Source organism: Bosea beijingensis, assembly GCF_030758975.1.
GTDB lineage: Bacteria > Pseudomonadota > Alphaproteobacteria > Rhizobiales > Beijerinckiaceae > Allobosea > Allobosea beijingensis.
The window spans coordinates 5,050,101-5,163,138 of the sequence record NZ_CP132359.1 but is presented as its reverse complement, the minus strand read 5'-3'; the positions used below and the strand labels follow the sequence as shown (position 1 = coordinate 5,163,138).

Here is a 113,038-nt window from a genome sequence, read left to right as displayed (position 1 = left end):
ATCAATAAATACCCCGTCTAACTGGAATGCCCATGCGGTCTGATTATCGCTCTGATTTAACATGCCGCAACCTTATACAAGTTTTTACTGCGTCGAAACTGAAGAATCGGTACTTACCTCACCAGCCCTTACAATAATGCAGACAGAACGCCTAAGGATTTAGGCTTCCTATGGAGGATTTTAGCAACGCGCTCGCTACTGTCATTGTCCGCCCTTCCCGCGCCGCGCGATCTCCGACCTGACGAAATGCGTCGGCATTCTTTCGAATTCGCTCGAACAGAATCATGCGCTCACCTGACGAATAGGACGATGACCCAAGCGCCTTCGCGCTCTACCGGGATATAGCGTGTGCAGAGGCGCCATGATGCCTCGTTCGTGCCGGCACTAAGCAGCGAGAAATGACGCCGATATACTTTGGGGTCCGTCGCCGACATACTGGCTGACGTCGAAAATGCGATGTCAGCGATGGCAAGGCTTAGCTCACCCTCACCTGACAAACTTAGGGTGTCGGCACAGGCCGACCGCCAACATGGCGGGACCTCTGGCTCTTCCAAGCCCGTCGTATAGCCCAATTGTGAAGCGTGCGACGAGCAATTGGGCTAGACGAGGCTAGTACGACGTTTAATCGGGCTACATTGAGCGTACGATTGGAGCCACCGCGGCCGAATTCATTGGTGAAATCTGTGAGCTAGGGCTGATTGTCTGACGAAATCCGCACTGACGAACGGATCCGGAGATCCTGCTCGACAACGTGATCCCTCAGCCTGCGCAATCCTGTCGCTAGAAATCTCTGCTTCCGCCCTCGCGGAGGCCTTGCGTCGGGGAAGCTGCATCCAGATAGTCGCGACGCGGAGGGCATAATGAAGAAGCGGCTCATCTTCGTTGCGGTCGCAGCGCTGATTCCGGCTACCGTGCTTTTAGCGTACAACGAGTATACCTCGCGAACGGCGATCAAAAAGCAGGTGGACGCAAAGGCGCTTGAGGAAAACCGCAAGGCTACCTCAGAAATGGAGCGTCTAATCGAAGGCGCCAAAGGCCTGCTGGCGGCGACGGCTGCCATCCCGGCCGTGCAGCAAGCCGCAACCGATCCCTCCGCTTGCAAAGACGCCCTGGAGCCGTTGCTTCCCGCCGTCCCATGGATCCGAAACCTGTTCGTGCTCGATCTCTCCGGCACGCTAATTTGCGAGCCGACAGGTATGCCGCTTGGCCAGAGTTTCGCCGACAGGCCGTATTTCAAAGAGGTGATCAGCCGGAACGCCTTCCACATCGGAGAGTACACGCACAGCCGATTGACGGACGTGGCTGTCCTGCCGCTTGCACGGCCCGTGCAAAACAAGGAGGGCCGCACGGTCGCCGTTTTGACCAGCGGCATCCGGCTGGATTGGTTGAATGACCGCATTCGCGATCGCGGGTTGGGAGAGCGTGGCGCCCTGACGATTGCGGACCGCAATGGTGTCATCATCGCGCGTAACCCGCTGCCGGAGCGCTTCGTCGGAACCCGCATTCCGGACAGTTTTCAGCATCTGATCAACGGCCCTGCCGAAGGCGTCATGGATGTCATGAGCCAGGACGGAACACCGCGGGTCATTGCGTACAGCCCAACAACCCGTCCGCCGGAAGGACTCTATATCAGCGTCGGCATTTCCAAGGCCGACGCTTATTCCGGTGTGAATCGGCAGACATTCATCGCGGCACTGTCAATCACGCTGGGAAGCGTGATTGCTCTGGCTGCCGCGTGGCTTGCAGGCGGCTTGATCCGCCGACCCGTCAACCGAATCGTCAGCGTCATCAAAGCTTGGCAAGAGGGCGCTGGCAGCGCCCGGACCGGCTTTCACGCCAATGATGGCGATGTTGAACTAGTCGGTGAAGCCCTCGACAGGATGCTCGACGAACTCGAACAGCGCTCCTTGGAGATCAAGCGCTCCGAGGCGCAGCGCGATCTTCTTATGCGCGAACTCGCTCACCGTGTGAAAAATACGCTCACACTTGTCCAGGCGATCGCCAATCAGACATTCCGGGGAAAAGAACCGGAGCTTACGCGATCCTTTGCTGAACGCCTGATAGCGCTGGCGGGAGCGTACGACGTGCTCTTGGGCGAGGAATTTGCGGGAGGTGATATACGGGCCATCGTTACGACAGCGCTCAAGCCCCATCTGGCGCGCGAAGACGGCGTGGTTCTCTCAGGCGAGCCGCATCTGCTGGCGCCGAACATTGCGCTATCGCTATCGATGATCGTGCACGAACTGGCTACGAACGCTACCAAGTATGGTGCTCTGTCGACCGAACAAGGCGCCATCCAGGTTTCCTGGATCGTCGAGCGAGAACGGGTAACGCTCCAGTGGCAGGAGCGGGGCGGTCCACCGGTCGCCGTGCCAACCATTGAGGGTTTCGGATCGAAACTGGTTCGGCGCGCCTTTGGTCCGGATGCGGAAGCTTCGGTTGAAATCAAATACCTGCTGAGCGGCGTGCGCTGCGAGCTTCAGTTCAACACGGGCGAAGTGTCAGCCCACGGCGATGTCGGCACATTAGCCGCATCGTGACTAGCTTGGCGGTTAGATGCCGGCCCGACGTTATCCGGTTGCCGACAACCTTTTATAGACCCGGGTCTGTCTCGCTGCCAAATACCGACCTTGACTCTTCGGCCTCCACCGAGAACATAAGAGGAACATCAAGCATCGTTCTAGCAGGTCAAGTCTGTTGCGGCCACAGCCGGTATTTCAGTCGCTCCGCGACCAGATCGAGCGTATCGAGGGCCGAAGCGCCCGCGGTCGGACGGTGTTGCCGTTCGGAATCGCGACGGTCGATTCACGGTTGCCCGGTGGAGGCCTTGCTCTTGGGGCACTCCATGAAGTCGCTGGTGGCGGCAATGGCGCGATTGACGGGGCAGCAGCAGCATTGTTCAGCGCCGGGGTTGCCGCCAGGAGTCGTGGCAAGGTGCTCTGGTGTCTCACCCGAGCCGATCTATTCGCGCCGGCAATGGCACAGGCGGGGCTGATCTCTGATCGCGTGATCTATGTCGAGGCCGGCGATGACAAGACGGTGCTCGCCTGCATGGAAGAGGGCCTGCGCCATGGTGGGCTTGGCTCTGTCGTTGGCGAGGTCTGCCGCCTCTCGATGACCGCCTCCCGGCGCCTTCAGCTGGCGGCCGAAGGCACCGGCTCTATCGGCATCGCGCTGCGACGATGGCGGCGCGAAGTCGATGCCTCTGATTTCGGGCAGCCGACGGCGGCGATGACCCGATGGCGGGTCTCGGTTCTGCCATCGACAGCATTGCCGGTTCCTGGGGTGGGACGGTCACGCTGGCTTGTTGAGCTGATCAGGGCCCGGGCGGGCGAAAGCGCGGATTTCGAGTTGGAGGCATGCGATGACACGGGTCGTCTCGGTCTTCCTTCCCGACCCGCATCTCCTTCCAGGTCACCTCGAAGATCGACTCGCGCACGATCCTGGGCGAGATGGGCGCCGAGCAGCTTCTGGGCCAGGGCGACATGCTCTACATGGCCGGCGGCGGGCGCATCACCCGCGTCCACGGCCCCTTCGTCAGCGATGCCGAGGTCGAGAAGGTCGTGGCCCATCTCAAGACGCAAGGCCGGCCGCAATATCTCGACGCCGTCACCTCCGAGGAGGACGAGGGCGCAGAGGACGAGGACGGCGCCGTCTTCGACAAGACCGGCATGGGCCAGGCCGACAGCGACGACCCCTACGAGCAGGCGGTGGCGGTCGTGCTGCGCGACAGGAAGGCCTCGACCTCCTACATCCAGCGCCGCCTCCAGATCGGCTACAACCGCGCCGCATCCATCATGGAGCGCATGGAGAACGAGGGCATCGTCGGGCCGGCCAACCACGCAGGGAAACGCGAGATCCTTGTCGAGAGCCAGAACCAGCATGACGAATGAGGCTTGCGACGAACCTGCGCCCTTGCGGCAACCGGCACCAGTCCTCAAATTGCCATGACGATGCTGCAACCTCGGCAGCAGACCAAACGTTGAGACGGTAAAGACCGGATCGGAAATCGTCCGATCCCCGCGTCAGCGATCTCTAGGCTGCGGCAGCAATGGCCGGGGCACAAGGAATGGAGCAGCCTTGCTCGAGAGATTGACCCCGGCCCTTCGGGCTTCGGTTCTGGTGACGACATTGGTCGGCTGCGCGCTCGTGGCCGGCCCGCTGGCGGCTCAGCCGCTTCAGCTCCAGCCGCCGAAGCCTGTTGCCGCGAAACCGGCCGCGCCGCGCCTCGTGCTGCCGCCACCCCGGCCCGCGGGACTTGGCCAGGCGCGCAGCGCCGCGACGGAAGCCGCTCCGGTTCAGGCTGTCGCGACGAACGCCCCAGCCGCGGCCGCCCCCGCAGTCGAGACGGCGAAACCCGCGGCCGCGCCGGCCAAGAGCAAGCAAGCCCCGCCCGCGACGCAGGAAGAGGCCGTCGAGCGGCTGAACGCCTATCTCAACAGCTTCCAGACCCTGCAGGGCAATTTCATCCAGCACGCCTCCAACGGGCGCCGCCTGGAGGGGCGCATCTACATTCAGCGCCCCGGCAAGATGCGTTTCGAATACGAGCCGCCGACGACCACGGAAGTGATCGCGGACGGCACCTCGGTCGCCATCCGCGACAAGCGCCTCGCCACGCAGGACCTCTATTCGATCGGCCAAACGCCCCTGAAGTTCCTCGTGCGCGAGAAGATGGACCTGGCGCGCGAAGGAACGCTCAAGGGCGCAAGCGTCGACGGCGACCTGCTGACCGTCCGGCTGGAGGACCGCTCGACGCTGGGCGGCACCTCGAAGATCACGCTGAAATACGATCTCGTCGCCAACGAGCTCCGGCAATGGATCGTCGTCGATCCGCAGGGCTATGAGACTGCGATCTCGCTCTACAATCTCGACACCCGTCGCCGACCCGATCCGCAGAATTTCGTGATCGACTACCAGCGCAGGCTCTGACGACGCGCGGTAAGCCGAAAACGGCTTGCCTTTTGCGTCCGGGCGACCCAGTTTCCGGCCTCCTTATCGCCGGATCGCCGGAAGCCTCGCGTGCAACTCACCGTCACAAGCTGGAACATCAATTCCGTCCGCCTGCGCATCGGCATGGTCGGGGAGTACCTCGCCACCCATGCCCCCGACGTTCTCTGCCTGCAGGAGACCAAGACGCCGGACGAGCAGTTCCCGGCCAAGGCCTTCCACCAGCTCGGCTATGTCCATCAGGCCTTCATCGGTCAGAAGGGCTACAACGGCGTCGCCATCGTCTCGAAATTGCCCTTCAGCGAGAAAGAGGCGATGTCGATGTGCGGCCGCAACGACGCCCGGCACATGACGGTGACGCTCGACAAGGCGGCAGGTCCTGCTGCCGGCATCGCCATCCATAATTTCTACATCCCGGCCGGCGGCGACCTGCCGGACCCCGAGAAGAACGATAAATTCGCCCATAAGCTCGCCTTCCTCGACGAGATCGGCGCCTGGGGCGTGACCAGGAAGCCGACCGACCGGCCGGCGATCCTGCTCGGCGACCTCAACATCGCGCCTTATGAGCACGACGTCTGGAGCCACAAGCAGCTCCTCGACGTCGTCAGCCATACGCCGATCGAGACGACGACGCTGGAGAAACTGCGCAGCGAACTTGGCTGGACGGATGCAGCCCGCACGCTGCGGCCCGAGCCCGAAAAGCTCTATTCCTGGTGGAGCTATCGGGCGCAGGACTGGGCAGCCTCGAACAAGGGCCGACGCCTCGACCATATCTGGCTCTCGGACGGGCTGAAGCCGGCCTTGCGCGACCTCACCTTCCTGCGCGAGGCCCGCGGCTGGGAGCGCCCCTCCGACCACGTCCCGGTCATGGTGACGCTGGAGCTCTGACGGCAGCGGCGCAGCCTTCCATGCCGCTCCAGCCCCTCCCCCATGCCGGACCGTCCTAACCGCCAGGTCGGCACGCATGGTAATGGCTGCGCGAAACGTCAGGCGAAGCCAGACCCGTGCAACCAGCTCTCCCCACCTCGCTCTCGCTCCGCGACACGCTGATCACGCTGGCGGTCATGGTCGTCTGGGGCACGAATTTCGTCGTCATCCATATCGGCGTGGAACATTTCCCGCCGCTGCTCTTCGCGGCCTTGCGCTTCACTTTCGCGCTGCTGCCAGCAGTGTTCTTCCTGAAGCGTCCCGACGCACCCTGGAGCAAGCTCGCCGCCTATGGCATCCTGATCGGCGCCGGCCAGTTCGGCCTGCTCTTCTTTGCCATCAAGGGCCATATCGCGCCCGGCCTCGCCTCGCTCGTGGTGCAGTCGCAGCCCTTCTTCACGATCCTGTTGGCGGCCGCGATCACGCACGAGCGGGTGCAGCCCTTCCAGTTCGCCGGGCTTGCTCTCGCCGCCCTCGGCATCGGCGTGATTCTCTGGCATACCGACGGCTCGACCACACCGCTCGGCATCGTCCTCGTGCTCGGCGCCGCCCTCTGCTGGGCCGCCGGCAATATCGTCGCGCGCAGCACGCCCAAGGTCGACATGCTCGCCTATGTCGTCTGGACCAGCCTGTTCGCGATCCCCCCGCTGCTTGCCCTGTCCTGGACGATCGAGGGCTGGCCGGCGATGCGCGACGGCCTCGTCCATGCGCCAGCCGTCGCCTGGGCCGCGGCGATCTGGCAGGCGGTCGGCAATGTCATGTTCGGCTATGCGATCTGGGGGTGGCTGCTCTCGCGCTATGCTGCCGCCACCGTCGCGCCGACATCCCTGCTGGTCCCGGTCTTCGGAATGGGCGCCGCCGCCATCTTGCTCGGCGAGCCCTTACCCGGCTGGAAATTCCTCGCAGCCGGGCTGGTGCTCTCCGGCCTGTGCGTCAACAGCCTGTGGCCGCGCTTCGCCGCAATCCGGGCGGCAAGGCACCCGCCCTCGTCCTGAACGGCAGGCTACTTCCGATCGATCGCGTTCAGCGCTTCCTGCACCGCAGAGAGTTCGCCGACGAAGCCCTGCAACCGGGCCCCGATGGCAGCAGCAATGGCCTCGGCCGAATCGGGTGATTCGCCGAGCACGCGCCGCATCACGCTGCGCGGCAGTCGCATCACCTGCGTCGGCTCGCGCGCGATCGCCGTCACCTGGCGCGGCACCGAGGTGAAAAGGGCGAGCTCGCCGATCAAGGCACCGGGGCCGACGATCTCGCTCGCCGGCTTGCCGTCATCCTGCACAGTCAGCGCGACGGCACCGGACACCACCAGCACGGCCCCGTCCGATGGCTCGCCTGCGCGGAACAGCACGTCTCCGGCGCGCAGGATCCGGCTTTCAGCCGCGAAGGCGAGCAGCCGCAACGCATCGCGATCCATCAGGCTCAGCAGCGGCTGCCGGGCCAGCAGGGCCATGTCTTCGTCGAGTGCCATCCGTCAGGGATTCAGCCGGTAACCGCCGGCATCGGTGACCAGCAGGCGGGCATTGCCCGGATCGGGTTCGATCTTCTGGCGCAGCCGGTAGATGTGGGTTTCGAGCGTATGGGTCGTCACCTGGCTGTTATAGCCCCAGACCTCCTGCAGAAGCACCTCCCGCGCGATCGGCTTGCGGCCGGCGCGATAGAGGAAGCGCAGGATCGCCGTCTCTTTCTCGGTGAGCTTGGTCTTCGAGCCCTTCTCGCTGACGAGCAGCTTGGAGCCTGGATGAAACGTGTAGGGGCCGACCTGAAAGATCGCGTCCTCGCTCGCCTCGTATTGCCTGAGATGCGCGCGGATGCGCGCCAGCAGCACGGCGAACTTGAACGGCTTGACCACATAGTCGTTGGCACCGGCCTCGAGCCCGAGCACGGTATCGGCATCCGAGCCCTGTGCCGTCAGCATCACCACCGGGCTCTTGAAGCCGTTCTTGCGCATCACCTTGACGGCCTCGCGCCCATCCATGTCGGGCAGGCCGACATCCATCACGGCGAGATCGACGCGGTCGCCCTGCACGGCCTTGATCGCCGCCGTCGCGGTATCGGCCGTGGAGAGCCGGAACTCCTCGTAGAGGGAGAGCTGCTCGGACAAGGTGTCGCGCAGGGTCTGGTCGTCATCGACCAGCAGGATATGATGGACGGCGGACATGAATGGGGTTCGCTCGGACGCAGGGATTGCGGCAACATGAGCCTGCTGAGTCGTCATCGCAAGTGAGGCCGCCTGGAATTCCCGTGAGAAACCGCTTCGATCAACCCGCCGCATCGCATGGCGGACCGCGCAATCTGACCTCGCTGCGCGTCTTCGCCTCGGTCCATGACCGGCGCAAGGGCTTCCTCGTCGCGGGCAACGCGATCTTCCCCTGCGCGCTCGGCCGCACCGGCATCGCAACCACGAAGCGCGAGGGCGACGGCCACACGCCACGTGCAAATCTGCCCTTGCGCAGCGTCTTTTACCGGGCCGATCGCCTCGCCCGTCCCCGCACGCTGCTCCCGCTCAAGCGGATCGGGCCGCGCGACGCCTGGTGCGACGACCAGAAGGATCGCCGCTACAACCGCCTGATCGACCACCCGCCCGGCGAGGCCGAGGAGCGCCTGCAGCGCGAGGATCATCTCTATGATGTGATCGTCGAACTCGGCTGGAACGACCGGCCGGTCCAGCGTGGGCGTGGCAGCGCGGTCTTCTGGCATCTCGCTCGCGCCGGCTTCACGCCGACCGCCGGCTGCGTCGCCGTCGAGGGCCATGTCTTCGCCAAGGTGCTGCCGCGGCTGGCCCGCCATTGCCGGATTATGGTCAGATAAGCTACGACTGGCGCCGAGCACCGTCTCGACCATCTCTCCGGAGCCGATCGGCGCATGTCAGGCACCGTCCTTACGTCGTCGAGCCGCTCCCAGCCTGAGAACTGCGATGACTGATTCGGTCTCCACCGGCTTCCGCTTCGGGCGGATCGCCGCCATGCTCCCTGTCGCCGATATGGCCCGCGCCTGCGATTTCTATGTCGGGGCGCTCGGCTTCCGCAAAACCTTCGAGAACGGCGACCCCGTCGGCTTCGTGATCCTGAAGCGCGATGCCGCCGAACTGCACCTGACGCTCCAGCCCGGCCACAAGGCCGCGCCCTTCAACGTCGCGCATATGATGGTCGAGGATATCGACGCAGTGCACGCCGTGATCCGGGAGCGTGGCCTGCGCATCGTCAAGGGCCTGCGCGACAAGGATTACGGCCTGCGCGCCTTCGTCTTCGAAGACCCGGACGGCAACCGCATCGATGTCGGCGAGCCCTTGCAACGGGCTTGAAACGCGCTGTCATCCCGTGCGCGCACGGGATGACGCCCTTATTGACGCTCCCCCCGCGCGCCGAAGATCGCGCTCCCCACCCTCACATGGGTCGCGCCGAGCTGGATCGCCGCCTCGTAATCGGCACTCATGCCCATCGACAGGCCCTTGAGCCCGTTGCGGGCGGCGATCTTGGCGAGCAGCCCGAAATGCGGCGAGGGTGGCTCGTCGGCAGGCGGAATGCACATCAGCCCCTCGATCGCGAGACCGTGAACCTCGCGGCAGCGCGCGATGAAGACATCCGTATCGGCGGGCAGCACGCCGCCCTTCTGGGCTTCCTCGCCGGTATTGACCTGGACGAAGAGCCGCGGGGTCCGGCCCACCCGCGCGATCTCGCGTGCCAGCTCCTTCGCCAGGCTCTCCCTGTCGAGCGACTGGATGACGTCGAAGAGCTCGACCGCCTCGCGCGCCTTGTTCGATTGCAGCGGGCCGATCATGTGCAGCTCGGCATCCGGGAAGCGTTCCTTCAGCGCCGGCCATTTCGCCTTGGCTTCCTGGACATAGTTCTCGCCGAAGATGCGCTGCCCGGCTTCGAGCACTTCCGTGATCTGCTCGGCCGGCTTGGTCTTGGAGACCGCGACCAGCGCGACCGAACCGGCTTTACGTCCGAAATCGCGCTCGGCGCGGCCGATCGCAGTCCGAATTTCAGCCAAACGCGTAACCGTATCGCTCATCTGCCAGCCTCTCATGCCCTGCACGCCGTTGACCGCGTGCGCGCAATGGTGTCCTAGAGCAGGTTGCAAGATTCCGACATCCGGTTTTTGCAATCAGCCCCTGCGCCGGCCTGCCTCCGGGAGCCGGCAAACCGCCAAGAATTGCCCGCTGACATGGCCGTCGAACGCTACAATCCGAAAGAGTCCGAGCCGAAATGGCGCGCCGTCTGGGAGGAGCGCAAGCTTTTCGAGACGAGGAACGACGACACACGGCCGAGCTACTACGTCCTCGAGATGTTCCCCTACCCATCGGGGCGCATCCATATGGGCCATGTCCGCAACTACGCGATGGGCGACGTCGTTGCGCGCTACAAGCGCGCCAAGGGCTTTTCGGTGCTGCATCCGATGGGCTGGGACGCGTTCGGCCTGCCGGCCGAAAACGCTGCCAAGCAGAAGAAGGTCCATCCGCGCGAGTGGACCTATGAGAACATCGCGACGATGCGCAAGCAGCTCAAGTCGATGGGCCTGTCGCTCGACTGGAGCCGCGAGCTCGCGACCTGCGACCCCAGCTACTACAAGCATCAGCAGAAGATGTTCCTGGACTTCCTGAAGGCCGGGCTGGTCGATCGCAAGACCGCCAAGGTCAACTGGGACCCGGTCGACGAGACCGTGCTGGCCAACGAGCAGGTCATCGACGGCCGCGGCTGGCGCTCCGGCGCGCCGGTCGAGATCCGCGAACTGACCCAGTGGTTCTTCAAGATCACCGAATACGGCCAGGAGCTGAACGATGCGCTCGACGGCCTGACCCGCTGGCCCGAAAAGGTCCGGCTGATGCAGAAGAACTGGATCGGCCGCTCGGAAGGCCTGCTGGTTCGTTTCGCCCTCGAATCGAATGGCGCCGGACAGGACGAGGTCGAGGTCTACACCACCCGACCCGACACGCTGTTCGGCGCGAAATTCGTCGCCATCGCGCCCGATCACCCGATCGCCAAATCCATCGCGGCGAAGAGCCCGTCGCTGCAGGCCTTCATCGAGGAGTGCAAGCGCACCGGCACGGCCCAGGAAGCGATCGACAAGGCCGAGAAGCTCGGCTTCGACACCGGCCTGCGCGCCGTCCACCCGTTCGACCCTAACTGGACGCTGCCGGTCTATGTCGCGAATTTCGTCCTGATGGAATACGGCACCGGCGCCATCTTCGGCTGCCCGGCGCATGACCAGCGCGACCTGGACTTCGTAAACAAATACGGCCTCGGCAACATCCCGGTCGTCGCGCCCGAGGGCACCGACCCGGTGAGCTTCGTCATCACCGACACCGCCTATGACGGCGACGGCCGCATGATCAATTCCCGCTTCCTCGACGGCCTGACCATCGCGGAAGCCAAGGAAGAGGTCGCCCGCCGCCTGGAGGCCGAGACCATCGGCAACCGCCCGGTCGGCCAGCGCAAGGTCAATTTCCGCCTGCGCGACTGGGGCATCTCGCGCCAGCGCTATTGGGGCTGCCCGATCCCGGTCATCCATTGTTCCGCTTGCGGAACGGTGCCGGTTCCGGATGCCGATCTGCCCGTTCAGCTACCGGATGACGTCTCCTTCGAGAAGCCGGGCAATCCGCTCGACCATCATCCGACCTGGAAGCATGTGGCCTGCCCGCAATGCGGCAAGGATGCCCGTCGCGAGACGGACACGATGGACACCTTCGTCGATTCGTCCTGGTATTTCGCCCGCTTCACCGATCCCTGGCGGACGGAGAGCCCGACCGACCGCAAGGCCGTCGATCGCTTCCTGCCCGTCGACCAGTATATCGGCGGCGTCGAGCACGCGATCCTGCACCTGCTCTATTCGCGCTTCTTCACCCGCGCGATGAAGAAGACCGGCCATGCCGGGCTCGACGAGCCCTTCGCCGGCCTGTTCACCCAAGGCATGGTCGTTCACGAGACCTACCGCGCGGCCAATGGCGACTGGGTCGAGCCGGGCAATGTCCGCATCGAGGTCTCCGGCAGCGACCGGCGCGGCTTCGATGTCGATACCGGCGCGCCGATCGAGATCGGTTCGATCGAAAAGATGTCGAAGTCCAAGAAGAACGTCGTGGACCCCGACGACATCATCGCCTCCTACGGCGCCGACACCGCGCGCTGGTTCATGCTTTCCGATTCGCCGCCGGACCGCGACGTGATCTGGACGGACGAGGGCGTCCAGGGCGCAGCCCGCTTCGTCCAGCGCCTCTGGCGCATGGTCGCGGAGATCGCCGAGCGTACCGGCGGAAAGGCCGAGAAGCCCGCCCAGATCGGCGAAGCCGCCCTGGCGCTGCGCAAGGCCAGCCATCGCGCGCTCGAAGCGGTCGGCGCCGATATCGAGCGCCTCGGCTTCAACCGCTGCGTCGCCCATATCTACACGCTGACCAACGCCATCGGTAAGGCGCTCGACGGCGCGGCCGAGAAGCCGGAGCTCGACGCCGACACCGGTTTCGCGCTCCTTGAGGCTGCCACGATCGTCACCCAGCTTGTGGCGCCGATGATGCCGCATCTGGCCGAGGAATGCTGGCACGTGCTGGGCCTGCAGGGCCTCGCCGGCGAGGCATCCTGGCCCGAGGTCGATCCGGCGCTGCTGAAGGACAATCAGCTCACGCTGCCGGTCCAGCTCAACGGCAAGAAGCGCGCGGAAGTGACCGTGGCCGCCGATGCGGATACGGTGGCTGTCGAAGCGGCCGTGCGGGCCAGCGAGGCCGTTCAGCGGGCCCTTGAAGGGCGTGCGATTCGCAAGATCATCGTGGTTCCCGGGAGAATCGTGAATGTCGTCGTCTGAAGCCGCTCTCTCCCGCCGCAGCCTGATCGCGGCCGTGCTGACGGTCGCGGCGCTCGCCGGCGGCTGCTTCCAGCCGCTTTATTCCGACTACACTGCCAGCACCATTGCCGGCAGCAGCGTCAAGACGGCGCTGCGCGGCATCGAGATTCCCGAGATCAAAGGCCTGATCGGGCACTATTTCCGTAACGAGCTGGTTTTCGAGCTCGACGGCGGCGGCGACGCCGAGGCCCCGAGGACCTCGAAGCTCGAAACAGCCATCGCCGAGTCGGTCGAGATCGTCACCGTCGACTATGCCAATGGCCGCGCCGATTCGGCCGTGCTCGTCGCGACCGCGACCTGGAAGCTGACGCAGAACGGCACCGGCAAGGTCCTCGCGTCCGGCACGAACTCGGTCCGGGTCCCCTATGAGCGCTCCTCCCAGCGCTTCGCCACCGTCCGCGCGGCGCGGGATGCGCAGGTTCGCGCCGCGAAGAACCTCGCCACCATCGTCCGGGGCCAGATCGCCGCCGATCTCGCGTCCTGACGCGCCATGGTTGCGATCAAGGCGCACGAGGCCGAACGGACCCTCGCACGACTCGATCCCGCCTGGCGGCTGATTCTGATCTACGGCCCCGATGCCGGGCTCGTCTCGGAACGGGCCGCCGGGCTCGCCCGGGCCAGCGTCGACGACCCGCAGGACGCCTTTCAGCTTATCCGCATGGATGGAGACGCCGTCGCCTCCGACCCGCTCAAGCTTGCCGACGAGGCCAACACGATCGGCCTCTTTGGCGGCCGCCGGGCCATCCGCGTCTCCCCCACATCGAAGCCGCTCCTCGCGGCCCTGGAACCTTTGCTCGCGACCCCGTCGCAGGACGCCCTCGTCATCGTCGAGGCCGGCGATCTCCAGCGCAGCAACCCCATCCGCACCGCCTGCGAGAAGGCGAAGACGGCACTCGCCGTGCCCTGTTACGGCGATGCGGCACGCGACCTCGGCTCGATCATCGACGAAATGGTCCGGGCTGCCGGCAAGTCGATCGACCGCGTCACGCGCGAGCATCTTGCCGGACTGCTCGGCGGCGACCGGCAGACGTCGCGTCGCGAGATCGAGAAGTTGCTGCTTTATGTCGGTACTGACGCAGCCGTGCAGGTCGAGCATGTCGACGCAGTCGTCGGCGACACCGCCCAGCGCGAACAGGCGATGCTGGTCGATGCGGTCTTCGCCGGGAAGCTACCGGTCCTCGACCTCGCCCAGGCCAAGCTCAGCAGCGAGGGGCTCGATCCCGGCGTGATGCTGGGAGCTGTGTTGCGGCAGGCGCTGACGTTGCTAAAGGCGCGTCAATCGATCGATGCCGGAAAAGGACTTCGTGATGCGGTCGCGACGATGCGCCTGCCCTATCCGCGCATCGCGACGACCGAGGCCGCGCTGAACACCTGGACGAGCGCGAAGCTGAGCGAAGCCGTCGGCCTGCTGGGCAATGCCGTGCTGGCAACGCGCCAGAATGCCGATATGGGCCGGGCCATCGCGACCCGCGCCCTCTGGACGCTGGCCCGGCTGGGGCGCGCCGGCCGGAGCGATTAAACGCGACTGGCTATCGGCCGCCGTGATGACGAGCGCAGCGAAGCAATCCGGGAGGAGCGAGCGGGCGTCGCTTCGCCCCTCGCGAGAACGGTATAACGCGACGAACTCAGCCCGAGCGCCTTGGAATTAAGACTTCAGGCGGTGGCAGAGCGCGTCAAGCTGCTCGAGCGTCTTGTAGCCGATCTTGACCTCGCCCGAGCCATTCGCCTTGTGTCCGATCGAAACGGAGAGCCCGAGCGCCTCTTCCAGCGCCTTTTCAAGGGCTCGCGTATCCGGGTCCTTCACCGCCTTCGGCTTGCTCGGCACAGCGCTTTTGGTCTCGCCGCGCGACTCTTCCTGCACGATGCGTTCGATGTCGCGGACGCTCAGGCCATCGTCGATGATCTTTTGCGCCATGAATTCCGGGTCCGAAACGGACAGGAGCGCACGGGCATGGCCCGCTGAAACCGCGCCTTCGCTGACGAGCTTACGCACCGGTTCGGGCAGTTTCGACAGGCGCAGCGTGTTGGCGACATGGCTGCGGCTCTTGCCGATAACGCGCGCAAGGTCGTTCTGCGTATAGCCGAATTCGGCGATCAGGCGCTCGTAGCCCGCGGCTTCCTCGATCGCGTTGAGATCCGTACGCTGCACGTTCTCGACGATGGCGATCTCAAGCGCCTCGCGATCGTCGGCCTCGACCAGCAGAACCGGAACGTCATGCAGTTCGGCCCGCTGAGCCGCACGCCAGCGGCGTTCGCCGGCGATGATCTCATAGGCATCCATCATTCCGGGAATGGAACGAACGATGATGGGCTGCAGGATGCCGCGCTCACGGATCGAGGTCGTCAGATCCTCGAGATCCTCTTCCACGAAATTGCGGCGCGGATTGCGGGCGCTTGGTCGCAGGAACTCGACCGGCACGCGCCGCTGACCGCGAGCCCGCTCGATTGCGCCGATCTCGTCACCGACATCGCCGATCAGTGCCGCCAGACCGCGGCCAAGGCGGGAACGCCCCTGTTCTTCGGCCATTGCCATCCTCATCAACCTGTAACTTGTAAACTCAGGCCGCGGCCCGGAGGGCACGCTCGCGCTTGATCACTTCCGAAGCCAGTCGGAGATAGGCCTGCGAGCCTGAGCAGCGCAGATCATAGAGCAGTGCCGGCTTGCCATAGGACGGCGCTTCGGAAATCCGGACATTTCGGGGGATCACGGTCTCGTAGACCTTGTCGCCGAGGAAGCTCTTCACATCCGCCATCACCTGCCCCGACAGGTTGTTGCGGGGGTCGAACATGGTCAGCACCACGCCCTGAATGATCAGGCGCGGATTGAGACCGGCCTTGACCTGCTCGACTGTCTTGAGCAACTGGCTCAAGCCTTCCAGCGCGAAGAATTCGCATTGCAGCGGCACCAGTACCGCATCCGCCGCCGTCATCGCATTGATCGTGATCAGGCTGAGGGAAGGCGGGCAATCGATCAGGATATAGGTCAGGTCCTGGCAACGCTGGTCATAGACCAGCTCGTCGATCGCGTTTTTCAGGCGATGCGCCCGGTCCTTGGCCGAAGCGATCTCCAGCTCCACGCCGAGCAGGTCGAGCGTCGAAGGCGCGAGCGACAGGCCAGGAACCGCCGTCGGCTGCAAGGCCTGCCCCAGCCCGACATCGCCGCAAAGCACGTCATAGGTCGAGGATTTGCGGTTGCGGCGGTCGACGCCAAGCCCGGTCGAGGCATTGCCCTGCGGGTCGAGGTCGACGATCAGGACCTTCTCGCCGATGGCCGCCAGGGCCGTGCCGAGATTGATTGCGGTCGTCGTCTTGCCGACGCCGCCCTTCTGATTCGCAAGCGCGATCACGCGCGGGCGGCGCGGTGTCGTTACGGATGTGAGCTCAGTCATCGATCGGCTCGTCTCTCGGCCGAGCGCACCATCAGGATTCGCGCGGCGTCATCAGTCACGGAGGAAACCGTTGTCGCCTGAATCTTCCAATATCTGGCCGAGTCGGTCAATTCCGCATCTAGATGTTGTCCCTTGGGAAAGAGACCGAGTGTGCCGGTTCTCAACAGCTCTTCGCACCAAACGAGCAATTGGGGCAGGGGGGCGAGCGCGCGGGCCGTTACTACGTCGACCTTGCCGCTGAAATCGCCGATCACATCTTCGATACGAGCCGCATGAACCTTGACCGGCGCGCCTGTGATGCGGGCTGCATGACGCAGGAACGCGCACTTCCGTGCATTGCTCTCGACCAGGTCGATCTGTCCCTTGCCCTGCTCGGCTAGACAAATGCCGATGACCAGTCCTGGAAAGCCACCGCCTGAACCGAGATCGAGCCAGCGCTCGCGGCCCTCGGCCAACCGGAAGATCTGCAGGGAATCCGCAATATGGCGCGTCCAGACATCGGCGAGCGTGGCGGAAGAGACGAGATTCTTCGCAGCCTGCCAGCGTCCGAGTTCGGTGACCAGAAGGGCGAGACGCTCCTCTGTTTCACGTGAAACAGGCGTCAAGCTCAAAGCGCGTTGACGGTCACTCTTATCAACAGTCACGGTGAACCTGTGGATAATGCGGGAGCACGGCTCTTTCGGGCATGAGCCGCCAGCAAGGTCAGAGCGGCCGGCGTCATGCCTTCGATCCGCCCCGCTTGGGCGAGGTCCGCAGGACGCTGGGCCGCCAGCTTGAGCTTCAGTTCATTCGAGAGGCCCGAGATCGCGTCGAGGTCGAGATCGGCCGGAACCTTCAGCGACTGATCGCGGCGATAGGCCTGGATCTCGGCGGCTTGCCGGTCGAGATAGACGGAATAGACGGCATCCGCCGTCACCCGTGCCACAACCGGGGCGGCAAAATCATTCAGCTCCGGCCAGATCGACGCCAACTGCTCGAACGAGACATCGGGATAGGACAGGATCTGATACGCGCTGCGGCGCAAACCATCGTGGTTGAGTTGCAGGCCGACGGCCTGCGCCTGCTGCGGCGTCAGGGAGAGACCTTTGAGCGTCTCTTGCAGGGCAGCGATATTTCCGTTTCGGGTCTCGAAAGCCTCTCGTCGCACCCCGCTAACGATCCCCATCTGCAAGCCAAGCGGCGTCAACCGCTCATCGGCATTGTCGACGCGCAATGACAGGCGGAATTCCGCCCGCGACGTGAACATTCGGTACGGCTCCGTAACGCCATGCGTCACGAGATCGTCGACGAGCACGCCGATATAGGATTGCGTCCGATCGAACACGGCGGCTTCCGCCCCGCCAGCCACGCGTGCCGCGTTCAGGCCGGCGAGCAGACCCTGGGCGCCGGCCTCTTCGTAACCGGTCGTGCCGTTGATCTGCCCGGCCAGGAACAGTCCGGCGATGGCGCGCGTCTCCAGCGTGTTCTTCAGGGCGCGCGGATCGACGAAATCGTATTCGATCGCATAGCCCGGTCGCAGCATGGCGGCCTGCTCCAGGCCGGGTATCGTCTTCAGAAGGTCAAGCTGGACGTCCTCGGGCAGCGAGGTCGAGATGCCGTTCGGATAAACCGTATCGTCGTCGAGGCCCTCGGGCTCCAGGAAGATCTGATGCCCGTCACGGTCGCCGAAGCGCCCGACCTTGTCCTCGATCGAGGGGCAATAGCGCGGTCCACGGCCCTCGATCTGACCTGAGAACATCGGGGCGCGATGCAGATTGGCCCGGATGAGATCGTGACTCGCCAGGGTCGTCCGGGTGATCCCGCAGGAGATCTGCGGATTGGTGATGACCGAGGTCAGGACCGAGAACGGCTCCGGCGGTTCATCGCCCGGCTGCATCTCCAGCGCCGCCCAGTCGATGCTGCGGCCATCGAGGCGCGGCGGGGTTCCGGTCTTCAGGCGGCCGAGCGGAAAACCATGGCGTTCCAGGGTCGCCGACAGGCCAAGCGAAGGCGCCTCATCGACACGCCCGGCCGGAATCCGCTTCTCACCGATATGGATCAGGCCACGCAGGAAGGTGCCCGTCGTCAGTGCAACCGTTCCGGTAGCGAATCGATGACCATCCGCCAGGACGACTCCGGCGACACGGCCAGCTTCGATCTCCAGATCGAAGACCTCGCCGGCGACGATATCGAGATTGGGTTGCGCCGCGAGCAGCTCCTGCACGGCCTGGCGATAGAGTTTGCGATCCGCCTGGGCGCGAGGACCGCGCACCGCGGGACCCTTCCGGCGGTTGAGCATGCGGAACTGGATGCCGCCCAGATCAGCGGCTCGCGCCATGATGCCGTCGAGCGCGTCGATCTCGCGAACGAGATGTCCCTTGCCGAGACCACCGATGGCCGGATTGCACGACATCACGCCGATGGTTTCCGGCTTATGGGTGATCAGCGCCGTGCGCGCACCATAACGCGCCGCAGCAGCGGCTGCTTCGGCCCCGGCATGGCCGCCGCCGACGACGATGACGTCGTAGTTCTGCCGATGAGTTGACATGCGGTTTTCGCTAGCGAAGCCCGGCCAGCGGGTCAATGAAAACCGGCCTCAAATGCCACGCCGGCCTCACTTTCCGATACAGAATCCCGCGAACAGCCGGTCGAGAACATCCTCGACGTCGACCCGACCGATGAGGCGTTCGAGCGCGACCATGGCGAGGCGCATATCCTCCGCGAGCAGCTCGGCTTGGCCGTGACGCGCTGTTGTCGCGCGTTCAAGAGCCTTGATCGCATCGGTGACGGCCGAGCGATGCCGCTCGCGCGTCAGCAGGGCCGGCTCGCCTTGTCCGAGCCGCTGGAGCCGCGAAACGATCTGCCCAAGCAGCTCGGCCAGGCCCCAGCCGGTTTTGACGGAAATCGCCGCCTCGCCCGGCAGGATCGAACCAGCGAGATCGGCTTTCGTCGCAATTCTGAGCAACTGGGTTTCCTCAGCAACTCGGTACGGCTCCGAATCGATCGCTCTCAGGCCGAGGACGAGGTCCGCTCGTTCGACCAGCGCTCTCGCTCGCCTGACGCCCTCGGCCTCGATCGGATCGGCGCTGTCGCGCAGGCCGGCCGTATCGATCAGGATCACGGGAAGACCCGCGAGATCGAGACGCACTTCCAGCGTGTCTCGCGTTGTCCCGGCGATCGGCGAGACAATCGCGACATCGCGCCGGGCGAGCGCGTTGAGCAGGCTGGACTTGCCGGCATTGGGCGGACCTGCCAGCACGACCACGAATCCGTCGCGAACCCTCTCACCCATGGCGAAGCTGCCAAGGGCCTGGCGCAACGAATCCAGCACTTTCACAGCCAGGGCCAGCGCCTGCTGTTGCAATGGCCCCGATACGTCGCCTTCATCGGAGAAGTCGAGTTCGGCGGCGAGCAGGCTCATCGCGTCGATCAAACCGTCTCGCCATCGCGCAACGAACGCGCCGAGAGCGCCATCCATCTGACGAAGCGCCTGCCGGCGCTGCCATTCCGTCTCCGAATCGATCAGGTCCGCCAGGCCTTCGACCGCGGCGAGGTCGAGCTTGCCGGCCTCGAAAGCGCGCCGCGTGAATTCGCCAGCCTCGGCCAGCCGCACCCCGGGCAGGGCGGCGAGAGCAGCCAGCAGTCGTGCCAGTACGGCGCGCGAGCCATGAACATGAAATTCGGCCACGTCCTCGCCGGTAAAGCTGGCGGGCGCGGGAAAAAACAGCACAAGCGCGGTATCGATCACCTCGCCATCGCCATCGCGCAACTTGCGCAAGGTCGCGACACGCGGCTCGGGGACCGCGCCGATAAATGTTTCGAGAACGAATCGAACGCGAGGCCCCGAAACCCGCACCACGGCGACTCCGGCTTTTCCGGGTGCCGAAGACAGAGCGACAATCGTGGGGTGGGCTTCCCCGGTCATACCCTTCGGATCCGTTCGGATGTCGGCTGCATCGGACAGGATGAACTCATTGTCTGGGGAGCCTCCCGGCGAGGCCTTGGCCCTCGATCAGCCGCCGTCATGAACGAGGCCGCCCTGAACATCAAGACCGGCCGAAGCGGCGCGCAGGACTACCGGCGGCGGCGCTGGCCGGAACCGCTCCAAAGCGACGATCTCAAGCAGCTCAAGAGAGTATGACTCGCAACCAGAACGCCGGCTACTCGGCACTACCGCGATTGGAGCGTCCACCGGGCAGCGCGTTCGCGACTTCACCTCGGTTTGATGAACGGAACCGACGATCAGAACGCGAAGGCCGATGGTGGCCGCAACCATTTCGCTACCGAATCGACGCTGGCTCGGCAGCTTCCGCATCGCGGGCCGCCAGCTTGCTGCAGGATCCGCCACCGCTTGAGGACCTCTCAGCTCAGCCCGATCTCGCCGGCCGGGTATGACTCGAACCGGCGGCGCGTTGACCGGTACGACCTGCTGCCGATCCGGAGAAGTACCGGGTAACACTCGGTCTATGTCGAAGCAGGAACGCGCTGGTGGCGATCGCCTGCGCGGTTCCCGATCTCCCTGGGCGCGCCTTGCGGGTCATACACTGGCATACTTGGTCGCGCCTGAAACGACTTCGCCGCCGTATCGGTCCCTTTGAGGAATCGATACGGCGGCGAATCGAAAAGCCGACCCGTTGAGCGAAGGGCTCAGGTATTCATCGAATCGAAGAATTCCGAGTTCTGCTTGGTCTGACGCAGCTTGTCCAACAGGAACTCGATCGCGTCCTGCGGGCCCATCGGGTTGAGGATGCGACGCAGTACATAGGTCTTCTGCAGGTCCGAGCGCGGCGTGATGAGCTCTTCCTTGCGGGTGCCGGACTTGATGATGTCGATCGCCGGGAAGATGCGCTTGTCGGCCACCTTGCGGTCGAGAATGATCTCGGAATTGCCGGTGCCCTTGAACTCTTCGAAGATCACTTCGTCCATGCGCGAGCCGGTATCGATCAGCGCGGTCGCCACGATGGTCAGCGAACCGCCTTCCTCGATATTGCGGGCGGCACCGAAGAAGCGCTTCGGACGCTGCAGGGCGTTGGCGTCGACACCACCGGTCAGGACCTTACCCGAGGACGGCACGACCGTGTTGTAGGCGCGGCCGAGACGGGTGATCGAGTCGAGCAGGATCACAACATCGCGGCCGTGCTCGACCAGGCGCTTGGCCTTCTCGATCACCATCTCCGCAACCTGGACGTGGCGCGAGGCCGGCTCGTCGAAGGTCGAGGACACCACCTCGCCCTTCACCGAGCGCTGCATGTCAGTGACTTCTTCGGGGCGCTCGTCGATCAGCAGGACGATCAGGTAGCACTCGGGATGATTGCTGGTGATCGACTGGGCGATGTTCTGGAGCAGGACCGTCTTACCCGTACGCGGCGGCGCCACGATCAGCGCGCGCTGGCCCTTGCCGACGGGGGCGACGATATCGATGACACGCGGCGAAAAATCCTTCTTCGTCGGGTCCTGCACCTCGAGCTTCAGACGCTCGTCCGGGTAGAGCGGCGTCAGGTTGTCGAAATGGATCTTGTGCTTGATCTTCTCCGGGTCCTCGAAGTTGATCGTGTTGACCTTGAGCAGGGCGAAATAGCGCTCGCCGTCCTTGGGGCCTCGAATCGGGCCCTCGACCGTGTCGCCGGTGCGCAGGCCGAATTTCCGGATCTGCGAGGGCGAGACATAGATGTCGTCGGGTCCCGGCAGATAGTTCGAATCGGAGGAGCGCAGGAAGCCGAAGCCGTCCTGCAGGACCTCGACGACGCCCTCGCCCAGGATCTCGGTCTCGCGTGCGGCGAGCTGCTTCAGAATGGCGAACATCAGCTCCTGCTTGCGCATGGTGCTGGCGTTCTCGACCTCGACTTCCTCGGCGAAGGCCAGGAGTTCGGTCGGCGACTTGCTCTTGAGCTCTTGGAGCTTGATTTCCCGCATGGGGCACCCGGATCGTGAACACCCTGCCGACAAGCAGGGGAGAGGACGGTACTGGATTGATCGACTGAGTCGGTCCTGGCCGGACCTGCGCTTGGGTTGCGCGACATGAGCTGCTGCAAGGGCAGGCGGCTCACGAACAGTCGACAACAAGGGAGGACGCTGGAGAAGCGTAGCGTCCTGATAGCGGGAATCGCATCCGGGCTCAAGCGGGAAAGCGCAGGCGCGCTCAGAACGGCTTCACGATGACGAGAATGACGATGCCGACCATCAGCACCGCCGGGATCTCGTTGAGGATACGGAAATAGCGCGGCGACTTCACGTTGCGATCATTGGCGAAGTTGCGGACATGCTTCACCAGCACGCCATGAATGCCGGACAGCAAGAACACCAGCAGCAGCTTGCCGTGCAGCCAGCCGCCCTTGAAGCTGAACGCGTACCAGGCAAGGTAGAGGCCGAGCACCCAGGTCACGATCATCGCCGGGTTGATGATGCCCTTGAGCAGCCGGCGCTCCATGATCTTGAAGGTCTCGGACTGGATCGAGCCGGTCTGCGCCTCCGCATGATAGACCATCAATCGCGGCAGATAGAGCATGCCGGCCATCCAGGAGATGACGGCCATGACATGGAAAGCCTTGATCCACTCGTACATCGCCTGACCCTCAGCCCCGTACCCGTTTCAGCAAACGCTCGACATGTGCGATCGGCGTATCCGGCAGGATGCCGTGGCCGAGATTGAAGATGAACGGCCGGTCTCCGAAAGCTGTCAGGATCGCCTCGGCCTCCCGCTCCAGCTCGGGACCGCCAGCGCGCAGCACCAGCGGGTCGAGATGGCCCTGCACCGGAACCTTCGACTGGATGGCATCGCGGACGAAATCCCGATCGATATCGGTTTCGAGGCCGACGGCATCGACATCGGTGCCCGCGATGTATTCCGGGATCAGACGGCCGGCCCCGCGCGGGAAGCCGATGATCCGTGCCTGCGGATGCACTGCCCGCACGCCCTCGACAATCCGGCGCGTCGGTTCGATGCACCAGCGCCTGAAATCCTCCGGCCCGAGCGACCCGGCCCAACTGTCGAAGATCTGCACGGCATCGACGCCGGCAGCGATCTGCGCATTCAGATAGGCGATGGACGAGGTCACGAGCCGGTCGATGATCGCCTGGAACAGGTCCGGGTCACGAGCGAACAACTCCTTGGCCGGTCCTTGATCCGGCGTGCCGCGGCCGGCGACCATATAGGTCGCGACGGTCCAGGGCGCGCCGCAGAAACCGATAAAACCGGTTCCTGAGGGGAGGGCAGCCCGAACGCGACGAACCGTCTCGAGGATCGGGTCGAGTCTGGCCTGATCGGCCTCGCGATCGATCTCCGCCAGACGTGCCGCATCGGCCACCGGCTCCAGCCGCGGCCCCTCGCCCTCGGCGAACCAGAGCTTCTGGCCGAGAGCCTGCGGCGCGACCAGGATGTCCGAGAACAGGATCGCAGCATCGAAGCCGAAGCGCCGGATTGGCTGGAGGGTGACCTCGGCCGCCCATTCCGGATTGTAGCAGAGCGACAGGAAGCTGCCGGCCCTGGCTCTGAGCTCGCGATATTCCGGCAGATAGCGTCCGGCCTGGCGCATCAGCCAGATCGGAGGGGTCGGCAGGGCTTCGCCGCCGAGCACACGGATAAGGGCAGGGGTCTCGGTTCTCGTCATGCCTGCCGGGCCATTTATCCCGCCCTCTCTTCAATTAAGATTCCTAGAGAGAATCTTTTGTTTTGACTCTTGGAGGCAGGGAGATAGCCCGCCGCAATTTCGTCCACAACCGATCCACAGGCACTGGGACAGCGAGTCGCGGGCCGCGAGGAGCCCCAGACACCCGTTAAGGCTTTATTAACGAATTGGAATCGGCGGCGACGGTGCCGGCTTCCAAAATGATTCACGTGAAACACTTTCTTTACCATTCACAGCCGGGCGGCTGTTGATGGTTCCGGGGGGTTATACAGAGTTGCCGCCGGCCTTCGGTTTTTGACCAGTTGTCCACATTGCTCCCCATGGTCCGGGATAGCCCGCCGCGGCGAAGCAGAGCTCCTGTTCGGCCATCTGCCTGGCGGGAAAAACTGCACCAGCGTCAATTCTCGTCGGAGCGATTCCGGTCGCGCTCAAAGCACGCTAGAGGAGAAGAACGCTTCAGGCCGGGGGATGCCGTGGTCCGCAACTATTTCCATCTGCATCTGGTCTCGGATGCGACCGGCGAGACGCTGATCGCCGTCAGCCGGGCCGCAGCCGCGCAATATGAGAGTGTCTCGGCGATCGAGCATGTTTATCCTCTGGTCCGCTCGGAAGCGCAGCTCGCCCGCGTCCTCGCCGAGATCGAGGCTTCGCCCGGCGTCGTGCTCTACACGCTGGTCGAGCCGGAATGGCAGGAGAAGCTCGAAAATTTCTGCCGCGAGCTTGGCTGCCCCTGCCTCTCCGTGCTGCAGCCTGTGCTTTCGCTGTTCCAGTCCTATCTCGGTCAGGCCCAGGCCACGAAGCCGGGCGCCCAGCACGTGCTCAACACCGAATATTTCCGCCGTATCGATGCGATGAACTACACGCTGCTGCATGATGACGGGCAGATGGGCGGCGATCTCGACAATGCCGATGTCATCCTGGTCGGAATCAGCCGGACGTCGAAGACGCCGACGAGCATCTATCTCGCCAATCGCGGCATCAAGACCGCCAATATTCCGCTGGTACCGAACATCCCGCTGCCGCCGGAACTGGAAAGCGCCAAGAAGCCTTTGATCGTCGGACTCATCGCCAGTGCCGACCGCATCGTCCAGATCCGCCAGAACCGCCTGCTGTCGCTCCGGGCCGACGACGACACCGCCTATGTCGATCCGACGGCGGTGGCCGACGAGGTGACGCAATCGCGTCGCCTCTGCGCCCGCAGGGGCTGGCCGGTGATCGACGTGACCCGCCGCTCGATCGAGGAAACCGCCGCCTCGATCCTCGATCTGCTGCGCGACCACCGCATGAAGTTCATCGCGACGTGAGCGCCTCGCCCAGCCTCTGGCTCGCTCCCGAGCCGCTGATCCTCGCCTCCGGCAGCGTGACCCGGCGCGACATGCTGCTGTCTGCCGGCATCCCGGTCGAGGTCGTGAAACCGGAGATCGACGAGCGCGCCGTCGAGAAGCCGCTGGTCGATCGCGGTGTACCGGTGGATCAGGTCGCGGCGGCGCTCGCCTGCGCCAAGGCGTTGGCTGTCTCGCGCGACCGCCCTGGCCGCCTCGTCCTGGCCGCCGACCAGACCCTGACCTGCGATGGCATGGCTTTTCACAAGCCTGCCGATCTCGCTGCGGCGGCACGGCAGATTGCATCCCTCGCCGGCCGGACCCACGAGCTCCATTCCGCTTTCGTCATCGTGCAGGACGGCGCGCCGCTGTCGGAAGGGCTCGAGGCCGCGCGCCTCACCATGCGCACGCTCCATGCCGATTTCATCGCTCGTTACCTGGCGGTTGCCGGTTCGGCCGCCTTGTCCAGCGTCGGCGGCTATCAGCTCGAGGGACCGGGCGCGCAGCTCTTCGACAAGGTCGAGGGCGACCATTTTACCATTCTGGGCTTGCCACTGCTGGCGGTGCTCGCATCGCTGCGCGAGCTCGACTGCCTCGCCCGCTAACGGACTTTGCATATGGCGCCTCGCTGCTTCGTCATCGGACATCCCATCGCGCATTCGCGCTCGCCCCTGATCCATGGCGAGTGGCTGCGCGAGCATCGGCTTGCAGGCTCCTATGAGCGGATTGACGTCGCACCAGCCGATCTCCCGGCTTTCACCGCTCGCCTGCGCGCAGGCGAATTCGCCGGGGGCAATGTCACCGTGCCGCACAAGGAAGCGGTGATGGCTTTGGTCGACGAGGTCAGCGCTGCCGGCCGCGCGGTCGGCGCGGTCAATACGCTCTGGCGCGAGGATGGCCGGATCATCGCCGACAACAGCGATGTGGGCGGCTTCCTGGCTCATCTCGATGCGACGGTGCCGGGCTGGCAGGACCGGGTCGGGACGGCCCTCGTCCTTGGTGCTGGCGGTGCCGCGCGGGGCATCTGCTACGGCCTGAAGGCGAGGGGCGTTGCCCGTATCCTCGTGGTCAATCGTAGCCCCGAACGCGCGGCCGAACTGGTCGCTGCAATCGGCCACCCGCTTGTCGCCGCTGATTGGGCCAGGCGCGACACTCTCGTCGGCGAGGCCGATCTCATCGTCAACACCACGGCGCTCGGCATGCAGGGAAAGCCGCCGCTGGAGATCGATCTCGCGGCGCTCAGGGCGGGGACCATCGTCGACGACATCGTCTATGTCCCCCTGAAGACGGCATTGCTGGCCGAGGCGGAACGGCGTGGCGGTGTCATCGTCGATGGGCTCGGCATGCTGCTGCATCAGGCCGTGCCCGGCTTCGCCCGCTGGTTCGGCGTGACGCCGCAGGTGACGCCAGCGCTTCGCGCCATCATCGAAGCCGATATCCTGAAGGCCTGATTCGCCGGAGCCACCATGACCTTCGTGCTGGGCCTGACGGGCTCGATCGGAATGGGGAAGTCGACAACCGCGCAGCTCTTCGAGAAGTGCGGCGTGCCTTTGCACGATGCCGATGCGGCCGTGCATCGCCTGCATCGCGGCCGGGCCGCGGCGCCGATCGAAGCAGCCTTTCCGGGTACGGTGATCGGCGGCGCGGTCGATCGCGCGAAGCTGGGCGCCGCCGTGCTGGGCAAGCCCGATGCCCTGCGCCGGCTCGAAGCGATCATCCACCCCCTCGTGCGCGAGGAGGAGGAGGCCTTCCTCACCCGCTGCCGCAAGGAAGGCGCGGAGCTCGCCATCATCGACGTGCCGCTCTTGTTGGAGACGGGCGGCGAGGCGCGCTGCGATGCCGTCCTCGTCGTCACCGCTCCTGCCGAGGTGCAGCGCCAGCGCGTGCTCGCCCGCCCCGGCATGAGCGCGGAAAAGCTCGACGCCATCCTGTCGCGGCAGATGCCGGATGCGGAGAAGCGCCGCCGTGCCCATTTCCTTGTGGACACGTCGCGGGGCCTGATGGCCGCCGAGCGGCAGGTCGGCTCTATCCTGAGGGCGCTCGCCGGCCGTCCCGGGCGCGGTGTGCAAACGAGGTCCTGAAGCGATGCGCGAGATCGTTCTCGATACCGAAACCACTGGCGTCGAAGCCAATAACGGCGACCGCATCGTCGAGATCGGCTGTGTAGAACTGCTCAACCATTGTCCGAGCGGCCGCACCTTCCACGTCTATGTCAATCCCGAGCGGTCGATGCCGATCGAGGCCTTCAACGTCCACGGTCTCTCGGAAGAGTTCCTCTCGGATAAGCCGGTCTTCGCCGCGGTCGCCGACGAATTCGCGGATTTCATCGCCGGCGCCAAGCTGGTGATCCATAACGCCGCCTTCGACGTCGGCTTCATCAACATGGAGTTCAAGCGCCTCGGTTTGCCGCCGATCGAGCAGGGCTTCGTGGTCGACACCCTGTCGATGGCGCGCCGCAAGCATCCTGGCGCCTCGAACAGCCTTGATGCGCTCTGCTCGCGCTATGGCATCGACAACAGCCGCCGCACCAAGCACGGCGCCTTGCTCGACTCCGAAATTCTGGCCGAGGTCTATATCGAGCTGATCGGTGGCAAGCAGGCTTCGCTCGGCCTTGGCGTCGAGGCGGCGGCCGGGCGCCCCGGTCTTGCGATGGCTGCGGTCGAGAAGCCGCAGCGTCGGCGCCCGCTGGCTCCGCGGCTCAGCGAGGAGGCGCTGAAGGCGCATGAGGCCTTCATTCTCGGCTCGCTCAAGGCGCCGCTCTGGAAGGGCTATCTCGGCATCACCGACGACGCGGCGCAGTAGGCCGCCACGGTTGTCATTCCGGGGCTTCGCGTAGCGAAGAACCCGGAACCCACGACGGGGCGAGTCCTTTAAGACGCCTGATCGCGAGCGCTTACCCAGTCGTGGATTCCGGGTTCGCGCCTGTGGCGCGCCCCGGAATGACAAGGAGAGACGACAGACCTCATCGCGCCCTGCGGCGCGACATCATGTTGAGCGCCTCGATCAGGGCCGAGAAGGCCATCGCGGCGTAGATATAGCCCTTCGGCACATGCACGCCGAAGCCTTCCGCGATCAGCGTGCCGCCGATCATCAGCAGGAAGCCCAGCGCCAGCATCACGATCGTCGGGTTCTTGTCGATGAAGCGCGCCAGCGGGTCGGCGGCGAGCAGCATCGTCAGCACCGCGACAATGACGGCGATGACCATGACCGGGACATGCTCGGTCATGCCGACGGCGGTGATGATCGAGTCGATCGAGAACACCAGGTCGAGGATCAGGATCTGGAAGATCGCGGCGCCGAAGCCCAGCGTGACCGCGCGCGTGCCACCCTCGGCAAGCACCGACTCCGGATCGGGATCGACCTTGTGGTGGATTTCCTTCGTCGCCTTCCAGACCAGGAAGAGGCCACCGGCGATCAGGATCAGGTCGCGCCAGGAGAAGGCCTGGCCGAAGACCGTGAAGATCGGCGCGGTGAGCTTGACGATGAAGGCGACGGTGCCGAGCAGGCCGAGCCGCATGATCAGCGCAAGGCCGATGCCGATCTTGCGGCCCTTCGAGCGCTGATGCTCAGGCAGTTTGTTGGTCAGGATCGAGATGAAGATCAGGTTGTCGATGCCGAGCACGACCTCCATGGCGATCAGTGCCCCGAGCGCGGCCCATACGGCGGGGTCGGCGGCAAGCGTCATAAGGGCGTCCATCAGGTCTCCATCGGATACGGAAAAGGCGGGCGTCCCGGTTGGGGCGTCCGCCGTCGATCCCACGCACATGGAGAGAGGGAAGTTGTCCTGCAAGGACAACAATTATCCGCAATAAACGAAGAAAGGGCCCGCGAGGGCCCTTCCGTCAGACTTGCCGATGCAGCGACTGGTCAGTTGGTCGCGGTGCCCTGCTGGCCTTCGAGCTCCTGCAGACGCTGCTGGAAGAGCTGGGCGAAGTCGATCGGCGGCACGTAGAAGGGCGGGAAGCCGCCGTTCTGCACGGCCTCGGCGATGATCTGCCGGGCGAAGGGGAAGAGCAGGCGGGCGCAATCGATCACCAGCACGGGATGGACATGCTCCTGCGGGATGTTCTGCAGGCGGAACACGCCGGCATAGCTCAGGTCGAAGGCGAATAGCGTCTCGCCCTTGACCTCGGCCTTGCCTTCGAGGCGCAGCACGGTCTCGTAATCGTTGTCGCCGAGAGCGGTCGAGCCGACATTGACCTGCAGCGACATCTGCGGGCCCTGCTGCGCGTCCTGCTGTGCGAGCGAGCGCGGCGCCTTCGGGTTCTCGAAGGAGAAATCCTTGGTGTACTGGATCAGGGCGTTCAGGCTCGGAGCCGCTTCGGCGTCGGCGCCATTGCCGTTGGGAAGTTCGTTGGCCATCGGTCCCATCTCGTTCTGGCAGGCTGTCTCGGGGAAATCCCGTGCCTCTGCCGGCATTCGGGACTGCGCTCCATGCTATGGAGCGGCGCGCGCGTCGGCTATCATGGACATCGTGCCGGCACAAGAAGTCGCCTTCACAAGCGGGGGGGTGGATGTTACGAGCCACTCTCACCATATGACGGTGAAGGCTCGGCGCGCACCACGCGCACGGGCAAGGCCATAACGGGGAGCCGCGGGTCAGCTTTCGATGCAGAATTCCTTCGACATGCAGACTCTGATCTTCCTGGCCCTGGCCGTGTTCGTAGCCTGGAAGCTGCGTTCCGTGCTCGGCCAGAAGACCGGGCATGAGCAGCCCAAGGACCCATTCGCCCGTCGCGAGACGCCGCCGATGCGGCCCGATCAGGCGCAAGGCCCGGAAAAGCGCGACAATGTGATCCGTCTGCCCGGCGCCGCCAACGACCCCGTCGCGGCGGAGCCGCCTGCCGCCGAACGCTGGAAGGATCTGGCTGCGCCGGATTCTCCGGTCAGCGCCGGCATCGAGGCGGTGATCCGCCAGGAGCCGAGCTTCGATCCGCATGAATTCGTGGGCGGGGCCAAGGCCGCCTATGAGGCGATCGTCACCGCCTTCGCCCGCGGCGACCGCAAGATGCTGAAGGGTCTCCTCGCCAAGGAAGTCTATGACGGCTTCGAGCAGGCGATCAGCGAGCGCGAGAAGCGCGGCGAGAAGGCCGAGTCGAATTTCGTCTCGATCGACAAGGCCGATCTCGCTGCCGTCGAGGTCAAGGGCAAGACCGCGCAGGTCACCATCGCCTTCGTCTCGCAGCTCATCAGCGTCACCCGCGATGCGCAGGGCGCTGTCGTCGACGGCAGCGCCGAACAGGTCTCGGAGGTCAGCGACATCTGGACCTTCTCGCGCCAGCTCGGCAGCCGCGATCCCAACTGGCTGCTCGTCGCCACCGAATCCGCCGCGTGAAGCACGGCGGCGCCGGTGTCGCGCTGGCGTTCTCCGCAGCCCTGGGCCTTGCATCCGTGACCGCCATGGCCTCGCCGCCCCCGCTGCCTCAAGGAGCCCGCGCCGAGGCCGTGTCGCCGTCTGCGATCCCCGGATGGGCGCAGGACGATCACGCCAAGGCTTTTGCGATCTTCGCCAAGGGCTGTATGGCCGACCCGCCCCTGCGCCAGGGCGTGCCGTTGCCCGAGAGTCTTACCGCCGTTTGCGACAAGGCGAAGGCACTCGTCGCCGCAGGGCCGGTCGATCGCGCGCAGGCGCGAAGCTTTTTCGAGCAGAACTTCTCCTTCTGGCTGATCCGGCCGGAAGGCGGAGAGACCGGCTTCACCACCGGCTATTTCGAGCCCGAGTTCGAGGGCTCGCTGACCCGTTCGGACGACTATCCGACGCCGCTCTATGACCGGCCGAAGGGTCTGGTGACGCGCTTCTCCGAGGATGACTTTCCGGGCCTCGACAAGGCGCTCTCGGCCGCGCGACGCACCGCCGGGGGGTTCGAGCCCTTCCCGGATCGCACCGCGATCGAGACCGGCGCGCTCGACGGCCAGGGGCTGGAAATCCTCTGGCTGCGCGATCCAGTCGACCGCTTCGTGCTGCAGGTTCAGGGTTCGGGCCGCGTCCGCCTGCCGGATGGCTCGGTGACCCGGCTGAGCTATTCCGGCCGCAACGGTCATCCCTATACCTCGCTCGGCCGCGTGCTCAGCCAGCGCGAGAGCATTCCGCCCGAGCAGATGACCATGGACCGGCTGATCGCCCGGCTGAAGGCCGATGCCGGCTTTGCCCGCGATCTGATCCGCCTGAACAAGTCCTTCGTCTTCTTCGCCCGCCGCGACGACCTGCCGGCCGAGAGCGGTCCGATCGGCGGCGCGGGCCTGCCGCTGACACCGCTCCGCAGCATCGCGGTCGATCGCACGGCCTGGCCCTATGGCGTGCCGGTCTGGATCGACACCACGATTCCGACCGGAACCGGTGGCGACGAGCATCTCGCCCGCCTGATGATCGCGCAGGACACCGGCTCCGCCATTCTCGGGCCCGCCCGCATGGACCTCTTCGTCGGCTCGGGCGCTGCGGCCGGCCATCGCGCCGGCCTGATCCGCCACCCCGTCGCCTTCACATTGCTCTGGCCGCGCTGAGATGCGGTCCCGCCGCGGCAAGACACTGACGGAGGCCGATATCGCGCTCTGGCGCCAGGTCGCGCGCTCGGTCAAGCCATTGCCCGGCCGGGCGCCGGTCGAGCCTGAGCCGGTCCCGGAGCAGGCAGTTCCCGCGCCAACCGAAACCGCAATGCGTGCCGTCGCGGCCGCTTCGCCGGTCAAAGCCGCCGCCCCGTCGGCTCCGCCATTGGCACCCATCGAGCGGCGCCTGCGCACGCAATTGCGCCGGGGCCAGCAGAGCGTCGACGCTTCCATCGATCTGCACGGCATGCGGCAGGACGAGGCCCACCTGGCGCTGCATGCCTTCCTGCGCCGCGAGCAGCGCCGCGGCTGCCGCATCGCCCTGGTGGTGACCGGCAAGGGCGCGCTGGCGCCGGCACTCTTCGGCGACGAGCGCGGCGTTTTGCGCCGGATGGTGCCGCACTGGCTGCGCCTGCCCGAATTGCGCACGCTGGTCCTGGGTTTCGAGGAAGCCGAGCAGCGCCATGGCGGGTCCGGCGCGCTCTATGTCCGCCTGCGCCGCTTGCGGGAGCATGGGCCGTGACGCCCTTCGGCCAGCGCGTCCGGGCCTTGCGGGAGGCGCGCGGCATGACCCTCGCGCAGATGGCGGAGGGCCTCGGCGTCTCGCCGGCCTATCTCTCGGCGCTGGAGCACGGCAAGCGCGGCCGGCCGACCTTCACCCTGATCCAGGGCACGATCCATCTGCTCGGCGTGATCTGGGACGAGGCGGACGAACTCGTGCGTCTCGCGGATCTCTCGCATCCGCGCGTGACCATCGATACCGCCGGGCTCGATCCCGAGGCGACGCTGCTCGCCAATCGGCTGTCGCGCGAGATCGGCCTGCTGGAGGGCGAGGATCTGCGTCGCCTCGCCGCCATCCTCGACGAAGCCTCCAAGCGCCGCGATCCGGCCTGACCGGCATGCTTGACCGCACGGCATGCGGATGCGACAGGGCCAGCATCTTCCCTATCGGCCGACGGGCCGCGCCCTCCGGACAGAGCAAGCAAGAGCCATGACCCAGACCCGTACGGACGTCCTCGCCCTCGGCAATGCCATCGTCGATGCCCTCGCCTTGGCAGAGGAGGATTTCCTCATCGCCCAGAAGCTGACCAAGGGCGCGATGATGCTGATCGACGAGGCCCGTGCCGAGCAGCTCTATGCCGCCATGGGTCCGGCCCGGATCATCTCCGGCGGCTCGGCCGCCAACACCATCGCCGGCCTCGCCTCCTTCGGCGGCAAGGGCGCCTTCATCGGCAAGGTCCGCGGCGACGAACTCGGCAAGCTCTACCGTCATGACCTGACATCGCTCGGTGTCGCCTTCGGCACGGCCGATGCGGCGGAAGGCCCGGCGACCGCGCGCTCCTTCATCATCGTCACGCCCGATGGCGAGCGCACGATGAATACCTATCTCGGCGCTTGCCAGGGCCTCTCCGTCGCCGATGTCGACGCCAAGGCCGTCGAGGCCGCCGATATCGTCTATCTCGAAGGCTATCTCTGGGACCCGCCGGCGGCCAAGGAAGCCTTTCGCAAGGCCTCCGAGATCGCGCACAAGGCCGGTGGCCGCGTCGCCATCACCCTGTCGGATTCGTTCTGCGTCGACCGGTATCGCGACGAGTTCATCGGCCTGATCCGCAACCGCATGGTCGATCTCGTCTTCGCCAACGAGCACGAGCTCAAGAGCCTCTACGAGACCTCGGATTTCGACACGGCCCTGTCCTGGCTGCGTTCGGAGAACATCCTCGCCGTCGTCACCCGCTCCGAGAAGGGCGCTCTGGCGGTGACGCCGGACGGCATCGTCGAGGAGCCGGTCTTCCCGGTCGAGCGCGTGGTCGATGCGACCGGAGCCGGTGACCTCTTTGCCGCCGGCTTCCTCTATGGGCTGACCTCGAATCGCGAGACCCGCGACTGCCTGCGTCTCGGCGCGCTGGCCGCGGCCGAGATCATCTCGCATGTCGGCGCCCGGCCCGATGTCAGCCTGAAGACGCTGGCGGGCAATGAAGGGCTGCTCTGAGCGCAGCGTCCTCTGTCATTCCGGGGCGGCCCTCCGGGCCGGACCCGGAACGCACGACCGGGGCTAGGCCCGAATTACAATTCCTGCCGCAGCGCTTAATGCTCGGTCTCACCCGATCATGGCTTCCGGGATCTTCGCTCTGCGAAGCCCCGGAATGACAAGTCGGGGTTCCTCCCTCAATACAGTGTCGCCTTGACCCGGCCCGGCAGCGCCTCGTCATAGGCCCGGCCGTCGAAGGTCTCGACCTCTGCGTTGCGCGCCGTGATGTCGCGCAGCATCGTCCCGGCCGAGGGCAGGCTGCTCCGGTCGACCTGCCGCTCCGGGTTCCAGAGCTCCGCCCGCACCACCGCGCGCGAGCACTGGAAGTAGACGGCATCGACATGGACGATCATCACGCTCGCCGGCAGCTTCCCGGCCATCTCGAACTGCGAACACAACTCTGAATCGCAGGAAAGCTCCGCACGTCCGTTCACGCGCAGTGTCTCGCCGCAACCGGGGATCAGGAAGAGCATTCCGATTCGATCGTCGAACAGGATATTCTTCAATGAATCCAGTCTGTTATTGCCTTTTCGGTCGGGAATCAGGAGCGTTTTCGCGTCCCGGACCGTGACGAAGCCCGGCAGATCCCCACGCGGCGAACAATCCAGCCCCTCCGGACCGACCGTCGCGAGCACGAAAAACGGCGAGGCGGCGATCAGCGCGGCATAGTTCGCATCGACATGGTCGATCTCCTTGAAGAGCGACGCGGGTGCCATCGGATTGGGATAGGCGCGGGCGAGGTCGTCGAGCGAGGCGATGCGGTGGTCGGACATGCCGGTCTCCATGGATCGGCATATGTCTAGACTATTGCGGATGCTGCGTCACCACCTCGCGATCAGCGGGACAATCCGCCTGCGATGGCTGCCGCAAGACCGGCCGGATTGTCCCACGGGATCGAATGCCCGGCCCCCGAAACGATGGCGATCGCGACTCCCGCCTCCGGCAAGCCTGATGCGTCATCATAGGGCAGCGACAGTTCCCCGATGATCAGCGTGCGCGGCACCGCGAGCGACGCCAGGATGCTGCGCCATGTCGGATCGCTGCCCTCGACGAGCGAGCGCGCGGTCCGCTGCACGGCATAGGCGGCGCTGCGGGCGAGCGAGGCTGCCCAGATATCGTTGCCCTCCGCCTGGGCGGCGCTAACGATCGCGTCCTGGCCGCCGGCGCAATACTCCGCTTCCCGTATTGCCGCGATGCCCCGGCTGAATTGGCCTCCGCCCGGGTCTAGATTGGGCTCGCCGACGACGAGCCTGCCCAGCCGCCGCCCCAGCATCGCCGCAGCGGCGATCGCAACAGTGCCGCCCATGCTGTGCCCGAACAGGTCGACCTGCGGCAGCCCCAGCGCATCCACCAGCGCGACGACGCTGCGGGCATGGTCGTCGATCGTGTAGCCGAACGCCTCCGGACGGTCGCTGAAGCCGGAACCCAGCAGGTCGACCAGCAGCATGCGCCGCCCGCGCAAGGTCGGATCGGCCGCGACGGTCGGATAATCGCAGGACGAGGCGCAGCCGAGGCCATGGATCATCAGCAGGGTCGGGCCCTCGCCGGGCAGGTCGTGGTAGCGCAGCGAACCGCCAGCGTTGGGGACGGCAAACGATTTCATCGGCAGGCACTCCGGTTTCCACGGAAGGCTAGGCAACGGCACTGTCCGGACATGGCGGGATATCGCTTCGCCGAAAAGCAAAACGCCCCGCATCAACCGATGCGGGGCGTCCTGTTTCACACGCGGGTAGCTTGGCCGATTACTCGGCTGCGCCCTGCTTCTCGCGGGCCTTCTCGGCATCGCGCTCGGCCTTGAGCTTCTCGGTGATGTCCTCGCCGGTGGCCTGGTCGACGACCTTCATCGAGAGGCGGATCTTGCCGCGCTCGTCCATGCCGAGGAACTTGACCTTGACCTTGTCGCCTTCCTTGACGACGTCCTGCACCTTCTGAACGCGCTTGGGGGCGAGCTCGGAGATGTGGACGAGGCCGTCCTTGGCGCCGAAGAAGTTCACGAAGGCGCCGAACTCCATGATCTTGACGACGGTGCCGTCATAGATCACGCCGACTTCGGCTTCCGAGACGATCGACTTGATCCACTTGATCGCGGCTTCGATCGACTTGCCGTCGGCCGAAGCGATCTTGATGGTGCCATCGTCCTCGATGTTCACCTTGGCACCGGTCTTCTCGACGATCTCGCGGATGACCTTGCCGCCGGAGCCGATGACTTCGCGGATCTTGTCGACCGGGATCTTCATCGTCTCGATGCGCGGCGCGAACTCGCCGAGCTGGCTGCGCGAGGCGGAGAGCGCCTTGGCCATCTCGCCGAGGATGTGCTCGCGGCCGCCCTTGGCCTGCTCAAGGGCGACCTTCATGATCTCCTCGGTGATGCCGGCGATCTTGATGTCCATCTGCAGCGAGGTGATGCCCTCGCCCGTGCCGGCCACCTTGAAGTCCATGTCGCCGAGATGGTCCTCGTCACCGAGGATGTCGGAGAGCACGGCGAAGCGCTTGCCTTCGAGGATGAGACCCATCGCGATGCCCGCGACCGGCGACTTCAGCGGCACGCCCGCATCCATCAGCGCCAGCGAGGTGCCGCAGACGGTGGCCATCGAGGAGGAGCCGTTCGACTCGGTGATCTCCGAGACGACGCGCAGCGTGTAGGGGAACTCGCTCTTGGCCGGCAGCATCGGGTGGATGGCGCGCCAGGCGAGCTTGCCGTGGCCGATCTCGCGACGGCCGGGCGAACCCATGCGGCCGGTCTCGCCGACGGAATAGGGCGGGAAGTTGTAGTGCAGCAGGAAGGTTTCCTTGTAGGTGCCTTCCAGCGAGTCGATGAACTGCTCGTCGTCGCCGGTGCCGAGCGTGGTCACGACCAGCGCCTGGGTCTCGCCGCGGGTGAACAGCGCCGAGCCGTGGGTGCGCGGCAGGACGCCCGCTTCCGCGACGATCGGGCGGACGGTCTTGCCGTCGCGGCCGTCGATGCGGATGCCGTCGTCGAGGATGTTCCAGCGCACGATCTTGGCCTGGGCTTCCTTGAACTGCGCGCCGACCTTGTCCTTCGGGAAGGTGGCGACGCCGTCCGGCGTCTCGGAGACGAGCGCGGCGACGACCTTGGCCTTGACGGCGTCGACGGCCTTGTAGCGCTCGGCCTTGGCGGTGATCTTGTAGGCGCTGCGCAGCTCGGCCTCAGCCGTCTTCATGATCGCGGCGAGAACGGCGGAATCATCCGGCGGGTTGAAGTCGCGCGGCTCCTTGGCGGCCTTCTCGGCCAGGCGGATGATCGCCTCGATCACCGGCTGGAAATGCTTGTGGCCGAACATCACGGCGCCGAGCATGACCTCCTCGGTCAGCTCCTTGGCCTCGGACTCGACCATCATCACGGCGTCCTGGGTGCCGGCGACGACGAGGTCGAGCGACGATTCCTTGGCTTCCTCGATCGTCGGGTTCAGCTTGTAGGCGCCGTCGATATAGCCGACGCGGGCGCCGCCGATCGGGCCCATGAAGGGCACGCCGGAAAGCGTGAGAGCGGCCGAGGTCGCGACCATCGCGAGGATGTCGGGATCGTTCTCGAGGTCATGCTGGAGAACGGTGACGACGACCTGGGTGTCGTTCTTGTAGCCTTCGACGAAGAGCGGGCGGATCGGACGGTCGATCAGGCGGGAGACCAGCGTCTCCTTCTCGCTCGGACGGCCCTCGCGCTTGAAATAGCCACCGGGGATACGGCCGGCGGCGAAGGTCTTTTCCTGGTAGTTCACGGTCAGCGGGAAGAAGTCGAAGCCCGGCTTCGGCTCCTTCGCGGAGACGACGGTCGCGAGCACGACGGTCTCGCCATAGGTGGCCATCACGGCGCCGTCGGCCTGGCGGGCGACCTTGCCGGTTTCGAGGACGAGCTTGCGGCCGCCCCAGATCAGTTCTTCGGTTTGGATGTCGAACATGTGTTTCGTCTTTCGGTCGGGTTCGACCCGTCCGGTGCCTTCAGGCCCATGGGCAAGACGGCGGAACGCTCGGGTGGGAAAGGATTGTGCGCCCGAGCGCTCGGCGATCCTGCCATGGACGTCTTGGGCGTCCGGCGGGTCACGCGGGAAGGCCGCCCCATGCGGCTGCCGCGAGAGTCAGGCAGGTCACGCCCCATGGCGGCCTCGCCCGAAAAGGAGCCGCCCGGAGCAGGTCGCACCGGGCGGAAACTGTCAGCTTTCGATCAGCGGCGGATGCCGAGCCGTTCGATCAGCGTCTTGTAGCGAGCCTGGTCCTTGCCCTTGAGGTAGTCGAGCAGGGAACGGCGCTGGGAAACCAGCTTGAGCAGGCCGCGACGCGAATGGTTGTCCTTCGCATGCGACTTGAAATGGCCGGTCAGGTTGGTAATGCGCTCGGTCAGGATCGCGACCTGAACTTCCGGCGAGCCGGTGTCGTTCGGCTTGGTGGCGTATTCCTGGAGCAGCGCGGTCTTGCGCTCGGCAGTGATCGACATCGGGAGATCCTCGTGTTCGGGTTGATCTGGCGGGCCAGGCCGGGATGTCGTCCAGCAAGGTCCGAAGCCCGCGATCCCCTCATCGGGGAAGGGTCGCGCAGCCGACAGGTTAAGCCGGTTGCCCGGGCATATACACGAAATCGGCGGAAATGCCAGCGCCGTCCGGAACCGGACCGCCAAAGCCCGGTTTGACTCGCTAACGTCACCAGAAGGCGGGGCTCGCGCGCCCCGAAGGGCTGTCCGATGGCGCCGCGTCCGGCCTGGAAAGGCTACCTCAAGCTCTCGCTGGTTTCCTGCGCCGTCGAGCTCACCGGGGCGACCAGCCAGAGCGAGAAAGTCTCCTTCCGCATCATCAACCGCAAGACCGGGAACACAGTGCGGCGGCAATATATCGACAGCGTCAGTGGCAAGCCGGTTGCCGATGACGACGAGGTCAAGGGCTACGAGATCGGCGACGACGAATATCTCCTGGTCGAGGAGGACGAGATCGAAGCCGTGCAGATCGAATCCTCGCACACGCTCGCGATCGAGAGCTTCGTCGATCGCGCCGATATCCCGCAGATCTATTTCGACACCCCCTATTACGTGACGCCCGCCGACGAGGTCTCGGAGGAGGCCTTCGCCGTGATCCGGGAAGCGATGGCGAAGCAGAAAAAGGCCGGCATCGCCCGCATCGTGCTCTATCGCCGCGAGCGGCCGGTGATGATCGAGCCCTTCGAGGAAGGCCTGCTGCTGACGACGCTGCGCTATGACAAGACGGTCAGGAAGCCGGAGGAGGTCTTCGACGGGCTGGGCCGGCAGAAGACCGATCCGGAGCTGGTCGACCTCGCCACGCATATCATCGCGAAGAAGCAGGCAGCCTTCGACCCTAGCGGCTTCGACGATCGCTACGAGGACGCTCTTCTGGAGCTGATCCGCGCCAAGCAGAAGGGCAGGAAGCCTCCGGTTGTCCAGGCGGCGGAACGGCCGGCCAATGTCGTCAACCTGTTCGATGCCCTGAAGAAAAGCCTTGCCGGCGCGGATTCCGGCAAGGCTCCGGCGAAATCCGCCCGAAAACCCGCCAAGGCGGCGGCGAAGAAGCCGGCGAGCAAGGCGCGCAAATCCGCCTGAAGGATCATCCCGCTAGCGGGGAAGGCCGATGTCCACGCTCGATCTGTATCGTTCGAAACGCGATTTCACCCGCACGCGCGAGCCGAAAGGAGGCGACAAGCGCCGCGACAAGGACGCGAAGGGTGGCGCCTTCGTCGTTCAGAAACACGCGGCCCGGCGCCTTCACTACGACTTCCGGCTGGAGCATGGCGGCGTGCTCTGGTCCTGGGCGGTGACCCGGGGTCCGAGCCTCGACCCCGCCGAAAAGCGCCTTGCCGTCCATGTCGAGGATCATCCGCTTGAATATGGCGGCTTCGAGGGCACGATCCCGGCCGGGCAATATGGAGGCGGCTCGGTCATCGTCTGGGACGAGGGGCGCTGGATTCCGGAGGGCGACCCGGCTGCGGGCATGAAGAAGGGGCATCTCGTCTTCGTGCTGGAGGGCCACAAGCTGCAGGGCCGCTGGCATCTCGTGCGGCTGAAGCCGCGCCGTGGCGAGAAGCGCGACAACTGGCTGCTGATCAAGTCGGAGGATGAATTCGTCCGCACCGACGAGGACATCCTCGAAACCCAACCGGATTCGGTGAAATCCGGGCTGTCGGTCGAGGCGATCGGGCAGGACGAGAGCAAGGGCGGGGTCTGGGACACGACGAAGCCCGCCGGGGAAGCGGCTGCGGCTGTCCGGCCGTTGCGAAAGGCCCCAGCCCGCAAGACCCGGAAGTCAGATGCCTCGGCCCTGCCGGACTTTATCGAGCCCTGCCTCGCCACGCTTCAGGAGAAGCCGCCTACCGGCGAGAACTGGCTGCATGAGGTCAAATTCGACGGCTACCGGCTTCAGGGCCGGATCGACCATGGCCAGGTCCGGCTCCTGACCCGCTCCGGTCTCGACTGGACGGCACGCTTCGGCAAGGGCCTCGCCGCAGCGCTGACCGGCCTTCCCTGCGAGACAGCATTGATCGACGGCGAGCTGGTGGCGTTGGCCGAGAACGGTATTTCCTCGTTTTCCGCGCTGCAGGATGCGCTGTCGGCGGGGCGTGCGGCCGGGCTTGTCTATTTCGCCTTCGATCTCCTGCATCTCGATGACGAGGATCTGCGCGGCGAGCCGCTTTTGGCTCGGAAGGAGAGGTTAAAGCATCTGCTGGAGGGCATCCCGGCCGAGGGGCCGTTGCGCTTCAGCGAGCATTTCATTGAGCCGGGCGGTGTCATGCTCGACCATGCCTGCCGCATGGGGCTCGAGGGTGTGGTCTCGAAGCGGGCGGATGCGCCCTATCGCAGCGGCCGCGGCCGCGACTGGATCAAGTCGAAATGCACGCAGCGCCAGGAATTCGTCATCGCCGGCTATGTCCCGTCCAAGGCCTCGCCACGCAAGCTCGGCTCGATCGTCGCGGGCTACTATGAGAATGGCGAGTTGAAGCCGGCTGGCCGCGTCGGCACCGGCTTCACTGCGACCTCGGCCGCAGCGTTGAAAGCCAAGCTCGACAAGCTCGCGACGGACGCGTCACCCTTCAAGGGCGCGGCTGGCCGCGAGCGCGGTGTGGTCTGGGTCAAGCCTGAACGGGTCGCCGAGGTCGAGTTCCGCGCCTGGACGGCGTCGAAGACGCTCCGCCATGCCGCGTTCATCGGATTGCGTGAAGACAAGCCGGCAGGCGAGATCGTGGCGGAGATGCCGGTCGGGCCGGTTCCGCAGAAGCCGAAGGCCCGGAAGACAAGGGCCGCTGCTGGCCGTGTAGCGCCGGCGCGGACTAGCGTGAAGCTGTCCAGCCCCGACAAGCCGCTCTGGCCGGAGAGCGGCTTCACCAAGCAGGATCTGCTCGCCTATTACGCGAAGATCTGGCCGCTGATGCAGCGTTTCGTGGTCGGGCGGCCCCTCAGCCTGGTGCGGGCGCCCAACGGCATCGAGGGCCACCGCTTCTTCCAGAAACATGCCGGCCCCGGCATGCATGATGCGGTCAGGCGGCGGAAGGACGCAGATGGCGAGGAGCTGATCTATATCGAGGATTTCGACGGGCTCGCGGCGCTCGTCCAGCTTGGCACGGTCGAAATCCATGTCTGGGGCGCGACCATCGATGCGGTCGAGACGCCCGACCAGATCATCTTCGACCTCGACCCCGATACGGGCGTGCCGGTCGAGCGCGTGCGCGAGGCTGCATTGACCGTGCGGCGGCATCTCGACGATCTCGGTTTCGCGAATTTTCTGAAGGTCTCCGGCGGCAAGGGGTTCCACGTCGTGCTGCCGCTGAAGCCGAAGGCCGATTGGGAGCGCGTCAAGACCTTCGCGCGTGACTTCGCCAGGGCGATGGAGCAGGCCGAACCCAAGCTCTACACGGCGACCCTGTCCAAGAAGGCGCGCCGGGGCCGCATCTTCATCGACTATCTGCGCAATGGCCGCGGCGCGACGGCGATCGCTCCCTATTCGACCCGGGCTCGAACGGGCGTGCCATTGGCGATGCCGGTCGAATGGCAGGATATCGACAGCCTGCAGCCCGATGCCTTCAAGGCCCGTGCGATCCTGGACGGCGATCTGCCGCCGGATCTCTGGAGCGGGTTCTTCGCCGCCGGAAAGCCGCTCACTGGCGGGTGAGCGGAAGCGGAATCCGCTCGCTTGCGGCCGGCGCCAGGCCGCGATCGTAGCGCTGCTGCGCCGCCTCGACCTCGCCGATATGCGCCTCGGCCCAGAGGGTGAGCTGGTTCACCGTCTGTGCCAGCGTCCGTCCGAGCCCGGTCAGCGAATATTCGACGGTGACCGGCACCGTCGCGAACACCTCGCGCTGCACCAGCCCGTCGCGTTCCAGGCTCTTCAGCGTCTGCGACAGCATCTTCTGCGAGATGTTCTCGATCCGCCGCCTCAGTTCGTTGAAGCGCAAGGTGCCGTCGTCGAGCGCGATCAGGATGAGCACGGCCCAGGTATCGCCGATGCGGTCCAGCACGCGCCGGGTCGGGCAGAGCGCCTGGAATGGGTCGGGGCGTTTCAGCATGGCGGTTTCCCGGCGGTGACCATGTCGCGTGAAAGTGCCTTCTTTACGGGGCCGCGCGGCAGGATCAGATAGGTTCCATTGGAGTGCAGGTATCCGCTGGATACCACAATAAGGAACCTCTGTCATGAAAGTTGCCAAGAAGGTCGCATTGATCGGCGCCAGCGGATTCATCGGCTCGCGCCTGCTGGCCGAACTCGCCGCCCGCGGCCATGCCGTTACCGCCCTTGTCCGCAATCCCGAGAAGGTCGCCTCGCTGCCCGGCGTCACCGCCGTCAAGGGCGATGTCTTCGACAAGGATGGGCTCGCCAAGCTGCTCGCCGGCCATGATGCGGTGATCAGCGCGGTGCATTTCAGCGCCAGTGATCCGCAGGTCCTGCTCGCAGCGGTTAAGCAATCCGGCGTCAAGCGCTATCTCGTCGTCGGCGGCGCCGGCAGCTTGGAGGTCGCGCCGGGCGTGAAGCTCTTCGACACCCCGGAATTCCCGGCCGTTTATCTCGACGAAGCCCGCAAGGGCGGCGCATTCCTCGATCTGCTGAAGCAGGAACAGGGCCTCGACTGGACCTTCCTGTCGCCTTCGGCCCTGATCCAGCCGGGCGAGCGCACCGGCAAGTTCCGTCTCGGCACCGACCAGCTTCTGGTCGACGCCCAGGGCAACAGTGCGATCTCGGCCGAAGACTACGCGATCGCTTTGGTCGACGAGTTGGAGAAGCCGGCCCATAGCCGCCGTCGCTTTACCGTCGGCTACTGAGGCCCGCACCATTACGAAGAGGGCCGCGCCTCCCTTGGGAAGCGCGGCCCTTCTTGATTGAGCGATTGCGGTTGCGCTTACGCCTTGCGGAAGCGCTTCTCGCCGATGCTGAGCGTGCCGCGCTTCAGCTTGCCGAGCGCGACCCAGCCGGTCTCGCCCTCGAAATAAAGCTTCGAGCGATCGACCGCATAGCGGCCGACATGCTTGGCGCCGGCAGCGGGCTTGGCCTTGTGGAACTGCCCGTCGGGCCTGAGGTCGATCAGGATCGACCCATCCTCGGTCTTCCACTGGCCGATCGCGGCCTGTTCGAAGGGGCCGAGCGTGTCGGCAGTGTCGAAATCGATCTCGAGCGGGCGGACGGAACGGCTGGCCGGCGCGAAGCCGGAGGCGAACTGGCCGAGAGCCTGAAGAACCTGGCTGAACTGCATGGTTTTCGTCTCCCTGTGGTGGTGACGGCTGAAACCGCTTGTCGCAGACGTCCCCGTCGGGACCTGTCAGCAAGCGGTGCGGCATCGATCGACTCCAGCGAGTCGGCCGAGAAACGTCACGGATTGAATGTGCGAGGGCGGCGTCGTGATGGAGCAAAGCTCCGGCGCCTGTCACGGAAATAGGCCGATCGCGCGCTTCGACAAGAGGCTATGCAAATATTTTCTCCGGGAAATGCAAACGGCGCCCTTTTGGGGGCGCCGCGCATGTCTTGTTCGGGATGCTCCGAGGCTCGCCTCAGAACTCCTCCCATCCGGAATCGCTGGCCCGGCCGCTGCCGCCATTGGCGACCTTGCGCGGCGCAGGTGCGGTCCGCGACTGGACGAAGGCCGCCTCGGCGAGCTGGCGCAGGCGCTCCGGCTCACCGGAGGTCGCCGCTGCCACAGGAGCAGGCCGCGCCGCCCGCACCGGCGCCTTGACCGCGCGGGGTGCCGTTGCCGGCTGGGCGTAAGCCGTCTGGCCGATGGCCTCGCGCCCGGTCCGGAAGGTCGCGACCAGCGCATTGAGCTGCTCGATCCGGCCCGAGAGCGAGCCTGCCGAAGCCGCGCTCTGCTCGGACAAGGCCGCGTTCTGCTGGGTCATCTCGTCGAGATGTGCGACCGCCTGGCTCATCTCGTCGATGCCGTTGGCCTGCTCCCCCGAGGCCGCCGAGATGTCGGCGATCGTCGCCGCGACCTTCTGCGAGGCCGCGAGGAGGCGGGCGTGCTGGTCGCCGGCCTGCCGCACCAGCTGCTCGCCCTCGCCGACCTCGGCATTGGACGAGGAGGTCAGCGCGGAGATGGCCTTGGCCGCCTCGCCCGAGCGCTGCGCCAGCGTGCGAACCTCGGAGGCGACGACGGCAAAGCCCTTGCCGGCCTCGCCGGCGCGCGCCGCCTCGACCGCGGCGTTGAGCGCGAGCAGGTTGGTCTGGAAGGCGATGTCGTCGATCACCCGGATGATGTCCGAGATCTTCTGCGAGGCCGTCTCGATCCGGGCCATGGCGTCGACCGCCTGGCCGGCGATGGCGCCGCCCGACTGCGCCGCCTGCATCGCCTCGTCGGCGATCCGCGCGGCATCCTTCGAGGCCTGGGCCGAGGCCTTCACCGAGGCCGCGAGCTCCTCGGTCGTGGCGGCGGTCTCCTCCAGCGACGAAGCCTGCTCCTCGGTGCGCTTCGACAGGTCGTCGGCGCCCATGTTGATCTCGCGCGCGGCGAGGCCGACATCGGCCGAGGTGGTCTGGATCGTCGCGACCGTGTCCGACAGGCGATCGACCGTCTCGTTGATCGCGCCCTTGAGGTCGGCGAAGCGGCCGCGATAGGCCGTCTCGACCCGATTGGTCAGGTCGCCGCCCGCGATCGCCGAGAGCGCTTCCGCAAACTCCGTCGTCGCCCCGTCGACAACCGCGTTGATCTCGTTGATGCCCTCGACGAGCTCCTTCAGCGGCCCCTCCATGCCGCCGACATGCGCCTTGCCGGAGAAATTGCCCTCGCGGGCATCGGCGACGATGGTGGCGACCTCGCCCAAGAGCTTCTGGACATGGGCTGCCTGTTCGGCATCGGCGAGCATGGCGAGTTCGCGGTCGCGCCGGTTCTGCTCGAGGGCGAGCGCGTTCTCGCGATAGATTTCGAGCGCCCCGCTCAGTGCCCCGATCTCGTCCGGCGCGGGAGCGGCCGGGATGGCCTGGGCGAAATTACCCTGCTGCATCTCGTCCAGCGCGGATTTCAGCGAGACCAGCGGCCGCGCGATCCGGCGCTGCACGCCGCGCAGGCTCATCACGCAGATCGCGAGCAAGGTGGCCAGCAGCGCGCCGACGATGCCGAGCTTGATCCAGGCGGCGGTGAGCTTCTTGTCGGTTCGCACGACCATGTCGTCGAGCGACTGGGTGACGGCCGAAACGATGGCGGTGAACGGCCCGTTGCATTGCTTGGTCCATTCTTCCGCCGCGATGACCGGACCAGCGCCCTGGCCGAGCTTGCCGATCAGCTCATCCATCTTGCGGTTGGAGGCTTCGACCTCGGCCGACATGACACCGACCTTCCGGGCAAGCTCGCTGCCGACGCCGGGGCGCGATGCGAGCTGCTTCAGCGTCTCGCCGGAGGTGTTGGAGACGCCGCGCAATTCACCGAGCTTACGGATCTGCGCGGTCTCCAGCGGCTTGCCCGAGCCGAAGACCGGACGGAGAACCGAGCACTGCGTGCCGTAATTCGAGCGGACGTCCCAGCCGGCCGACTTGAAGCCCTGCAGATCGGCGAGGATCGGGTCCGCGAGCCGGGCGGCATTGGAGGTCTCGTCCGAGGCCTTGACGATGGCGGCCTCGATCGCGCCGATGCCGTTATACCAGGGCATGGTTGCGGCGAGGCTGCGCTGCGCCTTCGGCTTCGACGCTTCGGCATAGAGATCGGCCATCCTGGCGTCGGTCAGCTTCTGCTGCTGCTGGATGCCGGCGATGAGTTCCTTGCGGCCGGGCAGGCCGGTCTCGTCGAGCTGGGCGACAGCATCGGCGATGCGGCTGCGATTGCTTTCCTCGATCTGCTTCAACGCCGCGGTCGGGTCATCGGCGACCTGGATGCTGGTCTGCGCCTGTCCGCGCGCGGTGCGGATCGCATTGCCGGCGAGCAGCAAGGCCTTGTCGGCCTCGACCAGCTCCGCCAGTTCCATGTTCGTGCGCACGTCCGAAACGGATTGATACGCCATGTAGCCGAGGGCGCCGATGCCTGGCACGCACAGGCAGGCCATGGTGGCGACGAGATAGTTCTGGATCGACGAGGGAAAGAATTTCACGGCGGTACTCGGGCGTGACAGGCGGTGATGAAGGCGGTGATGAAGGCGGGGAGGCAGGCCGCAGCCTGTCCTCGTTCCGCCGTCTTATGGCCGATTAGATTAAGATTGCGCTTAGCCTGCCCGGCGACTTGCGTTCCAGTTTCACGACGGGCACGAAAGGGCCATGCACCGCCGTCTCGTCTTCGAGGAACCGGTTTCGCGCGCCGCTATCTGGAGCCGGCGGCTGGCGTGGTTTGCGTTTGCTGTCCTGCTGCTCTCGCTGCTGCTGGTCCGTTTGCGCGAGCCGAGCATCGAAGGGCTCGCGCCGGTCGCCGGCGCCTATGTCCTCGTGCTCGGCGCGCTAGGCCTTGCGATCCTCGCCTTCATCCGCATCTGGCAGTCCGGCTACCGCGGCGCCGGCATGGCGGCCGGCGCGATGCTGCTCTCGTTGATCCTGCTCGCGCCGGCTGGCTACGTCGCGGTCCGCCTAGTCACGCGGCCGGCCCTGGCCGATGTCTCGACCGATATCGACGATCCGCCCGGCTTCAGCCGTTCGCAGGCCGCGCTGACCGCGCGCGCCGGCCGGGTTCCGCCCGATGTGCCGGCTGAGCGCCGGCGCCTGCAGCGGCAGGCCTATCCCAAGGCCGTGCCGATCCTGCTCGAACTGCCGGCGGAGGCCGCCTTCGACCTCGCCAGGCGGGCGGCGCTCGGCCTCGGCTGGCAGGTGCTGGAGACGGCACGGCCGGGCGGGCGCAGCGGCGCGGGACGGGTCGAGGCCGTCGCGCGCGGCCGCATCCTGCGCTTCTCCGAGGACATCACCATCCGCATCAGGCCGCGCGTCGATGGCAGCCGCATCGACATCCGTTCGGCCTCGCGCCTCGGCAGCCACGATCTCGGCGCCAATGCAGCGCGCGTCGCGGCCTTCGCCGCCGAGATCGACCTGCTGATGGAGAGCCGCTGAGCGGGTATATCAGGCGAGCTTGTAGCGGCTGCCGAGAGCCGGGATGACGTCGCTGGACTGGACCGTGCCGCGCAGCACGAGGTCTTCGAGCTGGGCCAGCACCGAAAGCGCCGCGGCCCCGTGCAGGGCAGGGGCCAGGCCCTGATAGATCACCGGCACCATCGCGGCGATCGTCTCGTCACCCTGGCTGAGGCGATTGAGCACGGCGGCCTCGCGCTGGCGGCGGTGCTGGACGAGTCCGCGCAGGAAGCGCTGCGGCTCGGTCACCGGCCCGCCATGGCCCGGCCAGTAGCGGGCGTGCTCCAGTCCGCGCAGCTTCTCGATCGAAGCCATATAGGCGGCCATCGAACCGTCGGGCGGAGCGACGACCGAGGTCGACCAGGCCATGACATGGTCGCCGGAGAACAGGGCCTCCTCCTCGGCCAGCGTGAAGGCGAGATGATTGGCGGTATGACCGGGTGTCGCCACGGCGGCGAGGCTCCAGCCAGGACCGGAGACGGTGTCGCCGTCGTGCATTTCCGCGTCAGGCACAAAATCGGTATCCGCGGCGGCATCGAGCACGCGGCCTTCGCCGGGGCCGAGTTCGCGCGACGGACGATGCGGCCCGCAACCCACCACCATCGCGCCGGTCGCAGCCTTCAGCGCCGGCACGGCGGGCGAGTGGTCGCGATGGGTATGGGTGACGATGATGTGGCTGACAGTCTCGCCGCGGACCGCCGCCAGCAGGCGTTCGACATGGCCGGGATCGTCGGGGCCGGGATCGATGATTCCGACCGTGCCGCGGCCCACGATATAAGAGCAGGTGCCGGTGAAGGTCATCGGCCCGCCATTGCCGGCGATGATCCGGCGCACCAGCGGGGACAGGCTCGCGACCGTGCCGGCCTCCGTCGTTGCGCTGCGGTCGAATTCGATCTCGTCGCTCATCTCGGGCGATGCGGCACTAGCCGGTCGACTTGCCGCCGCAGCTCTTGGTGTCATAGGGCCCGAACAGCGGGCCGAAATTGCCGCATTTGTCGCAACCGGACAGGAGCACGGCCAATCCGAGGATGCCGGCAAGGAGAGTGATGCGCTTCATGGCCTCGACCGTTCGATTCGATGAGGCGGCACTCTAGAGATTGTCGGGGTGCGGCGACAGGGGCGAGGAGCCGGGCGGCGCTCAAAGACCGAGATCGGCGAGCCAGCCCAGGATGCAGATCGCCGAGATGGCGATCAGGGCAAGCGTGGCTTTCGCATCGGCCGGGCAGTCGCGCAACATGGTCGTCTCCGTTTCGGAGCCGACGCAATAGGCATGCCAGTTGACGGTTGGGTGACGGTTTCCCGATCGGATAATCGGCCGAAAAAAGAAAAAGGCCCGTGAGGGCCATTTTCTCTGAAATCTTGAAATATCGCGGGAAATTTTGGTCGGAGTGGCAGGATTTGAACCTGCGACCCCCTCGTCCCGAACGAGGTGCTCTACCAGGCTGAGCCACACTCCGATCCGCTGGTGGCCGGCTTATAGCCAGCACGCGGCTTCGGCGCAACAGGCTCTTTGCAGGTTGTGGAGGAATTCTTGCGGCGCGGGCAGGGCGCGGCGCGGCATGATGGTTGCACACCGCCTCGCCCCGTTCTAGAAGGCGCCGCAGATTGGGGCGTCGCCAAGCGGTAAGGCAGCGGTTTTTGGTACCGCCATGCGGAGGTTCGAATCCTCCCGCCCCAGCCAAAACACGCATATTGTCAGGTATTTGGCTGATTATAAGCTGCTCTCGGCTACTCTGAGAAACACTGAGAAGCAGCGCTTTTTTCCATGGATTTCCCACACGATTCTTGGTGGCAAATGGATTGATCGGGCCAAATTCGGCACGGCTCATTCTTCCATCGACGGCGGCTTATAGTTTCGGCGAGCGTTTTTCTGGGCGGCTGCCAAACTTTTCTGGGTTTCCGGTTCTCCCAAACGCGTTGGGCGGATTTCCGCAGAAGGCTCGGAAGAGACCGAGGGCTCGGCCGCAGCGAAAAGCCTCTCCCTTGTCGATCCGAGTTGAGAGAGTCGGCAGTCTTGGCCCCAAGGCCTGTGCCGGATCACTCTGCCGTTCGAGCGCGCATCAGCTCCGCGACGAACGATTTCACCAACCTCGTCTTCTGCGAGTCAGGCCTGAAGAGAAGGATGCTCTTGAAATAGACTGCAGGCTCGAATGGGCGAAACACCAGCCCTCGGGTCGCAAACCCTTCCGCCGCGGCTGGGTTGGTTATCCCGATACCGACGCCGCTGAGAGCCAAAGCACACAGAGTTCCCGAGCTAGGCGTTTCGGCGATAATCTTCGGCACAACTCCCTCAGCCTGAAGAATTGCATCGAGGCGGCGACGAGCGCGATCCTCCGGTGCGAGTGCAATGAAGCGGACGCCGTCCAGGTCCTTGGGGCCGATCACCGATTTGCTTGCCAGAGCGTGCCCCGGCGGCAAGGCACAAACGGCTCGAACGCTCGCGAAAGCCTGGTGTTCGAGACCAGTCAGGTCGACTTCATCAGCCGCCAGCCCGATGTCGAAACCTCCGGTGCTGACCAGTTCCCTCACAACCGAGGATGCATGGATCTGCAGGTTGACGGCGATCTCGGGCTGCTTCTGGTGGAACTTGTGTATCGCGCGGGGGACCAGCGTTGCGCCCAGCGCGGCAAGGCTCGCAATTCTGAGCGAGCCAGCTCCAAAGTCCCTGATGCGAGCCGCTTCCGCCCGGATGCGATCGAGGCCAACGAAGCTCTTCTCAACCTCATTGAGCAGCATTTGAGCTTCGGGCGTGGGCACAAGCCGGCCCTTGATCCTCTCGAACAGAACGAACCCTACGCCCTTTTCCAGCTCGGCTATCGTTCTGCTCACCGCGGGCTGGGTTATGTCGAGCAATTCAGCCGCTCTGGATGCCGAGCCCCCCAACATCACTGCCCGGAAGGTTTCCAACTGCCGATAGTTCACGACCGGAATCCTATCAGGTTAAGGCATAGAACTATGTTCTGAGGTCAGTTGTTTTCATACGTTGGTCGCCTACGGTTTGTCCAACTTTGAGGACACCCATGCACGACCTGACGCTCTGTGTTCACCACCCGGCCGTTTCCCACGAGGGTTTTGCCAGCCTGGCAGTGCCAACGCATCGCGCATCTACGATCGTCTATGAGGACGCGGAGTCCTTTGCTCGTAGAAAGCAGCGTGGCCCCGACGGCTACAGCTATGGTTTGCAGGGAACCCCTACGACCCGAACCCTGGAAGCTCAGATCACCGCTCTGCATGGCGGCGCGCGAACCGTTCTGGCGCCATCAGGGCAAGGCGCCGTGGCGTTGGTCATGCTGGCTGTTCTCGTGCCGGGTGACCGTGTGCTCATTCCGGATACGGTCTACCCGCCTGTCCGCGATTTCTGCATCAACTACCTCGTCCCGCGAGGCATCACGTTCACTGCATACGATCCGCTCATCGGAGATGGCATCGCCTCGGTCATTGACGATCAAACTCGGCTGGTCTGGGTCGAGTCGCCTGGCTCGGGAACGATGGAAGTGCAGGACCTCGCTGCGATCAGCCGGGTGGCGAAGGCCCGTGGAATTCTGGTCGGTTGCGACAACACCTGGGCAAGCCCGCTTCTGTTTAAGCCGCTGGCCCACGGCGCGGACTTCGTGGTCGAAGCGCTCACCAAATACGTAGGCGGACATTCCGATCTCCTTCTCGGGTCCGTCACTGTCTCCGACCTCGGACTACGCCTGAAACTGAAGGACACTCTGCGGCTTCTTGGGATTGGCGTTTCACCCGACGAGGTCTCTCTCGCGCTGCGTGGAATCGAGACGATGGGCCTGCGCATCGCCCACACGGGCCGTATCGCCGAGGAGTTCGCTCGCCGGCTCAGCAATCGCTCCTCAGTCGAGCGCGTGCTCCACCCCGCGTTACCCTCATGTCCCGGGCACGAGGTATTCAAGCGCGATTTCAAGGGTGGCAGCGCCGTGTTCAGCATCGTTTTGAACCCTGGTGCCGAGCGTCGCCTCGACGCCGGGCTGAGCGCTCTGAAGGTTTTCGCACTCGGCGCCTCATGGGGCGGAACGCGCAGCCTCATCGCGCCGATGGCGATCAAGGAAGGCCGCACCGCCACCGTTTGGGCAAGCGAGGGGACGGTCCTTCGCATCAGTATCGGCCTTGAGGATCCGGACGAGCTTTGGAGCGACCTGGAGAGACTTCTAGATGCGCTTCAACGGCCCGACGCGAAAGTAGCCTGAACACCAACCACCAAAAAAGGGGAAGAACATGAAAATTTGGCACAATGCTCGGAACTGGGCAGCCTATGCGGTCGCGGCTGGCTCGCTAACTGCAATCGCAACCGCGGCCCATGCTCAGCAGACCGTCGAGCAGATCAAGCAGCGAGGCTATGTGATCTGCGGAGCGAGCCAAGGGAATGTGGGGTTCTCTGCGCCGGACCAGAGTGGTGCGTGGAAGGGTCTCGACGTCGACACGTGCCGTGCCATTGCGGTCGCGATTTTCGGCGACAAGGAGAAGGCGCGTTTCGTGCCCCTGTCCGGGCCCCAGCGTCTCACTGCCCTGCAGACTGGCGAGATCGACGTGCTGCCGCGCACGACGACGTGGACGCTGCGGCGGGACGCGAACGGCCTCAACTTCTCCTTCCCCAACTACTACGAGTACGACGCGTTCTTGATCCCGAAGAAGCTCGGCGTCACCGAGACGAAGCAGATGAAGGGCGCATCCGTGTGTCTCCAGACGGGCTCGACCACCGAGGTCACCGTTGCGGACCTGTCTCGGGAGTATAAACTCGATCTCAAGCCAATTCTCTTCGACAACGTCCCTGCCACCCGACAGGCCTTCTTCGGCGGGCGTTGCGATGCCCTGATCTCCGATGCCTCGGCGCTCGCGACAGCCCGGGCGACGCAAACCAAAAATCCGGATGATTACGTCATCGTTCCGGCCAGCGGGCATTACGAGGCATTGGCGCCGTCCGTGAGGCATGGCGACGATCGCTTCTACGACATCGTCAAGTGGTCATTTCAGGTCCTGATCGCGGCAGAGGATCTCGGAGTTACTCAGGCCAATGTCGATGAACAGCTCAAGTCGAGCGATCCCAGGGTCCAGCGCTTTCTGGGCGTCGAGCCGGGGAACGGACAGGCGCTCGGGCTGGATGAGAAATGGGCCTACAATATCGTCAAGCAGCTCGGAAACTACGGCGAGATCTTCGACAAGCACATCGGCCAGAACAGCCCGATCAAGCTCGACCGCGGACCGAACAAGCTCCACAAGGACGGCGGGCTGATGTTCCCGCTCGTGTTCAACTAGTCCACCGGGACAGCGGGAGAGGCCCGGCCGCCTCTCCCGACGAGCGCGAGGGCGCGTCATGCTTCGTTTTTGGTTCGATCGTCGCGTTCGTTCTGCCGTCTGGCAGACGGCAATCCTTGCGGCTTTTCTGGCGGCGGTCGCCTGGCTGACCGCAAACACGCTCGACAATCTGGCGCGGCGAGGAATCCAGACTGGCTTCGGCTTCCTGACGAGGCCCGCACGCTTCCCGATTTCGGAAGGCTTTCTCGCCTATGAGCCAACGCAGACATATCTGCGGGCATTCGCGGTCGGCCTTCTGAACACGGTCTATGTGTCTGTGCTCGCGATCGCCGCTGCAATGGTGATCGGCTTCTTTATCGGGCTCGCCCGGCGCTCGCTGAACCCGCTCGTTCGCGGCGTTGCCGCCAGCTTCGTCGAAGCGATGCGAAACACGCCCCTCGTGGTTCAATTGCTGTTTTGGTACGCCGTCCTCACGATCGGCCTGCCATCGCCTCGCGCGGCGTTGGAGCCTGCTCCGGGGTTGTTTCTTTCGCTGCGGGGGCTGTTCTTTCCCTGGCCCGTCTTGAACGGGTGGGAAATCCCGGGCTGGATCGCGCTCGCCGCGGCCGCTCTCTCGGTCGGTGCGGCCTGGTTTCGTCGGACCGCTGCTCGGGTGCAGATTCCGCCTCCACGCGTGATTGCCGTCGGAGGGTTGGGACTTGCTGCGGCTTCGGCCTGGGCGGTTGGCGCAACCGTGAGTTTCGATCGGCCCGCGTTGCAGGGCTTCAACTTCACTGGCGGTGCGACACTGACCCCAGAGTTCATGGCGTTGATGCTGGGTCTCGTGCTCTACACCTCCGCCTTCATCGCCGAGATCGTCCGGAGCGGCATCGACGCAGTTCCGAAAGGACAGTGGGAGGCCGCGCGATCGCTGGGCTTGCGGGAGCCGCGGATTCTTTGGCTGGTCATTCTGCCTCAGGCGGTGAGGTTGATGGTACCGCCGATGACAAGTCAGTTCCTGAATGTCGTGAAAAACACGACCCTAGCGCTGGCCGTAGGCTATCCCGACTTTGCTTCCGTCATGGCCACGACGATCAATCAGACGGGCCAGGCGATCGAAGGCGTGCTGATCCTCATGGCAGTCTATCTGGTGGTTAGCCTGTCGGTATCGACACTGATGAACGGCTACAACAAGCGCATCATGCTGGTGACGCGATGACGGTTGCGGATTTTTCCTTGGAATCGACCTCTCCGACGCGCATGAACCAAAAGTCGGCCAGGCCTCCGGAACGGCGCGTGTCGCCTCTGTCGGTGCTGTTCGGCAACTTCGGCAGTGCGGCGCTGACGATCGCCCTCGGTGCGGCTTTGATCCTCGCGCTGCCGCGCATCATCCAATGGGGCGTGATCGACAGCGTCTGGAGCGCAAACGACGGCGCAGCTTGCCGTGAAGCGACCGGAGCCTGCTGGGCGTTCCTGCGCGCCAAGTTCCGGCAGATCACCTTTGGAATCTATCCCCCCGAGCAGCAATGGCGGCCGCTTCTGGCGATGATCCTGGTGTTCGCGTGCATCCTCTGGAGCCTGCCGCCTCGCAACTGGGGACGAAACTTGCTCGTGATCTGGGGGACGGCCATCGCGGCGTTCCTCATACTGATGCAAGGGGGACTGTTCGGTCTCGTGCCGGTGCCCAGCGCTTACTGGGGCGGTTTGCCGGTGACACTGATCCTGGCAGTTTCCGCGCTCGGTATCGGCTTCCCGCTCGGGGTCTTGCTCGCGCTCGGACGACGCTCCGCGATGGCCGTTCCCCGCATCCTTTCGACGGGCCTAATCGAGGTCATCCGCGGACTGCCACTGGTCAGCCTGCTCTTCATGTCGTCGATCATGCTTCCAATCATGCTCCCCGACGGGATGGCGATCGACAAGCTCGCCCGGGCTGGCGTGGCGCTCACCATTTTCTCTGCGGCCTATCTCGCGGAGATCGTGCGCGGCGGCTTGCAGGCAGTGCCTTCCGGGCAGGAGGAGGCGTCCCGAGCGCTCGGTCTGAGCTGGGGGCAGGCGATCCGCCTGGTCGTGCTGCCCCAAGCCCTTCAAAAGGTGATTCCGCCCCTCACGAACACGATCATCGTGATGGTCAAGAATACTGCCCTGGTCCTCGTGGTGGGGTTGTTCGATTTGCTCAGCTCCGGGAAAGCAGCGCTCACCGATCCGGCCTGGCCAAGCCCCTTCACGGAAACCTACCTCTTCATCGCCGCCATCTACTTCGTGATCTGCTTCGGAATTTCGCGATACAGCGCCTTTCTGGAGCGGCGGGCGGGCGTTGGAAACGTGCGCTGACAAGCGACCCGAGCATCGTCTGGGAGAGTCTTCATGAACGTGAGCGTGAACAGGCCCGTGCCGACCAATCAGGACGCGGTTGGGATGGTCGGCGTCAACAAGTGGTACGGCGAGTTCCACGTGCTGCGCGACATCAACCTCAAGGTCGGCCGTGGCGAGAAGCTGGTCATCTGCGGCCCGTCCGGCTCGGGCAAATGACAGGCCCGGTTGAGCTGGCGCGTCGTGATCGGCTGGCGCGCCGCCGCGCGCGGCGCCAAACCCGTTCTGCCGCTCCCCGCCGCACCTGGAGCGGTCTCCGTCGAGGGTATCTCCTTCAAGGCGCGCGCAATGCCGCCCCTCGACATCAAGCCGCCCAAGCCGGACCAGCACCCGATCTGGACGAGCTACGACGAGGTCGTCGACCAGACCTTCCACACCGGCTTCCAGAAGTTCATGGCCGGCGTCTTCAAACGATACGGTCAGTTCATCCTCGACAACGCCGACCCCAACGTGCCTGGGCGCACGCCCCTCGAGCTCGCCGAGAAGCTGACCCAGGCCGTCAAGCAGAACCCTGCCAAGGCCGAGGAGCTCATCATGGCCCACGATGCGGAGCGACGCAGCCGCGAGGCCGCGCTGAAGTCACCCGTCATCTGCGCCGACACGCCAGCCGACCGAGCCGCTAGGCCGAAGAACCATTCTGCCATCCCCAAGCGCCGGACGTCCCGGGCTACGCCCGACGACACCGAGCCGCTCCAGCACGGGACCTCCCCACTCGAGCGCCCGGGACTGACGCCAGTAGAGCAGCCCGCGCCGCAGCGCGAGGACGCACGGAAGGTTGCGCCGCCGGAACTGCCCGCGCAAGAGCCCTCTTCCGGCAACAGCGAGGAAGTGCCGAAGCCGAAACGTAAGAAGCGCACTAAGCGGGAAGAGCGGCAGCGCGGAATTCTTGCGCTGAGAAATCGTGGTCGCGCCCGCGATTTTGAAAGATAGACCGCAAGCAGCGCTGGCTACGTCTCTGGTAAAGCACCTAGGTCCAGACCGGCTCAGGCACGATAGGGAAAGTCTGAGGATAGGGCGGCGTCGTCCAACGCACCAGGGCGGCCCATACTTCTGTCAGACCACGTCAAGCCGCTTCACGGGCTGATCTTGTGCAAGTCGGACCATGTTCGCTGGGACGGAGGGATGACAGGCCTCATCGCAGGCGAACTCAACCAAGGGCTTTTGACCCTGGTTTTTCCCTGCTTCCCGAACAACCCGCAGCCGCCCGAAGGGGCGGCGCGATCCAGGGAAATGGAGCGCGCGGGTCGAGGCCGAACAGGCCGGGTTCGACAGCCTGACCGAGGCCGTCCAGTGCGCGGCAGAGTCTGTCGGGCGTCCTCTCGGAGAGCACACGGAGCGCTCAGCGCGACAATCGAAATCACTGCTCACGAGGGCGAAGCCGAGTTTGCAGTGATTTTGTATATCGTGCCATTTTTGCTGGGGTTTGCTTTCTGCGAAATGAGCCCTGGGGGCTGCATTCTCGCCCCTATCTGACGGTTCCTCCGGCCTGCGGTGGTGCCGGCGCGCTCGATTTCCAGCGCGTGGAGCGGTTGAAGTGGAGCCTCTTTTAATTGCACCCTCGCTAAGCCGGGGGTGCAAGGCCTCCCACGGGGGTGCAATGACAACGCACGATCGCCAGATCGCAGGGGCTATCGCGTTCTGAGGCCCTTGCGCTGAACGAAGAGCGCTGCCCGGGCCCAGCATAGGGGTGCAGTCGCGACCCGCGGGATCGCGCTGAATCAGGGGTTGCGCTCCTGGGAGCGCCGACCCGACACGTGGTGCTGCGGGAGCGTGGGGCTAGTCAGCGCCGCGCCGTCGGACGGCATGGCGCTTACGGCGCGGACCTTAGACAGCTGCAGCCGGAAGTCGCGGATCATTCCGCGCGAACGGAGCGCATTGATGTTGGTCTACAGGAATCGATCGGCTCGCCGAATATCCGCGGCACAGCGCACGAGTTGAGAAATTGAGTGCGCGACGAGCAACGCGAATCACAAAAACACGACCCAGAGACATGAACTCAAATCAATCCACGAAGCCGAAAAGAATTGGCGATTTTTTTTGGACTTAAATCCTTGATGCAGCAGTCAACATCTGCATCCGATTCGGTAAATGTGAAAATGTGGAACACATTCAAAACTTTCGTTGACGAATAACGCATCCACACCCACGTTAATTCTCGAACAATATCTGATCGAACAGAGCAACTCATGCGAAAGCTTAGCCATAAAGGCTCAAGCGCAAGGAGAGCTCTTTGCCTGGAACTCACGATGGTTACTCGACACGAAAGGCTACTGAACGAGCAGAGGGCTCTGCACCAGGGCATTTGCAAGCTCATGCTCAAGAGCAATTCCTATGTCGACATGCTCGCGTTGCTCCCAACGCTGGCAGGGATGCGCGAGGACGCACTTCAGACTGGGTATTACATCAAGACAAACGCGCATCATGAGCCGCTCTTCGACGGCTCCCTCACGCGTGATCTGGTCGCGGCGCTCGTCGATGCGCAGCTGTCCGTTCTGAGAGGACCAATCGGGCACCGCACGGCCGAAGCCGTCATTGCGTCCATTTGCACAACGATGGGCAAACACCATCTGGCGCCACGTGAACGCTCTCGGGCATCGGCCCGCCGCGATGTTGCCAGATCGGAGATCTGTCTCGCCAGCGCGGAAGCGCTGTCGCTGGTGCTCAACAAGGTCGTGGCACAGCGCATTTCCAAGCGTCGTCGTCAGGCGCGCCAGCAGGGTCGGCGCAAATGACAAAGAAGAGCCTGTTCAACCTCCTCAAGGCCTGGAACCAGCCGCTGGTACTAGGTGAAGCCTCCGACGGGCCTCTTGCATTCGGAGCGCGCCAGGGGACCAAAGCGAGCGGAGGACAACACCGCCGGACTGACGAAGGCGATCGTCTGGCGCTAGCCGCCCAGACCGGCGCGGTCAGCATCTTGGCACCGATTCTGCCGGAAGGAGCGCTGAGCAGGCGCTTTTCGATAACTGAAGCCAGGAAATTCGCTGACGAGATTGGGACGACGATCTTTCATCTCCTCGCTGAGGGAGCGCAGATCGAAGATTTACTGAGTTCAGAGCTCGATCTCTACGTCAATGACCGCATCTCCGCATTCCTGAAATCACACAAGGGCCTAGCGCCCGTATTGACACGGCCCGGGCCGAATGACGGCGCAGCCGCCCGCGCTCCGCCGAAAAGCCTGGAATCGAACACCGCAATATTCGACCGCCTCGACGCTCTCGAGAAGACAGGCGGCGGCGAAGAGTCTCCCTTCTTCCCAATCTAGAGGAACAAAACATGGATAATCGTAAGCATCCACGTAACGGTATCAAACAGCCCGAGGTCGAAACCGTGAAGATTTCCGGCGACGACGCGGTGACATCTGACGCCTTTGCAAAATTCGATAGTGTCATGGCATTGCAAGTGCAGGCTCCGCCCAGCATCTCCGAGGGCGACGGGCACTTCAATCGTTGGGCGGTTCATTCGCCCGAGCGGCTCATGATCATGGTAACCGGCGTCAAGGGAGGGCCGGGCAAGTCGACGATGACGATGAGCCTCGTCGATGTGCTGCTTTCCTATGGCATCCGATTTCTGGTTTGCGACGCCGATCAAAAGACGAGGGACGTCGGGCCGGCCTGCAAAGACGAGCCGAACCTGCGTGTAATCGGTCTTAAGCTCGAGGCTCGCACCGGCATGCAGGGCCTTGTCACGATCATGAAGGAGACGCAGATCTCACCGGTCGTCGTCAACTTTCCGGCGGGTCTGACGAGCCCCTTCGACGAATATGGTCCGCCGCTCCGTCGCGCGCTCAAGGAGTTCGGGTATCAGCTGGTGATCCTCTACATGCTGTCGCCGCTTCATGATTCCGTGAACCAACTCGGCGTTCTGCTGGACCAGATGCCTGACGCGACTGTTCACGCCGTGCTAAATATCAAAGAGGGCCCGACAGAGCAGTTGAGTGACTTCGGATACTATCTGGGACATCCGGTGCGGAAACGTGTCGAAGCCCAAGGGCGCACGCTCCTGATGCCAGTCGGCCCTCGCGCTGCCATGAACCTGATGGAAAGTCAGAAACGCACCTATCGACGCATCGCCAACGACCCGTCGACCGACTTTTTCGACAAAACCCTGCTTGAGACGTTTCTCGACGACATGGCCACGCAACTTGAGCGTGTCTTCGAGTTCAGGAGGCCCATCTGATGCCTCCGATTAATACTGTCACGTTGATTCAGGCGCGACATCTCCTCGGCGAGATCGCTGACGCTCTTGCCCAGGAAGATCCCGCAAAGCAGCTTGAGAAGATCTCTCGAGTAGTCGGCATTCCGGCAAACCAGTCCATATTCGCATTGGTCGTGCTGATGCATACGATGTCACTGCGCCTGGAGGCGCAGCAGGTCGAATGCCGTGAAGTGTCAGCCCAACTCGCCATCGAGGCGGGGAAACTTCGCGAGCTGTCAGAGGGCATCCAGCAGAAGCAGAGTCTGAAGGCGCAGTTTCGCGCCTGGTGGCCTTTCCTACTTGGTGCACTCTCCTGCGGCTTCCTTGCAGGCGCCTTGTCGGCACTTCTGCTGATGCCGCGCCCGCCCGCGCTAAGCCCGGATCAGCAGACGATGGCCCGGGCGCTTCAGCTCATGTCCTCGAGTTCTGCACCGGCAATTCAAGCTCTCATCGACACTGGCGACATCAAGGCGATCGCTGATTGCTCGATGCCAGGATGGATCCGGATGGAGAAGAGCTGCTTGGCGTTCACTCGTCCTGGGCCGGACGGGGCGCAGGTCGCCAGTGGCTGGCGGATCCGGCATTAAGATGGCTTCTCTTCGCTACCTCCAGTTCGATCCCAGGCGCTGGCAGATCGACATCCCCGCGCTCTCTGCGCCGGCCAACCGCGAATTCTTGTTCAGCGAGGTCGCGCGCAAGGCGGGCCTCGATCCAACGCAGTCCGTAGCACTCGTCAGACTGTCGGTTTCCCCATCCCGCTGGCGACAGTCCCCGTTCAGCCACGGTCCCCTGCGGAGAGCTCTCGTCATCTTTCCGTTCTTGTGCTCTGTGAACGGCTGGTTCAAGGCACTCGGTTACGACGTCGTTGAGTTCGATCCGATCTCGAAAGGCTGGCTTCTGCCTGCGCACACCGACACGATGCTCGAGGGCTGGCTACAGTCACTTCTAGCGTCACACTTCGATCTCCTGCTGATCCAATATGGAAAGACCACAGCACTGGTTTTTCGTTAGGTCTCCAAGTTTGATCGCAACGCTTTCGCTGGCGTATGAAGCCGATCCAAATTCCCCTTTGACCAAAGGAGAGCTGCGAACGTCTCCCCGCAGGCCTTCAGGCTTTGGCGGCCATCGATTTGGCGAACCAGGGATGATTGTTCCAGAGCCCATGGCTTTTGGAGATCATGGCAGCGGCGTCGAGCAGATCGGGGATGAGCTGCTCCCGGACAGCGCCCTCTTCCCAGCGCGCCGTCGGCACCGATACGTTGAGCGCAGCGATCGGCCGCCCCGCGCGATCCCTAGCCGTAAGCGTCGGTCTGCTGGCTGCTGTCGCCGAGGTTTCTGCTGACGAGGCGCTATCAGCCGGCGTTCTGATTGGTGCGGGCAAGAAATTTGTCGCGGGCGCGGATCTGCGCGAGTTCTCGGCTCCGCTGGTTGAGCCGCAACTTCCCGAGGTCATTGCGGCTATTGAGACCTGTCCAAAGCCGATCGTCGCCGCGCTTCATGGCCGCGCGCGGTGGCTACGAGATCGCGCTCGCCTGTGACGGGCGTGTCGCGCTCGCCGACGCCGTGATCGGGTTGCCTGAGGGCACCTTCGGCATCATTCCGGGCGCCGGTGGGACGGTGCGCTTGCCACGTCTGACCGATGCCGCGACAGCGCTGGAGATCGCTTCTACATGTCGCCGGGTCACCGCCCCCGAGGCGGAAGCGCTCGGCATGATCGATCACGTCGTTGCAGATCTACGAAGCGGTGCGGCGGACGACACGCTGTCGCTGAAGAGCCACAAGCGCCGCCTGCGTGAGTTGCCATCACGACCGGTCGATGAGCCGCCTTCGAACGTGCTGCCGCTGTGGCAATGAAGCGCGGGCGCGGCCGGTCTTATGCCTTGACGCCTCCTGTCCGACTCTAATCGAGTTCTCCAAAGAACCAGCTTGAGGCAACGGCGGGAGATCATATCAATCGCGGACTTGTCCACGTCCACCCGATCTTGGCGAAGGGCCAACGTAGTCGGCGCTACGCCTATGCGACGCCGTGGCGAAGCCGCTTGTCAACGGCAAGTAATATCATGCTCGCGGCGATCGCGAATCCGACGATCAGCAGAGCGAGCGCCATGATCAGGCTTGTATCATGCAAGCCGATCGCCTGCATGAGCAGAAACCCGACGCCTCGCTGCGAAGCAAACATCTCGCCGAGCAGCGTCCCGATCAGCGTCAGCGAGAATCCGAGGCGGAGCCCGGTGAATATCTCCGGCCTGGCAGCGGGCAGGAGCACGCTCCAAGCACTTTGCCACCTCGTTAGCCGAAGCGCCCGGGACGTCCTCCCGAGAACTGGAGGCAGGTTTCGCAACGCCCCGAGTGTGAAGATCGCGATAGGCATGATGCCATGGATCGCGCCAAATGCGATTTTGGACGGCATCCCAATCCCGAATATCAGCAGCACGATCGGGTAGAGGGTGATCTTGGGAAGCGAGTAGAAAGACACGAGGAGAGGCTCGCCGACCTCCCCGGCGAGCCGGTTCATGCCGAGCCCGAAGCCTAGCCCCACACCGATGGCCGTCGCGATCACGAGTGCCAGGGCGAACGCGCGCGCTGTCTCGGCCAGATGCGTGCCAAATCCGTCGGAAACTACCAGCGCCCAGGCGTCTCGAACGGTCTCGAGCGGCGGGCGCAAGGCGAGATCCCCAATTGCCCAGAATGCGAGCTGCCACGCAGCGAGCAGTCCGAGAATAACGAAGAAACTATTCCTTAAACTCGTCATTAGGACCGGCTCCTGCGGCTCAACAGTCGCTTTTCCCAAGCGTAGAACAACGCGTTCACGGTCCCCGCAACGAGCAGCACGAACAGAATGAGCGGGTACATGATCTCGTTGTCGAAGTTGTTGTAAGCGAAGACGATCTCATGACCGATGCCGATACGCGACATGATGAACTCAGCACCGATTACGCCGATAAAAGAATACGAGACGGCGAGCTTGACGCCGGTCGCAAGGTACGGCCCGGCATGTGGCAGATAGATGCGGCGCGCGGCCTCGACGGGGCTCATGCCGTAGACGGCAGCGGTCTTCCGTAGGACCCGAGGTATCCGGTCCAGGGCGTTGATCGTGTTCACGATGACTGCCACGACCGCTAGCATAAAGCCGATAACGATTTGAGGTGCCTCGCCCACGCCGAAGATCGCGATCATCATCGGATAGAACGCGTAGATCGGCACTGCATAGTAGGCAGTGAAGAATGGGGACATGGCGTCGGCCAGGGAGCGCGACCGCTGGATGAGCACTCCGACCACAATGCCGACCAGGATGGCCGACGAGCAAGCGATCGCGATCTTCGCCAGCGTGTGTTCAATTGCGAGCTGGACGCGGCCGGATAGCAGCAGCTTCCAGAGGCCCGTGGCCATCTCACTCGGAGGCGGCGCGACGAAACGGGCAATGACACCGATGCGGGCGAGGACCTCCAGGACGACGATGACGGCGGCGATCAAACAGAGCCTCAGGGCTGTCGCTCGCTTCATCTCACCCGACCTTGTGAGAAAGAGCAGACATCGACTCGCTGCGCAGCCGCGTCCAAAGCCGCGCGGTGATCTCACCAAACCGCGGGTCCGAAACGACCCGGCTATCGCGGTCTCGACCCCATGGCGTCTCGACGATGTCGATGATCCGTCCCGGACGGGCGGACATCACTCCGACGCGATCTGCTAGCATCGCGGCCTCGTCCAGGGCGTGCGTGATGAGGAGTACTGTCGCCCCTGTCTCGCGCCACAGCTTGAGCAGCTCCTCACCCATGATAAGCCGCGTTTGCTGGTCAAGCGCGCCGAAAGGCTCGTCGAGCAGGATCAGGCGGGGCCGTTGCACAAGCGTCCTGGCAATGCAGACGCGTTGACGCATGCCGCCTGAGAGCTGGGCCGGATAGGCAGCTGCGAAGTCTTTGAGCCCCATGAACGCCAGAGTATCGTCGACCCTGCTCTTGATCACACTCTCGCCCAGGCCGGCGCGCCGGATGCCGAAGGCGACGTTGTCAGCGACGTTGAGCCACGCAAATGACGCGTCTTCCTGGAAGACAACTCCCACGCCTTCGGGGACGTCGCCGCCGTCCAAAGAACGGCCTTCGAAGGTCGCCGCGCCTTCGGTCGCCGGCGAGAGGCCGGCGACGATGTCGAACAAGGTGGACTTTCCGCAGCCTGACGGCCCGACGACCGCGAAGAACTCGCCTCTGCGCAGGTCGAGATCGATCGGCCCGAGCGCCTTGACCTGGTTTTTCGGATCGTCTCCGAAGACTCGTGTCACCCCTCTCAGGCCGACATGGACAGCAGCGTCGATGGCCATGGCGTTCATTTCAGTCCGCGCTCGCTCTCGGGCAGAAAACGTTCGTCTATGAGCTTCGCCCAGTCGACGTCACCCTCGGCCGCGCCGACGAGAATCTGCGCGCGCCACATCTCCTTCAGGCCGGCAAGGTCGAACTTGCCGGCGCTCCAGTAGGGCAGCGTGGTTTTCGCCTCGATCAAGTTCCTGACGGACTGGATCGCCACCGGCAGTTCCAGCTTGTAGACCTTAGCCACGATCGCTGCCGCCTCCTCCGGTCGTTCCTTCATGAAGGCGACCGCCTTCGCGCGGCCCGCAACGACGGACTTCAGGAAGTCGCCCCGCTTTCCGGCGGCCGCCTCGGTGGTTACACCGACGACGTTGCTCATGGACGGGAAGAGCTCGGTGGCAGTCGCGATGATGCGGTACTTGTCGCGATATTTGGAGAGCAGCGGCTCGGTAGCCGGCGCGACGTCGATGGCTCCGAGGTCGAGGGCGACTAGCGCCTCGCCGAGGCCGCCGGTCATCACCAGCTGGACGTCCGACGGCTTCAATCCGGCCTTCTCCACGATGAGCATGGCAAGGGCCTGACTCACGGAGCGCGGGCTCGAATAGCCCAGCTTCTTGCCCTTGAGGTCCGCAATCGACTTGATCGGTGAGTCCGACTTCACCATCCAGCCGAATTCCGAGACGGTCTGGACGTTGTTGCTGATAATCTTGAGCGCGGCGCCCTGGCGGATGGCGGTGGCGACCGCAATGGGGCTGACTTCTGCATAGGCGATGTCGCCCGCAAGCAGGTTGCGGACTGTGGTGCCGCCACCCTGCGACGACAAGATGCCGGTCACCTTGCCTTCAAAGAAACCTTTCTCCATCGCGATTGCAAAGGGCATCCCGCTCGCGGATACGCCATAATTGCTAACGACGATCTCCTCGGCTTTGATGGCCGTCGCATGGAGGGTCCAGGCCAACAAAGCAAGAGAAAGGCATCGCGCACGGGCATCTTTGAAGATACGCATTTTAATCCTCCCAATTTTCTCGTTTGTATTTTATCGGCCGGCGTCAACCCTGAGACGTCCAGTACTCCCAGATGCGGCCGACGACCGCATCTGACAGGTTGGTTCGACTCGAGAGCTCGATCTCGCCGGCGGTCAGCGGTGACAGGGGCCCCATCTGGATCGCCTGAAGTTGAAGCTCCGCGTTGAGCTTCAGATGTACGGCGCGGAAGGTCAGCTCGCGGACGGATCGACCGACTACAGTGGCGCCGTGCCTGCGCATCGCGACGACCCAGTTGTCGGCCAGCGTGGCAGCCAAGGAAGCGGCCTGCTCCGGCGTACTCACCAGCAGGTCGGTGTCGCCGAATTCGTCGCGGCTGTCCCAGCTCGGTACCCGCTGTCCCATCACCGCGCCGAGATGGCAGACTGGTACCATGTCGATGCCCGCCGCGCAGAATGCGACGACAGGCGGGGCGTGGTTGTGGCAGATGGACATAACGTCCGGCCGCGCCTTGTAGATTGCGCCATGGATGACGCGCTCGGCGTAGAGCTTTGCGTCGGTGGGGCGGACCGGGCGGTCGTCAAGGTCGAGCTCGACGAGATCGGCACGCTCGACCAGAGCCGGGCTGCGGGACCGGGAAATGAAGTAGCGCTTGGTATCGTGAGGATTGCGCGCGCTGACATGGCCGAAGCCGTCCAACACGCCCTCACGGGCGAGAACACGATTGGACGCAACGAGATCGTCAAGGACGGAATCCAGATCGCCGGCACGCAGAGGCGCGGGCGCGCCAGCGCCGGAGGCGAGCGCTACGCTCATATTGCTTAATCTCCCTATCGAAGGCCATCGTGCTCGCCGCACGCCATAGACCGTGCGCCAACCGAGGCACTCACGGTGCCCAGGCCCCTCATTGCGCTAAACTTGTCTGAATTGGCCGCGTGCGACAAAGGCTGTTTCGATTTCACGGCCAGCGAAAAAAACGCTCGCGTCAACGCGTGGCTCATGGCATCGCTGTCGTAGCGTCGCAAGACCCGACCGCGCCTCGAATGGCTTCCGCTCCAGAGGACCGAGAATGAGATTCCGCCAACTGGAGTGCTTCGACCGCGTGTGCGAGCTTGGCAGCATCACGCAGGCGGCGACATCCCTGAATATCGCCCAGACCGCGCTGGGGCTACAGATCCGGCAGTTGGAGGACGATATGGGCGTCGCATTGCTCAGGAGAACCAGCCGAGGCGTCGTGCCGACGGACGCGGGCAGGACCTTTCTCGACTGGGCCCGCCGCACGCTCGAAGGCAGGAGGGATATCAGGGTCGCCTTGGCCGCCTTTCGCGAGAGCGCGGCGCCTCGCACAGTGACGGTGGGGTTGACGCCGAGCCTCACGCTGCTGGTAGGGGCCGACCTTGTTGAGGCTATCGCGTCCTCACCTTTGAAAGTTGACCTCAAGCTTGCGGAAGGGCTCAGCCACGTCATGCTCGCGAGCCTTCCGACCGGGAAGATTGACCTGACTTTCGCGTTCAAGCCCGACGACGGGGGCTCGCACCGGTGCTCGCCGCTGCTGCGAGATTCTCTGTTCTTGGTTCGGGCGCCATCGGCCGGCATCAGGCTCGACAAGACGGTGTCACTGCGCGACGCGCTGAGCCATCGCTTCGCCATGCCCGATCGGGACGACGTCGTCCGCCGCATGGTCGAGAACAGCGCCTTGAGCGAAGGACTTGCGCTGGAGGTAGCCTACGAGGTGCAGTCGCTAACCGCGATCAAGCAGCTGGTTTCCCGGGGCTTGGCGTCGGCCATTCTGCCTCTCGGAAGCGTCTATGAGGACGTTGCGGCGGGAAAGCTCGCCGCTGCGCGCATCACAGACGCTTCGCTGGAGCGAACCCTGTACGCGATCCGGCCTCTTAACATCGATCCCGTGGTCGACGACCTGATCGTCTCGACCTTCCTTTCGCTCTACCGCAAGAGCGCCGGAGCATGGGGTATGGGCGAGGTGCTGATGCTCGCTTAGGCCGGCCATCGGAGTTGCGCCCCCGCTCTTCTCTCCATAGGGCGAAGCACTGCGGTCAGATCGTCGATCTCGACGCCCTCCGCCTTCGCGAGCCTGTAGGCGGCGAGCGCACTGCGGCAGGTGTCGACCAGGGCGCCATTGCCCGCCGCCGGCTCGGCGAGGAAGAGTTCGAGATCCTTGATCACGACATCGAGGCTGGCGCCGAAGTCGAAAGTGCCGGGAAGGATGTGCTCGGGGACCTTGCCTAGGGTCGCACTGTTCTGGCCGCTGCCGCTGTTGATCACGTCGAGCATGGCCTGCGGAGGCAGGCTTGCCCTCGCGCCGACGACCATCGCCTCGCAAGCGGATACGAGATTGACGAGGGCAATCGCATTGTTCACCAGCTTGAGAGTCTGCGCTCGGCCCGGGGCGCCATCGATCTTGACGGTCTTTCGACTGTAGCGGGCGATCAGGTCGCGCACGTTCAGCCAGTGCGCCGGACTGCAGGAGACGATCGAGGTCAAGTCGCCGGTCCGCGCCTTGGGCGGTCCGCCGGTAACCGGCGCGTCGATGCTGACAATGCCGAAGCCGCGAAGTGTATCGTTCAACTCGGCGACGAATGCCGACCCGCTGGTTCCCAGATGAACGTAGACGCTGCGCCGCTCCCCCCTCACGAGACCCTCGGCACCAAAAAGTGCATCGCGGTGATGTGCCTCAGCGGCCAGGCAAGCAAAGACAATGTCAGCCCGGTCGCCGACCTCTGCCGGGGATGCCGCCCGCTCGACGCCGGGAAGCACCACGTCGAAACGCGCCTCGTCTGGATCGAACGCCACAACCGTGTCGCCTCGCGCCAACCGGCGCGCAATCGGCGCGCCCAGCGACCCGAGCCCTAGAAAGCCTACGGTCGGCCCCTTATCCGATCTCGCCATTCCATCCACCTCCCGACAAGGCAGGGTGTTGGCCCGGGCGCCCCGGACGGACAACGCTTATTTTTCGCTCACGGCAAGCGATCTTGTGCTTCGGCGCGCAAGTTTGCTCCCGTGGAGCGTGGGATCTGAAGTGCGCGTCCGAAGGTAGACAACAGGATCTGGCCCGCGATATGCCTGTCTGGGTGCCGGCCGGTGCGACGGCATAGATGCCGCCCTCGACACATGTGAGTTCGCGCAAAACTCAGCGGCCGGCGGAGCCCGGTACATGAGCGACGCCGTGGCACGACTAGCCCTTCTGTGCCTATCGGCGGGCAATGTTCCAATAGACGGGAGCCGGCGGCGTGAGCAGGCCGGTCAAATTCGCCCGATGCGCACGAATCTGATATTGCACACCGATCGGTACATAGGGGACCGATTCTGCTGCACGCGCCTGGATCTTCGCCGCCAGCGCCATGCGCTGCTCCTTGTCGGAGAGGTCGGAAAAGGCTGCCCGCATGCTTTCCATCTCGGCATCGCATGGCCAGCCGAACCACGCCTTCTCGCAGTTCGAACGTAACCCGAGATGGCTGACCGGTTCCATCATATCAAGCCCACCCGGCCCCGAGATGAAGATCGACCAGCCACCCTTGCTGACCTGTTCTTTGCTGGCACGACGGGAGACGACGGTCGCCCAGTCCATTGCCTGCACATCGGTCCTGAAGCCGATACTTTTCAACAACGCTTCGGCGACGGTCGTGAAGGCATGGATGTTGGAATTCTCGGTCGCATCGAGCAGCACCACCGGCGTCCCGTCATAGCCGGCCTCCTTGACGAGAGCCTTGGCCTTCGCGAGGTCGATGCCGGGGAAGTTCGCCTCGGTGAAATAGGGCGACGAGCAGACGTAAAATGAGCGGCATGGTCTTCCCAGGCTCGGATCGTCGATCACTGCGGCGAGGAAATCTGCGCCGTCGACGGCGTGGAGCAAGGCCTGCCTCAGCTTCGGGTTGTCGAATGGCGGCTGGGCCGAATTGATACGTATCTGCTGTGCCACGCCGATCTCGTCTTGGCGTGCCAGCACGATATCCTTCGATGTCTTGGCGAGCGGAATGAGATCGCCAGAGATTTCCTCGCTGATGTCGATCTCGCCCTTGAGCAATGCGTTGATCGCTGTTTGCTGGTCCGGAATGATCTGCCATTCGACGCGGTCGACCTTGACGACCTTGCCGCCGGAGAGACCAGCAGGCGCCTCGGGGCGCGGGGCGTAGGCCGAGTTCTTGATAAATACCAGCCGGGCGCCCGCCATCCATTCGTCCTTCTTGAAGATGAACGGACCTGAGCCGGTATGGTCTGTGACAGCTTGGTTAGGCGGTGTCGTCGCGGCGATGCGAGCCGGCATGATGAATGGCACCGGTGCGCCAGGCTTGCCGAGCGCATCAAGCACCATCCCCCAAGGAGATGTCAGCTTCAGGCGCACGGTCTTCGCATCCACCGCCTCCCAGACCGCACCGCGCTGGTTGAGCTGCTGCCCCATGCTGTCATTGACGCTCCAGCGCTTCAGCGAGGCGATCACGTCATCCGCTGTCACCGGTTGGCCGTCGCTGAAGAAGAGGCCGTCGCGCAGCACGAAGTTCCAGACCTTACCGTCCGCGGAGGTTTCCCATCTGTCGACCATCTGCGGTTTGACGGCCAGCTTGTCGTCGACCGCAAACAGCGTGTCGTAGATCATGTAACCGAAATTGCGGGCCATGGAATCCGAACCGAGGATCGGATCCAGCACCTTCACGTCTCCGGACGGCTTTACCTTGAGCACGCTGTCGGCAAGCGCTGCCCCCGCCAGAGTGACCATGGCACCGCCGAAGAGCGCTGCCGTCAAAGCTTTCAGAACCATGTTCCTCCCCTTCTTATTCGGTCAGGTTGTCTGTGGTGATTTCGCCAGCCAGCGCCTCCGGTTGCATCGCGCCCCGGTGCAGGTAGGCGTAAGTAGCCAGTGCGATGCCGGCGGCCGGCTCGCGACCCAATTCGGCGTTCGAGAAGGTGATATTCACCGCCGAGGCCCCGCCAAATAGGCTGCCCTCGATTCCGCCGAGAATGCCGGCGTGGGCCTCGTCGCCGAACTCAGCCGGCCACCCTGCCACCATCACGCGCCGAACCGGCATCAGGTTGAGCGCATTTCCTATGGCGAGGCCCAAGCGCCCTAGGCGCATCGCGAGGTCGCCACGGGCGCGCGTCGACAATTTGAGCCGACCTGCCCGCCCCTCGCCCATCGTCAACAGGTCCTGTTCACGGATGCCGATAGCAGGCGCGACGGCCGCCGTGGAGACATAAGCCTCAAGGCAGCCGAAATGGCCACAGCGGCAGCGCGGCCCGCGCGGGTTGAGTACCATATGGCCGATCTCGCATGGCACGACATCGCCGCTCGCGGCAAAATCATCAACCAGGGCCCCGGCCACGCCATGGCCAGCGAAGATGTAGAGATAGGGCCCACCAGCAAGCGTCGCGCCGAGCTTCAGCCGATGGGTGACGGCTCGCGTCACGATCGAATTTGCGACAAGGAGCGCGACGCCCGGCAGCGCCCTCTGGATGTCGCCCAGGATTTTGCCCGGATTGAGGGCGATGATTGGATTGGTTGGAAGATCCTCGTGATAGCCAGGGATGGAGACCGCGATCTGGCAGAGCGCAATCCCAGACCGCTGAACATAATCAGCCAGTTGGCGGAGAGCGCGGCGGCAGGTGCCATCCACGGTTTCTGCGTCAGCGCCGTCTGGGAGATCAAGCCATTCGGAAAAGCGAATTTCGCCAGTCAGCGATGCAACGCCGAGATGGACCCGGCCACTGGAAAATTCGAGGGCGCCTACATAGCGATCCTTACTCAAAGTTAGGAAAACGCTGGGTCCCCCTTGATAAGGCGCCGTGCGTCTCGACTCGTCGATCAGCTTTTCTGACTTCAAATTAGCAACGATGCGCGAGATGCTGGCGTCCGTCAGCCCGGCACTCTCCGCCAAGGCTGGACGAAATGAGCCGCCAGAGCACCAAAGATATCGCAAGACCGCCGAACGTGTCTCCCGCCGGCTCCTCGGTCCCCTCACCGTTCCACCCGTTTTATTTTTGCTCTATGTAACGATGCTGAGATGGAAGGACCTTTTTGTCAACCAACAGATCCCGGTCTTTGTTCTCGTCGAAACGCGGGCTGCCGTTCTCCCGGCGACTGTCCGCCGTCTATGTTACGCGTAGCTCGACTTCCATTCAGTTGAGCTTTCCGGCCTCGGGGCCGGCGCAGAAGCTCTGGCGTGGGGCAGCGCCAGAGCCGGCGCCGAGCGGAATTCCGCCGGAACCGGCCAACCGAAGGCTTGAAATCTAACCTTCTGGAACTCAGTGAAGATCGGTTCCAGTGTGCGCCCACTGGCCATCGCGCGGCTCGCCGCGTCCTACGGCGCCCCGCCCCGCCGCGTGCTCCGCTGGACGAGCGCCTCGGCAACAAGACCCAGACCGTGTCTTTGCTAGAAGAGCTGCTCAGGCAGCTAGACCGCGCAGTTGCAAGCGCGCGCTTCAGGGAAAAGCTTGCACTCACTATTCCAGCGAAATACCGCTGGCCTTGACGACCCCAGCCCATTTCTTGATTTCGGCATCGATGAAGGCCGCGTAGTCCTGCGGACTGCCGCCGCCGGCCAGATAACCGCCAGCCTCGAAACGCTTCTTCATTTTGTCTTCTCGCAGAAATTCATTGGCGAGAGCGTTGAGCTTCGTGATGATCGGTTCCGGAGTTCCGGCAGGAGCGGACAGCCCGAACCATCCTTGCGCTTCAAAGCCCGGAAAACCGCTTTCAGCAATCGTCGGCGCGTCCGGATAGAGCGCGCTTCGTTTCGCGCTCGTCACCGCCAGGACACGCAACTTGCCGTCCTTCACATGGCCGAACGGAATATCGACGTTGACGATCCCGACCGGGACGTGCGCGCCGAGAACGTCGGTGACGAGCGGCGCAGCCCCTCGATAGGGGACGTGACGCACCTTCACATTGGCGGCTCCTTCGAGCATCGCGAGCGACAGGTGCCCCGAGGAGCCGACACCCGGGCTGGCGAATGAGAGCCCCTCCCCGGCTTCCTTCGCGCGGCGCAACAGGTCAGCGAGCGTCTTGATGTCGGAATTGCTCGGCACGATGATCGCGTTGGGCGTGGAAGCCAGCAGGGCGATGTGGGCAAAATCCTTGGTGGAATCGTACGGCATTCGCGCATAGAGCGAATGGTTCATGGCGTTCTGGCCGTTCCCCGAAACGAGGATCGTATAGCCGTCATTCGGCGCCTTCGCGATCGCGGCGGCCGCGATGTTGCCGTTGGCGCCAGGCCGGTTTTCAACGACGACTCCCTGCTTCAGGGTTTCGGCGTAGCGCTCCGCAAAGAGCCTCGCGACGACGTCCGTGCTCCCTCCGGCCGGAAAGGGCACTACGAAGGTGATCGATCGCGTCGGCCAGTCCGCAGCGAGCACCCTTTCGGTCGGCAACGCGAGGGCTGCCGCGAGGCCCGTCGTAAATTCACGTCTTGAAACGGTCATTTGACCCTCCCCTTTTTCTTTGTCGTTGTTGAACGGCTCAGTTGCAGCGCCAGACCTCTCGCCGCCACGGCTCCAGTTGCTCTTCCTTGAAGGCGAGGCCGGTGCCCGGTGCATCAGGCACGCTGAGCGTGCCGTCGGCATTCGGCCTGACCTCCCCCTGCAGATGCAGCAGGGGGTTGTTGGACACATCGACCTCCACATACGGATAGGAAGCTGGCCCGCCCCCACGCTTGGACGGCAGGAGCGCCGCCACCTGCAAGGCCGCCTGGTGGTTGACGATGGTTCCGAACACATGGGGCATAACAGGCAGGTCGAAGGCAGCGGCGAGCGCCGCGATCCTCAGGAAGCCCGTATACCCGCCGCAGACTGTGAGATCCGGCTGGAGGATCGACATGGTGTCAGCGACGAGAAAGTCGCGAAACGCGGCGGCGCTGGCCAATGCCTCACCACCCGCGACTGCGATCGACGCTGATCTCGCGACAGCCGCATAGCCGGGGATATCCTCGGGCTCGACGGGCTCCTCGATCCAGAGAAGACGCGCTTCTGCCATCTCGCGTGCGGAAGCGATCGCTGCCGGTGCCGTGTATGCCTGGTTGATGTCGACCATCAGCCCGATATCCGGCCCCACCTGCTTTCGCATGGCCGCTGCCATCCTGCCGTCGGCGCCGGGAGAGACACCGGCCCTGGGCTTCATGGCGCGGTATCCCAGCGCGAGGCAGCGATCGACCTCCTGCGCATAATGCGCGTAAGGGTCTGGCGCCTCGGTGATGAACGGCCCGCTTCCATAGGCGAAGACCCGGTCGCGCAGCGGTCCGCCGAACAGGGCCGACACGCTGATGTTCCGCTCCCTGGCCGCCAAGTCGCACAGCGCCATGTCGACCGCGGAGATCGCCATCATGCCGGGTCCGCGCCTGTCATAACCCAGGGTGCCGATCATCCGCTCCCAGATCGCGCGGAAGCGCGACGGTGACTGCCCCAGAACGAGCGGCGCCAGCCGGGCACGGAGGAAGGCTGCCGCGGCGTCCGGCGAGGAGAAGACCTCTCCCCAACCCCTTTCGCCGGTGTCGGTGATCAGCTCGAGCAGTAGAAACTCGCGCCGCCGGATCATTGTCCTGGCATTGCCTATCGGCGGCGAGGGCTCGAACCCGACATGGTGTCCGCGGATCTCGATAACCTTCATGGGGTTTCCGTAGAAGCTGAGGCCATGGCCGAGCTTGACCGGGTTAGCTCATGCGCTCCAATACAAAGATGGCCTGACTTCATGCGGATCAGTCATGATGATCGACACGCGCGAACTGCTTGTCCTCAGAGCAGTCATCGAGAAGGGCACGGTCACGGCGGCCGCCTCGACCCTGAATGTTTCGCAGCCGGCAGTCAGCCGAACCCTGCAGCAAATCGAGCAGCGGCTCGGGATCGTGCTCTTCCACCGCGAGAAGCAGCGCATCTTCCCGACGCGCGAAGCCGAGATGCTTTACGGCGAGATCATGCAGGCGGTCTCCGCGGTCGACGCCGTCAGCAGGCGGGCGAGCGACATCAAGGCGGGTCGCACCGGCGCACTGCGGATCGCCTCGATCGCAGCGTTCGCGAACTCGATCCTGCCACGCGCCGTCGCCAGGCTGCAGAGCAGGAAGCCTGGCGTCGAGATCGTCATCGAGACCTTGACCGCCCGCGACGTGGCGCAGCGTGTTGCCAGTTTCCGGAGTGACATCGGCCTTTTGATCGAAACGGCCGCCGTGTCCGGCATCGTCATCGAGGATCTGTGCACATCGCAGTTTGGATGCGTCGTGTCAAAGGACCATCGCCTTGCCGGAGCCGGCAGCGTTTCGGTCGCTGACGTCGCGCGCGAACGCCTGATCTGTCTCAACCGGGACCTGCCCTTGGGCGCGCTCGCGCACCGGCTGTTTGCAGAGCAGGATCGCCTGTTGCGACCGGCGGCCGAGGTGACCCAGTCAAGCGTCGCCTGCGCCCTCGTCGAGGCGCGAGCCGGCATTGCCCTGCTGGACAAGCTGAGCATTCTTTACGGCCCGACCAGCCAGGGCCTCGACTTTGTCCCGCTGCTCCCCGACGAACGCATTGTCGGCAGGCTCGTTCTGGCGGCCGGCGCTCAACCCACAGCCGCGTCGCGCGAGTTCTGCGGAGAACTGCGCGGCCTGATCGAAGAGATTGCGGAAACAATCCCTGGGTTCGGCCTTGTTCAGGCCTCACGCTGAGTTCCGTTCCAGCACGCCGATCCCACGCGCCCGGCCCCACTCGCGAGGGTCGGCCTCGGAAAAGTTCTCGCCTGAGCCGAGGACAGCCTGATCAATCCGATCGTCCGGCAGCGATCTCGGCATCTCACCGAACAAGGCAGCCGGCCCTTGCACACCGCAGCAAGCACGACGCGCAAGATGCCTTCGGAGGGCAAATACCCCCGCCGCCTCCAACCGGCATGGTTGTCTGATGGACGGCACCGTCATCGCCTGCAGACACTGAATGGGCGACGCGATCACGGAGCCGGACAGATCCCTCGGCGTAGAGAAGGCGCCGAAAGCCTGCGGTCCGACCGCTCGGAACGCGATGCCAGTGCCTAGGCAGCTCGCCAGATCTTAACGCGTTCCGCCGACGAGGTCCGGAACCGCGTAACCAGATCATTCAACCGTTCGATCTGCCCCGCGAGAGCGAGAGCGGACGCCGAGCTCTGCTCCGAAAGCGCAGCATTCTGCTGCGTCATCTCATCCATATGCGCCACGACCTGACTCACTTCGTCGATGCCGCTCGCCTGTTCGTCACAGGCGACCGCAATTTGCGAGATGGTCTCGACCACACGGCTCGACGCCTCGACGATCCTTGTGAGCGTATCCCCGGCCTCACGAACGAGCTTGACCCCCTGCTCAACCTCGACCGTGGAAGAGGCGATCAGCGTGCCAATATCCTTCGCAGCGTCGGCGGCCCTTTGAGCCAGCGTCCGCACCTCCGCGGCAACGACCGCGAAACCGCGGCCTGCGTCGCCGGCCCGGGCCGCTTCAACCGCGGCATTGAGCGCCAGTAGGTTCGTCTGGAAGGCGATCTCTTCGATGACATTGGTGATCGCGGCTACACGAATGGCTGTCGCCTCGATCTGCGACATGGCGGATACGGCCTGAGTGATGACCATGCCTCCCTCAGACGCCACCGACCGAGCCGCCTGCGCATCCGTCACCACCGATTTGGACGAACGCGCTGTCGATTTTACCGAAGCTGCCAGTTGCTCGGTTGTCGCGGCTGTCTCTTCGAGGGATACCGCCTGCTGTTCGGTCCGCCGGGCCAGGTCGTCCGCGCCGGTTTTGATCTCTGTCGAGGACGTCTGCACTTCGTGCGCGGTCTGCTGGATCGTCCCGACCGCTGTCCCCAACGTATTGGCCGTCGCATTGATGGCCGATTTGAGCTGATCAAGGCGCCCGCCATAATCACGTCGGACATCGAGCGTCAGGTCGCCTTCCGCGATTGCCGTGAGCACTCTCTCGAACTCGCCTGTGGCTTCGTCCACCACGATGTTGATCTGGTTTATGCCATCGATCAGTGCCGTCAGCGCCGGATCGTCCGCCTTGATCTGGACGCGGCCTGAGAAGTCACCATCCGCAGCGCGTTGAACGACGCCACTGACGGACTCCACGACGGCGGACATGACTTGCGCCCGTTCGGCTCTGGCGCGGAGCTCTGCCCGCTCCTCGACCTCCCGCTCCCGGACCTTCAGCGCATTGCTACGGAACACATCCAACGCTGCAGCCATCCGCCCGATTTCGTCCGCGCGTCCAGCGAATGGGACCACTGTCTCCAGCGTTCCCTCTGCAATATGGGTCATCGACGATGCCAGCTGGCCGAAGAGCGATCTGATGACTCGGCTGACATAGGCTGCCAAACCAACCGCCAGAAGTATGATGGCGACGGATGTCGCGGTGTAGACGAGGAAGCTGCGATAGGCGGAATCGAGAAGCTCGGTGGTTTGCGCCGCAAGGCTGCCGCGCATGGCTTCGATCTCCTTGAGCCAGAATGCCCGCCTCGCTTGGTCAGCCTTGGTCCACCCCGCGGCGTCCTTCGGATCCAGCTTGTCAAAAGCTGCATCGAGGAGGACGGGACGAACCCTATTGATCAGCTGGACGTCGTCCGATGCGAGGAAGCTCTTGTACTGGGCAATATGCACCGTCGGCGCAAAGGTCTCGAACTGGCGTCCGAAGATCTGTTGAAGCTCCACGCCACGGTGCATCACGCGAAACAGCGGCTGGCTCAGCTTGCCGGTCTGAAACGCAATTTCGCCGCGGCCACCTTCGTTCAGGCTTCCCGTGCTGATTTCAAGAGCAGCGTGCAACGCCAAAATCGAACGGGCAATGTCGCTATTGTCGACGGCGCCGGCGAGGCGGCCGACGAGCTCGTTGCCCAGATTGCTGCTGTTCTGGAGAAACGCTCCCATCTTCGAGCGGTCGGTCTCCCGGCGAAGCGCGCGCTCGCGCACGTCGGCGAGGATTGCGCGCTGGTCCAATATCGACTGCAGCAAAGCAGCCGTTTCGGCATTGGCGATCCTGACGCCTTTCGACGCGTCATCGATCCGCGCAAATGCGGCATCCGTCAGTGGCCACTGCGCCTGCATCTTGGCGCGGGCGTCCGCTTCCCCCGACGCCAGATACGGGTAGGCAGCGCGGCCCTCATTGGGAATGGCGGTCGCAGAAAAAGCCGTGGTCGCATCAACCAGCACCTGGAGGCGACGCGCCTGCTGCACTTCCCGATACGTTTCGAAACTGCTCACCGCCAGGATTGCGCCAAAGCATATCAAGGCCACAAGCGGAACGAGTGTCAGGCAATGAAGAAGATTGCCGAGCCGAATTTTCTGCATGTCAGTCCCACCCCATATGAGGTGAGATACTTACTTAGAAAACTAAATATTCTGTTTCCCTCGCCGCCGGACCGGCTCACGCTCCGCTCCTAAAGCGCTCTTTCGCATCTGCCGGCCGCATGGGTCCGATCGACAGTTCCGGAACGTCGGCTGCATCCAAAGATTTCGGGCCGGGCCGACAACACAGGATCGCGGGTGAAAGTCACAATCGCCGCAGTTCAACCGATCGCCACCTGGGTCACAAGGCGGTCATTTGAGGCGGAGTTCGATGTGATGATCTTAACTACGGTGTCGTGTGCACGCGTGAGATAGTGGTCGTAACGCTCCTGAGCGGCAATGACGTCGCGTTGTTTGATAGCATCGAGAACTCCATGGAGGATGGCGACGGTCGTGCGCTTCTCGTCAACACCAGTGGAGACGCTGAGGATAACCCGGATGTAGGATATGCGATCGAAAATGGATCGCAGCAGGTTGCGAGCGGTGTCGTTGTTATAGCCGCTCCAAAGCACCTCGATGAGATCGCCAATCGCACTCACATACTCGAATGGGCGCCCAATGCACTCTTCGGCACGCAGGAGCGAAGCCTCAAGCCGCCCCACAATGTCGGTGTCGAGCCGCCGGATCATTTTTTCCAGCATCTTCGCTTCGAGAATCCGCCGGACCTCGTAAATCTCGGACGCCTCAGTCGCGGTTATGCTTGAAACGACGACGCCTTTATTGTGCTCGCGGCGGACCAGGCCCTCTGCCTCGAGGTGACGCATCGACTCCCGAATGCAGGTCCGGCTGACGCCGGTCTCAAGGCAAAGCTGCCGCTCGACGAGGCGTTCACCAGGCTTGAAGCGCATCGTAAGGATGGCGTTGCGAAGCACGGCCGTGGTGCGTTCTCGCAAGCTGACCTTATCCTGGACTACGCGCAGTGAAGGCACGTCATTCATGGCGACAATATCTGGTTTCAAGTGGATCGGCGTGGTACCGCCCCCTAGCAGTCACGCCGCCCCTCGTAGACAGATTACGGTTTCGCGGCAATCAGCCGGAGTTGCCAGCGGACTTCGCTGTCGTTTCAGCTCCGATGTCCCAGAAGACACCAGCCATGATCCCTAGCCCGTCATGGAACAGCGAGAGCAACCCGTGTTCATCCGGGCCATGCTGACCACAGCCTCCATAGGACTGCGGGATCCAGAGAATCGGCACGCCGAGCGTCTGCTTGAAGAACTCCGACGGTCCCGAAGCCCCGATGTTGGGGATGAGGTTCGGCGGGCGCCCGACGGTCGTCTCCATCGATTCCGCCACACGGCGAACCCAACGATCATCGGGATCCGTACGCGAGGGCGGAAACATGTCCCGCTCCACTACCGGCCGCACCTCGACCTCGGTGAAGCCCTGCTCCGCCAGATGTCGCTTCAACGCCGGCGCGACTTCGGCAGCGTCGACATCGACCGTGTGCCTGAGCTGAATGCGCGCCTTGGCAAACCCTGAAACCGCCGGCACCGGCGCCTCCGGCTGACCACTGACGGAGGCCAGCACGATGGCGCTGCTCCAGGCATAGATCTTTTCGGTGCGAGAGAGACCAGGCTCTCCCCAGCCCTCGTCAGGCTTCAGAGCGCCGGGCGCATCTTCGATCACGACGGCGCGGCTGGCCCGTGTGACCGATTCCGGCACCGACTTCGGCGTCCATCCTGGAACCAGGATCCGGCCATCGCGCGAGATAATCGTCGAGATCGCATGCGCCAGGATCACGGCGGGGTCCTTGAGCAGCCCGCCCCAGTGGCCGGAATGATGCGATCCCTCGCGTAGATCGACGATCAGATCGACCGCCAGCCCTCCCCGCGTGCCGAGCGTTATGTCCGGAACCTGCATGCTCTGACGCGGACCGTCGAGCGCGATGAACACATCGGCGGCGCAGCGTTCGCGATGGCGCTCCAGGAACGCCTTCAGACCCGGCGAGCCAGCCTCCTCTCCTGTTTCGACGAAGATCTTGGCGTTGAAACCGAGCGATCCTTTTTCTTCCAGGATTGCACGCAGCGCCTCGATCGCCAGCAGGTGCTGGCCCTTGTTGTCGACGACGCCGCGGCCATAAACACGGTCGCCCTCGACCTTCAGCTTCCATGGATCGAGATCCGCACGCCAACGCTCCGGCATGGCCCGAACGACGTCGCCATGGCCGTAGATCAGGATGGTGGGCAGGCCATCGCCCTCATGTCGCGTCGCGAGGAGGACGGGCCCGTGTTCCTCCAACGGGTTTGGCAGGATTTCGACCGAGAAGCCGAGTTTCGAGACGATCGGTCCCAAGCCCTCGGCGCAGTAGCGTTCCAGTTCCTTCTTTCTGCCGGGAGGATGGCTCTCAGTCTGATACGCCACCAGATCTGCAAGCTGCCGCAGGAAGCTGCCATCGTCGATATACCCGCGTGCGCGGCGCAGGACCTGTTCGCGTACCGTCATCGTCTCAATCCAATACCGTTTCGCGGCGCACGGGTGTCACGAGCGCCGACTTCGCGGAGCGTCACGCCGGCCCGATCGCTCGACCGGCCGGTGCAGAACTCAGGATACCGTGATGTCCGTGAGCCAAGGCTCGCCGGTGGCATCCGCCGGCCAGTTGATGTTCGAGCGAACCCCGTTCACCAAACGATGCGTCCAGAGAAAGACCACTGGCGAATCCTGCGAAAGCTTATCGCTCAAGGACCGCTGGAGATCGCACTGGACCTTGGTGTCGAACGCCGCTCGAACTTCACGGAACAGCCGGTCCGCCTCGGGATCCGAATAGTTTGTTCGCCGCGAACCGCCTGTCTCGAAGTACTGTGCCAGAGCTTCGAGCTGGTCATTGGCCGCTGACCGGCCGGTATAGTAGAGCGGCAACTTTCCCTGACGGATGTCATTGGTAAAGTTCGCGTAATCGGGCGTGTTGAGCTTGGCCCTGATACCCACCTGCCGGAGCATCTGAGCCAACGCTTCGCCGACCTGCCGATCCGAGACATAACGCCCGTTCGCGGTCGCGAACTCGACGTCGAAACCATCGGGGAAGCCCGCCTCGGCGAGCAGCGCCTTGGCCTTCTTGGGATCATATTCGGGCCGGGCCGCGCTCGGAGCAAAGCAATCCTGATGCTTGCCTATGGCCCCCTGCATAGGATCCGCCAGCCCGAAGAGCAGCCGTTTCACGATCAGATCGGCATTGATCGCATGCGCCACCGCCCGGCGCACCCGCGGATCGTCGAAGGGCTTGATCTTGACGTTCATGCCCAGGAACATCCATTCCAGCGAGCCCGTCTCGACCTCTTTCACGGCCGGGTTCGACTTCAGGCGATCGACCAGTTGCGGCGGGATGAGGCGCGCGATCTGCGCCTCATTGTTGAGGAGGGCCGTGACGCGCTGCTCCGCTTCCAGAATCTGGCGATAGATCACCGTCTCCGGTGCCGAGGCCGGCATACCCGGCCATGACGGATTGCGGGCGACGATCACGCTGCGATCGATGTCGAAACGGTCGAGCTTATAGGGGCCCCAGCCGAAGGCGGCAGCTTTGTCGGCATTTGCGCCGTGCTTCTCGTGAAGATCAGCACTCGTCACCACGAAGCGGTCGAACAGGAGCGACAGCAGCTGCGCCACCGGGCGCTTCGTGACGATGTCGAAAGTTTGATCGTCGACGCGTTCGAACTTGTCGACCTCGGTGAGGAAGAACGCCTGCTGGCTCGCTGGGTCGCTCAGGATGCGCCGCCAGGAGTGCACGACGTCAGTTGATGTGGGGCCCGGACCGCCGTCGTGGCGCTTGAGATCGCTTCTGAGCTTGAACCGCCAGCGTGTCGGCTCGACGGTTTCCCAGCTCTCTGCCAGCACGCCCTCATAGGCCTTGGCGGCGTAGTTGTACCGGCCGAGGCTCCCGTAGATCTGGCTCCAGATATAGTAGAGGTGGATACTCGAGTGGGCGTAGGGATTGACGTTGTTCAGGATGCCCGTCGTCGTGATCGTGAGCGCCTTGCCCTGTGCGGAGGCAGCGGTCGGGATCAGCGGCAGCGGCATCAGTGCGGCCGCGGCCGCTCCCATGATGGTGCGCCTCGACGGGCCGCGCTTGGTCGGGTCGGTCATGGCTGAATCGCCTTCGTTTGTAGCGGGATCGCGGACTGTCATCAGAGGCGGACGTCGGGCAGCCAGATCTCGCCCGAAGCATCCGGCACGTAGCGCACCCCCTTGCGGACGCCGCTGACGTACTGGTGATTCCAGAGGAAGATGCCTGGTGCCTCGGTCTCGATCAGCTGGCTGATCTCACGGATGATCTTGCAGCGTTCGATTATGTCGAAGGTTTTGCGCTCGCGTTCGAACAACTCGTTCAGCTTAGGATTGTCGTAGCCGATGCGTGGCGTGACGCCGGTCTCGAAATACTGCGACAGCCATTCGGACGGCTCGAGCGCAAGGCCGCGCCCCATGTAGTACATGGGCGCTTTGCCCGCCCTGACATTGGCCCAGAGCCCGGCGAACTCCGGCGTGTGGAGGGTTGCCTTGAAACCGGCCTGGTTCAACATCTGGGTGATCGCCTCGGCGATCTGTCGATCGGAGATGTAGCGGCCCGTGGCGGTGAAGAAGTCGACGACTGGCCCACCACCTGCATAGCCGGCCTCGGCCAGAAGCTTCCGTGCTCCCGCGACGTCATACGGCGTCTTTTGGTCGATCGGAGTCGTGTAGCAGATCTGCTGCGCTCCAACCGGGCCATCGAGCCGGTCCGCCATCCCAAACAGAATACGCTGGATGATCACATCCTTGCTGATCGCCATCGCAGCGGCCCTCCGCACGCGCGGGTCGTCCCAAGGCTTGGTCTTGACGCTGAAGCCGATGAACATCGGCTCGTTCGAGGGCGCGCGCCGGATCTCGACGGAAGGCACGTTCTCCAGCCTGCCGACCAATTGCGGAGGGATCAGCCGCGCGATCTGAACCTCGCCGTTCAGCAGGGCCGTGACGCGCTGGTCCGGCTCGGGAATACGCCGGAACAGCACGTTGCGCGGAGAGGTTTCGACCTTGGCAGGATAGGCATCATGCCGTTCGAGCGCGATCCGGTCACTGATGGCGAAGTTTGTGAGCTTGTAGGGGCCCCATCCAATCGGCGCCGTGTTGTAGCTGGCCACGCCTCCTTGCGTCTTGAAGATCTCTTCGCTGGTGATCGTGAACTTGTCGAACAATTGCCCCAGCAGTGACGACGCCGGCTCTTTCGTAACAACGTCGAAGGTATGGTCATCGACGCGCCGGATTTCCTTCACGCTCGAAAGATAGAACCGCCCCTGGCTTTGCGGATCGGTCATGACCTGGTTGTAGGAATGCAGGACGTCGGCAACGGTGGGACCGGGGCCGCCATCGTGCCGGACGAGATCCTTACGCAGATGGAAGCGCCAGGTGACCTCATCGCGCTGCTCCCAGCGTTCCGCGAGCTGGCCCACGAACTTGCGCTGCGCATAGTCGTAGCGGCCGAGGCAGCCGTAGACCTGACACCAGATCGAATACATCTGGGCACTGCTCTCGGCGTAGGGGTGACGCGTCACCAGCGTATCCGCAGTCGTGACGACGAGCGTCTCGTTGGCCGGGCGTTGCGCGGTTTGGGCTGAGGCGGGCGCTGCGATAGCGATGGCGGCAGCGATCAAGCTCGCTGCGAAAACGGGGCTGCTCTTATGTGACATCCTGGCTCCTCCGGCGTTATGGGCTGCTGGCCCGTGTACGTCGGCTCACCCAGCCATTCTTGGGACGGCTTGGATCAGCTTTCGCGTGTAAGCATGTTCGGGGTTGGAAATGACGGCGCTCGCTGCGCCGGATTCGACCACGCGCCCGTGCGCGAGGACGATGACCTTGTCGCAGAGATAGTCGATCACGCCGATGTCGTGGCTGATGAACAGGATCGTCAGGCCGAGCCTGTCGCGGATATCGAGCAGAAGATTGAGGATCTGCATCTGCACAGAGACGTCGAGGGCCGACACCGCCTCGTCTGCGATCAGCAGTCGCGGGTCGGTAATCAGTGCACGGGCGATGCCGATGCGCTGTCTCTGTCCGCCGCTGAACTGGAATGGATAGCGCGATCCGGCTTCGCCCGGCAGCCCGACCAGCTGCAGCATCTCCCGGACGCGCTCCGCCAGTACCCGTTTGTTTCGCTCGCCGGCGATACGCAACCCTTCGCTGATTACGTCCGCGACGGTCATCCGCGGATTGAGAGACGAGTATGGATCCTGAAACACCATCTGGATCTGACGGGAGGCGGCAGGCAGCGAAATACGCGCTGCGACGTCCACCAATGGCCGGTCCTCCGAGGCCAGGCGCCCGCCACTTGCCTGCTCGAGTCCGACGATGATCCGCGCGAGGGTTGATTTTCCGCAGCCGGATTCCCCGACGATGCCCAGGATCTCGCCCCGCGGGACCTCGAATGAGACGTCGGTCAGAGCCGTCACGCCGGGCTTGCTGCTAAACAGGCCGCCGCGCCCTGCATAGGTCTTGCTGAGACCTTCGGCACGCAGCACCGGATGGTCGAAGGTCATTGTGGATAAAGGCATCGGGCCGCCTGCGCAGTCTTGGTTGTCCGCAGCGGAATCTCGCCGCGGCGGCAATCGTCCTGGACGCGAGGGCAACGCGGAGCGAAGCGGCAGCCCTCAAACCAGTTGGCCACCCCAGGCACCTGGCCCTCGATGCCGGCCTGGCGCCGCCCGCCTTCGCGCCGACGCGGGATGCAATCGACGAGCGCGCGCGAATAGGGGTGTGTCGGGTGGTCGATCAACTGGTCCGCGGGGCCGCTCTCCATCAGAACGCCGCCATAGAGAACGCCGATGCGATCCGCGTATCGGCGCACCAGAGAAAGATCGTGGGAGATGAACAGGATAGAGAGCGCATGCTGATCGCGCAGGCGCAACAATAGCTGCATGATCTCCTGCTGGATCGTGACGTCGAGCGCCGTCGTCGGCTCGTCCGCGATGAGCAGGGCGGGATTGTTGGCCAGTGCCATAGCGATCATCGCGCGCTGACGCATGCCGCCGCTGAGCTCATGGGGATACATGGAGCGCACGCTCTTCGGATCGGCGAACTGGACGCTCGCAAGAAGGTCGAGGACCCGCTCGCTGCGTTCGCGTCTGCTGCCTTCGCCCGCGACGGCGAGGGCCTCGGCGATCTGCCGCTCGACCGTCATCAACGGGTTGAGCGAGGTCATGGGCTCCTGGAAGATCATGCTGACCACACGACCGCGCATCGTCTGGACCTGGGCCGAAGGCGCCGACACCAGGTCCACGCCGTTCAGGGACAGCTTCCCCTCCATGCGCAGCATGGCCGGCGGAAACAACCTCATGATCGAGCGTCCAAGCACAGTCTTGCCTGAGCCGCTTTCTCCGACGACGGCGTAGAAGTCGCCCTTGCCGATCGTGAACGTCACGCCGTCGACGATCTTCAGATGCCCGCCCTGATGCGTGCGCAGGAACAGCGAGAGATCCTCGGCCTGCAGCACCGGTGTTGAAGTTGAACCGTTCATGCGTGGAGGGGTCGCTTGCATGGCATTTGTCACGACAGGTTTAGTGCGGCCTTGGGATCGAGCTGATCGCGCAGCCAATCTCCAAGCAGGTTGAGGCCAAGCACGGTGAGGAAGATGCCGAGGCCGGGTAGGACGGCCAGCCACCATGCGCGTGTGATGTAGGAGCGGCCCTCCGCGAGCATGCCGCCCCAAGTCGGGACGTTCGGAGGCACGCCCAAACCCAAGAAGCTCAGGCTCGATTCCGCCAGGATTGCGGTGGCCATCGTGAAAGTGGCGATGATGATCGCCGAAGCTAGCAGGTTCGGCAGCACATGGTGACGCAGGATCCAGCCGGTGCCGCCGCCCATGATCTTTGCTGCCGAGATGTATTCCCGGGAGCGGAGCATGAGCGCCTGCGCGCGGGCTATCCGGCAATAGGGAATCCAGCGCTGGATCGTGAGCGCGATGATGACGTTGCCCAGGCTCGGCCCGAAGAACGCGAGGATCGCGATCGCCAGCAGGATTGGCGGAAATGCCCAGAACGTCTCGACGACCTTCTGGATGACCGCGTCGCGCGCACCGGCGAGATAGCCCGACAGCGCTCCGATCAACACCCCAACGACCCCCGACAGCACGACGACCGACCCGGCGATCGCTAGGGAAATGCGTGCGCCAGAGGTCATCCGTGCCAACAGATCGCGGCCAAGATGGTCCGTTCCCAGATAATAGCCGCTCTCGATGCCGAATGGCGGCTCGAGCGCAAACATGAGGTTCTGCTCGTTGGGATCATGTCCGGCGACGAGGCCGCCAAGGAGTGCGAGCAGAACGATCGCTCCCAGGCAGATGGTGCCGATGACGAACTTGATCTCGAGAAAGCGCCAGGGCTGCATCGTCACGTCCTCGCGACGCGCAGCCGCGGATCCACGAGGACGTAGATCAGATCGACCAGTATGTTCATGAAGATGAAGATGAATGTGTAGGAGATGACGATACCCGTCGTCAGCGGAATGTCGCGGGCGGTCACCGCGGCATAGAGCAGCGAGCCCAGCCCCGGCCAGGAGAACACCACCTCGACGACGATGCTACCGCTGATCAGCGTGCCAAGTTCCAGGCCGATGATCGTGACGATCGGCACCGTCGCGTTCGGCAGCAGGTGCCGAGAGACCACCTCGCGGCGCTTCAATCCTTTGGCAACCGCGGTGAGCACGAACTCTTCCTGCCCGACATCGATGACGGCGGACCGCGAAATTCGCGCGATGATACCGATCATGCCGAAAGCCAGCGTGGCGGCCGGCAGGACGATGAAGGACAGCGCCTGACGGAACAGGTCGAACCGCCCCTGAAGGAGGCTGTCCAGCAGGATAAAGCCTGTCAGCTCCCGGATCGGCACGTCGAGCGGTATCCGGCCGCTGGACGGCAGGAGATTGAAGTGGCCCGAGACCAGCAACACAAGGAGAATACCGACCCAGAAGGATGGAGCGCTGACGCCGAGGACGGCCAGAAGCGAGCCCAAACCATCGAGCCAGCTGCCCTTCTTGAGCGCGGTCGCGACGCCGAGCGGCACCGCGATCACGGCAGCCAACAGCAGGGCGGTGAGAGCTAGTTCGAGAGTGGCGGGCAGCCGTTGGCCGATCAGCTCGGCAACGGGCGCATGGTAGCGATAGGACGTGCCCATATCGAGGCGCGCGAGATTGCCCAGGAAGTAGAAGAACTGCACCAGGACCGGCTGGTCGAGCCCCCATTGCGCGCGCATGCGAGCAATATCCGCCTCGCTCGCATCCTCGGCGGCGAGAGTACTGGCTGCGTCGCCGGGCGCGAGCCTAACGAGAGCGAAGATGCCGAGTGCCACCAGGAGAACGACCGGGACGGCTCCCAGGATCCGCGTGGCGAGGGTTCGTAGCATGACTAAACGCTTCCTCCAGCTCGGCTGTCAGCCGACCGCTGCCACGGGCCGCATGCGATCATCGGCATGGGCCGCGCGAAGATAGGCGAGATCCGGCAAAGGCCTGGCGAGAACGGGCGAACGCGCGAGCACGGTCTCGATCGCCTCGGCGCAGCGCAGCAGATGGAGATCCGAGTTCCGGCGCCCGACGATCTGCAGGCCGAAGGGCAGGCCACGGTCGTCCAGGCCGCAGGGGATCGAGATGCAGGGATGATTGATCAGCGTGATGCCATAGGTCAGGCCCACCCAGTCAAAGTAGTTGGCAATCGCCCTGCCCTCGATCGAGGCTGGATACATATCGTGCTTCGGCCATGGATATGCGCCGACCGTCGGCGTGATCAGGAGGTCGTATTCCTCGAAGAATGCCTGGACGCGCTGATAGATACGGCTGTGCTCGATGAAGGCCAGCGACGCATCCTCGAGGCTGAAGCGCGATGCGTGGTCGAGGTTCTGCTGGACCAGCGGCCCCCACTGCCGGGGCTTCTGCTTTTGCCGATCGGCGAACATACCGATGTAATTCACGGCGCGCAGCACCTCGTAGACATGGCGGGTGTCGCCGAAATCCGGGTGTGCTTTGGCCGTGGACCGGAAGATCGAGGCGAACGCGGCTGTCCTTTCGTCGAACACGTTCCGCAGCCCAGGCTCGCAGGGGGCGAATCCGAGATCCTGCGAGAAGGCGACCTTCAGTGTCGAAGGATCGATCGGGCGGTCATCTCGCAGGGCAAGCGGGGTCGCAAGGGCGTCGATGGAGGCTGAGGTCGACATCGCATTCAGCATCAGCCGGACATCTGCCACGTTGCGCGCCATCGGCCCCTGCACCGGCAGATGCGACAGGCCGATCAGGCGCTTCTCCGAAGCCACGATACCCGCCGTCGGGCGGAAGCCGACCACGCCGCAATAAGACGCCGGGATGCGCAAGCTGCCCGCATTGTCCGAGCCGTGTGCGAGCGGCATCATGCCCAATGAAAGGGCGATACCGGAGCCGCCCGAGGAGCCGCCGCACGTCAGCGCTACATCGAAGGGGTTCGCACTGACCCCGTAGACCGGGTTGAAAGTGTTACCGCCCGCGCCCCATTCCGGCGTGTTGGTCTTCGCGAAAACAATGCCGCCCTGCCGGCGGAGATTGGCGACCAGATGCTCGTCCGCGGCCGGAACATTCTCCTCGTAGAGCTTCGAACCGTAGGTCGTGCGCAGCCCGGCCGTATCGTTGAGGTCTTTCACGCCAACCGGCAAGCCGTGCAGCGGCGCCAGCGCCTCCCCCGACAGAACGGCCTTCTCGGCTGTTCTCGCCGCTTCTGTCGCGCCTTCGACATCAAGAGCGACGACACCGTTCACGGCGCCGTTCACCTCCTCGATGCGGGACAGGCAGGAGTTGAGCAACTCCACGGGAGAAAGCTGCTTCGCGCCGATTAGAAAGCGCGCCTCGGACGCGGTCAGATCACAGGGCTGGGTCACGAAACATTCCTCGGATGTGCAGCATCACCGTTGTCAAACGGTATACCATCATACGAATACGACTTTAGGGGCGTTCTAGTGTCAAGGCGCCGGGACGACCCGGTTAACTGCGCCCCGCAGAAACTGCTCGAAAACTAGGCAAAGAGAGCGCCAAGCGTCTCCAAAAGCCCGTGGCAGGCGGCCTCTCGGCTGCGAAACGCTGCTCGACCACGAAGCGGTCGCGTTGCAGCGAACCGAGTAAACGCTTGGAGAAGCGAGCTTCTCTCTGACATCGTAGGCACTTGCGCATAGCTGGCTATTATTTAGGCAAACCGTTGAGATTGATCTGAAAGACGGAATCAATCTGGCTCCGTCGGCAGCACTGCCCTACGCCGCACTATCGGAGATGGGCGACGCTTTCCTGGTCCTCGAACGGAAAGCCGAATGGCAGCAAGGCTGCTTTTGTTTTGGACCAGCCAACCACGATGGTCCAAGAATCGGGCAGGTTGCCTTGAGGCGACGCCGAACGGAGAATGACCATGCCACTGATCCGGATTGAGTCTGTCGAGGACGCCGCTTCCGGCCGGTTCGCGATCGAGATTTACTATCCTGCAGACGCGGAACGGCCCCTGGTGACGACGGCACCGCGCTATAAGAGCGCCGCCGCCGCCGAGCAGGACACGATCGCCATTCTGGCGTCCACGGCGAACAATCCGGCCCCCGAAGAGCCTGCCAACAGACGCTGATATCGCGACGTTCACACCGTCAGACGACGCGGTCGAGCGCGCCGTGGCGAAGCTGCGATGGCGGCGACGACACGATCTGCATTTGCTGCAGGTCGACGAGACTGCGGGCTCCGGCCAACGCCAGAGTCCGGTCGACCTCATCACGCAGGATCGCAAGGACCCTGGTGGCGCCGGCTTGGCCGGCAGCAGCCAGCCCGTAAAGGGTCGACCGCCCGAGTAGTACCGCATCAGCGCCCAGAGCTACGGCTTTGACAATGTCCGAGCCACGCCGGAACCCTCCATCGACGAGGACGCGTCCCCGTCCGCCGATTGCAGCGACGATGTCCGGAAGTGCGTCTATGGTCGCAGGGGCACCATCGAGCTGCCGGCCGCCGTGGTTCGAAACCACCACCCCGTCTGCCCCGGCCTCAAGCGCGCGGACGGCGTCGGCCGAGGCCAGGATGCCCTTGACCAGGATCGGCCCCTCCCAAGTCCTCTTCAGCCGTTCGATATCCTCCCAGGCGAAGGACGGGTTACGCTGCGAGCGGGTGAAGTCCGCGAGTTGAGACGCGGACGCGCCCGGAGGCAGGAACTCCGCCAGGTTCTCGAAGCGAGGCATGCCCCGGCCGAGCCAGACTGAGCGCAGCCAGGCAGGATGGGCCAAACCGTCGAGCACCACGCGGGGGGTGATCCGGAGTTCGTGAGAGAATCCGTTCCGCAGATCGCGCTCGCGCTTGCCTGCGGTCAAGGTGTCGACGGTCACGATCACCGCGCTGTAGCCGGAGCGCTTAGCCCGCTCGAGCAACCGCGCCGAGAAGGCGGCATCACCCCACGGATAGAGCTGGAACCAGCGAGTGCCCGGCCCGGTGGCCGCGACCTCTTCCAACGAATTGTTGGACGCTGTCGACAACGCGAACCCGACATCCGCAGATGCAGCTGCCCGCGCCAGTGCAAGATCCGCGTCAGGCCAGAACAGGCCGTTGAGGCCGGTAGGCCCGATCATGAAGGGCGAGGCGAAGCGTGTCCCGAACAACTCGACTGACTGGTCGCGCTTCGCATTCCCCGTCAGGACCCTCGGCATGATTTTTAGCCGCTCGAACCCGGCGCGGTTGTCACGCAGCGTGGTCTCGTCTTCCGCCCCGCCGTCGAGGTAATCCCAAACAACGCGCGGCAGACGGCGTCGCGCGGCCGCCGCGAAATCGGCGACATTCGTTGCGGTCTTGAGCAGGCTCATCTGATTTTATCCGGATTATGCGCCCGACCCTCGTCACGTGGCGCTGATAAGAATGCTCAGGGAACACCGAAGCGCCGGCCGATGGCGCGCAGGACGGCGTTGATGCTGAGTGCCAGCGCAAATACCAGGAGCAGCAGCGCGTACATTTCCGCGGTGCGGAAGGCGTTATAGTCCTGGATGATCAGGTACCCGAGCCCCTTGTTCGACATCTTTACTTCAGCGAGCAGTGCCCCGATCAGGGCCACGCCCACGGCAAGACGCAGGCTTCCAAGCAGAGGAACCACAATCGACGGCAGGTAGATGATCCGCACCAGCTGCAAGGTCGAGGCGTCGAAGCTCCGCACCACCTGCACCAGGATCCGCCGGACCTCGCGCATGCCGCCGAAGGTGGCGACCGCGACCGGAAAGAAGGAAGAAATCGCAGCCATTGCGATCTTCGGTCCGGCGTCGATGCCGAAGGCGAGGATCAGCACCGGCAGGAAGATGATCTTCGGCGCGGGCGCCAGGGCCCGGATCCACGGGTCCAGCATTGCCGCGAGGAAGCGGGACGCGCCCAGCGACACCCCACAAGCCACGCCCAAACTGGCGCCGATCGCGACCCCTGCCGCGGCCTCGTATGCAGTGCGACCGAGATGCGGGTAGAACGCGGGATCGGCGACTTGGCGCAGCAATGCGACAGCGATGGCCGGCAGCCCTGGCATCGCGCCCTCGAAGACAAGCCCTGAGGATGAGATTGCCTGATAGGCGGCGAGCAGACCCGTCAAGGTCAGCAGCCTGATGGCACCCACGGACAACCCCCGGTCCGCGGCCGCGGCGGGCGGCGTCATGCCGATCGCAACCATGCTTCGCTCCGTTCGATGACGAGAAAGAATGCGCTGCTGAGCACGACGACGAAGACGATGGCGGAATACATCGATGGAATGTCGTAGCGATCGTACATATCGGCTACGAGATAACCGAGCCCACCCAAACCGACGAGAAACTCGACCGCGACGATGTTGATCATCGCATAGATCAGCGCGAGCCGCAGTCCGACGAAAATGCTTGGCAAAGCTGCAGGCAGGATAATCTTGATCAGGCTCTGCACATCGCTCATGTGCAAGGAGAGCGCGAGATTGTGGAATACCGGCCGCAGGTTCACGATGCCCTCGCGGGTCTTGATGATCACGGGGATGACCCCAACGACGAAACCCATCACCACGATGGTTACGAGGCTGCGTCCGAAGAAGATCAGGAACAGCGGGTAAAGCAGGATGATGGGCGCCGAGAAGGCCGCCTCGAGCCAGGGCTCATAGGCCTGCCCGAACCTGCGGTGCCTCGCTAGCAGAGCACCGGCGGGCACCCCGACGAGCAAAGCAAGCGTGGTCGCCAGCAGCGTCGTCTGGAAGGTCACCCATGTGGCATATCCGAGCCCCTCGTGCAGGAAGAGCCCGGGTATCGCGGCCAGGGTCTCCGATGGCGGCGGCGTAATAAAGGTCGAAACCCAACCGCCGCGCGACAACGCCTCAAGAGCTGCCGTCGCGACGACAAGAAGGCCCAGGCTGGCCCAACTTCCGCTGAGCCTCATGCGAGGAACCGCCCGACATTGGCAGTAAACGCCTTGATCTGGTCCGGTGTCAGCGGCTTCGACAGACGCTTATCCCTCACCGCCTGAGCGATGCTCAGTTCGATGTTCCCGATCGGCGCCAGCGCCAGCGCCGCCTTCGGATAGTTGGTGTCGCGGGCCTGCCGCGCCGTCGCGATGTCGACCCGGTTCAGCTCGGCATACATCTGCAGAGCCTCGTCGCCGTCATAGGCCCAGTCTATGGTCTGCTGCATTCCCTTCGACAGGCGCGCGAGCAACTCCGAACGTTCGGCCAGGAACCGGCTATTCGTCATTCCGACGCGGACAGTCTGCGCCGCAAGTCCTGGCGCGTCGTTGCCGCGCGCGATGATCCGCAGCTTGCCGGCGCGTTCCTCAGCGAGCCCCACCGTAGGTGCGGACCAGCCGACATCGATCTGGCCGGACATCACCTGGGTCAGTGTGGCGCCGGGACCGCCGGTTCCGACGAGCTTGGCCTTAACTCCGGCATGGTCGATCAGGGTCGATGCAATGAGCTCGGTCGATGCGCCGGGGCGCGAGAAAGCAATCGTCTTGCCGTTGCAGTCAGCAAGGCTACGGATCGGGCTTTCCGCCCGCACGTACCAGAACAGGTCGCTCGAACCTGTCATGGCCGCGTTCGTCACGGCGATCGGCGCGCGCTTTTCGAATGCGCTCAACGCGCCAAGAATTCCGGGCGCGACTCCGAAGTCCGTCGAACCGGTGATGACTGCCTGTTGAATGTCCGACCCACCATCCGACCAGATGATGTCGAGATCGAGTTTGTGATCGGCGAAAATGCCCTTCTGCTGGCCGAACAGGATGAGAGTGGTGTCCCAGAAACCCTTCTGGCTGCTGACGATGCGCATCTTGTCGGCCGCGCGGGCGACGCGCGGCATCAGGCCGGCGGCTAAGCCACCGGCAATAGCCGTCCGCCGCGTCGGTCCGATCCAGTTCTTTCGTTCGGTATTCATTGTGGTCGTCCTCCCTCTGGCTCAGCTAAACTTCAGGCCCGCTTGCGCTCACCCTCCTGCATCCCACGGCTGGCTTCGGCACGAAGATCCCCCCAGATCTCCGCGACATAGCGTCCGAAGCGCTCGTCAGTGATGCTTTCCGAGCTTCGCGGGCGCGGCAGATCGATGTCGATGACCTTGAGAATGCGGCCCGGCCGATAGGACATCACGACGACGCGGTCACTCAGTTGAACCGCCTCGGTGATGTTGTGCGTGATCAGAAGCGTCGTCTGTTGCAATTCGGTATGGATCGCCAGCACCCGATCACCGAGCAGGAGGCGAGTCTGCTCGTCCAGTGCCCCGAACGGCTCGTCCATCAGCAGCACGCGGGGCTTGAAGGCCAGCGTGCGCGCGATAGCCGTGCGCTGGCGCATGCCGCCCGACAGGGCTGCGGGCTTGCTGGTCTCGAAGCCCGTAAGACCGACGAGATCGATGTAATGCCGCGCCAGTTCCTCGCGTTCGGCGCGTGGCATGCCCTGGATTTCCAACGGTAGGGCGACATTGGCCAGGACGCTTCGCCATGGCAGCGTCGATTCCTCCTGAAAGACGATTCCGATATCGCGGTGCGTGCCGACATGAGACTGCCCGCCGACGCGAACCTCTCCGTCGTAATCACCAATCAGACCGCCGATAATTCCGAAGAGCGTGGACTTGCCGCAGCCGCTCGGCCCGATGACCGACACGAACTCGCCTTTCCGGACCGACAGGCTGACATCGCTGACGGCCAGTAGACCGCTCGACCGATCGCCATAGCGCTTGGAGACATTGGCGACCTCAAGATCATAGGCCAAAGACAACCTCCTGGATGCATCGCCGCCGCGGCGGCATTTTCCTGTGCTGGATCGCGCGCCCGACTGATCGCGAGACCTTCGGTGCAGCTGGCCTCAGCGGCTGGCGCGCAGAAAGGACGCATCGACCACGCGCCCTGCGTCGAACGGCTCGCTCGCGACCAGGCCTGCCGCCACAAGCGCCTCGTGCACCTTCTTCAACCCCGGCAGCGATACCTCCATGCCTGGCGTCAGAATCCCGAGGCGGGCGGTGTCGGCGATAGCGCGAGCAGCGAGAGGCTCGGACGTCTTCAGTTCGCGCGCGGCAACGGCGGCTGCAGTGGCGGGCTCCACGGCGATAGCGTCGAGGCCGCGCCGCAATGCGCGCAGCGCCGCCGTCAGTCGATTCCGATTGGCTTCGGCCCAGCGCATGTCGACGTTTACGCTGGTGAATTGCCATTCCGGGACGAAGCCGGACAGCGGTCCTAGGTTACTGAAGCCCGCCGCCTCCGCCTCGTAGCTCAAGGGAAACGGCTGCAACCCGGCGTCGATCTCGCCCGATCGCAGGAGGCGCCAGCGGGTCGGGGCGCCTCCAACCGCCTTAACGACATAGTCGCCCGGCTTCAGCCCGGCACGGCGCGTCACCTCGGGCACGAGATGGGTCGTGCCCTCCTGATCCGAGAGGACACCGATCGTCTTGCCGCGGAGATCGGCGATTGTCCGGATTTCCGGCCGAGCGATGATGAAGTGCGGTAAGCGTCCGGCATTGCCCGCGACCACCCGGAGGCTGCCCCCCTTGAGAGCATCGGCCATGATGCTCTCGGGCGTCGACATGGCGATCTGGACCGCCCCCGACCTGAGCGCCTCATTGATCTTTTCCGCGTTGTCGAAGACCTCGATACGCAGATCGATCCCCTCCTCCGCGAAGTATCCCTTCTCGGCCGCCAGCCAGAGCGGGAGGTAGAACACGGTGCGCGAGACGATGGCGAGGTCGATCCGGTTCCTGGCTGCGCCGCTGCGAACCTCCTGGGCGTGTGCCGAGACCCAGCCAAAGGCCGCAATCATCAAGGCCAGCATCCACCTTCCGCCCATGGTGTCATCCTCCGCATTCGTTTTGTTATAATGATTACTTAGGAAACTAATTTACAATTGCACAGCTTTCAACCCGCATGCATGATGAGGCAACGAAGGGGCTCGCCGTAACCTCGCACGCTGCGACTGCGGATGCCCTCACAAGACGTCGAAGGGAGAGACAATGGCTGTCCGGGCAGGACAAAAGGCAGGTCTGGTGTTCTTCGAGAGCTGGGTCGATCCGATCGCCGAAGACATCCTGGGCGGAAGAGACGACGTCGACCTGCGGAAACTGAGCTACTCGACCGTCGAGGCGGACAACTGGGACGTGATGTCCAGAGCACATGGCTATCAGGTCCAGGCGCGAACCGAGTTGCGCGAACCTTGGTTCCCCGATGCTGCACTGATCGCCCGTTGCCCGAACCTACTCGCGGCGAGCTCCACAGGCGCCGGCTACGACTATATCGATGTCGAGGCCTGCACCGCCGCCGGCATCCTTGTCTGCAACCAGGGCGGCACCAATACCGAGGCCGTGGCCGAACATGCTCTGGGCCTGATGCTGTCGCTGTCCAAGCGGATCGGCATCGCAGACAAGCTGTTGCGGCGGCACGGAGCGGAGATCGACCGGTACGCCCTGCAAGGCAACGACATTCGTGGAAAGACGGTGGGCATCGTCGGGCTCGGCGCGATCGGCGGGAGGCTGGCCGAACTCTGCCATGGGCTCTTCGGGATGACGGTGCTTGCCTACGATCCTTATCTCGACGGTGCGGAAATCGTTCGGCGGCACGGGACCAGCGCAAGTCTGGTGGAGCTTTTGCAGCGCTCGGACTTTGTTTCGGTGCACTGCCCGCGATCCAAGGAGACACTGGGCATGTTCGGAGAGGCTCAGTTCGCCGCAATGAAGCCGAGCGCCTATTTCATCAATACGGCGCGTGGCGGCATCCACGACGAACCGGCGCTCGAGACAGCGCTTCGAGAACGCCGCATCGCTGGCGCAGGCATCGACGTCTTTCTCAAGGAGCCGCCACCGCCAGACCATCCGCTGCTGTCCTTCGACAACGTGATCGCCACGCCGCACACCGCCGGGATTACACAGGAAGCGCTGGAGCAGATGTCATCCTCCGCCGCGGACCAATGGATCGAGCTTTTCAACGGCCGTGCGCCGCCGCGAGTGGTCAACCCTCAGGCGTGGCCTGCGTTTAGCCGCCGCTTCGCATCAATGTTTGGGTTCGAGCCCGAGCCCCTGCCTTATGCCTGAGTGGCCGCACCGTCCCCGCCAGGCGTCGCCGACCGGTCGAAGGCCGGTTTGCGGTCTGGAAGACAAGCCGAAAATATCTTCCAGTTCGCGCCCTCGAACTTGAATAGTGAAGCCCGGGCCAGCGAGGCAGGGCGTCCAACCGTTGCAAGGAGGCGAAATCCGCATGTGTGACACTGCAACCGCCGTCACTGTTCCGGATGGCGCGGCACCGGGAACGCCGCCGGCGCGGGAACTCATGGACGAGCTCGTCGCAGCCAACCACATCCTGTTCGACCAGGGCGTAGTGGACGCGTTCGGCCATGTGAGCGTGCGCCACGACAAGCGGCCGGATCGGTTTTTGCTGGCGCGCAATATGGCGCCGGGGCGTGTAACGGCAGAGGACATCGTGCAGTTCGATCTCTCGGGCCAGCCCGTCGATGCGCACGGCCGCGGTGTCTACCTGGAGCGGTTCATTCACAGCGAGATCTACCGCGCGAGGCCCGACGTCCAGTCCATCGTTCACAGCCACTCCCATTCGATAGTTCCGCTGAGCGTCGTGAAGGGAACCAGGCTGAGGGCGCTCTTCCATATGGCCGGCTTCATCGGAAAGGAAGCGCCTGTCTTCGAGATCCGGGCGACAGGCGGTGACGCGACCGACCTGCTGATCAGCAGCCCCGAACTTGGGCGTGCGCTGGCCGAGCATTTCCGCAACAGCGACATCGTCCTGATGCGCGGCCATGGATCGACCGTCGTTGGACCGACCGTGAAGAACGCCGTCTACCGCGCCGTCTATGCAGAGCTCAATGCCCGGTATCAGCTGCAGGCCACCCAGCTGGGCGAAGTGGCGTACCTGACCGAAGACGAATGCCGGGCCTGCGTCGACCGGGTTGAGGGCCAGGTCCAGCGACCGTGGGATCTTTGGCTCGAGCAGACCCGCCAGAGGCGGTCCGGGGGCCGGGCCTGACGGCCAAGGGAAGCTGCGAGGTGCCCGATGCAGTTTCACTTGAACGGCTTCTTGCCCGGCGATCCTGCCATTCTTCCGGTCCCGGCAAGCCGGGCTCCGAGCGGGTCGTCGGACGTCGATGTGCTGATCGTCGGCTGCGGACCGGCTGGCCTCACCCTCGCGGCGCAGTTGTCCGCTTTTCCTGACATCCGCGTCCGGATCGTAGAGCGGAAGCCGGGCCCTCTTCGGATCGGCCAGGCCGACGGCATAGCCTGCCGAACCATGGAAATGTTTCAGGCCTTCGGCTTCGCCGAACGGGTAGCCAGGGAAAGCTATTGGGTCAACGAGACCACGTTCTGGAAGCCCGACGCCGCCGATCCCCGTCGCATCGCGCGTCATAGCCGCATCCAGGATACTGAGGACGGGCTTTCCGAGTTCCCGCACGTCATCCTCAATCAGGCGCGGGTACATGATTTTCTGCTGGAGACCATGCGCAACTCTGCGAGCAGGCTGGAGCCGGACTACGCGGTGGAGTTCATCGGGCTGGACCGGTCAGCCAACACGACCGAGGCTGAAAGCCACCCCGTGACGGTTCGGCTGAAGTGGCTCGGGCCGGCTGGCTCGGAGCGCGAGGAGGTCGTGAAAACGCGCTACCTGGTCGGATGCGACGGGGCGCGAAGTGCCGTTCGCAAGGCGATCGGACTCGAGCTGCGCGGTGACTCGGCCAACAGCGCCTGGGGCGTAATGGACGTCCTCGCCATCACCGATTTCCCAGACATCCGCATGAAGGCCGCGATCCAGTCGGCCAGCCAGGGCAGCATGCTCGTGATACCGCGGGAGGGCGGCTATCTGGTGCGATTCTATGTCGAGCTCGACAAGCTGGCGAAAGACGAGCGCGTCGCTTCGCGCGCGCTGGAGGTCGGGGACCTTGTCGCTGCTGCGAACCGCATCGCGCATCCCTACCGGATCGACGTCAAGGAAGTGGCATGGTGGTCGGTCTACGAGATCGGCCAGCGGCTCTGCGACCGGTTTGACGACAGCTGCGAGGATGCTGGCCGACCACCCCGTGTCTTCATCGCCGGCGATTCCTGCCACACGCATAGCCCTAAGGCCGGGCAAGGCATGAACGTCTCGATGGCGGATGGTTTCAATCTGGGATGGAAGCTGGCAGCCGTCATAAGAGGCACGAGCCCCGCGCAACTGCTGCTCAGCTACTCCGCGGAACGCCGGAAGCTCGCCCAGGAACTGATCGACTTCGACCGGGAGTTCGCGGCCATGTTCAGCGCTCGTCCAGCCGGCCCGGGGCCCGACGCCCAACGCGCCCGGGATCCCGCCGAGTTCCAGCGCTACTTCGTCAAGCAGGGACGCTTCACCGCAGGGACAGCCGTGCGCTACGAGCCATCCGCGATCTGCGCCGACGGCACGCATCAGGGGTTGGCATCGGGCTTCCAGATCGGCATGCGGTTTCATTCCGCACCGGTGGTCAGGCTCGCCGATGCCAAGCCCCTGGAACTTTCGCATCGCATCACGGCCGATGGGCGCTGGCGAATAGTCGCCTTCGCTGGAGCCGGCGATCCGTTCGACTGCGGGTCGGGCCTGTCGGAGCTCGTCAGCTTTCTCGACCTCCACCAGGCCTCTCCGGTGCGGCGCTACACGCCGCTCGGGGATGCGGACGCCGTGATCGAGGTTATCGCAGTGCTGCAGCAGGCCCATCGCGAAGCCGATCTGGCGCGCGTTCCGCCTTTCCTCCAGCCGGCCAAGGGCCGATACGGCCTGACGGACTACGAGAAGGTGCACTGTGCGGACCAGCGCCCGGGCAGCGATATCTTCGACCTGCGCGGAATCGACCGCGAGCAAGGTTGCATGGTCGTCGTGCGTCCGGATCAGTATGTCGCCGACGTGCTTCCGCTCACCGGGGTAGAGCGCCTGTCGGACTTCTTCGAGCGCGTCCTGCGCGAGCCGGCGCGGAGTTAAGGCGGCGCGCCGCAGCGACCATGCTCTCGCGGCGGCAGGCCGGCTAGCTCAGGCGACAACAAGCAATACACCGACGGTGGCTGCCACCGCCGCGGCGATCGTGATCCAGCCGGGCGCGCGTTCGGACCGAAGCACGACCGTCGCAATCACCATCGAGACGAAAACCTCGAGCGACTGGATCGCCCCGACAGTCGAGATGGCGGTGTGCTGGATCGCATAAAAGTTGCAGATCTGGCCGATAGAGAAACAGAGGGCGGCCACTACCGCCCAGTTGTTCTTTAGGGACAGGGCAGCGAACGTCGCCGTTCTCGCGCGGGCGTTGAAGGAGACGGCGAATGCGTAATAGGCCACGGCCGCCATGGAGCCGACGAAGGTGCCGAGCGCGCCATCAGGCACATAGCCGAGGCCCAACTTGCGGGCCACATAGGCCGAGGCGTAGCACAGTGCCGACGCAGTCCCCCATGCGTAGCCGATCGACGCCACCGCATCCGCCTCGCTGCCGCCGCGGCGAGCCAGGTCGACCGCGACCAGAACCGCGATGCTGACGGCGATCAATGTTAGGCCGAGAAGCTTGTTGGAGTTCAGCGTCTCACCCAGAAAAAAGACCCCGAAGACTGCGGCGAAGAAAGGGATGGCACGCTTCACGGCCGACCCGCGCACTGCACCCAGATCGCGCACCGACATGAAGTAGAGGATGCGCGCCAGCGCCGTGGCGAGTAGGCCGGAGACGGCGAACCAGAAAAGCCCGATCATCAAGTCCGGCGTGTCCGGCAAGCTGCCGGCCGGGGTTCCCGCCACCGCCCAGACAAGGGCCGACAGCAGCGTCGTGAACACCACCGAAAGCACGGCGCCGCCATCGCCCTTTCCGTAAAGCTTCGCCTTTGCGATCGAGACCCCGCCATAGGCGAAGGCCAGGACAGAAAGAATGGCGAAGGTCTCGCCCAGCCTGCCCGCAAACCAAGCCATGCCTATTTCCCTATCCGCACGCGACGCGGAACAACGGGTTGTCCTCAGCCGCGAGCAGAGGCCGTGCTTTGGCTGCCGAGCCGAACCTCTCGTCCGGTGGCGGCCGATTCGAGGATTGCGAGGCAAGCTGCGAGCGTCGCCGTACCCCATTCGCCGGAGTGAAGCAGCGGGACGCCGAACCTGACCGCGGCATGCAGCTCGTCGACCACCTCCGCGCGCGGCACAGCTGGCGCCGGCAATGGATCGAGCCATTCGCGATCATTGGCATAGACACGGACCCCGTCCGCCATGGGGCGTAGGTCGGCCTCGTCGCAGGAGACCAGGAAGTGGCCAAAATGATTATGAGCGGCGGGTGCCGTCCGGCCCGCGACGTTGCCGGACGTGCCATAGGCGCGCTTTTCCTTCAACGCGGCTTCTTCTGCCGGCGTCGAAACTTGTGCCAAGGCCCGGCGCGCGGCGCCGTATTGCGATGGATCGCGACGCTGTCCAAGCTCACCGAACCAGCCGAGTTGCTCGTCAGTGTCGTAGCGGCCATACCCGCTATAGGTCAGGGTCGCGCTGGCTCCGTTCTCGAACAGAAGTAAGGCCTGATAGGCGCCTTCCGTCGGCCGGGCGGGGTCGAGGCGCGCGGTGACCGCCCGCAGTGACTCGATCTCCGCCCCAGCGAGAAGGCGGACGACATCAAGCTGATGCGCCGCCTGGCTGAAGACGACGCCGCCGCCCTGGGCGGTGTCTAGCTCCTCCGGCCGGCGCGGCCGATACAGGAAGTCCGTATAGTTGCTTCCAACGATCAGGCGCGGGCGGCCGAAGCGGCCCGATCGGATCAGTTCGGCGGTGCGTAGATAAGGCAGATCGAAGGAATGGCTGTGGCCGACGGCCAAGTGGATACCGGCCTCTGCAGCCACATCGATCATGGCGCGACAGTCTTCCAGCCGCAGCGCCATCGGCTTCTCGACCAGGATGTGCTTGCCGGCCGCAGCGGCGCTGCGGACATGGGCGACATGGAACTGGTGAGGGGAGGCCACATACACGGCCTCGACCGCTTCGTCTGCCAGCAAACCGTCGAGAGTGTCATAGGCCTTCGCGGCGAACCCGTTCGACGAGAATTCCTCGACGAACCGCGACCGCGCCTCCGGACGCGGATCGGTCGCAGCGACCAGTCGAACGAGGGGATGCTGCGCGAATGTCGGCAGCATCAGCATGAAGGCGCGGCCGAGTCCGACCACGCCCAATCGCAAAGGTTCGCTCACCACTGCCTCGCTAGAGATCGAGAACGAGGGCGCCGGATTTGGCGCGGGAGACGCAGATCATGATGTTTCGCGCCTTCTCCTGCTCCGAGAGTGCAAGATCGCGATGGTCGGGCTCGCCTGAGACCAGTCGCGTCTTGCAGGTGCCGCAAGTCCCGCTTTCGCAGGAGCTGGGCAGCGTCTTTCCCGCCTCGCGCAGCACCTCGAGGATCGACTTGTCGACGGGAATCTCGAAAATCTCGCCGCTCTTAGCCAGTTCGACGGTGAAGGGCGTGTTGTCTTCCGGCTTCGCCTTGGCCGCACCGAAATCCTCGAAATGGACGGCGGCCGAGGACCAGTGGCCGGTCATGTCCCGCACCGCCTCCATCAGCCCCCGCGGGCCGCAGCAATAGAGATGGGCCCCCTTCGGGTCTTCAAGGACCGGCCAGAGGTCAAACGCCTTGTCGGGGTCGCCGTTATCGTGGTGGATGACGACCTTGCCTCGGAATTCCGGCCCGGAGAACTCCTCCCGGAAGGCCATCATCGCCGGTGTGCGCGTGAAGTAATACAGCTTGAAGGGCTTCCCGCGCGTCGCCATCAGATGGCGGATCATGGATCGGATCGGCGTGATTCCGATGCCGCCTGCGATGAAAATGTAGCTCGACGGGCCGTCCTTCAGCGAGAAATCGTTGCGCGGCGCCGAGATCAGGATCTCGTCGCCGACATTGGTCTGATCGATCAGACTGACGGACCCGCCCCGGCCGCCATGTTCCTTCTTGACGGCGATGACATAGCCTTCGGCTTCGTCCGGACCGTTGCAGAGCGAGTACTTCCGCGTCTCGCCGTTCGGCACCTTCACCGCCAGGTGAGCCCCGGGGGTGTAGGGCTCGAGCATGTTCTCATCCAGCGGCCTGAGATCGAACATGACGATGTCGTCGGCGACCGCCTCCTTCCCCACGATCCTGGCCTTTAGCCACTGCTCCTGATCGCTCATCCAAACCTCCGCGCGGCGCCGTCTCGACAAGCGCTTGAATTCCGAATAATGTGAGACTTAGATACCTAAGTATTATCCGGCTGACTAGCCCGGCCGTCAAATCTGGAGCGAATGCGATGCTGACCCACGAAGAGAACGAATTGCTCTGCCGCGTGGAAGGCGAGGCCCCGATGGGTCAGTTCATGCGGCGTCATTGGGTGCCCGCCCTGCTATCGGAGCAGCTCATCGAAAGCGACGGCGCACCTGTCCGCGTGCGTCTGTTCGGCGAGGATCTCGTTGCCTTCCGCGATACTGACGGACGGATCGGGGTGCTCGGCGAGTACTGCCCGCATCGCAAGGCTTCGCTGTTCTTCGGCCGCAACGAGGAGTGTGGCCTTCGCTGCCTGTATCACGGCTGGAAGTTCGACGTGGACGGCAAGGTCCTCGAAATGGTGTCGGAGCCGGCGGAAAGCGGCTTTGCCGATAAGGTCCAGCACAAGGCGTATCCGACCCAGGAGGCGGGAGGCTTCATTTGGGTCTATATGGGTCCGAAGGACCAAATGCCGGAATTCGAGGCCCCGCCGTGGGCGCCCACGCCCGAGGCGAAGGTCTCGATCGTCAAGATCGATCTGCCCTGCAACTGGGCCCAGATCATGGAAGGGCAGATCGACTCGGCGCATTCCTCGAGCCTGCACTCCTCCGACATGAAGCCCGCGCGCGTGACGACCGCGGGCGCGACTGCCACGCACTGGACGCGGCCATCGACCGACAAGAACCCGCGGATCCAGGTCCAGCTGACGAATTACGGCTTCCGCTATGCCGCGCTGCGCCGGCCGATCACCAATGCTCAGACTCACGATTATGTCCGGCTCACGGTGTTCGTCGCGCCTTTCGCAGCGCTGATCCCCCCCAATTCTTCCTATAACGTCGCGACGGTGATTGTGCCGAAGGACGATGTGTCGAGCTATTTCCATTTCATCGCTTGGGGCAACGACGACTGCATCGATCAGGAAAGCTGGCGGAAATTCTGCGTGGCGCAGGTCGGCATCGACCTCGACAAGACCTACAAGCCAATGCTGCGCAAGCGGGAGAACAACTACCTGCAGGACCGCAAGGCGATGAAGCTGGGGGATTTCACCGGCGTGCCCGGAATTCCCAACCAGGACATTATGATGTGGGAGTCGATGGGCCCGATCGCCGACCGCACAAGCGAGCGGCTCGGCGCGAGCGACATCGCGATCGTGCAGTTCCGACGCGTGATGATCGACGCAGCGCGCAAGCATGCCGCCGGCGCTTCCCCGCTCGGCCTCGTCGAGCCCCATATCCCGCAGGCGAAGTTGCGTTCCTATCAGGGCATCGTCCCCAAGAGCGACGATTGGCGCAGGCTCGGCGCCTCCAATGAGGAAATCGCGCTGCTCGACGGCATGGAGCAGGACGACACCGAGGCGGAAATGGCGGCTGCGGGAAGCTGAGCCCGACGGCGAGGCCGAACGATCATATCGGCTTGGGTGCCCAAGGGATAAAGTCTTGGAAGCGCCGGCGGCGCTGCGCGAAACTGGACTTGGAGGGCCGAAGCAAGAGCCCTGGAAACGCATTGGGGTCTTCTTATGCTCGACAAGCCAGCCCCGGCCGGCCGCAGCCTCTACTACGGGGGTGAATGGCGCCATCCGATATCGGGGCGCTACGCCGCAACGTCCAATCCGGGGCTCGACGAGCCGATCGCCGAGGTTGCGGAGGCTGGCGCCAGCGACGTCGATGCCGCGGTCAAGTCCGCACGGCAGGCCTTTCTCTCCTGGCGGGGCGTTGCCCCGCTCGAAAGGGCCCGTCTGCTGAAGGAAGTCGCTGCCGTCGTCCGTGCCAATGCGCGCGAACTCGCGGCCCTTGACGCAGCCAATTGCGGCAATCCGGTTCGGGAAATGATGGGCGATGCCACGATCGCCGCCGCGCAGCTCGACTATTTCGCCGGGCTCGTGACGGAGATGAAGGGCGAGACCATCCCGATGGGGCCCGACGTCATCAACATGACGCTCCGTCAGCCTCTGGGCGTCGTCGCGCGCATCCTCGCCTTCAATCATCCCTTCATGTTCTGCGCCGGCAAGATCGCCGCCCCGCTGGCAGCGGGTAACGCGGTCATCGTCAAGCCGCCCGAGCAGGCGCCACTTTCCTCGCTGCGCCTGGCCGAACTGGTACAGGATATCCTCCCGAGGGGCCTATTCAGCGTTCTGCCCGGCGGGCGCGAGGCCGGCGCGGCGCTTGCCTCCCACCCCGGGGTAGACAAGATCGCGATCATCGGCAGCGTCGGCGCCGGTCGTGCCGTGATGAAGGCCGCCAGCGACACCATCAAGCCGGTTCTCCTGGAACTCGGCGGCAAGAACGCATTGATCGCATTCCCCGACGCCGACCCCGCGACCGTGGCTTCGGCCGTGATTGGCGGAATGAACTTCACCTGGTGCGGCCAATCGTGTGGATCGACGAGCCGCGCGTTCGTCCATCGGGACATCTACGAGGATGTGCTGTCCAGGCTGCCGTCGCTGGCCGGGCACTATGTCCCGGGCCTCCCCACGGACGACCGGACTACCATGGGCGCCATCATCAGCCGGCAGCAGCACGCGCGCGTCCTGGAATACATCGCCTCGGCCAAGGAACAGGGAGCACGGCTCATAACCGGCGGTGCGGCGCCCACTGATCCGGCGCTGACGAAGGGATTCTACGTCGAGCCCACCATCTTCGCCGATGTCACGCCGGCGATGCGCATCGCGCGCGAGGAGATTTTTGGGCCGGTCCTCGCAGTCCTGCCCTGGGATGACGAGACGACGATGCTCGGCCAGGTCAACGAGGTCGAATATGGCCTGACGTGCTCCATCTGGACGAACGACCTGCGCAAGGCCCATCGCACGGCGCTGGCCGTTGAGGCCGGGTTTGTGTGGGTGAACGAGGTCTCCAAGCACTTTCTCGGTGCGCCCTTCGGCGGCTGGAAGCAGTCCGGGCTGGGCCGCGAGGAATGCCTGGGCGAGCTCCTCGCGTTCACCCAGGAGAAGAACGTCCATGTGAGCCTCCGCGGCGGCTGACCGGCGCTGTAACATCCAGTGAAATGCGAACCGCCTGCGTTGCGGCCTCGGACGGCCCGAATGCCGACCAGAAAAGCAAAGGATACACGATGAGCACTCCGATCGACGGCATCGACACGCCTGTCGCATCGCAGGACAACGGCATTTGGGGCAGCGACGCCATTGCCTCGATGCTGCGGCTGCTGGACATTCCTTATCTCGCGCTCAATCCAGGCTCGAGCTTCCGCGGGCTGCATGACAGCCTGGTCAACCACCTGGGCAACCAGGACCCCCAGATGCTGCTCTGCCTGCATGAGGAGCATGCCGTCGCTCTGGCTCACGGCTACGCCAAGGTCACCGAGCGGCCGATGGGCGTGGTGTTGCATAGCAATGTCGGGCTCATGCACGGCACGATGGCGATCTACAACGCCTGGTGTGACCGCGTGCCGATGCTGATCCTCGGCGCGACGGGTCCCGTCGATGCTGCCGAGCGCCGTCCTTGGATCGACTGGCTGCACACCGCCAAGGACCAGGCTGCCATGATCCGCCCCTATATCAAGTGGGACGATCAGCCGGTCTCTGTCCCAGCTGCGCTGGAAGCTCTGGTGCGGGCGAACAACATCACCCGGGCAGCACCGGCGGCGCCGACCTATGTCTGCCTCGATGTCTCCATGCAGGAGCGCCGCCTGGAGCAGATGCCCGAGTTGCCCGATCCCAAACGCTTCGCTCTGCCCTCCCCCGGTATCCCGGCGGCCCAGGACATCAAAGCCGCCGCGACGCTTCTCAGAAACGCAGAGCGGCCGATGCTTCTGATCGGCAGGGTTTCGCGCAGCACCCGCGACTGGGCGCGTCGCGTGGCCCTCGCGGAAGCGCTGAACGCGTCGGTGCTCACGGACATCAAGGTGGGCGCAGCCTTCCCGACGGATCACAGGCTGCACTGCGCCAAGCCTGGGCATTTCCTCGACGAGGCCGGCGCGAAGCGGATCGCGGACGCCGACGTCATCCTGGCGCTCGACTGGGTCGATCTCGCCGGCACCCTGAAACAGGGCGGCTGTTCGGCCGCGACCAAGATCATCAATGTCCAGCTCGACCACCAGCTTCACAACGGCTGGAGCATGGACCACCAAGCGCTGCCGCCCGCCGACCTGCATTTCAGCAGCGATCCGAACGCGGCGCTCCATCTGCTCGCTGACGAACTCGGCGTCGGTCCCGGTTCCGAACCGGCCGACCTGACGGCACTGCCGGCATTCGACCTGCCTGGCGAATCACGCGAGCTCGACATCGTCTCGCTCGCGGCGGCGATGGGCACAGTGCTGCGCGATGAAGTCGTGTCGCTTGTCCGGCTGCCTCTCGGCTGGGCCGGTGAAAGCTGGCACTTCCGCCACCCGCTCGACTATCTCGGCACCGATGGCGGCGCCGGCATCGGCTCGGGTCCCGGCATGGTGGCTGGCGCGGCGCTCGCGCTTTCCGGCTCAGGCAGGTTGCCTGTGGCAGTCTTGGGAGATGGCGATACGATGATGGGCGTTTCGGCGTTCTGGACCGCCGCGCACTACAAGCTGCCCTTCCTCGCAATCGTCGCGAATAATCGCTCCTTCTACAACGACGAGATCCATCAGGAACGCGTAGCACGTACTCGCGATCGGCCGGTCGAAAACAAGTGGATCGGGCAGCGGATCGGTGATCCCGACATAGATATCGCCGCGATCGCCAGCGCCCAGGGGCTGGTCGGGATCGGGCCCATCTCGACCACCGCCGAATTGGTCGACGCTATCAAGAAGGGCGTAGAGGCCGCTCGCGGCGGCGCATCGGTCTTGATCGATGCGCGGGTGAAACCCGGCTACAACCCCGCCATGGCGGCCGGGATGACCCGTGAAGGTTCTGGCAAGGTCGGCAGCTAGGCCGCCGACTCGCAAGCCGGCCGCACTTTTCTCTAGCCGAGCGCGGTCGGGACACTTCTGCAATGCGCTTTCTCAGAAGCAGGACGCGAACGGTCTTGCTAAGACGCTCGGCGGTTGAGCCACATGGCGGCTTAGTCGATATCTCCGCCCAACAAAACCGCGTCCGCGAGATTTCGCTGCACCAACGCTAGCTGCCCGATCAGCCGCGCCTTTTCTTCGCCCGTCATTCCGCTGGTGGCGCGTTCAATGACTTCGTTGGCGCAGGGTATCAGCTTTGACTGGAGCGAGCGGCCTCGTTCCGTCAGCCTGACGCAGAGCTTCCGCCGATCATGCGGGTCACGCTCGCGGGTGATAAGACCGGACCGCTCCATCGTCGCCAGTGCGGAAAGCGTCGTCGGCTCCATTGTGCCGATACGCTGTGAAAGCTCCCGCTGGGTCAGGCCGTCCTCCAGCCAGAGAGCCCGTAAGAAATACCACATGCCAAGCGTGACGCCATACGGCTCAATCTGCGATTGCAGATAGCGCTGCACGGCTCTGTTGGCCATCCGGAGCTGATAGCCGACGCTTCCCTCGAGCGGGAGATCGTAGCGCTGCTCGGCGGGGGGTACAGGGGCCTTTGAGTTTGTTTCGGGCATTTTACTCCGTTCTTTCGATCGGACCTTAACGCCCATTGGACGTCGGAGCACGGCATTTTGTTGCCGATTCGACCGCTACGCAAATGTTTGGAAGACAAAGCGATATAGTATTGGACCACGATGAGGGGCCACCCTAGCGTCGCCCATAAGCGGGCAACCTTCGAGAACGACCTCGCTGGAGGAAAGAATGCCTGCCATCAATCCATTCAAGTCCGCATGGCCCAAACGTCCCGGCACGCCTAAGCGTGGCACGGCACTGGAATGCAATCCATGACTGGCAGCGATCTGGAGGACGGAAGGAACATGCGGGCGACGAACGCGAAACTGCGTCTTGCGAGCGAGTCCATCGACGAAATCGATGTCGTCATCAAAGACGTCTCGATGCGCTTCGACACGCGCGAGGGGACAGTGACCGCGGTCGACGGCATGTCGTTCGAGATCAAGCGAGGAGAATTCGTTTCGATTATTGGGCCCTCGGGCTGCGGTAAGTCCACGGTATTCAACGTCATGGGCGGCCTCGTAGGCGGGTATGAAGGTACCGTGACCGTCGGCGGCGAAAAAGTCTCTGGCCCGCACCCGTCCATTGGGATGGTGTTTCAGGAGGAATCTACGTTTCCCTGGCGCACCGTCATCGACAACGTCGCCTTCCCGCTCGAAGTGAAGGGCGTGGGCAAGGATGAACGTCATGCGACGGCTCGAAAGTTCATCGACATGGTGGGGCTCTCGGGCTTCGAGCAGCGCTACCCGTCCGAACTGTCGGGCGGCATGCGCCAGCGTGTTGCGCTGGCTCGAACGCTGGTGTTCGAGCCCAAGATCCTGCTGATGGATGAGCCTTTTGCGGCGCTGGATGAGCAGACCCGAGTCTTGCTTGGCGACAAAGTCCTCAAGATCCAGCAAGACCTTCGGCAAACGACACTGCTCATCACTCACAATATCACGGAAGCCGTTCAGCTCTCTGACAGAGTGCTAATAATGACCTTCCGTCCGGGCAAGGTGAAGCGGATCGTCGATATCCGCCTACCGCGTCCGCGCAGCAGCGATGTTGTCGGCAGCGACGCATTTGGCCGATATGTTGCGGAGATCTGGAATGATCTCCGCGAGGAGGCGTCGCGCGGAATGGCCGATGCCGAGGAAGCGGCACGCACGAGAAAAGCCTGACAATGCGAATCGTCGCGTTTCCTCCCATCCTTTTCGGACTGGCCACCGTTGCGCTCGCTCTATGCGGGGTCGAGCTGCTGCTCCGTGTCGGGCTGCTGAACCAGTTTGTGATTCCGTTCCCCTCCGCCGTAATCGGCAGCTTTGGCCGCCTTTTCAGCGAAGAACAGTTGGCTCACCGACTGTTCGTGACGGGATCGGAGGCGGTCGTGGCGAGTTTGCTCGTCATCGTCGTCGGCGTCAGCTTAGGCATCTTCCTGCAGGAGAGGCGCATTCTCAAACTTGCGGTGGAGCCCTGGATCGCTGCAGCCGCCGCAGCGCCGATCGTTCTGGCCTATCCCCTCTTCCTGGTGATCTTCGGACGGAGTTCCGCGACGATTGTCGCGATGGGGTTTGTCGCCGGCCTCGCCCCGGTGGTGCTCAAGACCATCGAGGGCTTTCAGGGCGTGAAGAAGACGTTCATGAATGTTGGGCGCACCTATAATCTCACTCCGTCGCAGCTGTTCTGGAAGATTCAGTTTCCAGCCTCGATACCGACCATATTCACCGGGATACGCCTGGGACTCATCTTCACCTTGATCAACCTCATCGGCGTCGAATTTCTGATCAATTTCGGCGGCCTCGGTCAGCTGATCAATGACTTGGCCGAGCGCTATGATTTGCCCGGTGTGTTCGCGACGATCATCTTCGTCATTCTCGTGAGCGTCGTTATTTTCTCGATCCTCGAGCGGCTCGAACGCTGGCTGCGACCTGCACAGTGAGCTTGACGCCAGCTGCCGCAGCCGCGCCGGCACAGGCGCGGTTCTTCCTGAGTGCGCCCGTCTGCGCCATACTCTGACGCAACGCTTCGCATCGACAGGAGGAAGCTATCAATCTCAGGCAGTTGCGCTATTTCGTGCGGATCGCGGAGGTCGGCAATATCACCCGGGCGGCCGAACAGCTTAACGTGGCGCAGCCCGCTCTCGGCCTGCAGATCCGCCAGCTGGAGCAGGAACTCAAGACTGAACTGCTTGTGCGCCACTCCAGGGGGGTTGAGCTTACCGAGGCAGGCAAGCTCTTGCTCGACCGGGCTCGCCGCATCCTACAAGATGTCGAAGAACTCCGGCGAGAGATCACCGGCAATGTCAGCCCTGAGCAAGAGATGATGATCCTGGGCCTCACGCCCAGCATCATGCTGCAGATGGACCCTGACATGCTGCTCAATGCCAAGCAGACGATGCCCACGGTATCGTTGAGCCTTGTCGAAGCTTTGAGCCGGACCCTGACGATATCCCTCGAACAGGGCGAGCTCAGCTATGCGCTGGCTTACGGCGTGGACGAAGCCCGCCCCGGGGTAAGCCGACGCCCGTTGCTGGTGGAGGAGCTAATCTTCGCTCGTCCGGCGACGGGAGAGCCTCTGCCTCCCACCCTCACTCTGGCGGACGCGCTCTCTCATGACCTCGTGCAGGCCGGCGAGCGTGACATGGTTCAGCGCCTGCTGAGGGATGCCGCAGCCCGCTATTCACTCGATCTCAGGATTGTCTACGAGGCGGAATCGATTCCGGCGATGCGCAGCCTGGTGGTGCGCGGAGCAGCCGCCAGCATGATGCCCTACGGCACCGCCAGTGAGGAAATCCGCGCCGGTAAGCTGGTGATGCAACGGATATCCGATATTCCGTTGACCCGAACTCTCTATCTGCTGAAGCCGTCTAACGCACCCTCTTTCAGAAGCCAGGATCTGATCGATCACTTCATTGACGGGATCGTGCGGCGCCTGCTCGATTCCCTGGGGCCCCTAGCGCGGCGCGTGGGCATCTAGAAGAGTGCCGATTTCATTCGAAAACATGCAGTCGTTCCGGAGCGATCCCTAGGATTGAGCCCGGACCCAGAACCAATGAGAGTCGCCGACAGGCCGCGGATGCCGCGGCTGGTCGGCGCAGTGGGCATTGGTTCCGAAATTCGGGCCCATATTCGGCATGCAACGGAAGGACGCTGCGGTCCCATCGAAACCACGCATATTCCGGCAACGGCGACCCGTGCCAGCCCCTCAGCGCATCGTTGCGTCGACCCAATTCTTCACCTGGTCGAACAGGTTGCGCACGCTGTTCGCATAGGCTTCAGGGTCGGCCGAGCAGTTCCGGCACGGGGTGAAGCCGTGGCTGGCGCCCTCGATGAAAAGCAGTTCCTTTTTGGCGGCGACGCTGTTCTCGTACTCCTCTTCGGAGTCGCGAATGAACAGATAGCCCCCCATGCCGACCACGAGTGTCGGCGCGGCAATCGAGCGAACGGCGCAGATGGTGGAATTGTTGCTGGAGCAATGGTCGATACCATCGAGAGAGTTGCTAGAGCGCACGGCCTGAGTGCTCAGGAACGAGCGAAGCGACAGGATTTTTGTGCCGCGATCGAAGCTGTTGGTCGTCTCCTTCGTGTCGAGTTCTGGCGGACTGACGGAGGTGACGATCTGTTCGACGATGCTGCCGTCGTTGCGCACCAGTTTCTGCGGCGCGCGCGTGCGCCGAAGCGAGATCGCCGTATCGAGACTGTGCAGTTGCGATGCGCCGCCTGGACCCGCGCCGGGATTACCGCCATGCGGGATGGCGAACAGGTCATTGTCCGGATAGGTCCCCTTGCCCTCCCGGATGGCTTTCACGCGCCCCTGCGCGGTCGCGATCAGCGCGTTCATGCGCGCCGACTGCGCAGCGAAATAGCGGGCCTGGAACTCTGGCGAATAGGTTGACGACGCTGTCGCGCTATAGCCGTTACTCGTCAGATACGGGTCGAGCGCGGCATTAAATTTGCCGGCCGTCTCGTCGAGCACCGACCCGTTCAGACTGCGCAGCAGAATGACCGGCACGCCCGGATGAGCATCGGCGAGAATCAGTCCGTCGGCTTTCGGCATTCCGGTTAGATCGTCGCGGCAAGGCACCAGCTTCTGCGGATCCTTGCAGAAGCCGAGTCCGTTCTCGGCCACCGCCTGATAGAAGCTTGTGGTCGGGCCTCCGCCGCTATGGCCGAACAGCACGACTTTCTCGATACCCTGCTGCTTGCGCAGGAATTCGACGCCAGCCTTCACGTCCAGCGCGATCCGGTCCCAGTCGACCGCGAACTCGTTGTTTGTGAAGCGCGTGCTCATGCACAGGGCCGCGATACCACGCTTCGGCAGTTCGTTGCAGGCGATATGCGTGGTGTAATTGGCGGTGCGATGGATGACGAGCGCCGCGACTTTGGCGCGCGCAGCGGGCTCCGCATAGACGGCGGTCGCTGGCCCCAGGGCGAAGTACGTGCGCTTTCCCTCGCCTGCCTCCTGGCCTCTCGCCGACGAGGGGGCGGCGAGAACCGCGCCCGCAAGCAGCGCGAGGGTGATAGCCCGAAACGATCTGGTCATGGATTTTCCTCCCTGATCTCCGCTGCGGCACCCTCCCTCGGTGCAAAGCGCCGGCCCTCGCGCGCACCGCAGCGGGAGAGGCGCCGTGCCGTTGCATAAGGATCCGCCCCGCGCGGACATGAATTGTTGTTTGATGCAGAAACATCGAGGGCGGCCCTACCGATAGCGATATCTCGATCGCATCCCGGCGTTGGGCCAGGCACGATGTCCGGGCCTTTCAGGATCGACATCAAGTATATTTTGGTTCCTTCTCGTATAAGAAAATCGTCTTGAGGATCATTGCACCCTCCGGGATCTTCGATGGGCCGCTGCGACGAACACCACGGAGGGGCAGATCGCCTGCGCGGGCGCGCGTGACGACTGCGCGGCCAGAACGCACGCCAAACAGTCGAGGTCTCACTGGCATCTCGCAGAAGTCTTTGTCCGCCCCCCGCGCCGGGCGCATCCTGCCGGAAAGCTGGGCCGATGATGCCCGCCTCTGGGAGGACGATTTGTCTAAGCTGCGACTTTCCATCGCGATCGGGGATTACGACCGCAACAGACCACTGCTTGACGGGGAAGTTCAGATCGACGGTGTCGACCCCGTGTTTATGAAGCTTTTTCCGGAGGAGATTTTCTTCCGCGCATTCCGGCATGCCGAGTTCGACGTCTGCGAGGCATCCTTGTCGAGCTTCGCGGTAAAGGTCGATCACGGGACGAATCCGTATGTAGGCGTGCCCGCGTTCGTGTCGCGCGCGTTCCGGCATTCCGAGATTTTCATTCGGACCGACCGCGGGATCGAGAGGCCGGAAGACCTTAAGGGGAAGCGCATCGGGTGCCCCGAGTACCAGCTCACGGCATGCGTCTGGATCCGCTCCATGCTCGAGGACGATTATGGCGTGCGGCCCACCGACGTGACGTGGGTCCGCGGTGGCATCGAACAGCCCGGGCGCGCGGAGAAGATCGCGGTTTCACTCCCCTCTGACATCCGGGTCGAGCAGGCTCCCGCGGACCGCTCCCTAAACCAAATGCTGGCCGACGGTGAGATTGACGGCTTTATCGGCCCGAGGGCGCCCTCCGCCTTCGAGGCGGGCCACCCGAAGATTGCACGACTCTTTGCCACGCCTACGGCGGCGGCCTCCGACTACTACCGCCGCACGAACATCTTCCCGATCATGCATGTGATCGGTGCGCGACGCACGATCGTCGAAGACCAGCCATGGCTGCCGGCCGCTCTCCTGAAGGCGTTCGAGCAGTCGAAGCGGATCGCTCTCTCGCGGCTCACCGATACATCGGCCACGAAGGTTACGCTGCCATTCGTCGAGGAGCAGTTGCAATCGGCGAAGAAGCTGATGGGCAACGATTTCTGGTCCTATGGTGTCGAGGCGAACCGGCACGTGCTGGACGCGTTCCTTCAGGCGCATCACACGCAGGGCTTGTCGTCGCGGCGCCTTGGCGTCGAGGATCTGTTTCCCGCTCCCACGTTGGAGGCCTTCAAGATCTAACGCGCACGGCAAACGCAGCATCCAAGAAATCTGCGACGACCATCAAAAAATGAGGGAGGAAAGATATGACCTTGACGAAGCGAACGGTTCTGGCGGGCGCATTTGCCGGTCTTCTGTCACTCGCGGCAGGTCCGGCAAGCGCACAGGATCAGCTTAAGCTTGCGGTCGGCCAGCGCGGCAACTGGGATACCTCGGTCGCCGAAATCGGCACACGGCTTGGGATCTTCAAGAAGCACAAGCTCGACCTTCAGATGCTGTACACGCAAGGCGGCGGCGAAACGCAGCAGGCCGTGCTGTCGAACAGCGTCGACATCGGCGTGGCCGGCGGCATTATGGGCGCTCTCTCGGCGTTCTCCAAGGGCGCGCCGATCCGTATCATCGGGGCCGAGACGACTGGCGGACAAGATCTGTACTGGTATGTGAAGTCCGATTCACCGGTTAAAACCCTGAAGGATTTCGACGGGCGCACGGTCGCCTATTCGACAAAC

At 64.1% G+C, this 113,038-nt stretch carries 105 protein-coding genes, 2 tRNA genes and 3 pseudogenes (2 of these 110 only partly in view); 53 read left to right on the top strand and 57 right to left on the bottom strand.

The annotated features are described in order from the left end of the window. Window positions 1-63, bottom strand: the 5' end (the start) of a protein-coding gene (locus Q9235_RS24785) for a hypothetical protein (RefSeq protein WP_306224412.1). The gene continues 609 nt to the left of window position 1, outside the view; 63 of the gene's 672 nt are visible here — the first part of the coding sequence; its start codon is at window positions 61-63; its stop codon lies beyond the left edge, outside the window. A gap of 797 nt (window positions 64-860) precedes the next feature. On the opposite strand from Q9235_RS24785, the gene Q9235_RS24780 reads away from it, so the two are divergent. The 6 genes and pseudogenes from Q9235_RS24780 to Q9235_RS24755 all read left to right on the top strand — a co-directional run bounded on the left by Q9235_RS24780 (window position 861) and on the right by Q9235_RS24755 (window position 6,869). Continuing rightward, entirely contained in the window at window positions 861-2,540 is a 1,680-nt protein-coding gene (locus Q9235_RS24780; protein ID WP_306224411.1) for a sensor histidine kinase, read from the top strand. A 157-nt stretch (window positions 2,541-2,697) separates the two neighbouring features. Continuing rightward, window positions 2,698-3,423 (top strand): annotated as a pseudogene (locus Q9235_RS24775) (ImuA family protein); the annotation flags it as partial. Beyond that, window positions 3,387-3,893 (top strand): annotated as a pseudogene (locus tag Q9235_RS24770) (DNA translocase FtsK); the annotation flags it as partial. The pseudogenes Q9235_RS24775 and Q9235_RS24770, both read left to right, overlap by 37 nt. Before the next feature lie 187 nt (window positions 3,894-4,080). Continuing rightward, window positions 4,081-4,929, top strand: a complete 849-nt coding sequence (locus tag Q9235_RS24765; RefSeq protein ID WP_306224410.1) for an outer membrane lipoprotein carrier protein LolA — start codon at window positions 4,081-4,083, stop codon at window positions 4,927-4,929. A gap of 90 nt (window positions 4,930-5,019) precedes the next feature. Further along, entirely contained in the window at window positions 5,020-5,835 is an 816-nt protein-coding gene (gene xth / locus Q9235_RS24760) for an exodeoxyribonuclease III (protein ID WP_306224409.1), read from the top strand. Between the two features lie 116 nt (window positions 5,836-5,951). After that, window positions 5,952-6,869, top strand: coding sequence for an EamA family transporter (locus tag Q9235_RS24755; RefSeq protein WP_306224408.1), 918 nt, complete (start codon window positions 5,952-5,954; stop codon window positions 6,867-6,869). 8 nt (window positions 6,870-6,877) lie between these two features. Here Q9235_RS24755 and Q9235_RS24750 read toward each other — a convergent pair whose 3' ends face one another. Then, the gene (locus tag Q9235_RS24750; protein WP_306224407.1) at window positions 6,878-7,324 is read right to left on the bottom strand and encodes a cyclic nucleotide-binding domain-containing protein; all 447 of its coding nucleotides are present in this window, start codon (window positions 7,322-7,324) and stop codon (window positions 6,878-6,880) included. 21 nt (window positions 7,325-7,345) lie between these two features. Beyond that, window positions 7,346-8,032, bottom strand: a complete 687-nt coding sequence (locus Q9235_RS24745; RefSeq protein ID WP_257735408.1) for a response regulator transcription factor — start codon at window positions 8,030-8,032, stop codon at window positions 7,346-7,348. 83 nt (window positions 8,033-8,115) lie between these two features. On the opposite strand from Q9235_RS24745, the gene Q9235_RS24740 reads away from it, so the two are divergent. Next, window positions 8,116-8,682: a L,D-transpeptidase family protein gene (locus Q9235_RS24740; RefSeq protein ID WP_306224406.1), complete on the top strand. Its 567-nt coding sequence runs from the start codon at window positions 8,116-8,118 to the stop codon at window positions 8,680-8,682. A gap of 106 nt (window positions 8,683-8,788) precedes the next feature. Further along, entirely contained in the window at window positions 8,789-9,175 is a 387-nt protein-coding gene (locus tag Q9235_RS24735) for a glyoxalase superfamily protein (protein WP_306224405.1), read from the top strand. Window positions 9,176-9,213: 38 nt separating this feature from the next. On the opposite strand, the gene Q9235_RS24730 is transcribed toward Q9235_RS24735, so the two are convergent. Continuing rightward, window positions 9,214-9,888 (bottom strand): YggS family pyridoxal phosphate-dependent enzyme, encoded by a 675-nt coding sequence (locus tag Q9235_RS24730; RefSeq protein ID WP_306224404.1) that lies wholly within the window; start codon window positions 9,886-9,888, stop codon window positions 9,214-9,216. A gap of 153 nt (window positions 9,889-10,041) precedes the next feature. Between Q9235_RS24730 and leuS the strand changes: the two genes are divergently transcribed. The 3 genes from leuS to holA are packed head-to-tail and all read left to right on the top strand — an operon-like array spanning window position 10,042 to window position 14,224. Continuing rightward, window positions 10,042-12,666 carry a leucine--tRNA ligase gene (leuS, locus tag Q9235_RS24725; protein ID WP_306224403.1) on the top strand — a complete coding sequence of 875 codons (2,625 nt, stop codon included), beginning with the start codon at window positions 10,042-10,044 and terminating at the stop codon, window positions 12,664-12,666. Continuing rightward, on the top strand, window positions 12,653-13,189 hold the full coding sequence (locus Q9235_RS24720; RefSeq protein WP_306224402.1) for an LPS assembly lipoprotein LptE: 537 nt from the start codon (window positions 12,653-12,655) through the stop codon (window positions 13,187-13,189). Before leuS ends, Q9235_RS24720 begins: the two co-directional genes overlap by 14 nt. Window positions 13,190-13,195: 6 nt before the next feature. Continuing rightward, a complete protein-coding gene (gene holA, locus Q9235_RS24715) occupies window positions 13,196-14,224 on the top strand; it encodes a DNA polymerase III subunit delta (protein ID WP_306224401.1) in 1,029 nt (342 codons plus the stop codon). A gap of 126 nt (window positions 14,225-14,350) precedes the next feature. On the opposite strand, the gene Q9235_RS24710 is transcribed toward holA, so the two are convergent. From Q9235_RS24710 to hemE, 8 genes are all read right to left on the bottom strand, one after another. Continuing rightward, window positions 14,351-15,232, bottom strand: coding sequence for a ParB/RepB/Spo0J family partition protein (locus tag Q9235_RS24710; protein WP_306224400.1), 882 nt, complete (start codon window positions 15,230-15,232; stop codon window positions 14,351-14,353). 31 nt (window positions 15,233-15,263) lie between these two features. Then, a complete protein-coding gene (locus Q9235_RS24705; protein ID WP_291658449.1) occupies window positions 15,264-16,094 on the bottom strand; it encodes a ParA family protein in 831 nt (276 codons plus the stop codon). Beyond that, entirely contained in the window at window positions 16,091-16,738 is a 648-nt protein-coding gene (gene rsmG / locus Q9235_RS24700; protein WP_306224399.1) for a 16S rRNA (guanine(527)-N(7))-methyltransferase RsmG, read from the bottom strand. Before rsmG ends, Q9235_RS24705 begins: the two co-directional genes overlap by 4 nt. After that, window positions 16,735-18,621 carry a tRNA uridine-5-carboxymethylaminomethyl(34) synthesis enzyme MnmG gene (gene mnmG / locus Q9235_RS24695; protein ID WP_306224398.1) on the bottom strand — a complete coding sequence of 629 codons (1,887 nt, stop codon included), beginning with the start codon at window positions 18,619-18,621 and terminating at the stop codon, window positions 16,735-16,737. The genes rsmG and mnmG overlap by 4 nt, the downstream gene beginning before the upstream one ends. 66 nt (window positions 18,622-18,687) lie before the next feature. Further along, the gene (gene mnmE, locus Q9235_RS24690) at window positions 18,688-19,998 is read right to left on the bottom strand and encodes a tRNA uridine-5-carboxymethylaminomethyl(34) synthesis GTPase MnmE (RefSeq protein WP_306224397.1); all 1,311 of its coding nucleotides are present in this window, start codon (window positions 19,996-19,998) and stop codon (window positions 18,688-18,690) included. A 722-nt stretch (window positions 19,999-20,720) separates the two neighbouring features. Then, window positions 20,721-21,986, bottom strand: a complete 1,266-nt coding sequence (gene rho, locus Q9235_RS24685; protein ID WP_306224396.1) for a transcription termination factor Rho — start codon at window positions 21,984-21,986, stop codon at window positions 20,721-20,723. A 226-nt stretch (window positions 21,987-22,212) separates the two neighbouring features. Further along, entirely contained in the window at window positions 22,213-22,635 is a 423-nt protein-coding gene (hemJ, locus tag Q9235_RS24680) for a protoporphyrinogen oxidase HemJ (RefSeq protein WP_306224395.1), read from the bottom strand. Window positions 22,636-22,645: 10 nt separating this feature from the next. After that, window positions 22,646-23,680 (bottom strand): uroporphyrinogen decarboxylase, encoded by a 1,035-nt coding sequence (gene hemE / locus Q9235_RS24675; protein WP_306224394.1) that lies wholly within the window; start codon window positions 23,678-23,680, stop codon window positions 22,646-22,648. A gap of 491 nt (window positions 23,681-24,171) precedes the next feature. Here hemE and Q9235_RS24670 point away from each other — a divergent pair, with 491 nt between their 5' ends. From Q9235_RS24670 to dnaQ, 5 genes are all read left to right on the top strand, one after another. Then, complete coding sequence (locus tag Q9235_RS24670; RefSeq protein ID WP_306224393.1) at window positions 24,172-25,002, top strand: pyruvate, water dikinase regulatory protein; 831 nt, start codon at window positions 24,172-24,174, stop codon at window positions 25,000-25,002. A gap of 71 nt (window positions 25,003-25,073) precedes the next feature. Further along, window positions 25,074-25,625, top strand: coding sequence for a Maf family protein (locus Q9235_RS24665; RefSeq protein WP_422678405.1), 552 nt, complete (start codon window positions 25,074-25,076; stop codon window positions 25,623-25,625). A 12-nt stretch (window positions 25,626-25,637) separates the two neighbouring features. Beyond that, the gene (locus Q9235_RS24660) at window positions 25,638-26,471 is read left to right on the top strand and encodes a shikimate dehydrogenase (RefSeq protein WP_306224391.1); all 834 of its coding nucleotides are present in this window, start codon (window positions 25,638-25,640) and stop codon (window positions 26,469-26,471) included. A 15-nt stretch (window positions 26,472-26,486) separates the two neighbouring features. Next, the gene (gene coaE, locus Q9235_RS24655; RefSeq protein ID WP_306224390.1) at window positions 26,487-27,101 is read left to right on the top strand and encodes a dephospho-CoA kinase; all 615 of its coding nucleotides are present in this window, start codon (window positions 26,487-26,489) and stop codon (window positions 27,099-27,101) included. Between the two features lie 4 nt (window positions 27,102-27,105). Then, a complete protein-coding gene (dnaQ, locus tag Q9235_RS24650) occupies window positions 27,106-27,822 on the top strand; it encodes a DNA polymerase III subunit epsilon (RefSeq protein WP_306224389.1) in 717 nt (238 codons plus the stop codon). 160 nt (window positions 27,823-27,982) lie between these two features. Here dnaQ and Q9235_RS24645 read toward each other — a convergent pair whose 3' ends face one another. Beyond that, entirely contained in the window at window positions 27,983-28,717 is a 735-nt protein-coding gene (locus Q9235_RS24645) for a TerC family protein (protein ID WP_306224388.1), read from the bottom strand. Between the two features lie 170 nt (window positions 28,718-28,887). Beyond that, window positions 28,888-29,382 carry a protein-export chaperone SecB gene (secB, locus tag Q9235_RS24640; RefSeq protein ID WP_306224387.1) on the bottom strand — a complete coding sequence of 165 codons (495 nt, stop codon included), beginning with the start codon at window positions 29,380-29,382 and terminating at the stop codon, window positions 28,888-28,890. A gap of 247 nt (window positions 29,383-29,629) precedes the next feature. Between secB and Q9235_RS24635 the strand changes: the two genes are divergently transcribed. The 5 genes from Q9235_RS24635 (at window position 29,630) to Q9235_RS24615 (ending at window position 33,553) form a co-directional block, all read left to right on the top strand. Further along, window positions 29,630-30,355 carry a Tim44/TimA family putative adaptor protein gene (locus tag Q9235_RS24635; RefSeq protein WP_306224386.1) on the top strand — a complete coding sequence of 242 codons (726 nt, stop codon included), beginning with the start codon at window positions 29,630-29,632 and terminating at the stop codon, window positions 30,353-30,355. Then, on the top strand, window positions 30,352-31,521 hold the full coding sequence (mltA, locus tag Q9235_RS24630) for a murein transglycosylase A (protein ID WP_306224385.1): 1,170 nt from the start codon (window positions 30,352-30,354) through the stop codon (window positions 31,519-31,521). The genes Q9235_RS24635 and mltA overlap by 4 nt, the downstream gene beginning before the upstream one ends. A 1-nt stretch (window position 31,522) precedes the next feature. Then, window positions 31,523-32,086: a Smr/MutS family protein gene (locus tag Q9235_RS24625; RefSeq protein ID WP_306224384.1), complete on the top strand. Its 564-nt coding sequence runs from the start codon at window positions 31,523-31,525 to the stop codon at window positions 32,084-32,086. Further along, on the top strand, window positions 32,083-32,457 hold the full coding sequence (locus Q9235_RS24620; RefSeq protein ID WP_306224383.1) for a helix-turn-helix domain-containing protein: 375 nt from the start codon (window positions 32,083-32,085) through the stop codon (window positions 32,455-32,457). Before Q9235_RS24625 ends, Q9235_RS24620 begins: the two co-directional genes overlap by 4 nt. 97 nt (window positions 32,458-32,554) lie before the next feature. After that, on the top strand, window positions 32,555-33,553 hold the full coding sequence (locus tag Q9235_RS24615; protein WP_306224382.1) for an adenosine kinase: 999 nt from the start codon (window positions 32,555-32,557) through the stop codon (window positions 33,551-33,553). Window positions 33,554-33,729: 176 nt separating this feature from the next. Here the strand turns inward: Q9235_RS24615 and Q9235_RS24610 are convergent, their stop codons facing one another. The 4 genes from Q9235_RS24610 to rpsO all read right to left on the bottom strand — a co-directional run bounded on the left by Q9235_RS24610 (window position 33,730) and on the right by rpsO (window position 38,042). Beyond that, a complete protein-coding gene (locus tag Q9235_RS24610) occupies window positions 33,730-34,365 on the bottom strand; it encodes a pyridoxamine 5'-phosphate oxidase family protein (protein ID WP_306224381.1) in 636 nt (211 codons plus the stop codon). Window positions 34,366-34,427: 62 nt separating this feature from the next. Next, window positions 34,428-35,195: an alpha/beta fold hydrolase gene (locus Q9235_RS24605; protein WP_306224380.1), complete on the bottom strand. Its 768-nt coding sequence runs from the start codon at window positions 35,193-35,195 to the stop codon at window positions 34,428-34,430. 139 nt (window positions 35,196-35,334) lie between these two features. Then, window positions 35,335-37,509 (bottom strand): polyribonucleotide nucleotidyltransferase, encoded by a 2,175-nt coding sequence (gene pnp, locus Q9235_RS24600; RefSeq protein ID WP_306224379.1) that lies wholly within the window; start codon window positions 37,507-37,509, stop codon window positions 35,335-35,337. Between the two features lie 263 nt (window positions 37,510-37,772). After that, window positions 37,773-38,042 carry a 30S ribosomal protein S15 gene (gene rpsO / locus Q9235_RS24595; RefSeq protein WP_047579443.1) on the bottom strand — a complete coding sequence of 90 codons (270 nt, stop codon included), beginning with the start codon at window positions 38,040-38,042 and terminating at the stop codon, window positions 37,773-37,775. 243 nt (window positions 38,043-38,285) lie between these two features. Between rpsO and ku the strand changes: the two genes are divergently transcribed. Continuing rightward, complete coding sequence (gene ku, locus Q9235_RS24590; RefSeq protein WP_306224378.1) at window positions 38,286-39,152, top strand: non-homologous end joining protein Ku; 867 nt, start codon at window positions 38,286-38,288, stop codon at window positions 39,150-39,152. 28 nt (window positions 39,153-39,180) lie between these two features. Continuing rightward, window positions 39,181-41,712, top strand: a complete 2,532-nt coding sequence (gene ligD, locus Q9235_RS24585; protein ID WP_306224377.1) for a DNA ligase D — start codon at window positions 39,181-39,183, stop codon at window positions 41,710-41,712. Here the strand turns inward: ligD and Q9235_RS24580 are convergent. After that, window positions 41,699-42,106, bottom strand: a complete 408-nt coding sequence (locus tag Q9235_RS24580) for a winged helix-turn-helix transcriptional regulator (protein ID WP_306224376.1) — start codon at window positions 42,104-42,106, stop codon at window positions 41,699-41,701. The genes ligD and Q9235_RS24580 overlap by 14 nt on opposite strands. Before the next feature lie 124 nt (window positions 42,107-42,230). Here Q9235_RS24580 and Q9235_RS24575 point away from each other — a divergent pair, with 124 nt between their 5' ends. Next, window positions 42,231-42,854, top strand: coding sequence for an NAD(P)-dependent oxidoreductase (locus Q9235_RS24575; RefSeq protein WP_306224375.1), 624 nt, complete (start codon window positions 42,231-42,233; stop codon window positions 42,852-42,854). 77 nt (window positions 42,855-42,931) lie between these two features. Here the strand turns inward: Q9235_RS24575 and Q9235_RS24570 are convergent, their stop codons facing one another. Both Q9235_RS24570 and Q9235_RS24565 read right to left on the bottom strand, forming a co-directional pair. Further along, the gene (locus tag Q9235_RS24570; protein WP_199085709.1) at window positions 42,932-43,282 is read right to left on the bottom strand and encodes an Atu4866 domain-containing protein; all 351 of its coding nucleotides are present in this window, start codon (window positions 43,280-43,282) and stop codon (window positions 42,932-42,934) included. A 295-nt stretch (window positions 43,283-43,577) separates the two neighbouring features. Next, a complete protein-coding gene (locus Q9235_RS24565; protein WP_306224374.1) occupies window positions 43,578-46,100 on the bottom strand; it encodes a methyl-accepting chemotaxis protein in 2,523 nt (840 codons plus the stop codon). Window positions 46,101-46,263: 163 nt separating this feature from the next. Between Q9235_RS24565 and Q9235_RS24560 the strand changes: the two genes are divergently transcribed. Then, window positions 46,264-47,040: a DUF1499 domain-containing protein gene (locus Q9235_RS24560; RefSeq protein ID WP_306224373.1), complete on the top strand. Its 777-nt coding sequence runs from the start codon at window positions 46,264-46,266 to the stop codon at window positions 47,038-47,040. 9 nt (window positions 47,041-47,049) lie between these two features. Here Q9235_RS24560 and Q9235_RS24555 read toward each other — a convergent pair whose 3' ends face one another. The 3 genes from Q9235_RS24555 to Q9235_RS24545 all read right to left on the bottom strand — a co-directional run bounded on the left by Q9235_RS24555 (window position 47,050) and on the right by Q9235_RS24545 (window position 48,515). Beyond that, on the bottom strand, window positions 47,050-47,964 hold the full coding sequence (locus Q9235_RS24555) for an MBL fold metallo-hydrolase (RefSeq protein ID WP_306224372.1): 915 nt from the start codon (window positions 47,962-47,964) through the stop codon (window positions 47,050-47,052). Window positions 47,965-47,980: 16 nt separating this feature from the next. Beyond that, a complete protein-coding gene (locus tag Q9235_RS24550; protein ID WP_306224371.1) occupies window positions 47,981-48,115 on the bottom strand; it encodes a hypothetical protein in 135 nt (44 codons plus the stop codon). Between the two features lie 323 nt (window positions 48,116-48,438). After that, window positions 48,439-48,515: transfer RNA gene (locus Q9235_RS24545), tRNA-Pro, on the bottom strand. Between the two features lie 149 nt (window positions 48,516-48,664). Between Q9235_RS24545 and Q9235_RS24540 the strand changes: the two genes are divergently transcribed. After that, window positions 48,665-48,739, top strand: a tRNA-Gln gene (locus Q9235_RS24540). Between the two features lie 356 nt (window positions 48,740-49,095). Here Q9235_RS24540 and Q9235_RS24535 read toward each other — a convergent pair. Continuing rightward, window positions 49,096-49,980, bottom strand: coding sequence for a LysR substrate-binding domain-containing protein (locus tag Q9235_RS24535; protein WP_306224370.1), 885 nt, complete (start codon window positions 49,978-49,980; stop codon window positions 49,096-49,098). A gap of 98 nt (window positions 49,981-50,078) precedes the next feature. Here Q9235_RS24535 and Q9235_RS24530 point away from each other — a divergent pair, with 98 nt between their 5' ends. The 11 genes and pseudogenes from Q9235_RS24530 to Q9235_RS24480 all read left to right on the top strand — a co-directional run bounded on the left by Q9235_RS24530 (window position 50,079) and on the right by Q9235_RS24480 (window position 59,880). Then, window positions 50,079-51,260 (top strand): trans-sulfuration enzyme family protein, encoded by a 1,182-nt coding sequence (locus Q9235_RS24530; protein ID WP_306224369.1) that lies wholly within the window; start codon window positions 50,079-50,081, stop codon window positions 51,258-51,260. A gap of 28 nt (window positions 51,261-51,288) precedes the next feature. Continuing rightward, entirely contained in the window at window positions 51,289-52,326 is a 1,038-nt protein-coding gene (locus Q9235_RS24525; protein WP_306224368.1) for an amino acid ABC transporter substrate-binding protein, read from the top strand. Window positions 52,327-52,384: 58 nt separating this feature from the next. After that, on the top strand, window positions 52,385-53,524 hold the full coding sequence (locus Q9235_RS24520) for an amino acid ABC transporter permease (RefSeq protein WP_306224367.1): 1,140 nt from the start codon (window positions 52,385-52,387) through the stop codon (window positions 53,522-53,524). Beyond that, on the top strand, window positions 53,521-54,636 hold the full coding sequence (locus Q9235_RS24515; protein ID WP_306224366.1) for an amino acid ABC transporter permease: 1,116 nt from the start codon (window positions 53,521-53,523) through the stop codon (window positions 54,634-54,636). Before Q9235_RS24520 ends, Q9235_RS24515 begins: the two co-directional genes overlap by 4 nt. Window positions 54,637-54,669: 33 nt before the next feature. Continuing rightward, window positions 54,670-54,831 (top strand): annotated as a pseudogene (locus Q9235_RS24510) (amino acid ABC transporter ATP-binding protein); the annotation flags it as partial. A 12-nt stretch (window positions 54,832-54,843) separates the two neighbouring features. Next, a complete protein-coding gene (locus Q9235_RS24505) occupies window positions 54,844-55,605 on the top strand; it encodes a hypothetical protein (RefSeq protein ID WP_306224365.1) in 762 nt (253 codons plus the stop codon). Window positions 55,606-56,987: 1,382 nt separating this feature from the next. Next, entirely contained in the window at window positions 56,988-57,407 is a 420-nt protein-coding gene (locus tag Q9235_RS24500) for a hypothetical protein (protein ID WP_306224364.1), read from the top strand. Then, window positions 57,404-57,937, top strand: coding sequence for a hypothetical protein (locus Q9235_RS24495; RefSeq protein ID WP_306224363.1), 534 nt, complete (start codon window positions 57,404-57,406; stop codon window positions 57,935-57,937). The genes Q9235_RS24500 and Q9235_RS24495 overlap by 4 nt, the downstream gene beginning before the upstream one ends. An 11-nt stretch (window positions 57,938-57,948) precedes the next feature. Next, window positions 57,949-58,851, top strand: coding sequence for a P-loop NTPase family protein (locus Q9235_RS24490; protein ID WP_306224362.1), 903 nt, complete (start codon window positions 57,949-57,951; stop codon window positions 58,849-58,851). Then, window positions 58,851-59,456, top strand: a complete 606-nt coding sequence (locus tag Q9235_RS24485; RefSeq protein ID WP_306224361.1) for a hypothetical protein — start codon at window positions 58,851-58,853, stop codon at window positions 59,454-59,456. The genes Q9235_RS24490 and Q9235_RS24485 overlap by 1 nt, the downstream gene beginning before the upstream one ends. Before the next feature lies 1 nt (window position 59,457). Then, complete coding sequence (locus Q9235_RS24480) at window positions 59,458-59,880, top strand: hypothetical protein (protein WP_055727127.1); 423 nt, start codon at window positions 59,458-59,460, stop codon at window positions 59,878-59,880. Between the two features lie 97 nt (window positions 59,881-59,977). On the opposite strand, the gene Q9235_RS24475 is transcribed toward Q9235_RS24480, so the two are convergent. After that, window positions 59,978-60,121, bottom strand: coding sequence for a hypothetical protein (locus tag Q9235_RS24475; RefSeq protein ID WP_248308747.1), 144 nt, complete (start codon window positions 60,119-60,121; stop codon window positions 59,978-59,980). 7 nt (window positions 60,122-60,128) lie between these two features. Here Q9235_RS24475 and Q9235_RS24470 point away from each other — a divergent pair, with 7 nt between their 5' ends. Continuing rightward, a complete protein-coding gene (locus Q9235_RS24470) occupies window positions 60,129-60,407 on the top strand; it encodes an enoyl-CoA hydratase/isomerase family protein (RefSeq protein WP_248308748.1) in 279 nt (92 codons plus the stop codon). After that, window positions 60,367-60,723 (top strand): enoyl-CoA hydratase/isomerase family protein, encoded by a 357-nt coding sequence (locus Q9235_RS24465; protein ID WP_055727128.1) that lies wholly within the window; start codon window positions 60,367-60,369, stop codon window positions 60,721-60,723. The genes Q9235_RS24470 and Q9235_RS24465 overlap by 41 nt, the downstream gene beginning before the upstream one ends. 160 nt (window positions 60,724-60,883) lie before the next feature. Here the strand turns inward: Q9235_RS24465 and Q9235_RS24460 are convergent, their stop codons facing one another. From Q9235_RS24460 to Q9235_RS24440, 5 genes are read right to left on the bottom strand one after another with little or no spacing between them, the layout of a single operon-like run. Continuing rightward, window positions 60,884-61,621 carry an ABC transporter permease gene (locus Q9235_RS24460; RefSeq protein ID WP_055727129.1) on the bottom strand — a complete coding sequence of 246 codons (738 nt, stop codon included), beginning with the start codon at window positions 61,619-61,621 and terminating at the stop codon, window positions 60,884-60,886. Further along, a complete protein-coding gene (locus Q9235_RS24455) occupies window positions 61,621-62,343 on the bottom strand; it encodes an ABC transporter permease (protein WP_197282408.1) in 723 nt (240 codons plus the stop codon). Before Q9235_RS24455 ends, Q9235_RS24460 begins: the two co-directional genes overlap by 1 nt. Window positions 62,344-62,374: 31 nt before the next feature. Then, the gene (locus Q9235_RS24450) at window positions 62,375-63,184 is read right to left on the bottom strand and encodes an ABC transporter ATP-binding protein (RefSeq protein WP_197282409.1); all 810 of its coding nucleotides are present in this window, start codon (window positions 63,182-63,184) and stop codon (window positions 62,375-62,377) included. Window positions 63,185-63,189: 5 nt separating this feature from the next. After that, the gene (locus tag Q9235_RS24445; RefSeq protein WP_082459070.1) at window positions 63,190-64,176 is read right to left on the bottom strand and encodes an ABC transporter substrate-binding protein; all 987 of its coding nucleotides are present in this window, start codon (window positions 64,174-64,176) and stop codon (window positions 63,190-63,192) included. A gap of 43 nt (window positions 64,177-64,219) precedes the next feature. Next, the gene (locus Q9235_RS24440; protein ID WP_082459072.1) at window positions 64,220-64,969 is read right to left on the bottom strand and encodes a class II aldolase/adducin family protein; all 750 of its coding nucleotides are present in this window, start codon (window positions 64,967-64,969) and stop codon (window positions 64,220-64,222) included. 253 nt (window positions 64,970-65,222) lie between these two features. On the opposite strand from Q9235_RS24440, the gene Q9235_RS24435 reads away from it, so the two are divergent. Continuing rightward, window positions 65,223-66,152, top strand: a complete 930-nt coding sequence (locus Q9235_RS24435; protein ID WP_055727133.1) for a LysR family transcriptional regulator — start codon at window positions 65,223-65,225, stop codon at window positions 66,150-66,152. Here Q9235_RS24435 and Q9235_RS24430 read toward each other — a convergent pair. The 5 genes from Q9235_RS24430 to Q9235_RS24410 form a co-directional block, all read right to left on the bottom strand. Continuing rightward, window positions 66,149-67,060: an NAD(P)-dependent oxidoreductase gene (locus Q9235_RS24430; protein ID WP_082459074.1), complete on the bottom strand. Its 912-nt coding sequence runs from the start codon at window positions 67,058-67,060 to the stop codon at window positions 66,149-66,151. The genes Q9235_RS24435 and Q9235_RS24430 overlap by 4 nt on opposite strands. Before the next feature lie 301 nt (window positions 67,061-67,361). Continuing rightward, the gene (locus tag Q9235_RS24425) at window positions 67,362-68,927 is read right to left on the bottom strand and encodes an ABC transporter substrate-binding protein (RefSeq protein ID WP_082459075.1); all 1,566 of its coding nucleotides are present in this window, start codon (window positions 68,925-68,927) and stop codon (window positions 67,362-67,364) included. A gap of 13 nt (window positions 68,928-68,940) precedes the next feature. Continuing rightward, window positions 68,941-70,041: an ROK family protein gene (locus Q9235_RS24420; protein ID WP_306224360.1), complete on the bottom strand. Its 1,101-nt coding sequence runs from the start codon at window positions 70,039-70,041 to the stop codon at window positions 68,941-68,943. A 565-nt stretch (window positions 70,042-70,606) separates the two neighbouring features. Continuing rightward, window positions 70,607-71,584: a Bug family tripartite tricarboxylate transporter substrate binding protein gene (locus tag Q9235_RS24415; RefSeq protein ID WP_197282410.1), complete on the bottom strand. Its 978-nt coding sequence runs from the start codon at window positions 71,582-71,584 to the stop codon at window positions 70,607-70,609. Window positions 71,585-71,621: 37 nt separating this feature from the next. Continuing rightward, complete coding sequence (locus Q9235_RS24410) at window positions 71,622-72,764, bottom strand: mandelate racemase/muconate lactonizing enzyme family protein (protein WP_055727139.1); 1,143 nt, start codon at window positions 72,762-72,764, stop codon at window positions 71,622-71,624. 94 nt (window positions 72,765-72,858) lie between these two features. On the opposite strand from Q9235_RS24410, the gene Q9235_RS24405 reads away from it, so the two are divergent. Continuing rightward, a complete protein-coding gene (locus tag Q9235_RS24405) occupies window positions 72,859-73,794 on the top strand; it encodes a LysR family transcriptional regulator (protein WP_055727140.1) in 936 nt (311 codons plus the stop codon). A 356-nt stretch (window positions 73,795-74,150) separates the two neighbouring features. On the opposite strand, the gene Q9235_RS24400 is transcribed toward Q9235_RS24405, so the two are convergent. The 10 genes from Q9235_RS24400 to Q9235_RS24355 all read right to left on the bottom strand — a co-directional run bounded on the left by Q9235_RS24400 (window position 74,151) and on the right by Q9235_RS24355 (window position 87,280). Continuing rightward, the gene (locus Q9235_RS24400) at window positions 74,151-76,430 is read right to left on the bottom strand and encodes a methyl-accepting chemotaxis protein (protein ID WP_306224359.1); all 2,280 of its coding nucleotides are present in this window, start codon (window positions 76,428-76,430) and stop codon (window positions 74,151-74,153) included. A gap of 218 nt (window positions 76,431-76,648) precedes the next feature. Further along, on the bottom strand, window positions 76,649-77,365 hold the full coding sequence (locus tag Q9235_RS24395) for a GntR family transcriptional regulator (RefSeq protein ID WP_055727145.1): 717 nt from the start codon (window positions 77,363-77,365) through the stop codon (window positions 76,649-76,651). 91 nt (window positions 77,366-77,456) lie between these two features. After that, a complete protein-coding gene (locus Q9235_RS24390; RefSeq protein ID WP_055727146.1) occupies window positions 77,457-78,869 on the bottom strand; it encodes a M20/M25/M40 family metallo-hydrolase in 1,413 nt (470 codons plus the stop codon). A 99-nt stretch (window positions 78,870-78,968) separates the two neighbouring features. Next, window positions 78,969-80,504: an ABC transporter substrate-binding protein gene (locus Q9235_RS24385; protein WP_055727147.1), complete on the bottom strand. Its 1,536-nt coding sequence runs from the start codon at window positions 80,502-80,504 to the stop codon at window positions 78,969-78,971. Window positions 80,505-80,545: 41 nt separating this feature from the next. Continuing rightward, window positions 80,546-82,081: an ABC transporter substrate-binding protein gene (locus Q9235_RS24380; protein ID WP_306224358.1), complete on the bottom strand. Its 1,536-nt coding sequence runs from the start codon at window positions 82,079-82,081 to the stop codon at window positions 80,546-80,548. A 45-nt stretch (window positions 82,082-82,126) separates the two neighbouring features. Further along, window positions 82,127-82,927 carry an ABC transporter ATP-binding protein gene (locus Q9235_RS24375; RefSeq protein ID WP_055727149.1) on the bottom strand — a complete coding sequence of 267 codons (801 nt, stop codon included), beginning with the start codon at window positions 82,925-82,927 and terminating at the stop codon, window positions 82,127-82,129. Then, entirely contained in the window at window positions 82,924-83,904 is a 981-nt protein-coding gene (locus Q9235_RS24370) for an ABC transporter ATP-binding protein (protein ID WP_197282412.1), read from the bottom strand. The genes Q9235_RS24375 and Q9235_RS24370 overlap by 4 nt, the downstream gene beginning before the upstream one ends. A gap of 29 nt (window positions 83,905-83,933) precedes the next feature. After that, on the bottom strand, window positions 83,934-84,773 hold the full coding sequence (locus tag Q9235_RS24365) for an ABC transporter permease (protein WP_055727151.1): 840 nt from the start codon (window positions 84,771-84,773) through the stop codon (window positions 83,934-83,936). Window positions 84,774-84,775: 2 nt separating this feature from the next. After that, window positions 84,776-85,732, bottom strand: coding sequence for an ABC transporter permease (locus Q9235_RS24360; RefSeq protein ID WP_422678237.1), 957 nt, complete (start codon window positions 85,730-85,732; stop codon window positions 84,776-84,778). An 81-nt stretch (window positions 85,733-85,813) separates the two neighbouring features. Next, the gene (locus Q9235_RS24355; protein WP_055727153.1) at window positions 85,814-87,280 is read right to left on the bottom strand and encodes an amidase; all 1,467 of its coding nucleotides are present in this window, start codon (window positions 87,278-87,280) and stop codon (window positions 85,814-85,816) included. A gap of 518 nt (window positions 87,281-87,798) precedes the next feature. Here Q9235_RS24355 and Q9235_RS24350 point away from each other — a divergent pair. Further along, entirely contained in the window at window positions 87,799-88,005 is a 207-nt protein-coding gene (locus tag Q9235_RS24350) for a hypothetical protein (RefSeq protein WP_156367018.1), read from the top strand. 19 nt (window positions 88,006-88,024) lie between these two features. On the opposite strand, the gene Q9235_RS24345 is transcribed toward Q9235_RS24350, so the two are convergent. The 6 genes from Q9235_RS24345 to Q9235_RS24320 form a co-directional block, all read right to left on the bottom strand. After that, entirely contained in the window at window positions 88,025-89,218 is a 1,194-nt protein-coding gene (locus Q9235_RS24345) for an alpha-hydroxy acid oxidase (RefSeq protein WP_055727155.1), read from the bottom strand. 56 nt (window positions 89,219-89,274) lie between these two features. After that, complete coding sequence (locus Q9235_RS24340) at window positions 89,275-90,060, bottom strand: ABC transporter permease (RefSeq protein ID WP_055727156.1); 786 nt, start codon at window positions 90,058-90,060, stop codon at window positions 89,275-89,277. Beyond that, window positions 90,042-90,785 carry an ABC transporter permease gene (locus tag Q9235_RS24335; protein ID WP_082459086.1) on the bottom strand — a complete coding sequence of 248 codons (744 nt, stop codon included), beginning with the start codon at window positions 90,783-90,785 and terminating at the stop codon, window positions 90,042-90,044. Before Q9235_RS24335 ends, Q9235_RS24340 begins: the two co-directional genes overlap by 19 nt. Next, window positions 90,782-91,771, bottom strand: a complete 990-nt coding sequence (locus Q9235_RS24330; RefSeq protein ID WP_055727158.1) for an ABC transporter substrate-binding protein — start codon at window positions 91,769-91,771, stop codon at window positions 90,782-90,784. Before Q9235_RS24330 ends, Q9235_RS24335 begins: the two co-directional genes overlap by 4 nt. A gap of 32 nt (window positions 91,772-91,803) precedes the next feature. Continuing rightward, a complete protein-coding gene (locus tag Q9235_RS24325; protein ID WP_422678236.1) occupies window positions 91,804-92,493 on the bottom strand; it encodes an ABC transporter ATP-binding protein in 690 nt (229 codons plus the stop codon). 201 nt (window positions 92,494-92,694) lie between these two features. Next, the gene (locus Q9235_RS24320; protein ID WP_055727160.1) at window positions 92,695-93,654 is read right to left on the bottom strand and encodes an ABC transporter substrate-binding protein; all 960 of its coding nucleotides are present in this window, start codon (window positions 93,652-93,654) and stop codon (window positions 92,695-92,697) included. A 178-nt stretch (window positions 93,655-93,832) separates the two neighbouring features. Between Q9235_RS24320 and Q9235_RS24315 the strand changes: the two genes are divergently transcribed. The 3 genes from Q9235_RS24315 (at window position 93,833) to Q9235_RS24305 (ending at window position 97,802) form a co-directional block, all read left to right on the top strand. Then, a complete protein-coding gene (locus tag Q9235_RS24315; protein WP_306224357.1) occupies window positions 93,833-94,906 on the top strand; it encodes a hydroxyacid dehydrogenase in 1,074 nt (357 codons plus the stop codon). 235 nt (window positions 94,907-95,141) lie between these two features. Then, on the top strand, window positions 95,142-95,849 hold the full coding sequence (locus tag Q9235_RS24310; RefSeq protein ID WP_248308750.1) for a class II aldolase/adducin family protein: 708 nt from the start codon (window positions 95,142-95,144) through the stop codon (window positions 95,847-95,849). Window positions 95,850-95,876: 27 nt separating this feature from the next. After that, a complete protein-coding gene (locus Q9235_RS24305; protein WP_055727163.1) occupies window positions 95,877-97,802 on the top strand; it encodes an FAD-binding monooxygenase in 1,926 nt (641 codons plus the stop codon). Between the two features lie 48 nt (window positions 97,803-97,850). On the opposite strand, the gene Q9235_RS24300 is transcribed toward Q9235_RS24305, so the two are convergent. From Q9235_RS24300 to Q9235_RS24290, 3 genes are read right to left on the bottom strand one after another with little or no spacing between them, the layout of a single operon-like run. Next, entirely contained in the window at window positions 97,851-98,768 is a 918-nt protein-coding gene (locus Q9235_RS24300) for an EamA family transporter (protein WP_055727164.1), read from the bottom strand. A gap of 44 nt (window positions 98,769-98,812) precedes the next feature. Next, window positions 98,813-99,970 (bottom strand): Gfo/Idh/MocA family protein, encoded by a 1,158-nt coding sequence (locus tag Q9235_RS24295; RefSeq protein ID WP_055727334.1) that lies wholly within the window; start codon window positions 99,968-99,970, stop codon window positions 98,813-98,815. Window positions 99,971-100,028: 58 nt separating this feature from the next. Further along, a complete protein-coding gene (locus Q9235_RS24290) occupies window positions 100,029-100,988 on the bottom strand; it encodes a PDR/VanB family oxidoreductase (RefSeq protein ID WP_055727165.1) in 960 nt (319 codons plus the stop codon). 50 nt (window positions 100,989-101,038) lie between these two features. Between Q9235_RS24290 and Q9235_RS24285 the strand changes: the two genes are divergently transcribed. From Q9235_RS24285 to Q9235_RS24275, 3 genes are all read left to right on the top strand, one after another. After that, complete coding sequence (locus tag Q9235_RS24285; RefSeq protein ID WP_306224356.1) at window positions 101,039-102,439, top strand: Rieske 2Fe-2S domain-containing protein; 1,401 nt, start codon at window positions 101,039-101,041, stop codon at window positions 102,437-102,439. Between the two features lie 135 nt (window positions 102,440-102,574). Continuing rightward, window positions 102,575-104,035, top strand: a complete 1,461-nt coding sequence (locus Q9235_RS24280; RefSeq protein ID WP_055727167.1) for an aldehyde dehydrogenase family protein — start codon at window positions 102,575-102,577, stop codon at window positions 104,033-104,035. 89 nt (window positions 104,036-104,124) lie between these two features. Continuing rightward, window positions 104,125-105,912 carry a thiamine pyrophosphate-binding protein gene (locus Q9235_RS24275; protein ID WP_055727168.1) on the top strand — a complete coding sequence of 596 codons (1,788 nt, stop codon included), beginning with the start codon at window positions 104,125-104,127 and terminating at the stop codon, window positions 105,910-105,912. A gap of 131 nt (window positions 105,913-106,043) precedes the next feature. Here Q9235_RS24275 and Q9235_RS24270 read toward each other — a convergent pair whose 3' ends face one another. Further along, window positions 106,044-106,547: a MarR family winged helix-turn-helix transcriptional regulator gene (locus tag Q9235_RS24270; RefSeq protein ID WP_055727169.1), complete on the bottom strand. Its 504-nt coding sequence runs from the start codon at window positions 106,545-106,547 to the stop codon at window positions 106,044-106,046. A gap of 270 nt (window positions 106,548-106,817) precedes the next feature. Between Q9235_RS24270 and Q9235_RS24265 the strand changes: the two genes are divergently transcribed. The 3 genes from Q9235_RS24265 (at window position 106,818) to Q9235_RS24255 (ending at window position 109,500) form a co-directional block, all read left to right on the top strand. Continuing rightward, the gene (locus Q9235_RS24265; protein ID WP_248308752.1) at window positions 106,818-107,705 is read left to right on the top strand and encodes an ABC transporter ATP-binding protein; all 888 of its coding nucleotides are present in this window, start codon (window positions 106,818-106,820) and stop codon (window positions 107,703-107,705) included. A gap of 2 nt (window positions 107,706-107,707) precedes the next feature. Beyond that, window positions 107,708-108,463, top strand: a complete 756-nt coding sequence (locus tag Q9235_RS24260) for an ABC transporter permease (RefSeq protein ID WP_055727170.1) — start codon at window positions 107,708-107,710, stop codon at window positions 108,461-108,463. A 122-nt stretch (window positions 108,464-108,585) separates the two neighbouring features. Next, on the top strand, window positions 108,586-109,500 hold the full coding sequence (locus tag Q9235_RS24255) for a LysR family transcriptional regulator (RefSeq protein WP_055727171.1): 915 nt from the start codon (window positions 108,586-108,588) through the stop codon (window positions 109,498-109,500). 228 nt (window positions 109,501-109,728) lie between these two features. Here Q9235_RS24255 and Q9235_RS24250 read toward each other — a convergent pair whose 3' ends face one another. After that, window positions 109,729-111,066: an alpha/beta fold hydrolase gene (locus Q9235_RS24250; protein ID WP_055727172.1), complete on the bottom strand. Its 1,338-nt coding sequence runs from the start codon at window positions 111,064-111,066 to the stop codon at window positions 109,729-109,731. 419 nt (window positions 111,067-111,485) lie between these two features. Between Q9235_RS24250 and Q9235_RS24245 the strand changes: the two genes are divergently transcribed. Both Q9235_RS24245 and Q9235_RS24240 read left to right on the top strand, forming a co-directional pair. Beyond that, the gene (locus tag Q9235_RS24245; RefSeq protein WP_248308753.1) at window positions 111,486-112,550 is read left to right on the top strand and encodes an ABC transporter substrate-binding protein; all 1,065 of its coding nucleotides are present in this window, start codon (window positions 111,486-111,488) and stop codon (window positions 112,548-112,550) included. Window positions 112,551-112,615: 65 nt separating this feature from the next. After that, window positions 112,616-113,038: the 5' end (the start) of an ABC transporter substrate-binding protein gene (locus tag Q9235_RS24240; RefSeq protein WP_055727173.1), read on the top strand. Its footprint extends 543 nt past the window's final position; 423 of the gene's 966 nt are visible here — the first part of the coding sequence; it begins with the start codon at window positions 112,616-112,618; its stop codon lies off the right edge, out of view.

Excerpts from the sequence above, each read along its gene's own strand:
- Q9235_RS24780 (WP_306224411.1), top strand. The coding sequence starts at position 861 with ATGAAGAAGCGGCTCATCTTCGTTGCGGTCGCAGCGCTGATTCCGGCT.
- Q9235_RS24750 (WP_306224407.1), bottom strand. The coding sequence starts at position 7,324 with ATGGCCCTGCTGGCCCGGCAGCCGCTGCTGAGCCTGATGGATCGCGAT.
- Q9235_RS24745 (WP_257735408.1), bottom strand. The coding sequence starts at position 8,032 with ATGTCCGCCGTCCATCATATCCTGCTGGTCGATGACGACCAGACCCTG.
- Q9235_RS24735 (WP_306224405.1), top strand. The coding sequence starts at position 8,789 with ATGACTGATTCGGTCTCCACCGGCTTCCGCTTCGGGCGGATCGCCGCC.
- Q9235_RS24730 (WP_306224404.1), bottom strand. The coding sequence starts at position 9,888 with ATGAGCGATACGGTTACGCGTTTGGCTGAAATTCGGACTGCGATCGGC.
- leuS (WP_306224403.1), top strand. The coding sequence starts at position 10,042 with ATGGCCGTCGAACGCTACAATCCGAAAGAGTCCGAGCCGAAATGGCGC.
- Q9235_RS24720 (WP_306224402.1), top strand. The coding sequence starts at position 12,653 with ATGTCGTCGTCTGAAGCCGCTCTCTCCCGCCGCAGCCTGATCGCGGCC.
- holA (WP_306224401.1), top strand. The coding sequence starts at position 13,196 with ATGGTTGCGATCAAGGCGCACGAGGCCGAACGGACCCTCGCACGACTC.
- Q9235_RS24710 (WP_306224400.1), bottom strand. The coding sequence starts at position 15,232 with ATGGCCGAAGAACAGGGGCGTTCCCGCCTTGGCCGCGGTCTGGCGGCA.
- Q9235_RS24705 (WP_291658449.1), bottom strand. The coding sequence starts at position 16,094 with ATGACTGAGCTCACATCCGTAACGACACCGCGCCGCCCGCGCGTGATC.
- mnmG (WP_306224398.1), bottom strand. The coding sequence starts at position 18,621 with ATGTCAACTCATCGGCAGAACTACGACGTCATCGTCGTCGGCGGCGGC.
- mnmE (WP_306224397.1), bottom strand. The coding sequence starts at position 19,998 with ATGACCGGGGAAGCCCACCCCACGATTGTCGCTCTGTCTTCGGCACCC.
- rho (WP_306224396.1), bottom strand. The coding sequence starts at position 21,986 with ATGCGGGAAATCAAGCTCCAAGAGCTCAAGAGCAAGTCGCCGACCGAA.
- hemJ (WP_306224395.1), bottom strand. The coding sequence starts at position 22,635 with ATGTACGAGTGGATCAAGGCTTTCCATGTCATGGCCGTCATCTCCTGG.
- hemE (WP_306224394.1), bottom strand. The coding sequence starts at position 23,680 with ATGACGAGAACCGAGACCCCTGCCCTTATCCGTGTGCTCGGCGGCGAA.
- Q9235_RS24665 (WP_422678405.1), top strand. The coding sequence starts at position 25,074 with ATGCTGCTGTCTGCCGGCATCCCGGTCGAGGTCGTGAAACCGGAGATC.
- Q9235_RS24660 (WP_306224391.1), top strand. The coding sequence starts at position 25,638 with ATGGCGCCTCGCTGCTTCGTCATCGGACATCCCATCGCGCATTCGCGC.
- coaE (WP_306224390.1), top strand. The coding sequence starts at position 26,487 with ATGACCTTCGTGCTGGGCCTGACGGGCTCGATCGGAATGGGGAAGTCG.
- dnaQ (WP_306224389.1), top strand. The coding sequence starts at position 27,106 with ATGCGCGAGATCGTTCTCGATACCGAAACCACTGGCGTCGAAGCCAAT.
- Q9235_RS24645 (WP_306224388.1), bottom strand. The coding sequence starts at position 28,717 with ATGGACGCCCTTATGACGCTTGCCGCCGACCCCGCCGTATGGGCCGCG.
- secB (WP_306224387.1), bottom strand. The coding sequence starts at position 29,382 with ATGGCCAACGAACTTCCCAACGGCAATGGCGCCGACGCCGAAGCGGCT.
- Q9235_RS24635 (WP_306224386.1), top strand. The coding sequence starts at position 29,630 with ATGCAGAATTCCTTCGACATGCAGACTCTGATCTTCCTGGCCCTGGCC.
- Q9235_RS24625 (WP_306224384.1), top strand. The coding sequence starts at position 31,523 with ATGCGGTCCCGCCGCGGCAAGACACTGACGGAGGCCGATATCGCGCTC.
- Q9235_RS24615 (WP_306224382.1), top strand. The coding sequence starts at position 32,555 with ATGACCCAGACCCGTACGGACGTCCTCGCCCTCGGCAATGCCATCGTC.
- Q9235_RS24610 (WP_306224381.1), bottom strand. The coding sequence starts at position 34,365 with ATGTCCGACCACCGCATCGCCTCGCTCGACGACCTCGCCCGCGCCTAT.
- Q9235_RS24605 (WP_306224380.1), bottom strand. The coding sequence starts at position 35,195 with ATGAAATCGTTTGCCGTCCCCAACGCTGGCGGTTCGCTGCGCTACCAC.
- pnp (WP_306224379.1), bottom strand. The coding sequence starts at position 37,509 with ATGTTCGACATCCAAACCGAAGAACTGATCTGGGGCGGCCGCAAGCTC.
- rpsO (WP_047579443.1), bottom strand. The coding sequence starts at position 38,042 with ATGTCGATCACTGCCGAGCGCAAGACCGCGCTGCTCCAGGAATACGCC.
- ku (WP_306224378.1), top strand. The coding sequence starts at position 38,286 with ATGGCGCCGCGTCCGGCCTGGAAAGGCTACCTCAAGCTCTCGCTGGTT.
- ligD (WP_306224377.1), top strand. The coding sequence starts at position 39,181 with ATGTCCACGCTCGATCTGTATCGTTCGAAACGCGATTTCACCCGCACG.
- Q9235_RS24580 (WP_306224376.1), bottom strand. The coding sequence starts at position 42,106 with ATGCTGAAACGCCCCGACCCATTCCAGGCGCTCTGCCCGACCCGGCGC.
- Q9235_RS24575 (WP_306224375.1), top strand. The coding sequence starts at position 42,231 with ATGAAAGTTGCCAAGAAGGTCGCATTGATCGGCGCCAGCGGATTCATC.
- Q9235_RS24570 (WP_199085709.1), bottom strand. The coding sequence starts at position 43,282 with ATGCAGTTCAGCCAGGTTCTTCAGGCTCTCGGCCAGTTCGCCTCCGGC.
- Q9235_RS24560 (WP_306224373.1), top strand. The coding sequence starts at position 46,264 with ATGCACCGCCGTCTCGTCTTCGAGGAACCGGTTTCGCGCGCCGCTATC.
- Q9235_RS24555 (WP_306224372.1), bottom strand. The coding sequence starts at position 47,964 with ATGAGCGACGAGATCGAATTCGACCGCAGCGCAACGACGGAGGCCGGC.
- Q9235_RS24550 (WP_306224371.1), bottom strand. The coding sequence starts at position 48,115 with ATGAAGCGCATCACTCTCCTTGCCGGCATCCTCGGATTGGCCGTGCTC.
- Q9235_RS24530 (WP_306224369.1), top strand. The coding sequence starts at position 50,079 with ATGCACGACCTGACGCTCTGTGTTCACCACCCGGCCGTTTCCCACGAG.
- Q9235_RS24525 (WP_306224368.1), top strand. The coding sequence starts at position 51,289 with ATGAAAATTTGGCACAATGCTCGGAACTGGGCAGCCTATGCGGTCGCG.
- Q9235_RS24520 (WP_306224367.1), top strand. The coding sequence starts at position 52,385 with ATGCTTCGTTTTTGGTTCGATCGTCGCGTTCGTTCTGCCGTCTGGCAG.
- Q9235_RS24515 (WP_306224366.1), top strand. The coding sequence starts at position 53,521 with ATGACGGTTGCGGATTTTTCCTTGGAATCGACCTCTCCGACGCGCATG.
- Q9235_RS24500 (WP_306224364.1), top strand. The coding sequence starts at position 56,988 with ATGCTCAAGAGCAATTCCTATGTCGACATGCTCGCGTTGCTCCCAACG.
- Q9235_RS24495 (WP_306224363.1), top strand. The coding sequence starts at position 57,404 with ATGACAAAGAAGAGCCTGTTCAACCTCCTCAAGGCCTGGAACCAGCCG.
- Q9235_RS24490 (WP_306224362.1), top strand. The coding sequence starts at position 57,949 with ATGGATAATCGTAAGCATCCACGTAACGGTATCAAACAGCCCGAGGTC.
- Q9235_RS24485 (WP_306224361.1), top strand. The coding sequence starts at position 58,851 with ATGCCTCCGATTAATACTGTCACGTTGATTCAGGCGCGACATCTCCTC.
- Q9235_RS24480 (WP_055727127.1), top strand. The coding sequence starts at position 59,458 with ATGGCTTCTCTTCGCTACCTCCAGTTCGATCCCAGGCGCTGGCAGATC.
- Q9235_RS24465 (WP_055727128.1), top strand. The coding sequence starts at position 60,367 with ATGGCCGCGCGCGGTGGCTACGAGATCGCGCTCGCCTGTGACGGGCGT.
- Q9235_RS24460 (WP_055727129.1), bottom strand. The coding sequence starts at position 61,621 with ATGACGAGTTTAAGGAATAGTTTCTTCGTTATTCTCGGACTGCTCGCT.
- Q9235_RS24450 (WP_197282409.1), bottom strand. The coding sequence starts at position 63,184 with ATGGCCATCGACGCTGCTGTCCATGTCGGCCTGAGAGGGGTGACACGA.
- Q9235_RS24445 (WP_082459070.1), bottom strand. The coding sequence starts at position 64,176 with ATGCGTATCTTCAAAGATGCCCGTGCGCGATGCCTTTCTCTTGCTTTG.
- Q9235_RS24440 (WP_082459072.1), bottom strand. The coding sequence starts at position 64,969 with ATGAGCGTAGCGCTCGCCTCCGGCGCTGGCGCGCCCGCGCCTCTGCGT.
- Q9235_RS24435 (WP_055727133.1), top strand. The coding sequence starts at position 65,223 with ATGAGATTCCGCCAACTGGAGTGCTTCGACCGCGTGTGCGAGCTTGGC.
- Q9235_RS24430 (WP_082459074.1), bottom strand. The coding sequence starts at position 67,060 with ATGGCGAGATCGGATAAGGGGCCGACCGTAGGCTTTCTAGGGCTCGGG.
- Q9235_RS24425 (WP_082459075.1), bottom strand. The coding sequence starts at position 68,927 with ATGGTTCTGAAAGCTTTGACGGCAGCGCTCTTCGGCGGTGCCATGGTC.
- Q9235_RS24415 (WP_197282410.1), bottom strand. The coding sequence starts at position 71,584 with ATGACCGTTTCAAGACGTGAATTTACGACGGGCCTCGCGGCAGCCCTC.
- Q9235_RS24410 (WP_055727139.1), bottom strand. The coding sequence starts at position 72,764 with ATGAAGGTTATCGAGATCCGCGGACACCATGTCGGGTTCGAGCCCTCG.
- Q9235_RS24405 (WP_055727140.1), top strand. The coding sequence starts at position 72,859 with ATGATGATCGACACGCGCGAACTGCTTGTCCTCAGAGCAGTCATCGAG.
- Q9235_RS24400 (WP_306224359.1), bottom strand. The coding sequence starts at position 76,430 with ATGCAGAAAATTCGGCTCGGCAATCTTCTTCATTGCCTGACACTCGTT.
- Q9235_RS24395 (WP_055727145.1), bottom strand. The coding sequence starts at position 77,365 with ATGAATGACGTGCCTTCACTGCGCGTAGTCCAGGATAAGGTCAGCTTG.
- Q9235_RS24390 (WP_055727146.1), bottom strand. The coding sequence starts at position 78,869 with ATGACGGTACGCGAACAGGTCCTGCGCCGCGCACGCGGGTATATCGAC.
- Q9235_RS24385 (WP_055727147.1), bottom strand. The coding sequence starts at position 80,504 with ATGACCGACCCGACCAAGCGCGGCCCGTCGAGGCGCACCATCATGGGA.
- Q9235_RS24380 (WP_306224358.1), bottom strand. The coding sequence starts at position 82,081 with ATGTCACATAAGAGCAGCCCCGTTTTCGCAGCGAGCTTGATCGCTGCC.
- Q9235_RS24375 (WP_055727149.1), bottom strand. The coding sequence starts at position 82,927 with ATGACCTTCGACCATCCGGTGCTGCGTGCCGAAGGTCTCAGCAAGACC.
- Q9235_RS24370 (WP_197282412.1), bottom strand. The coding sequence starts at position 83,904 with ATGAACGGTTCAACTTCAACACCGGTGCTGCAGGCCGAGGATCTCTCG.
- Q9235_RS24365 (WP_055727151.1), bottom strand. The coding sequence starts at position 84,773 with ATGCAGCCCTGGCGCTTTCTCGAGATCAAGTTCGTCATCGGCACCATC.
- Q9235_RS24350 (WP_156367018.1), top strand. The coding sequence starts at position 87,799 with ATGCCACTGATCCGGATTGAGTCTGTCGAGGACGCCGCTTCCGGCCGG.
- Q9235_RS24345 (WP_055727155.1), bottom strand. The coding sequence starts at position 89,218 with ATGAGCCTGCTCAAGACCGCAACGAATGTCGCCGATTTCGCGGCGGCC.
- Q9235_RS24340 (WP_055727156.1), bottom strand. The coding sequence starts at position 90,060 with ATGGTTGCGATCGGCATGACGCCGCCCGCCGCGGCCGCGGACCGGGGG.
- Q9235_RS24335 (WP_082459086.1), bottom strand. The coding sequence starts at position 90,785 with ATGAGGCTCAGCGGAAGTTGGGCCAGCCTGGGCCTTCTTGTCGTCGCG.
- Q9235_RS24330 (WP_055727158.1), bottom strand. The coding sequence starts at position 91,771 with ATGAATACCGAACGAAAGAACTGGATCGGACCGACGCGGCGGACGGCT.
- Q9235_RS24320 (WP_055727160.1), bottom strand. The coding sequence starts at position 93,654 with ATGCTGGCCTTGATGATTGCGGCCTTTGGCTGGGTCTCGGCACACGCC.
- Q9235_RS24315 (WP_306224357.1), top strand. The coding sequence starts at position 93,833 with ATGGCTGTCCGGGCAGGACAAAAGGCAGGTCTGGTGTTCTTCGAGAGC.
- Q9235_RS24310 (WP_248308750.1), top strand. The coding sequence starts at position 95,142 with ATGGACGAGCTCGTCGCAGCCAACCACATCCTGTTCGACCAGGGCGTA.
- Q9235_RS24305 (WP_055727163.1), top strand. The coding sequence starts at position 95,877 with ATGCAGTTTCACTTGAACGGCTTCTTGCCCGGCGATCCTGCCATTCTT.
- Q9235_RS24300 (WP_055727164.1), bottom strand. The coding sequence starts at position 98,768 with ATGGCTTGGTTTGCGGGCAGGCTGGGCGAGACCTTCGCCATTCTTTCT.
- Q9235_RS24295 (WP_055727334.1), bottom strand. The coding sequence starts at position 99,970 with ATGCTGATGCTGCCGACATTCGCGCAGCATCCCCTCGTTCGACTGGTC.
- Q9235_RS24290 (WP_055727165.1), bottom strand. The coding sequence starts at position 100,988 with ATGAGCGATCAGGAGCAGTGGCTAAAGGCCAGGATCGTGGGGAAGGAG.
- Q9235_RS24280 (WP_055727167.1), top strand. The coding sequence starts at position 102,575 with ATGCTCGACAAGCCAGCCCCGGCCGGCCGCAGCCTCTACTACGGGGGT.
- Q9235_RS24275 (WP_055727168.1), top strand. The coding sequence starts at position 104,125 with ATGAGCACTCCGATCGACGGCATCGACACGCCTGTCGCATCGCAGGAC.
- Q9235_RS24270 (WP_055727169.1), bottom strand. The coding sequence starts at position 106,547 with ATGCCCGAAACAAACTCAAAGGCCCCTGTACCCCCCGCCGAGCAGCGC.
- Q9235_RS24265 (WP_248308752.1), top strand. The coding sequence starts at position 106,818 with ATGACTGGCAGCGATCTGGAGGACGGAAGGAACATGCGGGCGACGAAC.
- Q9235_RS24260 (WP_055727170.1), top strand. The coding sequence starts at position 107,708 with ATGCGAATCGTCGCGTTTCCTCCCATCCTTTTCGGACTGGCCACCGTT.
- Q9235_RS24250 (WP_055727172.1), bottom strand. The coding sequence starts at position 111,066 with ATGACCAGATCGTTTCGGGCTATCACCCTCGCGCTGCTTGCGGGCGCG.